Below are 113223 nucleotides of genomic sequence, written 5' to 3' on the forward strand. Positions count from 1 at the left end.
CTTCATCAACCTCTCGGGCCTGGATATCTACCGCCAGAGCCTGGACGAGCATTTTCGCCAGGCCGGGGTCGATCGCCGGGTGGTGGTCGAGACCACCAATGCCGCCTCGGTGTGCGCCATGGTGCGCCAGCAGCTGGGGGTGGCGATCATCAACCCGTTGAGTGCCATGGAGGAGGCAGGGCGGGGGCTGGTGATCCGGCCGTTGCAGCTGTCGGTGCCTTACAAGGTGATGCTGGTGCGTCCGGATTACCGGCCCTCGTCGAGTTTCGTCGAAGGGTTTTGCCAGTCGTTGCGTCAGCAAGCGACGCGCCTGGCCGGGCAACTCAAGGACCTGGTGGAAGGGCACTAGGGGAGAGGGGATCCCGGTGCGTGAGCACCGGGAGGGCAGGCAGGCCGGTGGATGTCGTGGGTCCGCCGGCTTGCCGATGCTCGTGGTGGTGCGGGCCACCAGGGTGGCCCGCAGGAGAGGTCTTAGCGCTCGATGGCCAGGGCCACGCCCTGGCCGCCGCCGATGCACAAGGTGGCCAGGCCTTTCTTGGCATCGCGCTTGAGCATTTCATGCAGCAGGGTCACCAGCACCCGGCAGCCCGAGGCGCCGATCGGGTGGCCGATGGCGATCGCACCGCCATTGACGTTGACCTTGGCCGGGTCCCATTCCAGCTCCTTGCCCACCGCCAGCGATTGCGCGGCGAAGGCTTCGTTGGCTTCGATCAGGTCCAGTTGGCCCAGGGTCCAGCCGGCTTTCTCCAGGCAGCGGCGGGTGGCCGCGACCGGGCCGATGCCCATGATCGCCGGGTCGACCCCGGCGTTGGCGTAGGCGGCCACTTTCGCCAGTACCGGCAGGCCCAGGGCACGGGCCTTGCTGGCGCTCATGAGGATCACCGCGGCGGCGCCGTCGTTGAGCGAAGAGGCATTGCCGGCGGTGACGCTGCCGTCTTTCTTGAACGCCGGCTTGAGCTTGCCCAGGGCTTCGGCGGTGGTGCCGGCCCGGGGTTGCTCATCGGTGGCGAAGGCCACGGGGTCGCCCTTGCGCTGGGGGATCAGGATCGGCGTGATCTCGTCGACGAAGCGCCCGGCCTCGATGGCGGCCGCGGCTTTTTGCTGGGAGGCGGCGGCGAAGGCGTCCTGGGCTTCACGGCTGATGCCGTACTTGTCCACCAGGTTCTCGGCGGTGATGCCCATGTGGTAGTCGTTGAAGGCATCCCACAGGCCGTCGCTGATCATGCTGTCGATCATCTGGCTGTGGCCCATGCGCAGGCCGGTGCGGGCGCCGGGCAGGACGTAGTTGGCCAGGCTCATGTTTTCCTGGCCGCCGGCGATGATCACTTCGGCATCGCCGCAGCGGATGGCCTGGGCGCCCAGGTGCAGGGCCTTGAGGCCGGAGCCGCAGACCTTGTTCAGGGTCATGGCGGGCACGGCGTGGGGCAGGCCGGCCTTGATCGCGGCCTGGCGGGCGGGGTTCTGCCCGGCGCCGGCGGTGAGCACCTGGCCCATGATGACTTCGTCGACCTGGGCCGGGTCGATGCCGGTCTGGGCCAGCAGTTGGCGGATCACCGCGGCGCCCAGGTCGACGGCGGGAATGGCCGCGAGCGAACCCTGGAAGCTGCCTACGGCGGTACGGGTAGCGGCAACGATTACGACGTCTTGCATGATGGGCTCCTCAGGAGAACTGCATTTCGGGAACATGGTCCGGCACGATCAGCTTGCCGGCGGTCTTGCTGACGATTTCCTCGACGCTGACCCCGGGGGCGCGTTCCTTGAGGATGAAGGCGCCGTCCTCGATTTCAAGGTAGGCCAGGTCGGTGAGTACGCGCTTGATGCACTGCGCACCGGTCAGCGGCAGGCTGCAGCGGCTGAGCAGCTTGGACTCGCCGTCCTTGGAGGCGTGGGTCATGGTGACGATGATGTTGTCGGCACCGGCCACCAGGTCCATGGCGCCGCCCATGCCCTTGACCAGCTTGCCGGGGATCATCCACGAGGCGATGTTGCCTTGTACATCCACTTCGAAGGCACCGAGCACGGTGAGGTCGATGTGGCCGCCGCGGATCATCGCGAAGGACTCGGCGGAGGAGAAGATCGAAGCGCCGATGCGTGCGGTCACGGTCTGCTTGCCGGCGTTGATCATGTCGGCGTCGATCTGGTCCTCGGTGGGGAAGGCGCCCATGCCCAGGAGGCCGTTTTCCGATTGCAGCATGACTTCCATGCCGTCGGGGATGTAGTTGGCCACCAGGGTCGGGATACCGATGCCCAGGTTCACGTAGTAGCCGTCCTGCAGTTCGCGGGCGACGCGCTGAGCCATTTGTTCGCGGGTAAGAGCCATGTTTATTGTCCTTTTAGTCGGGCTGGGGAAGGGCGATCACTTGCGCACGGTGCGCTGTTCGATGCGCTTCTCGAAGGTGCCGCAGATGACTCGGTCGACATAGATGCCCGGGGTATGGATATGCGCTGGGTCCAGTTCGCCCGGCTCGACGATTTCTTCCACCTCGACCACGGTGATCTTGCCGGCGGTGGCCGCCAGGGGATTGAAGTTCTGCGCGGTATGGCGATAGATCACGTTGCCGAAATGGTCGGCCTTCCAGCCCTTGACGATGGCGAAGTCGCCGGTGATGGACTCTTCCATCAGGTAGGTGCGGCCGTTGAACTCGCGGGTTTCCTTGCCTTCGGCCACGGGAGTACCGACGCCGGTGGCGGTGAAGAAGGCCGGGATGCCGGCCCCGCCTGCGCGCATCTTCTCCGCCAGGGTGCCCTGGGGCGTCAGCGCCACTTCGATCTCGCCGCTGAGCAGCTGCTGTTCGAACAGGGCGTTCTCGCCGACGTAGGAGGCCACCACCTTGCTGATCTGGCGGTCTTCGAGCAGCACGCCCAGGCCAAAGCCGTCGACGCCGCAGTTGTTGGATACCACGGTCAGGTCGCGGGTACCGCGACGCTTGATCTCGGCGATCAGGTTCTCGGGAATGCCGCACAGGCCGAAGCCACCGGCGATCACGGTCATGCCATCTTGCAGACCTTCCAGGGCTTCCTCGTAGGACGCCACGCGCTTATCGAAACCTGCCATATGCACCATCCTCTTTCTTGTTCGTTGGCGGCTGGCCAGCCGTTGGTGGAATCAGTGTTGCGCCATGGGATTGATTTGTTAAGTTGATTTTTAAGGTTGATTGATTTGAAAAACAGCATAATGAGCTGCAAGCTGCAAGCTGCAAGCTGCAAGCTGCAAGCTGCAAGCTTATAGCTTGTGGCCTGTCGCTGCGCCTCCTGAGGATGATGGATGACGGTCAAACAGATTCGGGCCTTCCTGGCGGTGGCCCACAGCATGAGTTTCGCCCTGGCCTGCGAGCGCCTGCACCTGTCGCAGTCGGCGCTGAGCCTGACGATCAAGGCCCTGGAAGAGGGGCTGGGCGGACGCTTGTTCACCCGCAATACGCGCAACGTCGCCCTGACGCCCGAGGGCGAGGCGCTGTTGCCCCTGGCCCGGCGCCTGATCGCTGACTGGGACAACGCCGAGGATGAAATGCGCCAGCGCTTTACCCTGCAGCGCGGGCGGGTGACCCTGGCGGCCATGCCTTCCTTTGCCGGCAACCTGTTGCCACCGATTCTCAAGCAATTTCGCGCTCGCTACCCGCAGGTCAACGTCACGGTCGACGATGTGATCAACGAGCAGGTGCTGGAGATGGTCCGCGATCGCGAGGTCGAGTTGGGGGTAGCCTTCGAGCCGCAGGACAACACTTCGCTGGTGTTCACCCCGCTGTACATCGATCGTTTCGTCGCCGTGGTGCCCAGGGATTCGCCGCTGGCCGGGCGTCATGAAATCGACTGGCAGACGCTGTTGCAGGAACCCTTCATCACTCTGCAGCGCCCGTCCACGGTGCGGGTCATGCTTGAGGAACACCTGCGGGCCCGGGGCGTGCAATTGCCGGTGGAGTTCGAGAGCCACCAGTTGGCGACGGTGGGGCGCATGGTTGCCAGTGGCCTGGGGGTGAGTGCGGTGCCGGCCTTGTGTGCCGGGCAGATGCGAGAGTTGGGCGGGCACTGCATCACCCTGGGCGAACCGGTGGTGGAGCGGGCCATCGGTGTGCTGACCAAGCCGGGGGATGAGCTGTCCACGGCGGCCCAGGCCCTGTTCGACATCCTGCGCGAGGCCAGGCTCGGCGAGCGCTTGCCCGCTTGACTCAGCCTTTCAGGCGCTCGGCCAGCCAGGGCAGGACCTGGTCGCAGGGCTGCTCCAGCTTGAGGTCCAGCAAGGCATCGGCGCGGGTCTTGCCGAAATTGATGGCCAGCAGCGGCTTGCCTTGCTCGACCACGGCGCGACACAGGCGAAAGGCCGAATAGGCCATCAGCGACGATCCCACCACCAGCAGGCCGCCAGCTTCGTGTACCGCGCTCCAGGCTTGGGCTGCCATAGCCTGGGCCACGTTCTCGCCGAAAAACACCACGTCGGGCTTGAGCCGCGTGCCCTGGCAGTGGGGGCAATGGGGCACCTGGAAGCGTGCCTCGAAGGCCGGGTCCAGCAGGGTATCGCCATCGGGCGCCTGCACCGCGTCGACGCCGGCCAGGTACGGGTTTTGCGTCTCCAACTGCTGCTGGATGGCATCGCGCTCGCTGCGCTGGCCACAGTCCAGGCAGCGCACCCAGTGCAGGCTGCCATGGAGCTCGATGACCCCGGGGCTGCCGGCCTGGTCGTGCAGAGTGTCGACGTTCTGGGTGATCACTCCAGCGATCCGCCCTGCGACCTGCAATTGCGCCAGCGCCAGGTGCGCAGCGTTCGGCCGCGCCTGGCGGATGCGCGGCCAGCCGAGCATGGCCCGGGCCCAATAGCGCCGGCGGGCTTCGCCCTGGTTGAGAAACTCCTGGTACATCATCGGTTGTCGCCCACGGCGCACGCCTTCGCTGTCGCGATAGTCGGGGATGCCCGAGGGGGTACTGATGCCCGCCCCGGTGAGGACCATGAACGGCTGGGCGTCCATGACGGTGGCCAGTGGTTCCAGGGAGGATGTGGCGGCAGGTGGGTTCATGCTCGGGGCTCGTTCAGGCAGGCCTGGTAGAAATAGCCGCAAAGCCGCTGTTGCGCCAGCGTGTGCTGACAGGGCGGTAAACCTGGGGCGGGGCCCCGGGGTGCCAGGGGACCTGCCGCAGGGCGTGGCAGGTCCGGCCGGGGGTCAACTGGAGTGTTCGCTGTCGTCGTCCAGGGGCATGTCCGCGCTGCTGTCTTCCTGGCCGGGCACTTCGGTGATCACGCTGAAGTCGCTGACTTCGACGGCGCCCAGGCCGTAGCCCAGCAAGTGGAAGGAGAAGGCCTTGCGGGTCTGTGGGTTGTCGAAGCTGAAATCCATCTGCAGGGGCTGGTCCGGGGTCACCAGCATTTCTTCCGGCAGGCCCAGGGGAACGTCCTGCTCCAGTTCCTTGCCCTTGAGCAGGATGTAGGCGTTCTGCTGCGGGTCGGCCGAGCGTACGGTGAAGCGCACCCGGGTCTGCGAGCCCTTGGGCATCTCCAGGTACTGGGCGCCGATCAGGTTGTCGGCCCAGTCGTCCTTGATCTGCGCTTGCAGCGGGATGATCGCCGGGCTACCGAACTGGTAGTGCTGGTTCAGCGGCGATTGCAACAGGCTGCGGTCCAGGTTCGTGGCCCGGGCGCTGACCAGCCGGGCCCGCTGGCCGCCGTATTGGGTCAGGAAGCTGGCGCTGTCGGCGATGAAGCCGGGGCTGGCGTAGTTGCGGCAGCGCTGCTGGAAATCGCACTCGGTGAAGGTGCCCTGGCCATCGTGGTAGCGCAGCTTGCCGTTGGTATAGGACATGATTTCCCGGCCCTGGGCATAGTCGCGAAACAGCGAGCGACCGCTGAGGCTGGCCGGTACGGGCAGGCCGAAGTAGTCCAGTACCGAGGCGCTGAAGTCCACATGACCGTAGGTGCCGGACTTGATGTGCGGCAACAGTTGCTGTTCCGGGGCCAGCATCAGGTTGAAGCCCCAGGACGAGGCCAGGCGCACGCCGTCGATGCCGTGGGATTCGTCGGAGGTGATGATCACCAGGGTGTCCTTGAGCACGCCCTTGCGCTCCAGGCCTTCGAGAAACTGGCCGATGGCATCGTCCAGGTAGCCGACTGCCGCCTGCTTGGGTGTGTCGTAGCGCTCCAGGTAATCATCGGGGGCCGAGTAGGGCTGGTGGGTACCGACGGTCAGCAGGGTGAGCATCCAGGGTTTCTGGTTTTTCTTCAGTTGCTCGACATAGCCCAGGGCGCCCTCGAAGAAGGCCTTGTCATCCTTGCCCCAGGGGAATTCCAGGTAGTTGGCGTTGCTGAACCATTCCAGGCCATGGGTCGCATCGAAGCCGATGTGCGGCATGATCTTGTCTTTGGCCATGAAGCGCAGGCCGGCGCCTTGCAGGTAATGGGTGTCGAAGCCGAACTTGTGCATCTGCGCGGGCAGGCAGGCCTTGTTGCGCTGGCTCTGGGTCAGCATCTCCACGCCCTTTGGGGTGCCGTTGTCGAGCTTGTCGTAGTCGCCGCAGAGCATGGCGTACAGCCCGCGGATGGTCTGGTGGCTGTGCAGCACGTAGTCGGGAGTGTTCATCCCGCGCTCGGCCCAGGCACTGAGCTTGGGCATCAGGTCTTCCTGGTAGCGGCTGTGCAGGGCCTCGCGGTTGGTCTTGATGTAGGCGCCGGGAATGCCCTCCAGGGCAATCACCAGGACATTGCGGGCGCGTCCGGCACTGGGCAGCAGTGGCTGGCCCTCCAGGTCCAGGCGAGTCAGGCCGGCCATTTGCGGTGGTACGTCGGCGATATCGCCGTCGAGCCAGTCTTCCACGCGAATTTGCGCCTGGCCCACGGCGGTGGCGAGCGCCTGGTGCGGCAGGTTGAACAGCTGCCACTGGTCGGCCTCGCTGGGCTTGAGGTACTGGGTACTGCCATGGGCCAGCAACAGCACCACCGGCAGGCTCCAGCTATAGCGTGGCAGGGCTGGCAACGCCACGGCGCGGCTGCTGCGTTGCACCAGCAGCCACAGCGCCAGCCCCAGCAGCAGGGCCAGGCCCAGCTCGGGATGGGTCAGGCCGCCGCCCGTGGAGTTCTCGACGAATTGCGGGTCCACCAGGTAATGCAGGTCGGCGAGGTTGGGCATGCGGCCCACGGCGCTGACCAGTTCGGCGCTGACCTGGGTCAGCAGGGCCCAGATCAGCAGCACGGGCAACGCCAGCCACCAGGGGCGGCGATACAGCAGGACGGTCAACAGGCTGGCACTGGCCAGGTCGGAGACATAACCCAGCGGGTTGGACCAGCCCAGGGCCAGGCGGGCCCCCATGGGGACCAGCAGCAACAGGCCGAAGAGGGTGCACAGGGGTGCAAGGGGGTGTTGTAGGCAACGACGGATCAACTTCACAAATAACCTGCCTGTCATTAAAGCTTCACGCAAATGTGCGCAATGGTAACAAGACCCGGCGGCTAGTCGTTTCTTAAATTGGCGACGCAGTGGCGCTTCATGGGTCGCTTCGAGGCGCCCCATTACGTCATTGCGCGGTTGCAGGGCCCTGGTCCAGGCGCTTGGGGCGCCTGCGGGGAGGAGGGGGCTGGCGCGGATTTACTATTTCAGAGTGTTAAAAAGGAGCCGTGGACCGGCTCCCCTGGGGCTTCACTCGCCGCGGATGTATTGCTCCAGCTGGCGGATCAGGTCGGCCTGTTCGGCGATCGCCTCCTTGACCAGGTCGCCGATGGACAGCAGGCCCAGCAACTGGCCGTTCTCCACCACGGGCAGGTGGCGCAGGTGGTTGTCGGTCATGATGCTCATGCAGGTCTCGACATTCTGGTGCGAGTCCACGGTGATCACCGGCGAGCTCATGATGGCGCTCACCGGTGTGCCCACCGAGGAACGGCCGTGCAGCACCAGCTTGCGCGCATAGTCGCGTTCGCTGATGACGCCGACCACTGCGCCGTTTTCCAGGACCGGCAAGGCGCCGACGTTTTTCTCGGCCATCAGCATCAGGGCTTCCAGCACCATCTGCTGCGGGGCGATGGTGTGTACTTGCTGGTGGTGCTTGGCCTTGAGTTTCAGCAGTTCTGCGACGCTCTTCATTGGGGCGCTCCGGTGGTTCTGCAGGGGGCGGCGCCGGCCGCCCCAAGGTGGGTTTCTACAGAATCGTAGAGACTGGGCCGGCCGGCAAGGCTGAAAGCGGCAGATAGACGGCGAAAAACGTCAATCGGCAGGAATTTTTGCCGGCTTGCTGGGGAAAACCCCTGCCTGACGGCGGCCCTGGCCCCCAAAGGACCTGGGTGTCGCGGTTCAATGACGGTTGATATTGGCCAGGGTCATGGGCGCGATGATCCGGTGGAAGGGCGCCACCGGCAACATGTACAGGCGTCCCAGGAGGTTGTGCGGGTGCACCACGGTGGACAGCACCACCGGGCGTTGCCCATCGTCGTTCAGGGGCAGGCGATTCAGGGACAGGTACACGTCCAGGTGCTTGTCGCGGTCCACCACCAGTACTTCGTCGGGCGCCTGGGACACCAGGGTGAAGATGCCGACCCGCTGGTCCGGCTGGTAGTCCTCATCGGCCCGCGCCAGGTCGATGCGGGTCAGGCGGCCCAGGTCCTTGAGGCCGAACAGCTGCACCACGCGATTACGCAGGGCCATCATCCGGTCGATCCAGGCCGGGGTCTGGCTCATCAGCAACAGCAGGTGGCGCATGGCGCTGCGCTCGGGATCGTTGGCCAGCACCTGGCGGCAATCGACGAAGCTCGCCCCGACGGCCAGGTTGGCGATGCTGGATGGGCTGGGCACTGGGCAAGGTTGGACGGTGGCGTGCATCGATACGGTTCCCTGTAAGAAATGGCGGCGCCTGCTGGCGCGCGGCAAAAATACCATTGTGCTGTGGCCGCTGCCGAGCTTGTGAGGTTGCAACAAGGTCCGAAGGGCCTTCAGCGCCGTCAAGTCCTGGCGGCCGCTACACGCTCGTACGCAGCCTGCGGCAGCGGCTACACGAGGCGACCATTGCGTCCACCAGGTGGGCAGTGGCTATGCGCAGAAGGTGGCAGGCACCTTGAAAAAAGGCGCCCGCAGGCGCCAAGGATTCACCCCAACCGAGGGAGCCGGGTGAAGCCGTTCGCAGGAGTGTCGCGGTGGTAAGGCGCGACGTGAACGGAAGAGGGAGGGCGCCGGCGGGAGCACGGGCGCCGGAACATCACTTGCCCAGCTTGATCCGGGTCCAGCCGCGGTTCATCACGCGCTGGATCGGGATCGGCTGGTCGGGCACCGCATACAGGGTGGCCAGCACGTCCTGGGGCGGGTAGGAGGCCGGATCGTTGCGGATCGCCTCGTCCACCAGCGGCGTGGCGGCGGCATTGGCGTTGCTGTAGCCCAGGCTGTTGGTGACCTCGGCGATGATGTCCGCGCGCATCAGGAAGTTCATGAACAGGTAGGCGTTGTCGACGTTGGTGGCGTCCTTGGGGATGGCCATCATGTCGTAGAAACTGCCGGCGCCTTCCTTGGGAATGCTGAACGCGACTTTCTCCTGGTTGCCCGCTTCTTCGGCGCGCGAGCGAGCCTGCAGCACGTCGCCGGAGTAACCCACGGCCACGCAGATGTTGCCGTTGGCCAGGTCCGAGATGTACTTGGAGGAATGGAAGTAGCTCACCCACGGGCGGATCTTCATGAACAGCGCCTCGGCCTCGAGGATCTGCGCCTTGTCCTTGCTGGCTGCCGGGTAGCCCAGGTAGTGCAGGGCGGCCGGAAGCATCTCGGTGGGCGAGTCGAGGAAGCTGATGCCGCAGGCCTTGAGCTTCTCGGCGTTCTCGGGCTTGAACAGCAGGTCCCAGGAGTTGACGGGTGCGTCGCTGCCCAGGGCCGCCTTGACCTTGTCCGGGTTGTAGCCGATGCCGATCGAACCCCACATGTAGGGGAAGGCATGGGCATTGCCCGGGTCGCTGGCGGAAGCGTTCTTGAGCAGCACCGGGTTGAGGTTCTGCCAGTTGGGCAGCTTGGACTTGTCCAGTTCCTGGTAGACCCCGGCCTTGATCTGCTTGGCCAGGAAACTGTTGGACGGTACTACGATGTCGTAGCCCGACTTGCCGGTCAGCAGTCGCGCTTCCAGGGTCTCGTTGCTGTCGAAGACATCATAGGTCACGTGGATGCCGGTCTCGGCCTCGAACTTCTTCAGGGTGTCCGGGGCGATGTAGTCCGACCAGTTATAGACGCGCAGCACTTTGTCGCCAGCTTGGGCGCCGGCGACCAGGGCACCGGTCAGGGACAGTGTCAGCAGCAGTTTGGCGGACAATATCCTGCCAGGCATTTTCATCACGACAACTCCATTCTTATTGTCAAAACGGCCGCCTGGGCGGCCTTGTCACACAAGGGTTCAAGCCGTTGCCGGCTCCCGCTTGGCCTGGGGCCTGGCGGGTGTGGGGTTCCACGCTTCGTTGGCTGTGAACTCCATGGCCTCCTGGATCGCCCGCTTGCGGGCTTCCTCGGCGCGCCGGCCGAAGTACCAGACCAGGAAGGTCACCAGCGATACTGCCAGCAAAATCAGGCTGGCCACCGCGTTGATCTCCGGCTTGACCCCCAGGCGCACCGCCGAGAAGACCTCCATCGGCAAGGTGGTGGAGCCCGGGCCGGACACGAAGCTGGCCAGCACCAGGTCGTCCAGCGACAGGGCGAAGGACATCATGCCGCCCGCCGCCAGGGACGGGGCGATCATCGGGATGGTAATCAGGAAGAACACCTTGAAGGGCCGCGCTCCCAAGTCCATGGCCGCTTCTTCGATGGACAGGTCCAGTTCACGCAGGCGCGCGGAGACTACCACGGCTACGTACGCTGCGCAGAATGTCGTGTGGGCGATCCAGATGGTGGCGATCCCACGCTCCATGGGCCAGCCGATCAATTGCGCCATGGCCACGAACAGCAGCAACAGCGACAGGCCGGTGATCACCTCGGGCATCACCAGCGGCGCGGTGACCAGGCCGCCGAACAGGGTGCGCCCCTTGAAGCGGGTGACCCGGGTCAGCACGAAGGCCGCCAGGGTACCCAGGGCCACCGCAGCAATGGCGGTATAGCAGGCAATTTCCAGGGAGCGCAGCACCGAGCCCATCAGTTGCTGGTTGTCCAGCAGGCCCACGTACCACTTCACCGACCAGCCGCCCCAGACCGTCACCAGCTTGGAGGCGTTGAACGAGTAGATCACCAGGATCAGCATCGGCAGGTAGATGAACGACAAGCCGAGCACCAGCATCAGTTTGGAAAATTCGAAGCGTTTCATGCCCGTCCCTCCATCTCTTTGGCCTGGCTACGGTTGAACAGCAGGATCGGCACGATCAGGATCGCCAGCATCACCACCGCCAGGGCCGAGGCCACCGGCCAGTCACGGTTGTTGAAGAACTCCTGCCACAGCACGCGGCCGATCATCAGGGTCTCCGGGCCGCCCAGCAGTTCGGGGATCACGAACTCGCCCACCACCGGGATGAACACCAGCATGCAACCGGCGATGATGCCGTTCTTGGCCAGGGGCACGGTGATCTTCCAGAAGCTGTTGAAGTTGCTCGAACCCAGGTCGGCGGCGGCTTCCAGCAGGCTCTGGTCATGCTTGACCAGGTTGGCGTACAGCGGCAGCACCATGAACGGCAGGTAGGCGTAGACCACGCCGATGTACACCGCGAGGTTGGTGTTGAGGATCTCCAGCGGCTGGCTGATCAGCCCGGTCCACAGCAGGAAGCTGTTGAGCAGGCCGTTGTTGCTGAGGATGCCCATCCAGGCATAGACGCGGATCAGGATCGCGGTCCAGGTCGGCATCATGATCAGCAGCACCAGCACGTTCTGGGTTTCCTTGCTGGCCCGGGAGATGGCGTAGGCCATGGGGAACCCCACCGCCAGGCACAGCAGGGTGCTGATCAGCGCCACCTTCAGCGAGCCCAGGTAGGCCGAGAGGTACAGCTCGTCGCCGGCGAGCATGGCGTAGTTGCCCAGGTTCAACAGCAGCTGGAACTTCTGTTCGGCGTAGGCATAGATCTCGGTGTAGGGCGGGATCGCCAGGGCCGCTTCGGAGAAGCTGATCTTCATCACCAGGAAGAACGGCAGCATGAAGAACAGGAACAGCCAGAGGAAGGGAATGCCGATCACCAGCTTGCGGCCAGAGGGCAACATGCGCAGCAGTTTGCGGTCCAGGGTCATGGTCGAGGTCCTCATGCGCGCAGTACCACGCCGCTGTCGTCTTCCCACCAGACGTAGACCTCGTCATCCCAGGTCGGCCGGGCGCCACGGCGCTCGGCGTTGGCCATGAACGACTGGACGATCTTGCCGCCGGGCAGCTCGACGTAGAACACCGAGTGGCCGCCCAGGTAGGCGATGTCGTGGACCTTGCCCCGGGACCAGTTGTAGCGCGACTCCGGCTTGAGGGTGGTGACCAGCATCTTCTCCGGGCGGATGGCGTAGGTCACCGACTTGTCCTGGACCGAGGTGCTGACCCCATGGCCGACGTAGATCTGCTGCGCCAGGTCCGGGCAGTCGATGATGGCGTAGCCTTCCAGGTCTTCGGTGACGGTGCCTTCGAAGGCGTTGACGTTGCCGATGAACTCGCACACCAGGCGGCTCACCGGGGCCTCGTAGATGTCCACCGGGCTGCCGGTCTGGGCGATCCAGCCCAGGTGCATGATGGCGATGCGCTGGGCCATGGTCATGGCCTCTTCCTGGTCGTGGGTCACCATCACGCAGGTCACGCCTACGCGCTCGATGATCTCCACCAGCTCCAGCTGCATCTGCGAGCGCAGCTTCTTGTCCAGGGCGCCCATGGGCTCGTCGAGCAACAGCAGCTTCGGCCGCTTGGCCAGGGAGCGGGCCAGGGCCACGCGCTGGCGCTGGCCGCCGGAGAGCTGGTGCGGCTTGCGCTTGGCGTACTGGGTCATGTGCACCAGCTTGAGCATCTCGCCGACCCTGGCGTCGATCTCGTCTGCCGGCAAACGGTCCTGCTTGAGGCCGAAGGCGATGTTCTGGGCCACGGTCATGTGGGGGAACAAGGCATAGGACTGGAACATCATGTTGATCGGTCGTTCGTAGGGCGGCATGTCGGTGATGTCCACGCCATCCAGCAAGATGCGTCCCTCGGTGGGCCGCTCGAACCCGGCGAGCATGCGCAGCAGGGTGGACTTGCCGGAGCCGGAACCGCCCAGCAGGGCGAAGATCTCACCCTGGTGGATCTCCAGGGACACATCGTCCACGGCTACGGTTTCGTCGAACTTCTTGGTCACGCGGTCGATCTTCACCAGAACCTTCTGCGGGCTCGGGTTGCCTTCGAGGGCCTTCCGGTAAGTGCTGGAGGCGTTTGCCATGTGAAACTCCCAACAGATGTCAGCAGCCCGGCCAATTCGGCCCGGCCTAAAGGTTGATTGCCAGCCCGGGGGCGGGCTGATTCGGCGCCGCCTCCCTGGCGGCCTGACGCTATTTGTTGTTGTGGTCTTGCCGTTTGTCGCTCACGCCGAATGTCGGGCGCGCGCAGGCGCGCTCGCCGTGGGGCAGGGCGTGTTGATACGTATGGAAATCTTCAGGGCCGCCTCGACGGCCCGGAACCAAGGGTCAGCGGCGCTGCGCGGCTCGTTGCCGGCAGGCGTCGCCAAAGGCCTGGAAGATCCGCAGGTAGGCCGGGTTCGACAGCACCTGCCATTCCGGGTGCCACTGCACGCCGAAGGCGAAGGCCTTGCTGTGTTCCACCGATACCGCCTCGATCAGGCCATCTGGCGCCACGGCCTCGACCCGCAGGCCCGGGGCCAGGCGATCGATGCCTTGGCTGTGGATCGAGTTGACCTGGATCTCGCCATCCAGGCCCATGGCCGCGAAGACCCCGCCGGGCTGGATCGCCACCGGGTGCGCCGGGGCGTACTGCACTTCGATGCGCGGATCGTCGGCTTCGCGGTGATCGAGAAAGCCCGGCAACTCGTGGACCTTCTGGTGCAGGCTGCCACCGAAGGCCACGTTCATTTCCTGGAAGCCGCGGCAGATACCGAGCACCGGAACGCCGGCGGCGACGGCCGCGCGCAGCAGGGGCAGGGTGGTGGCATCGCGTTGCGGATCATGGGCGGTACCCGGTTCGCTGGGCGGGCCCTGATAGTGGAAGGGTTCGACATTGGATGGCGAGCCGGTGAACAACAGCCCGTCCAGGTTGTGCAGCAGATCCTGGATATCGACCAGGTCCGCCAGGGAAGGAATGACCAGGGGCAGGCCCTCGGCCGCGACGCTGACCGCACGCAAGTACTTGTCGCCGCTGACGTGGTAGGGATGCAGACCGATCTCTTTGACGCACGCAGTAACGCCGATCAATGGCTTGAATGCCATTTTTATCACCTCGAAATTCACGCTGGAACGAGTTTTTCCAGAGCTTATCCTCGTTGATTTTAATTAACAACTTCCATGTAAAAAATTCTAAACGCATTTCATCTGAAAGCCTTGGGTGGCGCAGATGTTGAGGCTTATTTGGTTTTCATGGGGCAAAATAATTAACGAATCGGCACCCTGTAGGGCTATTGACTTCGGTTTTTCTTTCGGATTGACTGCTGGTGCGTCACCGCAGTGAACATAATAATTAACACGATAGGTGCATCATGTCGGTCCCCCCGCGTGCCATTCAGCTCAATGAAGCCAATGCCTTCCTGAAAAAACATCCCGAGGTTCTCTACGTCGATCTGCTGATTGCGGACATGAACGGTGTGGTGCGCGGCAAGCGCATCGAGCGTACCGCCCTGCACAAGGTCTATGAGAAGGGCATCAACCTGCCGGCCTCGCTGTTTGCCCTGGATATCAACGGCTCCACGGTGGAAAGCACCGGCCTGGGCCTGGACATCGGCGACGCCGACCGCATCTGCTACCCGATCCCCGGCACCCTGAGCGTCGAGCCCTGGCAGAAGCGCCCCACCGCGCAGTTGCTGATGACCATGCACGAGATCGAGGGCCAGCCGTTCTTCGCCGACCCGCGCGAAGTGTTGCGCCAGGTGGTGAGCAAGTTCGACGAACTGGGCCTGACCATCTGCGCCGCCTTCGAGCTGGAGTTCTACCTGATCGACCAGGACAACGTGAACGGCCGGCCGCAATCGCCGCGTTCGCCGATCTCCGGCAAGCGCCCGCAATCGACCCAGGTCTACCTGATCGACGATCTGGACGAATACGTCGACTGCCTGCAGGACATCCTCGAAGGCGCGAAAGAGCAGGGCATCCCCGCCGATGCCATCGTCAAGGAAAGCGCCCCGGCGCAGTTCGAGGTCAACCTGCACCATGTGTCCGACCCGATCAAGGCCTGCGACTACGCGGTGCTGCTCAAGCGCCTGGTGAAGAACATCGCCTACGACCATGAGATGGACACCACCTTCATGGCCAAGCCTTACCCGGGCCAGGCGGGCAACGGCCTGCACGTGCACATCTCGATCCTCGACAAGCAGGGCAACAACATCTTCGCCAGCGAAGATCCCGAGACCAATACGGCCCTGCGCCATGCCATCGGCGGCGTACTGGATACCCTGCCGGAGCAGATGGCCTTCCTGTGTCCCAACGTCAACTCCTACCGCCGTTTCGGCGCCCAGTTCTACGTGCCGAACTCACCGACCTGGGGCATCGACAACCGCACCGTGGCCGTGCGCGTGCCCACCGGTTCGCCGGACGCGGTGCGCATCGAACACCGGGTGGCCGGTGCCGACGCCAACCCCTACCTGCTGATGGCCTCGGTGCTGTCGGGCATCCACCACGGCCTGACCCACCAGATCGAACCCGGCCCGGCCATGGAGGGCAACGCCTACGAGCAGAGCGAGCCTAGCTTGCCGAGCAACCTGCGCGACGCCCTGCGCGTACTGGACGACAGCGAGGTGATGGCCAAGTACATCGACCCGATGTACATCGACGTGTTCGTGGCTTGCAAGGAAAGCGAGCTGGCGGAGTTCGAGAACTCCATCTCCGACCTGGAATACAACTGGTACCTGCACACGGTCTGACGGCCGTGTGTCTTCGCGCGTTGAGTATTCGCCATGACTAGATCCCGCAGCGATTGGGAGCAGCGCTTCCAATCCCTCACCCTGGAAGGTCGCGCCTTCATCGACGGCCAGTACTGCGCTGCCCAGGGCGGCGCCACTTTCGAATGCCTGAGCCCGGTGGACGGGCGCTTCCTGGCCAATGTCGCCAGTACCGACCAGGCCGATGCCGATCATGCCGTGGCCGTGGCGCGCCAGGCCTTCGCCAGCGGCGTGTGGTCGGGCAAGGCCCCGGCCGAGCGCAAGCGCATCCTGATCCGCTTTGCCGAGCTGATCCTCGAGCACCAGGAAGAACTGGCGCTCCTGGAGACCCTGGACATGGGCAAGCCCATCAGCGACTCCCTGGCCATCGATATCCCGGCCACGGCCAATGCCATCCGCTGGAATGCCGAAGCCATCGACAAGCTCTACGACGAAGTGGCGGCCACGCCCCACGACCAGTTGGGCCTGGTGACCCGCGAGCCTTCGGGGGTGGTGGCGGCCATCGTGCCGTGGAATTTCCCGCTGATCATGGCCAGCTGGAAGTTCGCCCCGGCCCTGGCGGTGGGCAACTCGTTCATCCTCAAGCCTTCGGAAAAGTCGCCGCTGACCGCGATCCGCATCGCCCAGCTGGCCCTGGACGCGGGCATTCCCAAGGGCGTGTTCAACGTCCTGCCGGGCTACGGCCACACCGTGGGCAAGGCCCTGGCCCTGCACATGGACGTGGACGTGCTGGCCTTCACCGGCTCCACCGCGGTGGGCAAGCAACTGCTGCAGTACTCCGGCCAGAGCAACATGAAGCGGGTATGGCTGGAGGCTGGTGGCAAGAGCGCCAACGTGGTGTTCGCCGATGCACCGGACCTGGGCGAAGCGGCCCGAGCGGCGGCTGCGGCGATCGCCTTCAACCAGGGCGAAGTCTGTACTGCCGGCTCGCGGCTGCTGGTGCAGGCGTCGATCCGCGAGCAGTTCCTGCCGTTGCTGGTGGAGGCGCTCAAGGCCTGGCAACCCGGGCATGCGCTGGACCCGGCCAGCCGCGTCGGCGCCGTGGTGGATGAGCGCCAACTGGCTAATGTGCTGCGCTACATCGGCATCGGCCGGGAGCAGGGCGGGCGGCTGTTGGCCGGTGGTGTGCGCACCCTGGAAAGCACCGGCGGCCTGTATGTCGAACCGACCCTCTTCGACGGTGTGACCAACGCCATGACCATCGCCCGCGAGGAGATCTTCGGCCCGGTGCTGGCGGTGATCGGGTTCGACAGCGAGGAACAGGCGCTGCAGATCGCCAACGACAGCATCTTCGGCCTGGCCGCTGCCGTATGGACCCGCGACCTCAGCCGCGCCCATCGCTTCGCCCGGGGCCTGCGCGCCGGTAGCGTATGGGTCAACCAGTACGACGGCGGCGACATGACCGCGCCGTTCGGTGGCTTCAAGCAGTCGGGCAATGGCCGCGACAAGTCGCTGCATGCCTTCGACAAGTACACCGAGCTCAAGGCGACCTGGATCAAGCTCTAAGACCTATAACAACGGCAGGGCGGTCGAGCCGCACCTGCTGGGGAACTACGACATGCAAACCTACGTGAACAGCTATTACGCGGCGACCCGCAACCGGACCGTCGATTACCCCGAGCTCGACCAGTTGGTGGAGTGCGATGTCTGTGTGATCGGCGCCGGCTATACCGGCCTGTCCTCGGCGCTCTTCCTGGCCGAGGCCGGCTACAGCGTCACCGTGCTTGAGTCGGCCAAGGTCGGCTTTGGCGCCAGTGGGCGCAACGGCGGGCAACTGGTCAACTCCTACAGCCGCGACGTGGATGTGATCGAAGAGCGCTACGGGGAAAAGAGCGCCGAGGTGCTCGGCAGCATGATCTTCGAAGGCGCGGACATCATCCGCCAGCGCATCCAGCACTACGATATCCAGTGCGACTACCGTCCTGGTGGCATCTTCGCCGCCCTGAACCCCAAGCAGCTCAAGGGCCTGGCCGAGCAGAAGCGCAACTGGGAACGGTTGGGCAACCACAACCTCAAGCTGCTGGACAAGGCGCAGATCGACCGCGAAGTCGGTACCCGCAACTACGTCGGCGGCTTGCTGGACATGCAGGGCGGGCATATCCACCCGCTGAACCTGGCCCTGGGCGAGGCCAATGCCATCGTCGGCCTGGGCGGCAAGATCTTCGAGCAGTCGGCGGCCCTGGAAATCACCTACGGCGAGCCCAACGTGGTGCGCACCGCCAAGGGCGTGGTCCGCGCCAAGTACCTGCTGATCGCCGGCAACGCCTACCTGCAGCAGGACCTGGACCCACGGGTGACCCGCAAGAGCATGCCCTGCGGCTCGCAGATCGTGGTCACCGAGCAGCTGCCGGAACCACTGGCCCGCAGCCTGATCACCAACAACTATTGCGTGGAAGACTGCAACTACCTGCTGGACTACTTCCGTCTCACCGGTGACAACCGCCTGCTCTACGGCGGCGGGGTGGTCTACGGTGCCCGCGAGCCCAACGACATCGAGCAACTGATCCGGCCGAAGATCCTCAAGACCTTCCCCCAGCTCAAGGACGTGAAGATCGACTACCGCTGGACCGGCAACTTCCTGCTGACCATGTCGCGCATGCCGCAATTCGGCCGGATCGAGAAGAACGCCTACTACATGCAAGGCTACAGCGGCCATGGCGTGACCTGCTCGCACCTGGCCGGCAAGCTGATCGCCGAGATGATTCGTGGCGATGCCGAGCGCTTCAATGCCTTCGCCTCGCTGCCACACATGCCGATGATCGGCGGCCGCACCTTCCAGGCGCCGCTGACCGCCATGGGCGCTGCCTATTACGCCCTGCGTGACCGTTTTGGTATCTAATCCGAAAGGACGCCCGCGCTCCTGTTCTATGTCGGAGCGCAGCTTGCTCGCGATGAACGATGACAGGGTTTGCCAGGCACCACGGGCCCACAGGCTTGGCGCCCGCTTCGCGGTCGGGCGCAGAACCTCCCAGGGCCCGCAATACCACCGTAAAATCCCCGCAAACCCCTTGTCGCCAGCCTTTACAGCACCGCCGTCAAACATGTTTAAATAGCCGCCTTTTCCGGCTCCCGAGGCAGCCAGATCGCGATTTTCGCGACCCAACCGCCACACGATACCCTCCAGTTCCTCTCACATAAGGCTGTTATGGACACGGGCACCCGACTCAAACTCGTTCGCGAAAGCTACAACCTCTCCCAGCGCGAGCTGGCCCGGCGTAGCGGCGTTACCAATGCCACCATCTCCCTGATCGAACAGAATCGCGTCAGCCCCTCCGTCAGTTCCCTGAAAAAGCTGCTGGAGGGCATTCCCATGTCCCTGGCCGACTTCTTCACCTTCGACCAGCCGCCCCGTGAGCACCAATACGTATTCCGTGCCAACGAACAGCCGGATCTGGGTCGCGACGGCCTGCGCCTGTTGATGGTCGGCGCGCCCCTGGCCAACCGGCAGATGCGTTTTCTGCGCGAGCAGTACGCCCCGGGCGCCAGCTCCGGCGAGGAGCCAATCGTGCATAGCGAAGGCGAGGAGTGCGGCCTGGTGATCCGTGGCACCGTGGAGCTGACGGTGGATGGCCAGGTGAGCGTGCTCAATCCGGGGGATGGCTATTACTTCCCCACCACCTTGCCCCACAGCTTTCGCAATATTGGCCAAGATGAGGCCGAGATCATCAGTGCCAACACCCCGGCGAACTTCTAAGCGGCCAGGGCACTGATTCAGCGATATCTGCTGTAACCCCGATCGAGCCTGCGCCTGTCGCAGGCTTTTTTATGCCCGGCCAAGCCACCAGGCGAGTGCCGTTGCAGGGTTCGAAGAGGGTAGGGCTCAGGTAGCGGTCCTGGGGCATCGCATGGACCTGGGCAAACGTGCACAGGCAGGCTGCCCCCGGCCGGCATCCTCCAGCCTTCCAGCTCGTCATCAGGGGATGCTGTCGGCTTATCCCGATCCCTGGGGTTGCCAACTCAATGGCGATGCTCGGTGTTGGGGCGACTCAATCAATGTGCGGACCAGGAACTTTTATAGTTGGCTGCAGAACACATTATGAAGATGGCTAAAGATTGATTGAAATCAATTCATTTTCTCTCGATCAATGAGTCTGCATAAAATACATGCAAGTTTTAAGCATTACAAAGATTATCAAGGAATTATTAAGCAAGGCCAGAAGGTCAATTGGAATAAGTTAAGGTTCAGTTGATGAGTTATGGTTTTCTTAAGACTCAGGGTGCCGGATTGAAATGAGCAGCGAATTTTTATTCTCAATTAAAAGTATTTGTTTTGATGAGGACTATCAGCCCTCCGAAAATACGCGAATCACTACCAATTTCGCTAACCTGGCCAGGGGCAAGAGTCGCCAGGAAAATTTGCGCAATACGCTGAGGATGATCGATAACCGTTTCAATGCCTTGGCACATTGGGATAACCCCAAAGGTGATCGTTACGCTGTAGAGCTTGATATCATTTCAGTTGAGATGAAACTGGGTGTTGAAAGTGGCGGTGACTCCCTGCCGCTGATTGAAATATTGAAAACCAATATTCTTGATCGAAAGACCAATGTGCGTATTGAGGGTATTGTTGGAAATAACTTCTCGTCTTATGTGCGGGATTACGATTTTAGTGTGCTGTTGCTGGGGCACAATAATGGTCGGGCAGGCTTTAGTACTCCAGAGAACTTTGGTGACTTGCATGGCAATCTCTTCAAGTGTTTTGTGAATTCTAGCGAGTACAAGGAGCACTTTAGTAAGCCTCCGGTTATATGCCTAAGTGTTTCGAGTAGCAGGACCTATCATCGGACTGAAAATAACCATCCTGTATTGGGTGTTGAATATCAGCAGGATGAGTATTCCTTGACTGATGAATACTTCAGCAAGATGGGCTTGAAGGTTCGCTATTTCATGCCGCCCAATAGTGCTGCGCCTTTGGCGTTTTATTTTTCAGGCGATTTGCTCGATGACTACACCAATCTCGAACTTATCAGCACCATCAGCACAATGGATACCTTTCAAAAGATCTATCGGCCTGAAATCTACAATGCAAATTCCGCGGCAGGAAAGTCCTATCAGCCAAGCCTGAAGAATCAGGACTATTCGTTGACCCGCATTGTTTATGATCGAGAAGAGCGCAGTCGGCTAGCTATTGAGCAGGGGCAATTTGTTGAAGAACACTTTATCAAGCCGTACCAAACCATTCTTGAGCAGTGGTCTGCAAGTTACGCCCTTTGACTGATAAAAATACAAGGTTATCTACTGTGAAGAAATTGCTACCTACCTCAACCGCTGGCAGCCTGCCAAAACCGTCTTGGCTTGCCCAGCCGGAAACACTTTGGTCGCCTTGGAAGTTACAAGATGAAGAATTGACCGAAGGTAAGCACGATGCTTTGCGCCTGTCATTGCAAGAGCAGCAGCAGGCAGGCATTGATATCGTCAGTGATGGTGAACAAACCCGTCAGCACTTCGTCACCACCTTTATTGAGCATCTGGACGGTGTCGATTTCGAGAAGCGCGAAACCGTCAGGATTCGTGATCGCTATGACGCCAGCGTTCCGACGGTCGTGGGTGCGGTCACTCGCCAAAAACCCGTATTTGTCGAAGATGCCAAGTTCTTGCGCCAGCAAACCAAGCAACCCATAAAGTGGGCCCTGCCAGGCCCGATGACGATGATCGATACGCTTTATGACAGCCACTATAAAAGCCGCGAGAAACTGGCTTGGGAGTTCGCCAAGATCCTCAATCAAGAGGCCAGGGAGCTGGAGGCTGCTGGCGTCGATATCATCCAGTTCGACGAGCCTGCGTTCAATGTCTTCTTCGACGAGGTGAACGAGTGGGGCGTTGCCACATTAGAGCGGGCTATTGAAGGCCTCAAATGTGAAACAGCGGTACATATTTGCTATGGCTATGGCATAAAAGCCAATACAGATTGGAAAAAGACGCTGGGGTCAGAGTGGCGGCAATATGAAGAAGCCTTCCCCAAGCTGCAGAAATCCAGCATCGATATAGTTTCACTGGAGTGCCATAACTCCCATGTGCCAATGGACCTCATTGAGCTCATTCGCGGTAAAAAAGTGATGGTAGGCGCCATCGATGTCGCATCCAACACTATTGAAACTCCAGAAGAAGTAGCCAATACCCTGAGAAAAGCACTGCAATTCGTCGATGCCGAAAAACTCTATCCTTGCACCAACTGCGGCATGGCGCCTTTATCTCGTGGCGTAGCAAGAGGCAAGCTGAGTGCTCTGAGTGCAGGCGCGGAAATCGTCCGAAGAGAACTTTCGAACTAGTGCTTAGCTGGAGCCGCAAGGAATGCCAAAGGGGCGGTGGTAGCTCAAGCTACTTCAACCGTCCTTGGCACTTTCGTACGGCACCCAATATTCAGGTCCTGATATGCCATTCCCCAGTACTGCTATCGAACCTATGAGCTTTCGCGAAGCGCTCGGGCACTACGCATCCGGTATCACGGTGATTACCTCCCACATCGACGGCGAGCCGATTGGTTTCACATGCCAGTCGTTCTACAGCGTATCGATGAGTCCGCCGCTGGTGTCATTCAGCGTCATGTCCAACTCGGCCAGCTACCCAAAAATTCGCCAGGCCGGCCGATTCGTCGTCAATATCCTCTCAGGTGAACAGGTCAATATTTCCAACCAGTTCGCTCGCCGTGGCACGGACAAATGGCGTGGAGTCCAATGGCAGGAGTCACCGCTGGGCAACCCCATCATTGCCGGCAGCCTGCACTGGCTCGATTGTGAAATTCATGCCGAACACGCTGCAGGCGATCACTTGATCGTGATTGGTGAAGTAAAGGCTTTGAACCTGCAAGAAGCTGCCGCCACGCAGCCATTGCTGTACTTCAAGGGGCAATATTGCAACATCGCCGCGCATGACACGCTTTGAGCATTGACCCGCGCGGCCCTCTCAAGACCTCTAGCGATGTTTGCCCACAGGTTGCCGGAGCACATCATCGTGTTCTGGTTTTTTCATCTGGGCCAATGTATCCAGGACACCTCTAATGCCAGACTTCAAAAGGCCTCAGTTGAGCCTTCCCAATGGTGCGCAGAAGTTGCTGTTGCACTCTTGCTGCGCTCCCTGTTCGGGAGAGGTGATGGAGGCGATCACCGCCTCGGGCATCGACTACACCATCTTCTTCTATAACCCGAACATTCATCCTGAACGGGAATACCTATTGCGCAAGGACGAAAACATTCGCTTTGCCGAAGACCACAACGTGCCGTTCATCGATGCCGACTACGACAAAGACAACTGGTTCGAACGCGCCAAAGGCATGGAACATGAACCCGAGCGTGGCGTGCGCTGCACCATGTGCTTCGACATGCGCTTCGAACGCACTGCGCTCTACGCCTATGAAAACAACTTCAGGGTGATTTCCAGTTCCTTGGGTATCTCGCGCTGGAAAGACATGAAGCAAATCACCGATAGCGGCATCCGCAGCGCGCAAAAGTACCCGGGGATCACCTATTGGGATTACAACTGGCGCAAGGGCGGCGGCTCGGCGCGGATGGTCGAAATCAGTAAGCGCGAACGTTTCTACCAGCAAGAGTACTGTGGTTGCATCTACTCACTGCGCGACACCAACCACCACCGCAAGGACCAGGGACGAGACATCATCCGCATTGGCGTCAAGTACTACGGGGACGATGAGTGATCGAGCCTTCGTTTACGTCGCGAAGCTTGTTCCCCAGCCTTCGAAAGTCGGAACAGCAAGGCATCTGGTTGGGGTATCAGGCGGCCCGTCCGATTGACCCCGACAGTTGCGGGGTAGCCCAGCGGCAAAGCTGGTGATGGGCTTGCGTCAGTGATGCCTGAGTCACTGGGCTACTTTGCAGAGGGGGAGGTGATCTTAGAGTTTTAGAGTGAAGCGATCTGGCCTTAATCTACTCAAGGGGAAAATTTTTAATTGCGTGTTTATGCCCATCTCGATGTTTTCCTTTGCCTGGGCAGTGCTGCAATAGCATTTCAGGTTATTCATCGTAGATGGATAGCCGATATGGATATTGAGTATAAGCATGAAATTTTTCGATCCTTGAAGATTTTCCTCGATCCATGCAATAGTTCGCTGCGTTTCACCAAGTCAACTGCAAGATCCTGAATATATTCATGGTGTTTCTGCTGGATATGTCGGGTAGACGCTTTCTAAGCGTCTAATTGATTCGTTGGCGCTTTAGGTCTCTCAAGAGATAAGTTATTCCGGGCGCATGTTTCTTGGTCATCGCCAGATCCTGGGGGTGTAAAAATATTGAAGTATTGGCGATGCCTGGAGAGTGGCGCGAAATTTCAAAGGTGCGAAGTTGGCATTGATGGCAGACGCAAGATGTATAAAAAAACACGGATAATTATTTTAATACTCTGCGGTTGGTTTTTGTAGATTCAATGTCAAGCCATTTCATAGCGGGATAATCGTGGCGCATGAGGTCTGCAGCGGAAAATGGCTGTTGTAGACCTCATGTGGGGAAAGGATATATGGCTTGAACATTTTCCGAACATACCTTTGTCTTGAAGCATTGATATGGATATACCTAGGCTGTTGGAACGCGACGGTACCTCTTATCATCGTGCAGCGGGGAGGCCTGCTTGAACTGGCGACCTATGAAACAGTTCTTGCCGTCGCTGCAGTCATTTCCATACTGTTTTTAGCCCCCCGTGTCGAGGGCATGCGGCGTGGTACCGCGCTCAAAGCCGGTTGCACGATAATTCTGTTGACGGGCATCCTTCGTTACTTTTCTGTTTCTGTTTCATATTCGATCGAGGCTTTAACGATAATTGATATTTTTGCCGTATCAGCCTTTGGTGTTGTCCAGTCGCTCTTTGGTATATATCCGGCTGAAACAGTAGAGAAGCATCGTATAGAGTATGCATTTCGCATCCGCCGTATTGTCGTTACTATCAGTCGGGTAGTCGGGCCGTTGTTGGCAGGGGCTGCTATTGGCATTATTTCGTCGCAAGCTGCCCTGCTTTTTTCCTCAGTGCTGGGTATGGCGGCCCTGGCTTTTGCACTTATGTTGCCCAATGGTGTGGAGCCAAATATGACGCGGGTAAAATCATCTATCGAGCGCGTCCAGGACATGTTTTTAGGTATCAAACTAAAACTCATTCTTCCGCCGGAACGGTTCTTGACTCTATCTGGTCTCTTACTCTGCCTGGCCATTAGCGCCACTTTGCCCATGCTGGTTCCGAACCAGATCCATGCACATGATCTTGCTGAAAGCAGTGTAGGTCTATTCAACGCTATATTTGCAGGGGGATCTGTCGCGGGGCTGTTTTGGCTTAGTCCTTTTATTGCCGGAAAAAAGCATCAGCGTAATAGGTACCTTGCGCTTTGGGCACTGCTGACTGCTTCTCTCAGTGCTTCAGCTCTTTCGGTAGAGGTTTGGCAGTTGGCTCTGTGCCTCTTTGTTGCAGGGGCTAGTAGTGCATCTATTGTTCTTGTCGGAATGGATAAAAGAACCGTTTCAGTGCCTCCAGGAGTTCGCATCCGATTGACGGCAGCCACTCTTGTTATCAATCAGCTTGCGAACTCGGCTTCCTATTTGCTCATGGGTTCTGCAGTAACGCAGTTTGGTATCGGTGGTTTGCTATGGGCATATGGGATGATCTTCACGGTTGTCTTGTTGTCCTCCCTACTTGCAAGGTCGGTTTGGGGGTTTCTGGAAGATGCCGCGGATGCGGAGCTTTACTATAAAGACAATCACCCCAAGCTGGATTCTGTCATGCGCGTTTGAAGCCAGACTCGCAAGGGGGCCAGCATTGCCTGCCTTTGGAAGAGCTTGCGGCGCATAGGGTGCCCCCACAGCCAATTTCGGTTGCAAGGTGGCTAATCACCAGCGACTGCTTCTCGTCGAACGAGGGCTTTTTTCGGTATCCGTGCCCCTGAGCATGAGCTGCTCCTCCAGGGCATTTCACTCAGCTCTCGGCAGCAGTCTGGGCCTCGCGGGCGGCCTCTTCGGCCAGCTTCAAGCGATCAGCCTTGCAGATGTACTTGGGCTTGTTTTTCGGTGCCAGCTTGGCCTTGGCTTTCTTGGCGTGGGCGTCCAACAGTTGCTTGATTTTCTTGCGACGATTCATCTTTCTCTACCTGGGGGACAAGCGCGCGGATGATATCAGCTTGAACTGGATTCCCGTACGCGCTTGGGTTGCCGCATGTCGTTTCAGCAGCCGGGGCCCTTGAGGCCGGTGCCGATGGTGACCGCGGTGACCTGGACTTTTTCAAAGGCTTTCTGGGCTGCGGCGGTGTATTTCTGGTCGCAGTTGAAGCGCGTCTCCATCACATAGTCGTCGCCCTCGGCCTTTTGCATCTGGGTCGCCCATTGGTCGGCGGCGTTGATCGCGGCATCCGAGACCAGCGTCACTTCCAGCAGCACCTCCTTGAAGTCCACGGCATGAGGACCTTCCCAGTGTGCATAGACCGACGGGTCAGCGGCATTGCCGCACATGCTCAGGCAGTCGGCGCTGTAGCTCAGGCCGCCGCCGGACGAGGCCTCGAAGGCGCCCAGGGTCAGGGGTTGGCTGGGGGCTGGGGCATAGGTGCCGACGAACTGGGTCAGGTCGGCCTGGCATTTGGGGCCCAGCTCCATGCGCAGGGCGCTGACCTTGCCACCCTCTACCGTGGCAGTGATCTGGCAGCCCTGGACCTTGAACACGTGGGCATTGCCGTTGGATTCCCGGGGGATTCCGGCGATCGATTCGAAGTAGCGCTGGTTGGTGCCCAGCATGTCGCCGGTGAAGACTTCGGCCACGGAGGCGGCGTGGGCCACGTCGAGAGACAGCGCCAGGGTGGCGGCACAAAGGCTGTAGAGCGCCTTGTTCATGGAAGCATCCTTTCAATTGAGAGACCAAGGCCTGTGGTCATCGGCAGGTGGGTTCGGGTGCGGGAGTTTAGCAGCGTTACTGTTGGCCATGACACGCCAGGGCGTTGCGATCACTCGGTCCGAGGAGATCCTCACAAGATCCTTCACACAGGTGGGCCCCGGTATGAGCCCGATAGGTCTTGTAGATCGGCTGGACCTGCGGGTTATCCAGGCTTTGGTAGGTGCTGTCTTCAGCCTGCCGGCGAAGCGATCGGGCGACCTATCGATCGTGCAGGTGCTTTTTCAAGAACAGGCGAGTCCGTTCATGGGTCGGGTTCTGCAGGATCTCCCGGGGTGTTCCTTCCTCGACCACCACGCCACCGTCCATGAAGATGATCCGGTCGGCGACCTCGCCGGCAAAGCGCATTTCATGGGTGACGATCAGCATGGTCATGTGTTCGGCGGCGAGCTGCTTCATCACCTGGTTGACTTCTTCGACCAGCTCCGGGTCCAGGGCCGAGGTCGCTTCGTCAAACAGCATCACCTTGGGGCGCATGGCCAGCGCCCTGGCGATGGCCACCCGTTGTTTCTGCCCGCCGGACAGGCGCGAGGGGTATTCGTCGAGCTTGTTGGCCAGGCCCACTTTCTCCAGGTACTCCATGGCCAGCTCGCGAGCCAACGGCTTGGTGAGCCCCTTGAGCTTGATCGGGCCGATGGCGATGTTTTCATGCACGGTCAGGTGCGGGAACAGGTTGAAGTGCTGGAACACCATGCCCATCTGCTGGCGCACGCTATTGATGTGCTGCTCGAAGGCTCGGCCTTTCAATGGTCGGTTGACCTGCTCGCCTTCCAGCCAGATCTCGCCGTCGTTAAGTACTTCCAGGTGATTGATCGAACGTAGCAGGGTGCTTTTACCGGAGCCGCTGGGACCGATGATGGCGATGATCTGCCCGCGCGAGACCGACAGGTCGATGCCCTTGAGGACTTCCAGTGCGCCATAGGCCTTGCGCGCTCCCTTGACTTGGATCATGAGCTTTTCTGTGGTCATCGTGACATCTCTACCCGGGTTTCAAGAAGGTGCAGGCCGGCTTCCAGAACAAGATTGACGGCGTAATAGATCACCGCGACGGCCAGATAGAATTCGAATGGACTGTAGGTCTCGCTCACCGCGCGCTGGGCGCTGTAGACCAGTTCGGCAATGCCGATGATGGACACCAGGGACGTGTCCTTGAGCAGCACGATCAGGTTGTTCCCCAAAGGAGCGATGGTGCTGCGCAGGGCTTGCGGGACGATGATGTAGCGCTGGGTCTGGCTGCGGCTCAGGCCAATGGAGCGCGCGCCTTCGATCTGGCCCGGGTCCACCGACAGTACGCCGGCACGAATGACGTCGGCGTTGTAGACGGCGAAATGCAGGCTCAGGCCGATGATCCCGGCCATCAATGCCGGGATATCGATCCCCACTTGCACCAGGCCGTAGTAGATGAGGTACAGCTGCAGCAGCAGCGGGGTACCCATGAGCAGCCAGGTCATGAAGCGTATGGGCAGCGATACCAGCCTTGGGGTGTAGAGCACGATCAGGGCGAAGGTGATTCCCGCCAGCAGGCTCAAGGCGCTGGAGCTCAGGAACAGGACGACCGTCCACCACAGTCCGGTCGCCAGCAGTTCGGAATAAGGTGTCACGATACTCAGGTCGAGGCTTGGCATGGAAAAATCTCACTTGGCCGCGAAGCGCTGATCGAGGTGGTCGACCAGCAGCCTCACCGCATAGACCATTACGATGTAAAGCACCGCCGATACCATGAAGATCTCGAAGGGTTTATAGGTCGAGCTGATGAACCGCTGCGCGGTATAGGACAGCTCGACCACGGAGATCGTCGACACCAGTGCCGAGCCCTTGATCAATGCCACGGCATTCACGCCCAGGGGCCGGATCATCAGCTTTGCCGTTTGCGGCAGGGTGATCAGCCAGAGGGTCTGGCCCTTGCTGAAACCAATGGAGCGAGCGGCTTCCACCTGCCCGGGATCGACGTTGGCGATAGCGCCACGAATGGACTCGGCCATGTAGGCCGCGATGTTCAGGCCCAGGCCGAGGACCCCGGCCGAGAACGGCTCCAGCTCCAGGCCGATCTGTGGGCCGCCAAAGTAGATGAGGAACAACTGCACCAGGCAGGGTGTGCCGCGAAACACACTGATGTAGAGCCTGGCCAGGCAGCGCAGGATGAAGCTGCTGCACAGGCGCGCCGCCACCAGGACGATGGAAACCAGCAAGCCGAGCACCAGTGCCAGCAGCGATACTTGCACCGTGGTCCATGCGGCCTCGAGAAAAAACGGCAGCGTACGCTGTATGAGAGTCAGGTCCATGGGAAGGCTCGGAAAAGTCAGGTGGACGGGCTCGACGCCGGGTCGAGCCAGGTGACAAGGGCGTCAGCGAATGTCCTTGCCGATCCACTGCATCGAGATCTTTTCGTAGCTGCCGTCGGCGAGCATGTTGTCCAGCGCTTTCTGCAGCGCCGCCTTGAGTTCGGGGTTGTTCTTGCGCAGCGCGATGCCCATGCCTTCGATGCCGCCATCGCTGTCCGGGGGCGTGATGATGCGTACTTTCTGCCCGGTTTCCTTGACGGCCACCAGCACCGGGACGCTGTCCATCACGATGGCATCGATCCGCCCGGCCTCCAGGTCGACCAGCATCTCGGGAAGGCCCTTGTAGGTCTTCACCTTCAGGTTGCCGCGGGCTCGGGCCCATTTGTCGTGGGCGTCGCCCAGCGTGACGCCGACCGTCACATCCTTGAGCTGGTCCAGGCTGTGGATCGGCGAGTCATCCTTGACCACGATCGTGCGCCCGGCGTGGTAGTAGGGGCCGGCGAAATCCACGGCCTTCAAACGCTCCGGGGTAATGGTCATGGAGGCGATGATGGCGTCGTATTTCTTGGCCAGCAGCCCGGCAATGATCCCGTCGAATGGCGTGGTGATAATGGTTACCTTCACCCCCAGCCGTTCAGCCAGGGCCTTGCTGATGGAGGCATCGAAACCGACGATCTGGTTCTGCTCGTTGGCGAAGCTGAAAGGAGAGTATTGACCGCTCATGGCGATGCGAATCTCTTTGGCTTCCTGGATCGACTTCAGGTCATCGGCCTGGGCGGCAGTGGAACAGAGCAGTGCTGCGGCGGCCATGGTGGATGCAGCAAGCAGGCCTTTGAGCGTTCTGGTCAGCATTGGATGGCACCTTTGAAGAATTATTATTTATTGTTGTTGGGCTCTTCACCCAGGCCACGGAAAAAGCTTTGCATAGGGCACCCCGGAAATCACCAGGCAATGTGTCCGCCTGCCGGACACATTGCCGGAGTTGGCCGGCACTATGTCGGCCGCAGTGCCAGCCCGCTATTGCAGCGCCGCCTTGAAGCTCTCGTCCAGGACCTCGAGCAGGAAGTCGGCGTTCTTCTGGTTGAAGATCATCGATGGACGCATTTTCAGCACGTTGTCGTAGGGGCCTTCCGTGCCGATCAGGATGCCGCGCTCGCGAGCGCCATCGGCGACCTTCCTGGCCAGCTCCGTGGCGGGGGCTTTGCTCTTGCGGTCCGTGACCAGCTCTATGCCCAGGAACAGCCCCAGCCCGCGCACATCGCCAATGGCCTCGTAGCGCTGCTGCAACTTGCCAAAACCATCGAGCAGGTAGTTGCCAATCGTCAGGGCATTGAGTTTCAGGTTGTCGCGCTCGATCACCTCCAGGACGCTGAGCCCTACCGCACATGAAACCGGGCTGCCGGCGAAGGTGTTGAAGTACTCCATGCCATTGTCGAAGCTGTCGGCCAGCTCTCGCGTGGTGACCACTGCGGACAGCGGATGCCCGTTGCCGATGGGTTTGCCCATGGAGACCGCATCGGGCACCACTCCTTGGGTTTCGAAGGCCCACCAGTGGCTGCCCACCCGGCCAAAACCGACCTGGACTTCGTCGGCCAGGCACAGGCCGCCTGCGGCACGCACCATGGCATAGACTTCGCGCAGGTAGTTTTCCGGGAAGAACAGCTGCCCGGCGACACTGGGAATGGACTCCGCCAGAAAGAACGCCGGCGCTCGACCCTGCTTGCGCATGCTCTCGATTTGCTCGGCCACGCTTTGCGCGAAACGCTGGCCCAGCTCCTCGAACGGCCAGTCATCGGCGGCGCGGTAAGTATCCGGGACGGTCGCCTCGAACACGTGTGCAGCGCGGCCTTTGCCAGCCTTGCGCTTGTACTTGTAGGGGCTCAGGTCGATCAGTTCCTGGGTCGTCCCGTGGTAGGCCCAGTCCAGCACGATGGCGTCGTTGCGCCCGGTGTGATTGCGCGCCATGCGCAGCATCAGGCTGTTGGCCTCGCTGCCCGAGCAACCGAATGAGGCGACCGCCAGCCCTTCAGGCAAGGTGGCGGTGAGCCGCTGTGCATACTCCACGATAGTGTCATGCAGGTACCGGGTGTTGGTGTTCAGGCGCGACGCCTGGCGCGCGAGCGCTTGCACCACGTCTGGATGGCTGTGGCCCAGGTGGCAGACGTTGTTGAAGCAGTCCAGGTAGGCCCGGCCGAAGTTATCGATCAACCAGACGCCGTCGCCGCGCACGAACTTGATCGGGTCCGAGTAGGAAATCGACAGGTTGGGCAGCAACAGCTCCTTGCGCTTGGCCACGATCTCGGCCTTGGTCCTTCCCTCCTGGCTGTAGGTTTCCGGGGGGATGCCGGCCAGGGTCGAGGCGTCGGGGAACAGGTCGGCCCACACCTCCAGATAGGCCCGCTCGCCAACACCGATGAACTCGCTGGCTTGCAGTTGGGTGTCGGTGGACATCTGCAAATGCAGATGGGGCAGCCAGCCACCGTTTTCCGTGTCCGCTCCCATGTGTCCCACCAGTGCGCCGGCCTCCAGGCGGTCCCCGGGTTTCAGGCGGGCCAGGGCTTCGTGGGCCAGGTGGCCCCACAGGGTGAGGAAGGGCGGGCAGTCTGGTGGCGAGTGTTCGAGCATGATCAAGCCGCCATAACCCAGTGGTTCATGTTCGACCTCGACACTGCGCACCACGCCGGCCACCGGGGTGTACAGCGGCGTTCCGGCGGGCATGATCAAGTCGACCCCCAGGTGGATGATCCGGCGCTGTCCTTCGATGAATCGCGAGACGAAGGCCGGGTCGGTGTAGATGGTCCGTTCTTCGCCCCAGGGCCCGATGCCGAGCGGGACCTTGTGCTGGGCAGAGAACTCATTCCACCACTGGGTCGCCTCCGCCGGACGCTGGGCGGCCGAGGCGATCGTCATCTCGTGGGAGGCATCGGCGAACGGAACGATGACCTTGTGCAGGGTGGCCGCCGCGGGCTGGACGATATCCGCGAAGAGCCTGCGGTTTTCCTGGATCCAGCGGCGCACCGCTCCAGCGCCTTCCATGGCGTCATAGCCACAGGCTTTGCGCAGGATCGCCGTCGCCAGTCGCGGGTTCATCCGGTCCATCCTTTCCAGCAGGCGCCAGGCCGGTGCTTCGCTGATCGCCAGGTAGGGATTGTCCTGGGTCTGCTCCTGCCGCGATGCCGACAAGGTGACGCTGATGACCAGGCGCATGGCGATCAGATTGAACAGCACGTCCAGCTCTTGCGGTTGCAGAGGGTAGCGCTCATGGAAACCGGCGGTGAGGGCGGCGGCTGCGCCGATCGGGTCTTCCATGTCGAGAATGGAGTAGGCGCAGGTGATGGCGACTTCGGCAATCAGCACGGTATGCAGGGCATCGCCAAAGTCGATGATGCCCGAGACCTCCTGCTGATTCTGCGGGGCGACGAGGATGTTCCAGTCATTGCCATCATTGTGAATGACCTGCGCGCGCAACCGCGAAAGTGCCGGTTGCACCGTGCTTTCGAAGGCATCGATGAAACGCTCCAGGATGGCCCTTTTCCCAGGGTCCTTGACGAAGTGCAGGCGTGACCTGGAGCGAGCGGCGTGACGCAGGTCCCAGTCCAGGTCCCGCACCGCGCCCGGGTGGATGAACCCCTGGAGCGCACGGTCCAGATCGCCGAACGACCGGCCCAGGTTGCGCATCAGCCCGGCTGTGCGCTTGGCTTCGGCCAGTGGGGTGCCGTGCAACCAACTGACCAGGCGCACCGCATGGGTTTCGCCGCAGGGCGCCACCGCAGAGGCGAGGAATTGACCTGCCAGGCTCTTCTTGAGCACCGGCACGGCCAGCCCGGGACCGTGGCTGGCAAGGTGGCTGAGGAGGGCCGTTTGCAGTTCGCTCTCGATTCTCGGTTCGGCCGCGTTGACGACCTTCAGGATCCATCCTGCATCGGTTTCGGTCTTCAATCGAAAATTGCAATCGCGCTCGCTGTCCAGGGGGGTGGCCGTGCCGATGACATTGAAAAGCTGCTCGGCCAGTTTTTCGGCAGCGCTGGTGGAGAACGGCGGGGCGGGGTGGCGAAGATCGGTCATGGCGGCGGTTTTCCAAGTTATTTTTTTCAGTTAGCTTGGCATGCGCGGCCTGGGCGGGCAGTAGGTATGCGGTCGGCCCCGGCCTGCATATTGTCGGAATCGACCGGCACAAAATCGGTGGAAAACGGGGGAAGTTCCAATGCGCGACCTGGATGTGAAAGATCGAGAAATACTCGAGATCCTGTCTAAAGAAGCGCGGATCGCCCTGAAGGCCCTGGCCGCGAGAATCGGCCTTTCGAGAAGCGCCACCAGCGAGCGGGTCATCAACCTTGAGCGCAGCGGCGTGATCAGGGGCTACCGGGCCGATATCGGTGAAATCGATGCCCATGTGATTCGCGCCATCCTGCTGGTGAGCCTCAAGCGCACGCCGGCCATGGGCTTGCTCGACGTCCTGGCGCAACACTCGCAGGTACGCCGCGTCTCTTCGGTCAGCGGGCAACTCGACCTGGTGATCGAGATCGAGGCGCGGACCATCGATGACCTGAACCGCGTCCGGGACGCCGTGGCCACTCACGAATCCGTCGAGGACATCACCACGGCGGTCGTCCTGCGTCGCGACATCGATCGACAAAGCTCCTGATTCGCCGCGCGGGCCAGATCGGCCGGCAGGTTGCTCTTGCCGCCTGGTCCCGGTTGCCCGGGCTGTGGGGCAGGCCTGTCGCCTTGCTGCAATGGTGGGCTTTGCGGCCTGTACAATCCTCGTCGGCAAATAATAAAATGAGAAGCATTATCATTAATGCGAATCTCCCATGCACGACAACAGCACTGCCTCGCCCGTCGCCCAGTTGTATGTGAACCATCATGGCTGGCTGCGTGGCTGGCTGCACCGGCGCCTGGGGCACAGTGCCGATGCCGAGGACCTGGCCCACGACACCTTCATTCGCGTGCTGCGCTCCAAGGAAGACGTGCATGAGTTGCGCCAGCCCATGGCATTTCTCGCCACCATCGCCAACGGCCTGTTGATCAACCGCTGGCGGCGCCAGGCGATCGAGCGCGCTTACCTGGAAGCCCTGGCGGCGCGACCGGTGGCCGAGGAACCATCGCCGGAGGAGCGGCACCTGATGATCGAGACCCTGCTGGAGCTGGATTCGCTGCTGGTGGGGTTGTCGATGCAGGTGCGGCAGATCTTCTTCCTGTCCCAGCTCGACGGCCTGACCTACCCGCAGATCGCTGCGCAGTTGAACCTGAGCGTGGCCCAGGTGCAGCGAGCCATGGGCAAGGCCTTCAGTGTCTGCTACGCGAGCCGTTTCGAATGAGTGGCATGGCGCTCGATCCACGGGTGCGCGACAGCGCCATCGACTGGCTGGTGCGCTCGCAGTCCGGGCTGATGAGCGTTGGCGAGCAACAGGCCCTGGAGCGATGGCGGCAGGTGAGTGCCGAACATGAACAGGCCTGGCAGCGGGTCAGCAGCCTGCCATTGTTGTTGCAACCGGGCGTGGGGCTGTTGGCCGATGCGACGGCCCGGCGGACCCTGGAGGCCGCTGGAACCGATCCTCGGCGGCGCCGGCAACTGCTCAAGTGCCTGCTGGCTTTCGGGTTGCTGGGCGGGGTCTCCTGGCAGGGGGCGGATTCGACCCTGGTGCGCTCGGCCCTGGCCACCTACCGCACAGGTATTGGCGAACGGCGGCGCTGGACCCTGGCCGATGGCAGTGCGCTGTGGCTGAACACCGCCAGTGCGGTCGACCTGCAGGTCGATTCGCAGCGACGCAACGTGCAACTGATCGAGGGCGAACTGGCGCTGGATGTGCGTGCGCAGGCTCCGGCCCTGCGACTGTTGACTGCCGATGCGTTGCTCCATGGCCATGGTGCCCATCTGCTGGTACGCCATGATTCCCTGGGGACCCAGGTCACGGTGTTGCGCGGGCAGGTGCAGGTCGAGGCTCGGCAGCGCCCGGCCTTCCTCAGCCTGGAGGCTGGCTGGCGGGCGCGGGTCGACAGCCGTGGCGTCGGGGTGCCGAGCCCGGTCGATCCGTCGCTGGCCCAGGCCTGGCTGCGAGGCATCCTGCCGGCCGAACGCATGCGCCTGGACCAATTGCTGGCCGAGCTGTCGCGCTATCGCCCGGGCATCCTGCGGTGCAGCGAAGCGGTGGCGGCCTTGCGGGTGACCGGCAGTTTCCAGTTGGACGACACCGATGCGGCCCTTGCGCTGCTGGTCCGCACGCTGCCCGTGCGTATCGAGCGTCGGACCCGCTACTGGGTGACCCTGGTGCCCGCCTGAAAATATTTTTCTTCTCCTGCGCAGTTTTTGCCGAGCTGGCGGGGCCTCCAGGTATTACCCACCGGGACAGGTGGGTGCCAACCCCCTAGGAGCCTTGCATGACATTCCCCGCCCGTGCCTTGCGCACCCGCACTCTTGCCCTGCTTTTTCTCAGCTTGCAGCCACTGGGCAGCGAGCTGGCGTTCGCCGTCGGCGAGCGCCAGTACCAGATCGATGCGGGACCGCTGGATGAGGTCCTGGCGCGCTTCGGAGCCCAGGCCGGGATCAGCATGGCCGGCAACGCCTTGCTCACCGCAGGCAAGAGCAGCCAGGGCCTGCATGGAGAGTTCACGGCCGAGAACGGCTTGAACCAGCTGTTGCAAGGTACCGGCCTGGGCTTTCAGCACCAGCCCGGCGGCGGCTACGCCCTGCGCCTGCGCCAGGAGTCGGTGGCCTTGCCGGTGCAGAAGGTCAAGGGTGAAGACCCGAACCAGGAAGAGGTCTACCGGGCGCCGCGCTCGTCGGTGTACATCTCCAGCGAAGACCTGCAGCGCTTCGGCGTGGTCTCGGTGGGCGACATGCTCAAGGGCCAGCCTGGCGTGCAAGTAGGCGACAGCCGCAACGGCGGTGGCCTGGACGTGAACATCCGCGGTATCCAGGGCCAGAGCCGGGTGGCGGTGACGGTGGACGGTTCGCAGCAGGCACTGGATGTCTATCGCGGCTACGCCGGCACCCAGCAGCGCAGCTACATCGATCCCGACCTGATCAGCGACGTCAGCATCGACAAGGGCCCGAGCCTGACCTCCAGCGCCATCGGCGGCACGGTGAAAATGCGTACCATCGGCGTCGACGACATCCTGCGCGAGGGTAAGGATGTCGGCCTGCGCTTGAAGGGCGACCTGTGGAACAACGGCGTCGCCCCCGCCTCGCGGGACGGCCATTCCAGGACCCAGGACCTGTACTCCGAGCCGCACCAGAGCCGTGGTGGCTTGTTCGGTTCGGAAGCGGAAGCCGGCAGCGCCGCGTTCGCCTATCGCCATGACCTGTTCGACGTAGTGGCCGCCTATGCCAAGCGCAACCAGGGCAACTACTTCGCCGGCAAGAAGGGCCAGGACCGCTACCGCGTGTACAACCGCTATGGCGATGAAGAGAGCAGCGTGGCCAAGACCTACAACGCCGGCGAGGAGGTGCTCAACTCTTCGTCACGGACCGAGTCGTTCCTGCTCAAGACCACCCTGCGCCCGGCGGACGGCCACACCTTCGAGCTGGGCTATCGCCGCTACGACGGGCGCATTGGCGAAATCATGCCTTCGGACATCTTCCGTTTCGGCACCGGCGGCATCTACCAGTATCCGTTGGGCCAGACCAAGATCGACACCTATACCGCGCGCTACAACTACCTGCCCGATAACAACCCATTGGTGGACCTGACCGCCAACGTGTGGATGACCGATGCACAGACCAGCCAGCTGACTTCGGTGGCGGCGCCGGCCTCCCAGGCCTATCGCTCGGACCGTAGCTGGAGTCGCCAGGCCGACCAGCGCATCGGTGGCGACTTGAACAACAGCTCACGGTTCAAGACCGACTACGGCGACTTGAAGCTGGACCTGGGCGGTTCGTTCCAGATCGAGGACCTCAAGCCACAGAAAGGCGTAGCCACCACCCAGCACGACATCAACGCCAACCGCATGTTGCGCGAAGGCTCGCGGCAGGAGTTCAGCCTCAACGGCAAGCTGGAATACAAGCCCGTGGACAGCCTTACCCTGTGGGGTGGCGGACGCTACACCTACTACCGCACCAAGGACGAAATTCCCCAGGCCAGTGCCCGCCGCGAGGAGCTCGAGCACAAGTACGTGATGGTTTCCAAGCCCGGCAACTACGGCTACCTGATGTGGTTCCCCGACCAGAGCGGCCAGTACACCGATGCCACCGACCCGCGGTTGAACAACGGTACGGTGTTCACCAATACCAACTTCCCATTCGAAGGCACGCCCTACAACCAGTATGGCGCCACCAGCACCAGCGTCTATGGTGCCCAGGTGGGGGAGGTGGTCACCGGCTACGACTACTCCGGCAAGGACCGCAACAGTGGCAGCGCCTTCGCTCCGGCCTTCGGCGTCAACCTGGAAGTGGCGCCCGATACCTTCGTCTATGCCTCCTACACCCAGGGCATGCGCATGCCTTCGCTGTTCGAGACCAGCCAGGGAGTGCTGCAGACCATGCCGGGCAAGAACCTCAAGCCCGAGCGCTCGAGCAACTGGGAAATCGGCGCCAGCACCCTGCACAAGGACCTGCTGGTGGATGGCGACTCGGCCGCGATCAAGGTCGCCTACTTCAACAACACCATCAAGAACTACATCACTCGCTACTACGACCCGAGCCCGGGCCTGTGGGGCCTGATGCGCTTCAGCAACACCGACAGCTTCAAAACCAGCGGCCTGGAGCTGCAGACCCGCTACGACGCCGGTCGAGTGTTCGCCGACCTGTCGTCCACCTACTACCTGAAGACCGAAACCTGCGACTCGCAATTCGCCGCTACGATGCGGGCCACCAGCAACCGCTACCAGCCAACCGCCGATACCCCGAACTGCACCCCGGGCAGCTTCATGGGTTCCTACACCAACACCCAGAACCCACCGCGGATCGCCGGTAACCTGACCACCGGCTTGCGCTTCTTCGACCAGAGCCTGACCCTCGGTACCCGCATCACCTATACCTCGGGGCCGACGGTCACCGCCGACAAGCCCTGGCAGACCGGCGCCACCACCCCTCAGTTGAACTACCGGGAAGTGGCCCTGGTGGATCTGTTCCTCAACTATCAGTTGCAGGATCACACCAGTTTCAATGTCTCGTTGCAGAACCTCACCGATCGCTACTACCTCGACCCGCTGGCGCAAAGCTTCATGCCCGCGCCGGGGCGCACGCTGCGGGTGGGGATGCAGACGAAGTTCTAAGGACGGGCAAAGAGCGCGTCGGCGTGGGCCGATACGCTCCTTGGGAGGGTGAGCGAGCCGGAGCCGCTCACTCGACGCGGGGGCTAGAAGGCGATTTCAACGGGCGTCCGGTTCCGGAACAGGTCCATGACCGGGCAAGAGTGGTCAACGCTTTCCTTGAGGGCCATGAGCTCCTCTCTACTTGCCGTGCTATCGAACTTGACCGTCCCGCGGATGCCGGTGAAGCCGGGGCGGGTTTCATCATCGACCGCGAAGAACCCCCTCAGATCGAGTGCTCCTTCAAGGGTGACGCTCACTTCCTTGAGCGGTATCCCCAGGGCGGCGGCATGCAGGTGGTAGCTGATTTCCTGGCAGGTCGCCAGGGAGGCGAGGGCGATCTCCACGGGGTTGGGCCCCTTGTTCGTTCCCCCCAGGTTTTGCGGTTCATCGACATCCAGGACGAACTCGCGGATTTTCACCTGACGATGCAGCGCACCGTCGCCGCTGCTGGTCACCGAGAAGGTCGCCATGGCCTTGCCCGGGTTGGCCCGGAAAAAATTCTGGCTCGAGAGAAAGAGTGATTGCAGATGTTCGGACATGCACAGTTCCTTTGTGTTCTCAGGTTCGCGAGCTGGGTTTTTAGCTGTTGCACAAATGTTGTGCAACCCCGTTGCCGAAGCGAAGCCGGGACAAACAGGCGCAGTGCGCGAGCGCTTGCGGGCTGTCTTCTGGTGTATCGCCAGGGGTATCCGATCAGGGCCCTGCGAACTTATGCCTGCGGGAGCGGTTGGGCCTTCGTCCGGGCGGCCATGGTCTCGCCAGGTCGCCTGTCAGGTGGCGCGATCGCTACAGGTCTTGGACGGATCAGGCCGCGCCTGGTCGATCGCGTCGATTTCGCCGAGGGCCTCAGCCAATGTCTGCTGCCCGAGACGTTGCAATACTGTCTCATCGATATCATGTGCGAGCCGGCTGAAGTAGCTGTCGAAATTCCAGCTCACCAGGCACTGGGTGGGGTAATCGCACCGCGCCTTGAATATTGATTTTCCCGAGATTGCGGCCTGCAGGATATCGCGCAGGGAAATCTCCTCGGCCGGCCGGTTCAACCGTGAACCGCCATGTTGTCCCATCGTCGAGCTGATGAGCCCGCCTTGTGTCAACGGCACGAGCATCTGCCGCAAGAAGCTCGGATTAGTGCCAAGGCTGGTGGCAAGATCGCTGGACGTGACCCGGGTAATCCCCATCCGCTCGGCCTGGGCGAGTGACAGCATGATTTGCAGCGAGCTGGAAAAGCGAAGATCAATCATGGGGTGGGCCGTGACGAAAACGACATTCTATTGCAACGCTGCAGTAACTCTCTATAGATGGGAAACCTCCATGCACTGGCCGCAGGACGCCGCTGTGGAGCTCCCCCTCGTACGTTCGAGAAGAAGGGGAGCCGAATTTCGCCAGGACTTGAACCCGGATACAGCAGAAGGTTGCAGGCTCTAGATAGCCTGCTTTTTGATGGCATCAGCCGAACGGCTCACGACCTCCCAGGTATCGATGGTCTTGTCGAGTTGCTCGATCTTGCCACGTGCCAGTTCGAGGGTATCGCTGCCCAGGAGCAGGCGCAGTGGAGGGTTATCGGACTGGACTGCCTTGAAGATCGCCGCTGCGATGCGCGCCGGGTCGCCGGGCGCGGTATCGCCAGCTTGCTGAATGTAGTTGACGGTTTCTTCTTTCATTGCGCGGTAGTCCTCATTGGTTGCCGAGGCTGCAAAGCTTGCGAGGGGGGCGTCGCTGATACCGGTAGGGAAAGCACCGGGTGCTGCGATCAGGACTTTGATTCCCAGTGGCGCCACTTCTTGCGCCAGCGCTTCGGACAGGCCCTCGACGGCGAACTTCGAGGCCGAATAGAAACCGGTCGTGGCGAAACCTGCGATCCCGGCTTTCGAGGAGATATTGACGATGGTGCCCGAGCGACGTGCCCGCATGCCCGGAAGCACCGCGCGCGTCATCGCGGTCAGACCCCAGACATTGGTATTGAACAATGCGCGTGCGCCGGCAATGTCGCCGTCTTCGATCATCCCGAAGAGGATGGTGCCGGCATTGTTCACCAGCACGTCGATTCGCCCGAAGCGCTCGATCGCCGCGGCCACGCCGGCGTCGATGTCGGCTGGGCGTGTCACTTCGAGCGTGAGTGCCAGTACTTGGTCCTCGCCGAATTGACTGACCAGGTGCTGTAGCCGTGCGCTATCGCGCGCGGTGACTACCGCACGATGGCCCCGTGACAACACATGGCGCGCGAGCGCTTCGCCCAGTCCCGATGAAGCCCCGGTGATGAACCAAACGCGAGCATCTGTATCGGTCATTGCAAATCTCCTTAAGCCGCTGGTGATATCGGTTACGGCAGTTGCGATTGGTCTTGCCGGCTCGATGCCGGCGTTCGAGCAATAGGCGCTTGCGATCCTGGGTTCACCGCGACGCTGCCCGGGCCTGCCGGATGGGTGATGCGCCCATCCTCCGAATTTGCGGTGACTACAGAGGCACTTGCGGATACTGCAATTTTTATTCTTGCAGATGATTCGAGCCATCTGCAATAGTTTTAAGTGCATATGGTCGCGAACAGAAAACTCGCCTCTTCAGGGGAGGGGGGAGCGTTGGTTAGGGGGCGAGCAGCGCAGCCTTCTACCTGATCATTCATCGGCCTTGGGCGAAGCGCAGAACCCATCGCCTGCTAGACCAGGGGCTGGCACCAAGACAGGAGGCCACTGGACTGCCAAGTGACAGGGCGCGCCGGATCATGGGTGCCTGGAGTCGTTGTCGATCCTGGTCGCTACCAATGCGGGCCAGCCACCGGCCAAGCCCGGCTGCGGCAGCGAGCATCTCGGCCGGTGGCTAGCCCTGGATAGTCGGTGGCAATGCCTTGCGGATGATCAGGGCAGCAAGCTGCACCGTGCCTCTTCGGCCTGCAGGCGCAGGATCAGCCCCGACTGGAACTCGATCACCAAGTGGTGATCGGTGGGGAAGTCGTCGCTGAGGTAGAACTCACTGGTGGCGGCATCCTGCGGCACCACGCCGATGGCGTGCAGGCAACGATCGTCCTCCGGGCCCCAGGCGCAATCACGGCCATCGGCCGAGAAGTAGCTCACGCCGCTGAAGAGCAGGTCGATCGCCTCGGGCTCCTCGGGAGGCACCCAGGGTTCTGGCCACCGGCGAAAGTGCAGGGCCAGGGTGCGGCTCGTGATGTCGTACTGGATATGCTCGGCCTGGTAGAAGTTGTGCAGGTCGTGGGCGCGGCCCTGTACCTGCACTTCGATGTGCCCTAGCGCGAAATCGTGAAATAGCATGTTCCGGTCCTTGTTCCGGTAGGCCGCTGGGCGGCCGGGCAGTTGGCTCAGGAACCTGGAATCAGGCCTTCCTCGAGCAGGACCAGGGCGCCGACGATCAGCGCATGCATGCCCTGGATCAGTTCGGCCTCCATCTCCGCCACTTCCGCCAGGCGATCAGCCTCCAGTTCCGGCTCTTGGCCTGACACTGCATAGACCGTATCGGCCACGGCGAAGCAGTGGAACGCCACCGTGGCCAGTAACCAGCGGGCCTGCAGCGGGTCGATGTCGTAGGCCTGGGCGATATGCAACTGGTGCTCGTGGATCTTGTCCAGCATCGGCTGGGTCGCTGCCAGCCGGCGGATCATATAGGGCGTCAACCCCGGATGCGCCTTGACGAACTCCCGTGCCGAGGTGGCGAACAGGATCAGGTAGTCCTTGAGGCTGGTGCGCTGCTCGGCATTGACCCGGGGGATCTGCCAGCGCTGGAACAGCTCCTCGGCGATCAGGCTCTTGAGCGCATCGAGTCCCGCGATGTGCTTGTACAGCGCCATATGGCTGACGCCCAGGGCGGCGGCGACGCCGACGAAAGTGATGTTCGACAAGCCGATGCCGATGCCGGCATCGGCGATCCGTTCCCGGGTGATGGTGCGCGGGCGCCCGCGCGCCGGGGTTTTCTGTGGCGGTTCCATGGAGAGGTCCTGGCTCGATGAGGCATGACTTTTAGCTGTCTTGTCTGGATTTGGCAAATTAGTTTATAGTCATGCAACTAAATATGATTCTGATTCTCAGATCTATCCATGAGCTACTCCCGGCCAGGGTTTCCGGCTCCGTTTACCGGGGCGGGTAGGGCAGGCCGGTCTTCGAATGTCTGGAAAACTTCATCTATGAGCACCCACGACGCGACCTCGGCCAACTCCAAGGCCCAGGGTCCGATCAGCCAGGTCTTGACTCCCGTGCGCGGTCGGCTGATTACGGCGGCCGTCCTGGCCGCCAGCGGATCGATGCTGACCCTGGTCCCCTTGGCGGTTATCGAGCGTATCGCCAGGCTGGCCCTGGGCGACGCCACCCATGTGGCCGGCGATATTGGCTGGCTGCTGCTGGTGGGCGTAGCGAGCCTGTTCTGCGGCATGGCGCTGCTTTGCGCCGGCGAGTTGCAGGCGCACCTGGCCGACAACCGCATCACCCATCAATTGCGCCTGGCGATCGTCCAGCGCCTGGCCCTGGTGCCGCTGGGCTGGTTCACCGGCCGCGCCTCGGGGGAGGTCAAGCGGGCGATGCAGGACGACATCGGCACGCTGCACAACCTGACCGCGCATTTCTTCACCACCCTGGGCCGTGCCGGCGGTGCGTTGCTGATCGGGGTGATCTACCTGTTCGCCATGGACTGGCGCCTGGCGCTGCTCTCGCTGCTGCCGTTTCCCGGGTTCTTCCTGTTCCTGGGGCGGGCCATGAAGTCCAGTGGCGCCAACATGCAGGAGATCGTCACTGGCCTTGGGCGCATCGACAATGCGGTGGTCGAATTCGTCAACGGCATCCCGGTGATCAAGGCCTTTGGCAGCAGTGGCCAGGCCCATGTGCGCTACCGCGAGGCGATCGACGCCTTCGCCCAAACCTTCATTGCCTTCACCCGTCCGCTGGTGGCGGCCATGGCCAACGCCAACGCGATGGTCGCCCCAGTCTCGGTACTGGGGGTGGTGCTGGCCTCCGGTACCTTGTTCGTGAGCCAGGGCTGGGCCGCGCCGCTGGACGTGCTGCCCTTCGCCCTGGTGACCCCGGGGCTGTGCGCGCCGGTATTGTTGTTGCACTACATCCTCCACGACCTGGGCAGTGCCACCGGCGCGGCCCAGCGGGTGCAGGCCTTGCTGCAGACCCCAGTGCTGGAACAGCCGGCCCCCGGTGCGGGGCAACAGCCCCAGGGCAATGAGCTGCGCCTGGAGCGGGTGAGCTATGGCTACGACCCCGAGCATCCGGTGCTGGCGGACATCGACCTGGTGCTCGAACCCGGTACCACCACCGCCATCGTCGGGCCTTCCGGCGCCGGCAAGTCGACCCTGGCGCGGCTGCTGCTGCGGTTCTTCGACCCCAGCACCGGGCGCATCACCCTGGGGGGTGTCGATCTGCGCCAACTCGACAGCGCCAGCCTCTACCGCCATATCGGCTTCGTGTTGCAGGACGTGCGCCTGATCCACGCCAGCGTCGGCGAGAACATCGCCCTGGGCAAACCCTCGGCCAGCCGCCAGGAGATCGAAGCGGCCGCGCGCCTGGCCAATATCCATGAGCAGATCCTGCGCTTGCCACGGGGCTACGACTCGGTGGTGGGCGAGGACGCGCATTTTTCCGGGGGCGAGCAGCAACGCCTGAGCATCGCCCGAGCCGTACTGCTCGACCCACCGGTGCTGGTGCTCGACGAAGCCACGGCCGCGGCGGATGCCGAAAGCCAGGTGGCGATCCAGGAAGCACTGGCGCGTTTCTCCCAGGGCCGCACCCTGCTGGTGATCGCCCATCGACTGGACACCGTGATGCACGCCGAGCGCATCGTGGTACTCGACAACGGCCGTATTCGCGAACAGGGCCGGCACTCCCAATTGCTCGAGCACGCAGGGCTGTATGCACGGCTCTGGAGGCTCGGTGGCTATGGCGATACCCGCAAGGAACAGGTAGCACAACCATGCTGAAGACCTTCATCCAACTGCTGGGCGAGGATGTCCCGGTATTGCGTCGCTATGCCTGGATGGCAGTGGGCTATGGCCTGCTCAGCGGCCTGACCATCACCGCCCTGGTGCCCTTGCTCGGCCACTTGCTGGCCGGCGACACGCAAGCGGCTATCGGTTGGCTGGCGCTGTTGCTGGCCGGTGTGCTGCTGTGCTGGCTCTGGCGGCGCCGGGTGGAGCGCGCCGGGGTCGCGGTAGGCGTCGCCGTCCTGCAAGGCGTGCGCTTGCGCATGGGCGAGCATATCGCCCGGTTGCCGGTGGGCTGGTTCACGCCCGAGCACAACGCCCGGCTGGGCCACGTCATCACCCAGGGCATGATGGCCATCGCGCAGCTGCCGGCCCATGTGTTCACGCCCCTGATCAGTGCCGCGATGACTCCCTTGGCGATGGTCGTCGCCCTGGGGGTGCTGCACTGGCCGACCGGATTGCTGGCCCTCCTGGCCTTGCCGCTGCTGGCGCTTGCGGTGTCGTTCTCGACCCGCCTGGGGCGTCGCGCCGATAGCGCTTTCCATGCGCATTTCGCCGACACCAGCCAGCGCATGGTGGAGTTCGCCCAGGCCCAGTCGGTGCTGCGTGCGTTCAACGGCGAGCAGGGCGGCACGCGCCTGCTGCGCCAGGCCATCGACCAGCAGCGCCAATCCGCCGGGCGCTTGATCTACTTGTCGTCGTTATCCTCGGTGCTCAACACCTGGGTGGTCCAGGGCATCTTCGCCGCCTTGCTGGTGAGTGTCGGCCTATGGCTCGAACGCCTGTTGGGCCTGGGCCTGGAAGCCGGCCCGGCCATCGCCCTGGCGGTGACCCTGGTAGTGGTCAGCCGCTTCGTCGATCCGCTGCTGGAGCTGGCCAGCTATGGCGAGACCTTGCGCGGGGCCCTGGGCCAGCTTGAAGAAGCCAGCCGAATCCTCGCCGTGCCGCCTCTGGCCCAGGTCCAGTCGCCCCAGGCGCCGGGCGATGCCTCGGTCGAACTGCAAGGCGTGAGCTTCACCTATGGCCCCGGGCAGCCCGAGGTCCTGCGGGACGTCAGCCTGCGCCTGGCGCCGGGCAGCATGACCGCGTTGATCGGCGCGTCGGGTTCGGGCAAGACCACCCTGGCCAGGCTGATCGCCCGGTTCTTCGAGGTCGACCAGGGCAGCGTACGGGTCGGTGGCGTGGATGTGCGGCAGATGTCCGAGGCGCAACTGGCCGGGCACATCAGCCAGATCTTCCAGGATTCCTACCTGTTCCAGGGCAGCATTGCCGACAACATCCGCCTGGGCGACCCCGAGGCCAGTGCCGCCCAGGTCATGGAGGCCGCGCGCCAGGCCGGCGTGGTGGAGATCATCGAACGCCTGGCCCAGGGCATCGACACCCAGGTGGGCGAGGGTGGGGCGCGCTTGTCGGGAGGCGAGCGCCAGCGCATCGCCATTGCCCGGGCGCTGCTCAAGCAGGCGCCGATCCTCCTGGTGGACGAAGCCACCGCGGCCCTGGATGCCGAAAACCAGGCGGTCATCGCCCAGGCCCTGGCCAGGTTGCGCGGCCAGTGCACACTGGTGGTCATCGCCCACCAGCTGTCGACGGTGGCCATGGCCGACCAGATCGTAGTGCTGGAGCAGGGACGGGTGGTGGAGCAGGGAACACCGGATGAGCTGCGTGCCAGGCCGGGGTACTACGCGTGTTTGCTCGACCCGCGTGGCGCTGCCCAGGGCTGGCGGATCGGAGCGTCCCGCTGATGCGTTCCAGCTGGCTGGGGGCCTTCGTCATCCTCTGCGGCGCCTCGTTGCTGGTGGGCGCCCGGCAGTTCTCCCTGGGGCAGCTGTTGTCCGGGGCCGGCGATGCCTGGCTGACCCTCACCGCCAGCCGCCTGCCACGGTTGATGGCGCTGGTGCTCAGCGGCGTGGGGCTGGCGGTGTGCGGGGTGATCCTGCAGCACATCGTGCGCAACAAGTTCGTCGAGCCGGCCACCACCGGCGGCCTGGATGCAGCCAAGCTGGGCATCCTGCTGTCGCTGGTGCTGCTGCCGGGCGCCGGCACCCTGGGGCGCATGCTGTTCGCCCTGGGGGTGTGCTTCGCCGCGAGCCTGGCCTTCGTCCTGATCATCCGCCGCGTGCCGTTGCGCAGCGCAGCATTGGTGCCGGTGATCGGCCTGATGTACGGCGGCGTGCTGAGCGCACTCGCCGAGTCCTACGCCTATCGCCATAACGTGCTGCAAAGCATGCAGGGCTGGTTGCTCGGGGACTTCTCCCGGGTGGTCCAGGGCCACTACGAAATCATCTACCTGATCCTGCCGATCGTGGCCCTGGCCTATCTGTATGCCCAGCGTTTCACCGTGCTCGGCATGGGCGAGGGCATGGCCGCGAGCCTGGGCCTGAATTATCCGGCGACGGTGGCCCTGGGGTTGTTGCTGGTGGCCGTGACCGTATCGGCCACGGTGATCACCGTGGGTTCGATTCCCTTCGTCGGCCTGGTGATCCCGCAGTTGGTCGCCCTGCGCCACGGTGACCAACTGGGCCGGACCCTGCCGCTGGTGGCCCTGGGCGGCGCATCGCTACTGCTGGTCTGCGACCTGGTGGGGCGCCTGGTCATCTACCCCTACGAAGTGCCCATCGGCCTGACGGCCGGATGCCTCGGCGGTGTGCTGTTCCTGATCCTGCTGGTACGGGGGCGCCGATGAAACCTTCGCACTATGGGGTGTGGCTTGGGGTGTTCGCCCTGGCGCTGCTGTTCCTGTTGCTGGGCTCGGGGCTGGATTTTGCCCAGGTGATCCCCAGGCGCCTGGTCCGGCTGGGGGCGATGGTGATGGGCGGGGTGTGCGTCGCCTGGTCGTCGATCGCCTTCCAGACCTTGACCTGCAACCGCATCCTGACCCCGGCGATCATGGGCTACGAGGCGGTGTACCTGCTGTTGCAGGCGGTACTGGTGGCGGTGCTGGGCATGTCCGGCCTGCTGGTGCTGGGTGCCCATGGCAACTTCGGGCTGTCGGTGCTGCTGATGCTGGCCTACTCCTGGGCGCTGCACCGCTGGCTGTTCGGCGATGGCCGGCGCGACCTGTTCTTCCTGCTGCTGGTGGGGCTGGTGCTGACCATGGTCATCGGCACCTTCACCCAGTTCGTCCAGTACCAGGCCAGCCCTGGGGAGTTCTCCATGCTGCTGGGGTTCAGCCAGGCCTCGTTCAACCGGGTGCAGCCCCAGCAGTTGCTGTACGCCGGGTTGCTGGTGGCGGGGCTGTGCCTGGTAGGGCGCAAGACCCTGGCGACCCTCGATGTGCTGGCGCTGGGGCGCGACCAGGCGATCTCCCTGGGGGTCGACTACCAACGCTGCGTGCGCCTGCAACTGGCGCTGATCGCCGGCCTGGTGGCGGTGTCCACCAGCTTGCTGGGGCCCGTGGCCTTCATGGGGGTATTCGTGGCGAACATCGCCTATGCCCTGGCCGGGACCTTCCGCCACCGGGTCACGCTGCCCCTGGGCTGCGCCATCGCCGTGGGCCTGTTCCTGCTCGCCCAGCTGCTGGTCGAGCACCTGTTCAACTACAAGACCACCGTGGGCCTGCTGGTCAACCTGTTGTGTGGCGCTTACTTCCTGGCCCTGATGCTGCGTACCCGAGGAGCTGCATGATCACCGTCCACGACCTTCACAAGAGCTACGGCGCCAAGACGGTACTGCACGAGGTCAACGTGCAGTTCCCGGCCCGCCGCCTGACCTCGCTGATCGGTCCCAACGGCGCGGGCAAGTCGACCCTGCTGATGATGATCGCGCGGCTGCTGGAACCGACTCGCGGCAGCATCCTGGTGGCGGGCCGCGATACCCGTGGCATGGCCATCGGCGACTACGCCCGCACGGTGGCCACCCTGCGCCAGGCGCCGGACTTCAACCTGCGCCTGACGGTCGAGGAGCTGGTGGCCTTCGGGCGCTTTCCCTACAGCCGTGGCGCCCTGACCCGGGCCGACCAGCAGGCGATCGACGAGGCCATTGCCTTCCTCTCGCTGCAGGAGCTGCGCGCGGCCTTCCTCGATGAGCTCAGCGGTGGCCAGCGGCAGATGGCGTTCCTGGCCATGACCATCGCCCAGCAGACCGACTACCTGCTGCTGGACGAGCCGCTGAACAACCTCGACATCAAGCATGCGGTGCAGATCATGCGCGCCCTGCGCCGACTGTGCGACGAACAGGGGCGCACGGTGGTGCTGGTGGTGCACGACATCAACTTCGCCGCCAACTACTCGGACCACATCGTGGCGATGAAAAAGGGCGCCGTGCACGCCGCCGGCAGCGTCGCCCAGGTGCTGACCGAAGAGCGGCTGCGAGAGCTCTACGGGCTGGATTTCAGCATCAGCCATGACGCCCGCGGCTACCTGTGCAACTACTTCAACCCCGCAAGAGAACTGAAATGACCCGACATCACGCAAGCAGGTATGGGACGTTGGCCCTGTTGGTGGCCGCGATCCTGGCCGGGCAGGGCTGCCAGGATAAAACCGCCACCTCGCCCGCGACGGGCCAGGCTCCGGCTGCTGCCAACCAGGCTCCGGCGTATACCCCGGTCACGGTCCGGCACCAGCTGGGCACCACGCTGGTGGAGCGACTGCCCCAGCGCACGGTGGCCCTGGACATGAACGAAGTGGATTTCCTCGACCAGCTGGGCATTCCCGTGGCCGGCATGCCCAAGGATTTCATCCCGCACTTCCTGGCCCGGTACAAGCAGGCGGCCCAGGTCGAGGACCTGGGGGCGATCGTCCAGCCCAACCTGGAGCGGATCTACGCCGTCAAGCCGGACCTGATCCTGATCACCTCGCTGCAGGCCAGCCACTACCAGGAGCTGAGCGCAATCGCGCCCACAGTGCATTTCGATGTGGATTACCGCGACAGCCAGGGCCGGCATATCGAGGTCATCAAGGAGCACCTGGCGAGTCTCGGCGAGATCTTCGGCAAGCAGCAACAGGCCCGGGAGCAGGCCGCGCAACTGGAGGCCAGGGTGCAGCAGGCCCGGCAGGTCACGGCAGGTCGCCCTGAGCGCGCCCTGATCGTGCTGCATAACAACGGCGCCTTCAGCTCCTTCGGCGCGCATTCGCGCTATGGCTTCATCTTCGATGCCTTGGGCGTGAAACCGGCCAGCCCCGAGGGCGAGACCGGCCTGCATGGCCAGCCGATCTCCAGCGAATTCATCCAGCAGGCCAACCCCGACATCCTCTACGTGGTGGACCGCACCGCCGTGATGGAAGGGCGCCCGGCCCTGGATGCCCAGAGCCTGGACAACCCGCTGCTGCGCCAGACCAACGCGTGGAAGAACGGCCGTGTGGTCTTTGCCGATGCCCAGGCCTGGTACGTCACCGCCGCCAGCCCGACCTCGGTGAAGCTGATGATCGACGACGTCATCAAGGGTTATCAGCCCTGACTTCGAGCTAAGGGCTGTTCGCGGCATTTGCGTGGTAGCAAGTGATTATCAACAGCCTTAGCTCTTGCATTCGAATCAAGCCAACTAATCAAAAAAACACTGCCTTCTCACTTCAACGGAGCTGTAGCGTGACTCACCGTCATTCTTTCCATCGCAATGCACACCTTTCCCAGGCTTTGGTCGCCAAACCCCTGGCCGTCGGCGTCCACCGCGGGCTGGCAGGGCTGGCCCTGGGGGTCCTGGCCACGCTGGCGGCGCCGGCGGGCGCAGAGGTTCGCGAGCCGGCCGAAGCGACCCAGGACCGGGCACTGGCGTTGCCCGCCACCACGATCCAGGGCGAAGCCGTCTCCAGCCTGCCACCGGCCTACGCGGGGGAGCAGGTGGCCTCGGGGGGCAAGCTCGGCTTGCTGGGCAACAAGGACTTCATGGAGACCCCGTTCAGCACCATCAGCTACACCGAGAAATACATCGAGGACCGCCAGGCCAAGAGCATCACCGATGTGATCGCCGCCACCGATCCGGCAGTGTTCAGCAACGGCTTGACCGGCACCTTTAGCGAGAACTACTCGATTCGCGGCTTCTCCTCGGACATCAGCGACGTGACCGTCGACGGGCTGTTCGGCATGGCACCGTTCTATCGCGTGTCCCCTGAAATGTACGAACGCATCGAAGTACTCAAGGGCCCCTCGGCGTTGCTCAACGGCATGCCGCCAGGCGGCTCGGTGGGCGGCACGGTCAACCTGGTGCCCAAGCGTGCCGGCAACGAACCGCTGACACGCCTGACCGGCAGCTACATGTCCGACTCGCAGCTCGGGGGGCACCTGGACATGGGCCGGCGCTTTGGCCAGGACCAGCAGTTCGGCGTGCGTTTCAACGGCGTCCACCGCGAAGGCGATGCGGCCACCGACCACCAGAAGCAGAAAGCCGACCTGGCGTCATTGGCCCTGGACTGGCGGGGCGAACGCGCACGGTTGTCCCTCGACCTGTACGACGCCGACCAGCGCATCACTGGCCAGAACCGTGGGATGGGCCTGGCTGCCGGGGTTGCGGTGCCCAGGCCGCCCAAGGCCGGTTCGCTGCTCAACCCCGACTGGGCGACGGTGGAAAGCAAGGACAAGGGCGCGATCCTGCGTGGCGAGTTCGACCTCAGTGAACAACTGACCGCCTATGCCGCGGTAGGCAGCAGCAAGAGCGACTACGCCTACAACGGCGCCATGATCGCCACGGTGATCAACGATGCCGGCGACCTGCGCAGCAGCATGGGCCAGTTGAAGTTCCAGGTGCGCAAGGTCTCGGCGCAAACCGGCCTCAAGGGCCAGTTCCAGACGGGCGAGATCAAGCACCAGTGGTCGTTGAACGCTACCCAGTACTCGGACAAGAAGAAGGATTGGGGGCGTCGCTCGGTGCCCGGTGCCGACTGGACCACCAATATCTACCACCCGACCTGGGGTCCCAAGGCGCCCACCAGCTGGCCGCTGATCATGCACAGCGAGAGCCGCCTGCGCAGCTACGGCGTGGCCGATACCTTGTCGGTGCTGGACGATCGCCTGCAACTGACCCTGGGCGTGCGCCGCCAGGAGGTGCTCAGCGATACCTTCAGCGTCAGCACCGGCAAGCGCACCTCGCGCTATGACGAAAGCGCCACCACCCCGGCGGCCGCGGTGCTGTTCAAGGCCACCGACGACCTGTCGCTGTATGCCAACTACATCGAGGGCCTGAGCAAAGGCGGCATGGCGCCGCTGACCGCCGCCAACGCCGGCGCGATCTTCGCGCCCTACAAGACCAAGCAGAAGGAAGTCGGCCTGAAGCTCGACCTGGGCTCCTTCACCCATACCCTGGCGTTGTACGAGATCACCCGTCCCGGCAGCTACACCGATCCGGCCACCAACATCTACTCCATGGGGGGCGAACAGCGTAACCGCGGGGTGGAGTGGGGCTTCTTCGGGGCGCCGCTGGACGACGTGCGGCTGATGGGCGGCGTCGCCCATGTCGACCCCAAGCTGACCAAGACCGAGGGTGGCCGCAACGACGGCAAGAACGCCACTGGCTATCCCGAACTGCAAGGCAAGCTCGGCGTGGAATGGGATACCCCGGTGCTGCAGGGCCTGACGCTGACCGCCAACGCCACGGCGCTGTCCAAGCAGTACATCAGCGCCGACAACCAGCAGTCGATTCCCGGCTACACCCTGTTCGACGTGGGCGCCCGCTACGCCACCCAGGTCGCCAACCGCCCGGTGACCCTGCGGGGCAACGTCAGCAACCTCACCAACAAGGCCTACTGGGGAATGCCGCTGACCACCAGCCTGGGCCTGGGTGCGCCACGCACCTTCGAGCTGTCCGCCTCGGTGGATTTCTAAAACCCTAGCCCATGAGCGTCCACGGGCAGGCACTGGCCTGCCCGTGGAGCGGATCGTTTGCGCTCTGGATGGTTGGCGCAGGATCAGCCCTGGCAGAAGCGGATGCGATTGCCGAAGGGGTCGTAGACTTCCAGGGTCTTGCCCCAGTCTTCTTCGACGATATCGGGGCGGCCGTAGCCGTAGCGCTTGGCTTGCAGTTCATCGCGCAGTTGTTCGATGTTGTGCATCGGCACGAAAATCGTCGCCCCGGGGCTGGCATCGCCATGGTGCTCGGACAGATGCAGTTGCAGGCCATTGCGGCTGATGCCCAGGTACAGCGGCAGGTCGGCTTCGAAGCGGTGTTCGAACTCCACGGCGAACCCGAGGAAATCGAGGTAGAACTCGCGAGCCTTGGTTTCGTCGAACATCCGCAGGATCGGGATGGCCTTGTCGAAGCTGATTCCCTGGGGTTGCTCCTGGGGTAGGGCTGCGGCGGCGGTGTTCCAGTCCTTGTAGCCCAGTTGCCGGGCCACGCTTTCCAGCGCGGTGGCGTGGCTGATCGACTGGTCGTGGGCGGCGAGCGCGGTGCGCAGGCGCTTGGCCATTTGCTTGGCGTATTCGAGAGTGATCATCGTTGCTCCTGTTCGCCGAGGTGCAGGGGTGCTCGCATTGCCGGACCTCGACTGTCAAGAGTGACGACAGGGTAGGGGGACAGCGATGCTTTCACCATTCCTTGCGGATGCGAGCGGCAGGTAGCATCGACCTGGGCCGATGATACACAGCGGGTTTTACCAGTGAAAGCAGCGCTGCAGACTCAGGCCAGCAGCTCGCTGATCCAGCGGGCCTTGCGCTGGGTGTCCTGGAGTTTCTCCTCGGGCACCGCCTGCTGAGCCCGGGCGAAGTGGGCCAGGATCTTGTGCTTCTGGCGCAACTTGCGCTGCCACTTGGCCAGGAATGCCGGGCTGCGCTCCTGCATCTGCAGCGGGCCGAAGTACAGCTGCTCGGCGCTGTAGCTTGGGCTGGCGCCGCGCTCGGCGACGATGATCTCGTAGTCGAAGCGGTTCTCGCGCAGCACCTCTTCGAAAAGGATGGCGTAGCCGTTGTCCATCAGCCATTGACGCAGCGGCTGCTCGCCGCCGTTGGGCTGCATGACCAGGCGCTCGCGGCCATTGAGGCGTGCCTTGCCGGTCTCAAGGATGTCGCGGATGGTCTCGCCACCCATGCCGCAGAAGCTGATGGCGGTGATCCCGTCCCCCGGCTCGATTGCCGCCAGGCCGTTGGCCAGGCGCACGCTGATGCGTTGGCCGAAACCACTGGCACGAGCGCTGCGTTGGGCCGAGTGGAAGGGCGTCAGCGCCACCTCGCCAGCCACTGCCCTCTCGATGGCGCCACGGCTCAGCAACGCCAGCGGCAGGTAGCCGTGGTCCGAGCCGATATCGGCCAGGCGCGCCCCAGCCGGTACCTGGGCCGCGACGTGCTCCAGGCGCATGGACAATGTCTGTTGGTTCAACTGCAACCTCTTTCTTGCGTGGGCCCGCCACATCTCGGGCCGGATCGGGGGCGATTCTGTCGGGCGCCGCCGCGTATTTCAAATGCAGGCGATCAGGCCCACTGGCTGCGGATGGGTGCGGTACCACGCCAGGCGATCATTTGGTCATTGTTGATGACCAGTTGCTTCTCCGGGGTTCACCTTGCAGCCAGGGACATACGTCGCTTTTACGGCCTTTGACTAACCGGATCTTAACGGGGTTTGGGAAGTTTCTGATCTTTTTTCCTGGGGCTTTGCTTGAGAATGCAGCAGTCTGGATCGGAAATTGACCAGTTAATGGTTTTTATTGAACCAATTTTGCCGTCCAGGCATGACCTAGACCCACCCGGGAATCTGCCGGTCCAGCGCCAGGTATTCGCTGGAACCACCAATCGGGTTGCCAGGGCAAGCAGGAGAGCAGCGATGAACAAGAACAACAAAAAACGATACCTCAAGGCCCTGGCGGTGTTCCGGCGGCGCTACCTGCCGCCACGGGACGATCCGCGAGGGCACGGACTGGGTTGGGCGGGGCTGCCATGCTCGCATGCCTGGCCGGATGCCGGGCCTACCAAAGCAGGCTCGGGTGGCGTACGCAACGGGAGCCTGGCATGGACTTCCTGAACGAATATGGGCAGGTCCTGGCCAGGGGACTGCTGGTGACCCTGATGCTGGCGCTGGGCAGCTGGCTGCTGGCCTTCGCCGTCGGCCTGCTGGTGACGTTGCTGCGCCTGGCCAGGGGGCGCTTCGTCGGCCTCTGGGTTATGGCGTTCATCGAGTACCAGCGCAACGTCCCGCCCCTGGTGCATCTGTTCCTGTGGTACTTCGGCGTGAGCAGCCTGCTGCCCGAGACTCTCCAGGAGTGGTTGAACGAGCATCACGGCGAGCTGGTATTCGCGCTGATCGCCATCGGGCTGTACTACGGCGCCTACTTCGCGGAGGACATCCGCAGCGGCCTGCGCAGCATCGCTGCGGGGCAGCAGGAAGCGGCGCAGGCCCTGGGCCTGGGCCGGGCCGGCGCCCTGCGTCGGGTGATCCTGCCCCAGGCGCTGCGAGTGGCGATCGCCCCTTTGCTGAGCAACACCGTGATGCTGATGAAGACCACCAGCCTGGCCATGGTCATCGGGGTGATGGAGCTGACATACGTCACCAAGGAGGTGGCCAGCGGCACCTTCCGCATCTTCGCCACCTATGGGCTCAGCACTGTCCTGTATGTGGCGGTGGCGCTGAGCCTGTTGCTGGCCGGTGGCTGGCTGGGCCGGCATCTGCGGATCAGGGGGCGCTGAGCATGCTGGAGATCATCCAGGAGTACTGGTTGCTGTTCCTGCTGGGGTCCTACCCCAATGGCCCGCTGGGCGGCATCGTCGCCACGCTGCTGCTGTCGATCATCGGCATCGGCCTGGCGTTCCCGTTGAGCGTACTGCTGGCCCTGGCCCAGCTCAGCCCCGCGAAGGTACTGCGCTATCCGGCCATGGGCGTCGGCTACCTGCTGCGCAGCATTCCGTTGGTGATGCTGATCTTCGGGGCCTATTTCGTGGTGCCGATCATCCTCGGGCGACCGGTTGCCGGCTTCACCACCATGGCGGTGACGCTGGTGGCGTTCCAGGCGGTGTACCTGGCGGAAATCGTCAGGGCGGGCATCGAATCGCTACCCAAGGGGCAGGGCGAGGCCGCCGCGGCACTGGGCATGGGCTACTGGACCCGGACCCGCAGGGTGATCCTGCCCCAGGCCCTGGGGAACATGCTGCCGAGCATGGTTGGCCAGTTCGTCACCACCATCAAGGACACCTCGCTGGGCTACGTGATCGGCGTCAACGAGCTGACCTACGCCGCCAACCAGGTCAACAGCACGGTGCTCACCGAGCCCTTCAGCGTGTTCCTGGTGCTGTCGCTGGCCTATTTCGCCATCTGTTTCGCCCTGACCCAGGCCGCCCGCCTGCTGGAAGCGCGCCTTGCCCGCAACAACGGGCGGATGCCCGCCACTTCCCACCCTCCACGCCCGGCTCCGGCCCAGGGGTATTGATCATGCACAACCACAACGCTGCCCTGGCAGCTTCCAGCGTCATCATCGCCCTGGACAAGGTGAACAAGTGGTACGGCGAGCACCAGGTGCTCACGGACATCAGCGCCCAGGTGAAGAAGGGCCAGGTGGTGGTGCTGTGCGGGCCGTCCGGTTCGGGCAAGTCCACCTTGATCCGCACCATGAACCGCCTGGAGGCCATCGGCTCGGGGACCATCCATGTCAATGGCCAGGACGTCCAGGGCCGGCAGGTGGATGTGAATGCCATGCGCAGCCACATCGGCTTCGTGTTCCAGCAGTTCAACCTGTTTCCCCACCTGTCCGTCCTGGAGAACGTCACCTGCGGGCCACTGTGGGTACGCAAGGCGGCAGCGGCGCCGACCCGCGAACTGGCCCTGGGCCTGCTGGACAAGGTCGGCCTGGGGCACAAGGCCGAGGCCTATCCGAACCAGCTGTCGGGTGGCCAGCAACAGCGCGTGGCCATCGCCCGGGCATTGGCCATGCAGCCACCGGTGATGCTGTTCGATGAGCCCACCAGCGCCCTGGACCCGGAAATGGTCGGCGAGGTGCTGGCGGTGATGAAGGCCCTGGCGGCCGAGGGCATGACCATGGTCTGCGTGACCCACGAGATGCACTTCGCCCGGGAGGTGAGCGACGTGGTGTGGTTCATGGACCAGGGCCGCCTGCTGGAGGTGGCGCCTCCCGGCGAGTTCTTCAACACCCCCAGGCATCCCCGGGCGCAGCAGTTCCTTTGCGACATAGGTCGCCGCTGAGTCATCCACAGAGGAGCAACAGAATGAACGATCCATCCATTGCCGCCATGCTGGCGAACCCTCCGGGAATCATCGTCTGCGACCCGGCCAGGACCGCCGCCTTGCTGGGCTTCGAGCAGTTGGTCGAGGCCCTTGGGCGGGCGGTGCGGGAACTGGCGGCCGGTTCGATCTTGAGCCCCGAGCGCATGGTGGTGCCCCTGGGCGAGGGCGGGGTGCTGCTCAGCATGCCGGCCAGCGCGCCGGACATCGCGATCCACAAGCTGGTGAACGTGCAGCAGGCCAATGCCCGGCGCCACCTGCCCACCTTGCATGGCAATGTCACGGTATGCGATGCCGCCACCGGCAGGCTGCTGTGCCTGCTGGACGGCCCGGAAGTGACCGGGCGCCGCACCGCCGCCGTCACCCTGCTGGCCCTGCGCACCTTCCTGCCCCAGCCTGTGCAGCGGATCCTGATCTTCGGCACCGGTGCCCAGTCGCGGTTTCATGTCCAGGCCATCAACGCGCTGTATCCCCAGGCCAGGATCTGGGTACGGGGCCTGGACCTCGCGTCCGCCACGCAGTTCTGCGAAGCCAATCGCCAGTGGCATGGCCAGTTGCAGCCGTTGGATGGCGACATGCCGGAGGTCGATGCAGTCATCACCCTGACCACCAGCCTCGAGCCGGTTTACAACCAACCGGCCCGGGTCGGGTGCCTGGTCGTCGGGGTTGGCGCCTTCAAGCCGGAAATGGCCGAGCTGGGCAAGACCCTGCTCGACGGCAGCCTGATCTATGCCGACGACCCGGCCGGTGCTCGCCACGAGGCCGGGGACCTGCTGCGTGCGGCGGTGGACTGGTCCCAGGTCAGGTCCCTGGCCAGTGCGCTGGATGGCGCCGTCGAGCCTGGGCGTCCGGTGGTGGTCAAGAGTGTCGGTACCGCCGCCTGGGACCTGGCGGCTGCCCGTGTAGCCCTCGCCAACCTCATGGCCGAGCGCGCCTGAATCCATTGTCCAAGGGGAATCGACCATGCGTATCACCCGCAGCATCAACACCGTGGAAGTCCATACCGGCGGCGAGCCGTTTCGAATCGTGACCTGCGGCCTGCCCCGGTTGCCCGGCAAGACCATCATCGAGCGTCGTGCCTGGCTACGGGACCATGCGGACGATATCCGCCAGGCCCTGATGTTCGAGCCGCGCGGCCATGCCGACATGTATGGCGGCTACCTCACCGAGCCGGTCTCGCCCACGGCGGACTTCGGCATCATCTTCCTGCACAACGAAGGCTACAGCGACCACTGCGGCCACGGCACCATCGCCCTGGCTACCGCCGCCGTGGAGCTGGGCTGGGTCGAGCGGACGTCGCCACGGACCCGGGTCGGCATCGATGCTCCCTGCGGTTTCATCGAAGCCTTCGTCGAGTGGGATGGCCAGCATGCCGGTAGCGTGCGCTTCATCAACGTGCCGTCGTTCATCTACCGTCGCGACGTGACGGTCCAGACCCCGAGCTACGGTCCGGTGACCGGCGATATCGCCTACGGTGGGGCCTTCTATTTCTATACCAGCGGTGCGCCCCATGGCCTGCCGATCCGCGAGTCGGCGGTGGAGGAGTTGAAGACGTTCGGGGCCGAGGTGAAGCGCGCGGCCAATGCCGCGTTCCCGGTGGTGCATCCCGAGATTCCCGAGATCAACCACATCTACGGCACCATCATCGACGGTGAGCCGCGCCTGCCCGGATCGACCCAGGCCAACTGCTGCATCTTCGCCGACCGCGAGGTGGACCGCTCACCCACAGGTTCGGGTACCAGCGGCCGGATCGCCCAGCTTTACCTGCGGGGGCAGATCGACCGGGACCAGGTGCTGGTCAACGAGTCGGTAATAGGGTCGGTGTTCAGTGCCAGGGTCATCGAAGAAACCCGGGTGGGGGAGTTCCAGGCGGTTATCCCAGAAGTCTCGGGCACGGCCTACATCTGTGGGTTCTGCAACTGGATCATCGATGAGCGTGACCCGCAGCGGCACGGCTTCCTGGTCCGCTAGCGTGGCGTTAGCTGCTGCGCGCACATCATTGCCATGCCTATTTTTCCTGGGGACACAGATATGAAACGCAGTTTTTCATCGTGGGGTTCTGCCATTGCCACTTGCCTGTTGCTGGGGGCGGTTGGCGTCCAGGCCGCGCAACTGGACGAGATCAAGGCTCGCGCAGTGCTGGTCTGCGGCGTACTGGATATCTTCGAGCCATTCGGCTACACGGACGTGAAGACGCGCTCGGTGGTCGGTTATGACGTGGACGTTTGCCAGGCGGTGGCCGGCAAGCTGGGAGCGAAGGTCGAGATCAAGCCGGTATCCATCGAGGCCCGTATCGCCGAGTTGCAACAGGGCCACATGGATGTGCTCGGCGCGGGGCTGGCCCATACGCCGCTACGCGCCGAGCAGGTGGCATTTTCCGATGCCTACTATGTGAGCGAGAACGTGCTGGCGGTCAGGGCCGGTCGGGGCATCACCGCCCTCGGCGAGCTGGATGGCAAGCGCATCAGCTACGTCAAGGGCAGCATCAGCGAGGCCTATATCAGGCAGGCCTTGCCGGGCGCGACGGCGGTCGGCTTCGAGGATGTGTCCAGCGCCTTCACCGCATTGCTCCAGGGCAAGGTCACGGGTTTCAGCACTTCGCAGGAGGTCCTGCACAAGTTGCTCAACCGCCTGGGTGACAAGGCCGGGCAGTACAGCATCCTGCAACCGGCTATCGGCCGGGAAGTCTGGGGCCTGGGCATACGTCGAGACGAGCCGGACATGCTCGTCGCGGTGAACTCGGCGTTGCGCGAGCTGGAGGCCGAAGGGGCGATGCAGGCCATCTTCGACAAGTGGCTGGGAGCCCAGACCCTCTACCGGATGCAGCGCTCCTTCAAGGTCCAGCCGATTCGTTGAACGCAGCGTGCGAGGGGCCGGCATGGCACGTCCATGCCGGCCCCTCGTTCATTCCCGCGAGCTGATATCGCGGCGCACCCGCTTGAGGTGGCCTTCGACGTAGAAAGCGGCGGCGTCTTCGTCGCCGCTGATGATCGCCTCGTAGATCAGGCGGTGTTCCGCCGCATACAGCTGGATGCGTTCGGGGTCGTAGATCCCGTCGTCCCGCAGGCGGTTCCACAGCGGTTGCTCCATGGTCTTGTTGATTTCCTCGGCGATCCGGGCAATCAGGATATCGCCGGTCATCATCGCGAGCTGGCGGTGGTACAGCCGGTCGGCTTCGCTCCAGCGCGCTTGTTGCAGCGGATCGCCGATGTCCTTCACATCGATCATCTGTTCCAGGTAGCGCTCGGCCAATGGGTCGCGCTGGGCACGGCGGGCGGCCAGGCGGGCTATCGCCGGTTCGATCAGCAAGCGTACTTCGAGGGTGCTGATGGGGCTGAAGTCGGCATCCACCGGCGGCAGCCCGGCATAGTCCGGTGCCGCTTCGTTCACCTGCAGTGGGCAATCGGCGACGTAGGTGCCTGAGCCATGGCGGGTGGTCACCATGCCTTCGTTCTGCAAGGCACCGATCGCTTCGCGTACGGCGGGCCGGCTCACCTTCAGCCGCTGTGCCAGGTCACGCTCGGAGGGCAGGCGCGAGCCGTGGGCATACTGGCCGCTCAGGATGCCGGCGCGGATCTGGTCGGCAACCTGCTCGTAGATCTGCTTGGGGCGAAAGTCTGCTTGCATGGTGGCGGTCTCTCGGGGCGCTAGCCGTCGGCTTGGGTTTGGCAGGTCGTGAATGTCAGGAGCCCATGGTACAGCTCGTGAAGACTGGAAACAGGGTGTCGGTATTTTCCGTTGTTGTAATCGGATGGCATTGGCTGCCTGGTCAGACTGTTGGTGAGTCGTGGCGGGTATGGGGCAGGGTCAAAGCCTGGAGGCTGAAACAAAAAAAGCACCCGAAGGTGCTTTTCCTGCCGAAGCCATCAGCCGGTCAAACCAGCCATCCTGGCCCGTGCCGCGTGCAGCTTCTTGTAGCTGTCGATCAACCGCAGGTGCCGGTCCAGGCCCTCCAGTTGCATGCTGGTAGGCGTCAGGCCATGGAAGCGCACGCGGCCTTGCACCGAGCCGATCACCGCGTCCATCCGCTCGTTGCCGAACATGCGGCGCAAGTTGGCTTCGTAGTCAGCCAGCTCCAGCTCGTCGTCCAGTTGCACTTCCAGCACCGCGTTCATGGCCTGGTAGAACAGGCCGCGCTCGACGGTGTTGTCGTTGTACTGCAGGAACATCTCCACCAGTTCCTTGGCCGGGTCGAACTGGCCCAGGGCTACGTGGATCAGCAGCTTCAGCTCGAGGATGGTCAACTGGCCCCAGGCGGTGTTGTCGTCGAACTCGATGCCGATCAGGGTGGTGATGTCGGTGTAGTCGTCCAGCTCGCTTTGCTCCAGGCGCTCCACCAGGTCGCGCAGGCCGTCTTCGTCCAGGCTGTGCAGGTTGAGGATGTCTTCGCGGAAGAACAGCGCCTTGTTGGTGTTGTCCCAGATCAGGTCGTCCACCGGGTAGATTTCCGAGTAGTCCGGCACCAGGATCCGGCAGGCGGTGGCGCCCAGGTGCTCGTACACCGCCATGTAGCTTTCCTTGCCCAGGCCTTCGAGGATGCCGAACAGGGTCGCGGCTTCCTCGGCGTTGGAGTCGGTGCCCTGGCTGGAGAAGTCCCACTCGACGAACTCGAAGTCGGCCTTGGCGCTGAAGAAGCGCCACGAGACCACGCCGCTGGAATCGATGAAGTGCTCGACGAAGTTGTTCGGCTCCATCAGCGCCTGGCTCTCGAAGGTCGGCTGCGGCAGGTCGTTCAGGCCCTCGAAGCTGCGGCCCTGGAGCAGTTCGGTGAGGCTGCGTTCCAGTGCCACTTCGAGGCTCGGGTGGGCGCCGAAGGAGGCGAACACGCCACCGGTGCGTGGGTTCATCAGGGTCACGCACATCACCGGGAATTCACCGCCCAGGGAAGCGTCCTTGACCAATACCGGGAAGCCTTGCTCCTCCAGGCCCTGGATACCCGCCAGGATGCCCGGGTACTTGGCCAGCACTTCCTGGGGCACGTCCGGCAGGGCGAGCTCGCCTTCGAGAATCTCGCGCTTGACCGCCCGTTCGAAGATTTCCGACAGGCACTGCACCTGGGCCTCGGCCAGGGTGTTGCCGGCGCTCATGCCATTGGAGAGGTAGAGGTTCTCGATCAGGTTGGAGGGGAAGTACACCACTTCGCCATCGGACTGGCGCACGAAGGGCAGCGAGCAGATGCCGCGCTCGATGTTGCCGGAGTTGGTGTCGTACAGGTGCGAGCCGCGCAGCTCGCCGTCGGGGTTGTAGATCCCGAGGCAGTACTCGTCGAGGATTTCCTTGGGCAGGGCATCCTTGCGCCCTGGCTGGAACCAGCGCTCGTCGGGGTAGTGGACGAACTCGGCGTTGGCGATCTCCTGGCCCCAGAACTGGTCGTTGTAGAAGAAGTTGCAGTTCAGGCGCTCGATGAATTCGCCCAGGGCCGAGGCCAGGGCGCTTTCCTTGGTCGAGCCCTTGCCGTTGGTGAAGCACATTGGCGACTGCGCGTCGCGGATATGCAGCGACCAGACGTTGGGCACGATGTTGCGCCAGGAGGCGATCTCGATCTTCATCCCCAGGTCCGCGAGGATCGCCGACATGTTGGCGATGGTCTGCTCCAGCGGCAGGTCCTTGCCGGGGATGCGGGTGCTGGTGCCGGCATCCAGGCTCGGCATCAGCAGGGCCTGGGCATCGGCGTCCAGGTTCTCCACTTCCTCGATCACGAACTCGGGGCCGGTCTGCACCACCTTCTTCACCGTGCAGCGATCGATGGAGCGCAGGATGCCCTGGCGATCCTTCTCGGAGATGTCCGCCGGCAGCTCGACCTGGATCTTGAAGATCTGGTTGTAGCGGTTTTCCGGATCGACGATGTTGTTCTGCGACAGGCGGATGTTGTCGGTGGGGATGTCGCGGGTCTGGCAGTACAGCTTCACGAAGTAGGCGGCGCACAGCGCCGAGGAAGCCAGGAAATAGTCGAACGGACCCGGTGCCGAACCGTCGCCTTTGTAGCGGATCGGCTGGTCGGCCACCACCGTGAAGTCATCGAACTTGGCTTCAAGTCGGAGGTTGTCGAGAAAGTTGACCTTGATTTCCATGGGGGGCTACCAGAATAACGAGCAAGACGAAAAGGCCGCCATTATCCGGTTTTTCACCTGGAAGTCTTGCGCTTTTGCGCCATGGCCGCCGACCGGTCCAGGCTGTCGCGTTCAGCCCGGCAGGCGGGGTGGCAGTGTCTCGAGCCAGTTGTCGATGTCCTGCACGCCTCGCAGATGAACCACCGGCACCTGGGGCGCCACGGCCTGGCGGACCTGTTCGATGCCCGGGCGATTGTGCTGGTCGAAGTGCCACACGAAACCCAGAAACTTGAGGAACTCCAGGTTCAGTTGCTCATGGCAACCTGCCGGCAGGTCGGCGCGTGGACGGTTGCGCAGGCTGCGCATGAACACCCGGCGCAGGCAGGTGGTGCGTGGGGTGTCGAGCCAGATCACCAGCTCGGCGCGGGGCAGGCGCAGGTCGAAGGTACGCCGCGAGTAATTGCCTTCGCAGATCCAGGCATCCGTGGCGACGGCCTCGCGGACCCGGCTGCGGAATACCTCGGTATCGGCCTCGACCCAGCCGGGCTCCCAGAACAGCCGGTCCAGGTGCACCACCGGCACTGCGAGGCGGCGTCCCAGTTCACGGGCCAGGGTGGATTTGCCACTCCCGGCGTTGCCCAGTATCACGATGCGCTGCATTGGCCGGCCCTGCTGGAAAAAAAGCCGCGCAGTCTAGCATCGGCTCCCGGGCAGGGCAGCGAGGCGTTCAAGGGTGAGCGTCGGCGAACAGGCCCAGGACAAAATCGCGCACATGGACCAGCCGTGGATTGCGCATCGAGGTCTTGTTCCAGACCAGGTACAGCTCGTTGCTGGGCGCCTCCTCGAGCGGAGTCAGGGACACCAGGCGGCCGGCTTCCAGCGCTTCGCGGCACTGGTAGTCGGGCAGTACGCTCCAGCCCTGTCCCTGCACGACCAGGTCCTGGATGATCCGCAGGTCGGCAATGGTCAGCGCGGCCTGCAGGGTTGGCGCGAACTGGAACAGCGCCGTCCACACCGGGCGGATCAGCGGCAGGTCTTCATCGTAGGCCAGCAGTGGCAGTTGCCCCAGTTCCTCGGCCGAGGGGCGCGGCCCCAGTTTCCTGGCCAGCTCCGGGGCCAGAACCAGGAGGAATCGTTCGGTCAGCAGCCGGGCGAAACCGTGGGCGTGCTCGTCCGGCAGGGACGCGGTGATCGCCAGGTCGGCGGTCGAGTTGTCCAGCAGGCTGTAGATGCGTTCGCGATTGCCGGTGTGCAGGCGGATCTGCAGGCCCTGGTCCAGCAGGGGCGCGAGCCCCGAGGCCAGCTTGCCGTGGATGAAGTCCGAAGGTCCGGCGATGTGCACGGAGCCGCTCATCTCATCGCCGAGGCGATAGGACGCCATGCGCATTTCCAGGCCGTCCAGCATCGGCCCGATGGCCCGCGCCAGTTCGTCCGCCGCTTCGGTCGCGGTCACGCCGCGTGAGCGTCGCACGAACAGCGGCTTGCCGACGAAGGCCTCCAGCGCCTGGATGTGCAGCGATGCGCCAGGCTGGGTCATGCCCAGGGCCTGGGCCGCACGCGAGAACGATTGCAGGCGATAGGCCTCGATGAAGGTACGCAGGTGGTCCAGATGGCTCATGAAACGGTATCGCGCCGCAGTGGGCGCCCTCGCGAAGTGTTCCTGGTTGATTGACGGACAAGCGCCCGGCGACCTGCAAGGTCGCCGGCCAGGGGCTTGCAGCATAGTGCCCAGCCTGGCCTGAGGTATAAAAATAGTTTGGTGCAGATAGCAAAGTAATAATTTTTCGTATTGATCGTATCTTCCTACGCTTGCGCGCATTCCTGGCCACGGGCCGGTTTTTCCACTGTTTAGAGAGTGCGCTCATGCCGTTCATCGTCTACATCTTCAGCCTCAGTGCGTTTGCCCTGGGGCTTGCCGAGTTCGTCCCCATCGGTCTCACCGAGGTCATGGCCCGGGACTTGGCTCTGCAGGTCGAGCAAGCCGGCGGCGCGATCACCCTGTATGCCCTGGGCGCAACCTGCGCGGCGCCGGTCCTCACGGCCCTGACGACAAGCTGGCCGCGCCGGCGAGTGATGCTGGGCACCGTACTGGTGTTCTGTGCCGGGAGCCTGGGCGCTGCTTTCGCCGCCAGTCTATGGTCGCTGCTGGCGGCGCGATTCGTCGCGGGCATGGGCCACGGCCTGTTCCTGGCCGTGGCTTCCAGCACCGCCGCCCGCCTGGCCGGGCCGAAGCAGGCTGGCCGCGCAGTGGCCGTGGTGTTCGCAGGCTTCACTCTGGCCATGGCCATTGGCGTGCCCATCAGCACCTACCTCGGTGGCCTGGGTGCTTGGCGACCGGTGCTGGGGACGATTGCCGGGTTCGGTGCATTGGGCTTCCTCGGGCTGCTGTTTGGCATGGATGAACCGGCCAGGGGTTCGGGGCCGGCGGGTCGGGATTCGGCTGTCTCGGCACTCAAGGCACTGTTGCATCCCGCCTTGCTGGTGGCTGCCCTGGTGACCGTGCTGGGTTATGCCGGTTCGTTCAGCGCCTATACCTACATTGCACCGCTGTTGACCGGTGTGACCCAGGTCAGCATCGCCACGGTTGGCCTCTTCATGCTGGGTTATGGCGTGCTTGCCGCGGTCGGAAACCTGTTGGGCGGTCGCCTGACCGATCGCCTGGGCGCCGACCAGGGCAGTGCCATCGTGCTTGCCGGTATTGCCGGCTGTGGGCTGGGCTTGTGGGGGCTGGTGCATTCGGCCCTGGCCATGGCCGTGGCGGTGGCTTTGCTGGGGCTGTTCACCTATGCCGCGGTGCCTGCGTTGCAGGCCCGGCTGATCGGCGTTGCCGAGCAGCATGCGCCCCATGCCCACGGCGTGGCGGCGGGGCTCAACATCGCCGGGTTCAATCTGGGGATTGCCCTGGGCGCGTGGTCGGGTGGGGTGACCCTGGGTTCGCTGGGCATTGCCCGCATGGGCCTGACCGGGGCGGGGCTGGCGCTGCTGGGACTGATCCTGCTGGCCTGGCTGGGGGCTGCCGGATCAGGCCGGGCCGTCGAGCCTGCCAAAGGCCCAGGACACTGAGAACACGGTCCGTCCTGGCGTGCCGGGTTCAAGGTAGCGCGAGGCTGGCGCCATCGCGCCACTGGGCTGGGGTCTGGCCCACCTGGGTCTTGAACAGGCGGATGAAGAAACTCACGTTTTCGTAGCCGACTTCATAGGCGATGGCCTTGACCGGCAGGCCGCTGGACAGCAGCAGTTTCTTGGCCTTGTCGACCCGCACCTTCTGCACGTAGAGGTTGGGCGGCAAGTGGGTCGCCAACTGGAAGCGGCGCTTGAGGGTCCGCTCGCTCAGGCCGGCTTCACGGGCCAGGCTCGCGATGCTGATGGCTTGCCGGTGATGGTTCTCGATCCAGTCCTGGACCTTGAGTACCACCGGGTCGCGATGATTGCGATGCCCCGGTAGGATCGGGCTCAGACGCTCGGGCATCGAGACCAGCAGGTGGGTGGCGCACAGTTGAGCGAAGCGGTCGCCCTGGTCCTGGGCGAGCATTTCCAGCAAGGCGTCGAAGCCGCCCCCCAGCGAGCCGCTGCTCCAGATGCCCTGCGCCTGGGTGAAGGATGAATGGGCCACGAAGGTGCAGTCCGGATAGCGTTTGTTCAGGAGCCGGGTATAGGCCCAGTGGGTGGCCAGGAGCATGTCCCGGCCCAGCCCGGCCGCCGCCACATGACAGGCGCCGGTGGTCATCGCCAGGACCCGTGCGCCACGAGCCTTGCACTGGGCCAGCCAGGCCAGGGCCCGGGCATCCGGAGCAAAGCCGGCGGCCAGGCGCGGGCCTTCGATGGGCGGAATCACGATCAGCTGGCAGTCGTCGGCCGCCTCCAGCGCGGCATCCGGGTGAATGGCATGGCCACTGGCAGCCTGGACCGGGCCGCCATCGATCGACAGCACCCTGACCCGATAACCCTGGGGGACCCCGAGGTGCTGTTCCAGCAGTGCGACGATGCGAAAGAAGTCCGTGGCCGAGAACACGCCCATGGCCCAGCAGCCGTCATAAGCCAGAATCGCTACCTCGTTCATGCATCCCCCCATGGCCTGATCGGACTATCGATCGGCCCTTTAGAACACCGATCGGGAACAATCGCAAGACTAGGATGGGCGGCATCGTTGAACAGGCCCACGGCCAGGAGCAAGGGATGCAAGCAACCAGTACGGGACAGGTGGATCGCTTTGCCGATCTGCTCGGGGTCGAATACCAGCAGGCCAGTTTCGAGCAGGCGGTCTGCCGGCTACGGCTGGGCGAAGCGCATCGCAACGCCTTGGGCGGCATTCACGGCGGCCTGGTGTTCTCCTTGGCCGACATTGCTTTCGCCGCTGCGTGCAATGCCGCGAATGCGCTGTACATCGGCTTGCAAGCCGAGATCCGCTACATGGCCAGGGCCCAGGGCGAGGAGTTGATGGCCTGCGCCACCCTGGTGGGCAGCACGAAGAACATCGCCCATTACCAGGTCATGGTCACGGACAGCCAGGAGCGGCGCATTGCCCTGTTCAGTGCCACCGCCTATCGCCTCGGCCAGTGACCCTGGGGCAAGATGCGCCCGGAATGCCCGGCCTTTCATTCACTGTCGCGGAGCGTGTGCATGCCTTCTGTTTCTACCCGGCAACACTGGATCGACACCCCGAGGGGGCTGCTGTTTGCCCAATGCTGGAACCCGGGACGGGAGCAAGGCGTACCCCTGGTGCTGTTGCATGACTCCCTGGGGTGCGTGACGTTGTGGCGGGGCTTCCCCGAGCGCCTGGCCCTGGCCAGTGGGCGCCGAGTGGTGGCCTATGACCGCCTGGGCTTCGGCCGTTCGGCGGCTCGCAGCGATTTGCCGCCTACCTGTTTCGTCGAGGACGAGGCGCAGGGTGACTTCCAGGCCGTGTGCCACACCCTGGGGATCGAGCGCTTCGTGGTCTTTGGCCATAGCGTCGGTGGTGGCATGGCCATTGGTTGCGCGGCGGCCCACCCACAGGGCTGCGAGGCGGTGATCAGTGAGTCGGCCCAGGCTTTCGTCGAGCAGCGGACCCGCGACGGTATCCGCCAGGCGCAGCGTCAGTTCGCCGAGCCCGGGCAGTTGCAGCGATTGCACAAATACCATGGCGACAAGGCGACGTGGGTCCTGCGGGCCTGGACCGACACCTGGCTGGACGCTGCCTTCGGCCACTGGACCCTGGACCCGCAGTTGGCCCGGGTGCAGTGCCCGCTGTTGGTGTTGCATGGCGATTGCGACGAATACGGTTCGTTGTTGCACCCTGAGCGTATCGCCGCTGGGACCGGCGGCCCGGCGTGGGTGCATGTCTTTGCCGGGTGTGGCCATGTTCCCCACCGGGAAAATCCACATGGCGTTCTAGAGCAGGTGCTAGGGTTCCTGTCGCGCTGAGGCCGCGCCTGGGTCAAGGCGCTGTTGCTGATCGACCGCCCGCTGGCCCATGGGCCGTTAATCGCCATGTGCCAGTATCTTGTGGCGGGTGAAAACCTGCTTATATGATTCGCGCGCCCAATCACCCGGAGTCGACAGGTTCTGCGCCACCGGCCTCGGGCTCTTTCACTGGTTCTACAGGGATGTTCTAGCGATGAAGATCGACAACAAGGCAGGTTTGCCCAAGCCCGGCCGCCTGGGGCGGGCGTTGGCCGCTCTGACGTTGGCCACGGCGGCGTTCGCGGCGCCATTGGCCGTCTATGCCAAGGACCCTTTGATCCCGCCTGGCGCGGTGCTGGCGGTGATCAACAACGTCCAGATCGATGACCAGGCCGAAACCTTCGAACTGGAAGATGGCGTGGTGTCCAATTTCTGGTATGGCCGCGAGATCGACCTGGGCGGCAAGCACTATTACGCGACGTTCTCCTGGTTCACTCGCGACCGCGCGGCCCGTGAAGGTGAGGACTTCATCGCCCCGGACGTCAAGGTCCGGCTGGCGGACGCGACCTTCGAACTGGCTCGCCCGGGTCAGAAGCAGCCTTACGATATTCGCAGCATCGAGCGCAAGATCGGCTTCTTCGGCGCCCGCGAGCAGCCCGAGGAAGTGGACACCAGCCGCCAGGCCCTGGAGTACCGCACCAACGATGGCCGCCTGGTGCTGGCGGTGCCCACGGCTACCTTCGACAGCGGCTACGGCATCAGTGGTTATGCCGTGTTCGTGTTCAACCCGAACAAGACCCCGGAGGAGGACGGCTGGGTCTGGAGCTACCTGGGCCAGGTCTTCAGCGGCGAGGACAACTCGGCGGCCTGTGACGACGGCACGGTGATCCCCTGCATCGCCAACCAGGGCGAGCTGAATTTCGTGGCGGCCCAAGGGCCGATGCCGCGCTTGCTGGTCAAGTTCAGCGGCACCACCTCTGCGGGCGACACCCAGACCCGCAAGATGGGGGATGCCGATGACGTCAGCTACGTCTTCGATGGCAAGCAGGTGCAGTATGTCCGCCAGTGATCGGTGCGGGTGCCTGAATCCAGGAGCCGCTTGGAGGTGACCGGTTTGCAGCGCTTGGACATCGATTTGAGCGCGGTGGGCAGTTCGGCCGAACTGCACATCCTGCTGCGCGACGCCCTGGGGTTTCCCGCTTGGTACGGCTGCAACTGGGATGCGTTCTGGGACGCGATCACCGGGCTGGTGGAGATGCCACGGCAATTGTCGTTCCACGGCGGGTCGGCATTGAGCCAGCGCTTGCCCGACGATGCGCGGTTGCTGGCCCAGTGCCTGGAGCACCTGCGCGCGGAGTACCCGCAGTGGGCGCCGCAGGTGAAATGGCTTTGAAAGGGCGATTTACTAATCCGTGTCCTTGCTCTATAAATCGGCCTTGCGGCGCGCACCACTGCGCGCCATCTGCCGATGACAGGAGGAAGCTATGTCACCGTTAAACGTGAAAGCCTGACGATTTGCCCCACCCCCTCGCTTGAACATCTCGAGGCACGCTGGTCCCAGCGCTGGCTCGAAGAAGGCACCTACGCCTTCGACCGCAATGCCCCACGGGACGCGGTCTATTCCATCGACACACCGCCACCCACGGCCTCCGGCTCGCTGCACGTCGGCCATGTGTTCAGCTACACCCACACCGATATCATCGCCCGCTTCCAGCGCATGTGCGGCAAGACTGTGTTCTATCCCATGGGTTGGGATGACAACGGCCTGCCCACCGAACGGCGCGTGGAGAACTACTACGGCGTGCGCTGCGATCCGGATGCCACGTACCAACCGCAGTTCCAGCCGCCGACTACGGTAGCCCGGCGCCGCAGTGAGTATGTCGCGATCAGCCGGCGCAATTTCGTCGAGCTGTGCCATCGCCTGACCGCCATCGATGAGCAGGCCTTTCGCAACCTGTTCGTGCAGCTGGGGTTGTCGGTGGACTGGGGGCTGACCTACGCCACCATCGATGAGCGGGCGCAGTGGGTCAGCCAGCGCGCGCTCTTGCGCAACTACCAGCGTGGCGAGCTCTACAGCCAGCAGGCGCCATGCCTGTGGGACGTAACCTTCCAGACCGCCGTGGCCCAGGCCGAGCTTGAGGATCGCGAGCAGCCGGGAGCCTGGCACGACCTGGTGTTCCGGGGCGACGGGGGCCAGGCGCTGCGCATCGCCACCACGCGTCCGGAGTTGCTGGCGGCCTGCGTGGCGCTGGTGGCGCACCCCGACGATCCACGCTACCAGGGGCAGTTCGGGCAGGCGTTGCGCTCGCCGCTGTTCGAGGTGCCGGTGCCGTTGCTCGCCCACCCGCTGGCCGATCCGCAGAAGGGCACGGGGCTGGCGATGGTCTGCACCTTCGGCGACCTGACGGACGTGCTCTGGTGGCGTGAATTGCAGCTGCCGACCCGTTGCATCATCGGCCGCGACGGTCGCTTGCTGGCGCAGGCGCCTGAGTGGCTGGCCGATCCCGCCGGACGCCAGGCCTATGCTGCACTGGCCGGTTGCAGCCTGGCCCAGGCGCGCCAGCGGTTGTTGCCACTGTTGCACGGGTGCGGCGGCCTGCTCGGTGAGCCACGGCCGATCCGCCATGCCGTGAAGTTCTTCGAGAAAGGTGACCAGCCGTTGGAGATCGTCGCCACCCGCCAGTGGTACTTGCGCAATGGCGGCCGCGATGCCGAGCTGCGCCAGCAACTGCTGGGGCGGGGCCGCGCCCTGGCCTGGCACCCGCCATTCATGCGCAGCCGCTACGAGCATTGGGTTGGCGGCCTCAATGGCGACTGGCTGATCAGCCGGCAACGGATCTTCGGCGTGCCGCTGCCGTTCTGGTACCCCCTGGATGCCCGGGGCGAACCGGACCATGACCGGCCGATCGCGGCCAGCGAAGACTCGCTGCCGGTGGATCCGACCCTGGACACCCCGCCGGGTTACGAGCCGGACCAGCGCGGCCAGCCCCATGGTTTCATCGGCGAGCGGGACATCATGGATACCTGGGCCACCAGCTCCCTGAGCCCGCAGATTGCCGCGGGCTGGGAGGAGGGCGATGGCCTGTTCGAGCAGGTCTTTCCCATGGACCTGCGGCCCCAGGGCCACGACATCATCCGCACCTGGCTGTTCTCGACCCTGGTTCGCAGTCACTTCGAGCAGGCCGCCGTGCCCTGGCGCCATGTGGCGCTGTCGGGCTGGATCCTCGATCCGGACCGCAAGAAGATGTCCAAGTCCCGGGGCAATGTGGTCACCCCCCTGGCGCTGCTGGAGCAATACGGCAGCGACGCGGTGCGCTACTGGGCGGCCCTGGGGCGGCCGGGCAGCGATACTGCCTTCGAAGAGCAGCAGATGAAGATCGGCCGGCGCCTGGCGCTCAAGCTGTTCAATGTCTCGAAGCTGGTGTTCGGCTTGCCCGGCGACCCCGCCGGGCCGGTGTCCCAGGCGCTGGACCAGGCCATGCTGCAACGCCTGGGAAGTGTCGCCGGCCAGGCCCGGCAGGCATTGGAAAGCTACGACTACAGCGCTGCCCTGGTACGCATCGAGGGATTCTTCTGGTGGTTCTGCGATGACTACGTCGAGCTGGTCAAGCGCCGCGCCTATCGGCCCGAAGGGCACTCGGCGCGCAACGCCCTGGCCCGAGCCTTGAGCAGCCTGCAGCGGCTGTTCGCGCCGTTCCTGCCTTTCGTTTGCGAAGAGGTCTGGCGTTGCTGGCAGCCGGATTCGGTGCACCGTGCGTCCTGGCCCGAGGCCTGTGTGGCAGAGGCTGAGGTGGAGTCGTTGCTGGAGGCGGTCAGTGCGACGCTGGCGGCGATCCGCAAGGCCAAGTCCGATGCCCGGCAATCGATGAAGGCGCCGGTCGCGCGGGTCGAGCTGGTGGACCAGGCGCCGTCCCTGGAACGTTTGCAGGAGGCCCGCCAGGACCTGCTGGAAGCGGGCCAGGTGGCGCACTTGCTGTTCATCGAAGGCCCCGAGCGGCAGGTGCGGGTCTGGTTGCAGGCTTGACCATGCAGCGCATCCCGCCCGCCGACGCGAATCTGCGTCGGCGGGCGGTTTATTTTCCCCGGTCGATGCTGCCACTATGTTCGCCCGTATCAGTGCCTGCCAAGGGAAGCTTCAGTGAATATCCAAGACAACCCGCAAGACTACAGGGACCTCAAGCGCGCCGTGGGCCTCTTGGAGTCGCCATCGTTGACGGCACGCCTGTCGGGCTTGCTGGGCTCGCCCATCGAGAGTGCGGTCAAGGCATTGCCGGCGGTGGTGTCGCAGAAGATCAACGGCGCGGTGGTGGCCGCACTGCACAGTTCCGCCGATGCAGCCTTGTGGAGCCTGGACAACCAGCCGAAGAAACAGGCCTCGCCGCGCTTGCACAAGTTGTATGCGGCCGCGTCGGGGGCCTTGGGGGGCGCCTTCGGTTTTGCTTCGCTGTTCGTCGAGCTGCCGGTGTCCACCACCATCATGATGCGCTCGGTGGCCGATGTGGCGCGCAGCGAGGGGTTCGACCTGACGGACTTCGCCACCAAGCAGGCGTGCATCGAAGTGTTCGCCATGGGCGGCAACAGCGAGGCCGACGATGCCAGCGAAACCGGTTACTACCTGACCCGCAGCTTCACCACCCAGGCCATGCAGCAACTCTCCAAGGAACTGGCCGCCATCGCCGCCAAGCAGGGCTCCAGTGCCATCAGCCGGATGTCGCCGGGGCAGGCGGGCAAGTGGCTGGCGGTGCTGATCGAAAAGGTCGCGGCGCGCTATGGCGTGACCATCTCCAGCAAGTTCGCGGCCCAGGCCGTGCCGGTGATCGGGGCCGTCACCGGCGCCACCATCAATACCCTGTTCACCGACTTCTATCAGGACATGGCCCGTGGGCATTTCATCGTCAAGCGCCTGGAGCAGCAATACGGTTTCGAGCCGATCAAGGCGGCCTATGCCGAGCTCAAGGGCAAGCGGTTGGTGGGCTGATGCCCAGGTGCTGCTGGTGGTGGAACCCTGGCATGGAAGATTCGACCGACGGACATGTGCAAGCGACAGCCCGCTGTGGTGGCGCTTATTGAGGCCTGGCGCCGCCCTGAGAGGGGCTGGGGCGCCGCTATCCAGTGGGAAGAGATCCGTGGGGCTGTCGCTAGCGCTACTCAAGACCCTACGGTTACTGCCCGGCTGCCAGCCGCTGTATCGAGCGGACTCCGGCCTGCATCTTCTCCACGGCCGAGGCATTGGCTGAGTGCACCTGGATCCGTGGCGGGCGAAAACCCTGCAAGGCCACGGCTTCCTCGATCCACAGGATCACGTCGTAGCCAGTGCCGCGTTCGTCGTCGCCCAGATCGTGGTCGAGGCTGATTTCACTGACGCCACCGGCCTTGAGCAAGGCAATGACTTCGTCCGGCCAGTAGGCCCGCACCCAGCCTTCGGGCGTCTGGCGTTCATCGTCGAGGTAGATTTTCATCGGACAGGGTGTCTCGGCTGGTTTCAGGTAGGGGGCGTTACGTTGACGTGCAGTACCAGGTTCAAGCAGTCATCGCCGAAAGCAGGTACATGACCCTGGCACCGGTCGATGAAGAACATCGCTCCCGGGGGTGTTTCCTGGGGCATCGAAAAGTGTGTCCAAAGGCGGTTCTTGGTGGCCTGGGTAAAATGGATGTACAGGCTGTCCCCTTCGATGCGAATACTGTCCTGGTGTCCACCGCAGTGCAGGATCAGGCTGACGAGTTGTGCAGGTTCGGGCTCCAGGGCAAAAGCCTGACGGCAGTCTTTGCGAATGGCGCGGGCTATGGCATTGAACTCGCCAGGACTGCCGTAGAGATGCAGCTCCTGGTCGATTAGTCTGGTGAACACGGCAAGCATCCTGGGTGCGGTCGTGTTTTATAGCGGTTCCAGGTCACGCAAGCCAAGGGTATTTGCAGCCTATGCAGGGTGGCACCGTGCGGTGGATCGGTGTAGAAGCATCCCGGGGCAACGCCCCAGTCTTTGATCGAAACCACTGCCAGGAAGGTCTGCCTTGTCCAACGCCAATCCCATCACCCACGTCGCTTTCGAAGCGGACCAGCTCTGTCTCGGCTGGGCCGATGGCTTGCTGCTGCGCCAATCCCTCGGGCGTTATGGCCGCTTGCAAAAAGCCTCGGCGCAGCAGCGCCAGGCCTGGCGGATCGCGCCCCAGGGCAGCTCGGTGCTGTGGCCCGGGTTGGGTGAGCAGGGGCTGGTGATCGAGGGTGCCGACTGGATCTGGGAGCATGTGTGCGAGCAGTCCATGGCGCGCCTGCAGGCGCTGGATTGGGACCTGGAGCGTCTGCCTGAACGGGACCAGGCCATCGTCGCCCTGTGGCGCCTGGAGGCAGATGGCTACAACGGTGGTTTCCTGCAGTTCTTCTGCAACTGGGGCGAGCGCAGCTACCAGTTGGCCCTGGGCGCACTCCAGGCGTTGGGTGCGACCCGGGCCAGGGCGGTGGTGGAACGCCAGCGGCAGACGATCGGCGATCTGCAGGCCCATCCGCCGTTGGAGCGCCTGTGGGATATTCCCGAGCGGCTCAGCGATGAGCAGCATGAGCTGATCAGTGGCGAACTGGACGAGCAATTGTGGACGGTGCTGGAAGAAGTGCCGGCGCTGGCGGCCAGCCATTTCTACCCGCCGGCCTGCGAATGAGCGCGGTGGTGGCCCAGGACGATGGGCTGCAATTGTCCATCGCCGCCGAGGAGGGCGGCGTCTGCCCGTTGCTTGACGTTGGCCTGCGGGGCAGCGGCTTCCAGGCCCATATTCATATCGTCCACGAACCCCTGGAGGGCTGTGTCGGGTTGGCCGAATTTTTTCTGCAAGCGGCGCAAGCGTTGCCTGAGGAGCCGTTGCAATGGCGCTCGGCGTGCCTTGACCTGGCCTTGCAAGTGACGGCCGGCGCCGACTGGCAGCCGTTGCGGATGCTCAAGGTCAGCCTGTGGTCGACCGCGGATGACGCCAGCGACTGGCACGTCAACGCCTCGCTGCTGCTCAGCCCGGAGCAACTGCGAAGGTTCGCCGGGGAGGTCCTGGCCGAGGTGTCGGTGCCCATGCTCTAATGCCGCGCCTTTTCCCTCGGCAAACGGATTTTCCCATGGCTGAACCCCGTATCCGCGCCCTGGCGCTTTGTGTCTTCCATCACCAGGGCAAGATCCTGGTCCATCAGTTCGACGACCCCCATCAGCAGCAGACGGTGTTCCGCCCGGTGGGTGGCGGCATCGAGTTCGGCGAGCGCAGCGACCAGGCCATCCGCCGCGAGGTGGAGGAAGAACTCGGCCTGTCCATCAGCCAGTTGCGCCTGCTGGGTACCCTGGAGAACCTGTTTACCTACCTGGGCCAGCCCGGGCACGAAATCGTCCAGGTGTATGACGCACGCTTCGACGATGCCAGTGTCTACTCCCGCGACCAGTTGCACGGCGAAGAAACCGACGGCATGGGCTTTACCGTCAGCTGGCACGACAGTTCGAGCTTCGGCCCGCAAGCGCCCCTGGTGCCCCAGGGGCTGGAGCAGTTGCTCAAGCAGGCCGGCTTGCTCGACTGAGTGCAGCGAGGCCGCGACAGGCCCTGCCGGATGTCATTGTCCGACAGGGCCAAGGGCCTAGAAGTCCCAGCGGGTGCTGAGCATGAAGTTGCGTGGTTCACCGTAGGCGGCCGAGTTATAGAAACCGACGTTGGTGTAGTAGGACTTGTCAAAGATATTGTTGACGTTCAGGGTCGCCGACAGGCTGTCGGTGATCTGGTAGCGGGTCATCAGGTCCACCAGCCAGTAGGATGACTGGGTGATGTCCTGGTTGCGGTCCAGCGGCTTGTTGTAGATCGAGTACCAGCCTTTGCTCTGCCAGCGCAGGCCGCCGCCGACGGTCAACTTGTCCAGGTCGCCCTTGAGCTTGTAGGTGGTGTACAGGTTGACCTGGTCCTCGGGTTCGAAGGTGGAGAGCTTGTCGCCCTTGTCATCGCGCACCACCTTGTGGGTGTAGCCGGCCTGGACCTGCCAGCCCGGGCTCAACTCACCGGAAATCTCCGCCTCGTAGCCCTTGGTAACCGCCTTGGACCCCTTGTAGGCATAGTTGCTCGGGGTGGGAGTCAGGTTGTTGTAGGCGTCGTCGGAGATCGGCCGGTTGTTCTCGCGTATCTCGAAGTAGGCCAGGCTGCTGTTCAACCGGCCTTCGAAGAATTCTCCCTTCAGGCCCAGCTCGTAGTTCTGGCCTTCATCCGGCTCCAAAAGCTTCTGGTCCCTGTCCTTGTTGAAGCTCTCCTGGGGCATGAAGATATCGGTGTAGCTGGCGTATGCCGAGAAGTTCTCGTTGAGGTCATAGATGATCCCGGCATAGGGGACGAAGCGTCCGCTTTCCCGGTACGACGGGGTCAGGCCGGTCTGGTGATAGTTGACCACGCGCCCGCCGAGGATGACGTTCAGGTCGTCCAGCAGGTTCAGGCGGGTGGTCAGGTAGGCGCCAGTCTGGCGCGTGGTGTCGTCGGTAATCTGCGCCGGAGCCTGCCAGATGGGGCGGGAAAGGTGGCCCTTCCAGTTGTAGAAATCCACCTTGTTGCCCTGGGGCCAGACCGGCGCCCAATAACCTTTGCCTTGCCAGCGTGACGTGCTGATCGAACCGCCCAGCACCAGCTCATGGTCGCGCCCGAACAGGCTGAACGGCCCGCTGGCATAGAGATCGGCGGAGGTGCTCTTGGTTTCGCCGGTGTACTTCTGGCCGTTGATCTCCGCGCTGCCATCGGCCTGGGGCTGGTCGAACTGGATCGAGCCCAGCTCGGCATGGTAGCTGTTGATCTTGTGGTCCAGCTGCAGCTTGGTGACCCAGCCATCGCCCAGGTCGTGCTCGAGCATGGCGAAGGCGGTGCGGGTGTACTGCTCCCAAGCGCTCCAGGTCGTACCGTTGTTGTAGGAGCGCGACATCTTGTTGATGCTGCCGTTGGAATTGACCAGCGGGAAGGTGCCGGACCAACTGGAGCCCTTGGGAATGTTGTCCTGCATGTCGGCGCCCACGGTCAGCATCGTATCCGGGGACAGGTCGAATTCGAGGATGCCGTAGTAGGTTCCGGTCTTGCGCGAGTAGTGGTCCAAGAACGACTGCTTGTCCTGGTAGGCGGCCACGGCACGACCACGGACATTACCGCTGTCGGTCAACGGGCCGCTGACATCCACCTCGCTGCGATAGTTGTCCCAGGAGCCCGCGCCCAGGGTGGCGTGCCCCTTGAACTCGGCGGTGGGTTTCTTGCGTACCAGGTTGATGGTGGCGCCGAGGGAACCGGCGCCGGTCAGCAGGCCGGTGGCGCCCTTGAGCACTTCGACCCGGTCGTAGATCGCCATGTCGCTCAGGGTGTTGCCCGCCGAGTAGGCGACATTGCGCGAGGTGGAGGGAATGCCGTCGTACTGGAAGTTGTTGATCGAGAAACCGCGGGCGTAGTAGTTGGTCCGGTCGGTGTCGTAGGCCGATACGGTGATGCCCGGGGTGTGGCGCATCACGTCGTCAACGTTGTTGAGATTGAAATCTTCCATGTGCTGGCGGGTGATGACGCTCACCGATTGCGGGGTCTGGCGGGGGCTCAACACCAGCCGGGTGGCGGTGGCCAGGGTGCCTGGGGTATAGGAGCCGGAGCCCTCGGTCACGGTGCCCAGTTGGTTGCTGATGATCTGGGTCGCACCCAGTTCCACGCTCTTCTCCACCGCGGGCAGGCGGGTCAGCAGGACGGCATTGAGGCCATTGCGCTCGAAGCCCAGGCCGGTGCCCTCCAGCACCTTGGCCAGTGCCTGTTCGGCGCTCATCCTGCCGGCGACTCCAGGGGACTGGATGCCTTGGGCCATCGGCGAGGAATAGGCAATCTGCAACCCGCTCTGGGTGCTCAGTTGGTCCAGGGCCTCGGCCAGGGGTTGCCTGGCGATGGAGAAACTATGCAGGTTCGACTCTTGCTTGCTGGGGGCGCTGGCGGGCTCGACAGCTGCTGCGTGCCCGCAGGCCAGGCAGATGGCTAGCGCCAGGATGCTGCGGGCGGGGATGTGGGATGAGAAGTGCATGGAAGTCCCGTACGAAATAGGAATGATTTGCAAAAGCAAACACCCTGACGGGTTGTCCCGGACAAAGCCGTAAAACTTTTTTCTCGCCTGCCTTGGGTATGTCAGCGGAGCACCAGGATGCCACCTGGCAGGCGGGTGAGCTCGGTCCCCGTGACCTTGCTCAAGGCCTGGACGACCGCTTGCGGATCGTCGAGCCGGTAGTTGCCACTGACCTGCTGCTGGGCGGCGGCATCGTTGAACAACAGGATCGGTGCCCGGTAGTAGCGCCGCAGCTCGTCCAGCACCTGGGCCAGCGGCATGTCCTGGAACGATAAGCGACCGTTGAGCCAGGCCATCTGCCGTTCACTGCCTTGCAGGTGCAAGGCCTGCAGGTGCCGGTCTTCCAGCCGTTGCCAGTTGCCGGCCTGCAACAGGCTCTGTTCGCCGTTGTCGCTGGCCAGGCGCACCCGGCCTTCACGCACCGCCACCGTGACGGCCTCGTCATGACGATTGACGCTGAAGCGCGTGCCGACCACGGTGACCGTGGCTTCGCCGGCGTCGATGATCATGGGCCGGGAAGGATCGTGAAAGGCTTCGACATAGAGCTCGCCGCGCAGCAGGCGGATGCGCCGGTGGTCGCCGTCGAACGCGGTGCTGATAGCGCTATGGCTGCCCAGGACGACATGGGAGCCGTCGGCCAGGTCGAATGCCTGCACCTGGCCCACTCCGGCCAGGTGATCGGCTTGCAAACGCATTGGCAAGTCGCTGATCCAGCCCGCGCCGAGCATCAGCAACAAGGCTGCAGCCACCGCCAGCCAGCGGCCAGTGGCGGGCTGGCGGCGTACCGGGAGCGGCGCGGGAGGCAGCTCCAGATCCAGCGCCAGATGCTCCAGGGCCTGCTCGAAGGCGGTGGATTCCCACAGTGCTTGCAATGCCTCATAGGCCGCAGCGTGTCGTGGATCGGCGTTGCGCCATTGTTCGAAGCGCTGGCGCAGCAGTGGGTTGCCGGCCACCGCCTCGCGCTGGGCGAACCAGTCGCTGGCCTGTTCTCGCACCGCATCGCAGGGCAGGGCGTTGCTTGGGTGTTCAGTCATCGGGGTCGTGCCGGTCGGTGGCCTTGAGGCAGGCGTTGAGTGCATGGCGCAGGTCCTTTTCCACCGTGCTCAGGGAGACCTGCAGGCGCTGGGCGATCTCGCCTTGGGAAAGGCCGTGCAGTTTATGCAAAACCAGGATTTGTTGCTGGCGCTTAGGCAGGGTGGCCAGTACCTGCTGCAGCAATTGCAGCTGCTGCTGGCCCTGTACGTGGCTATCGGGACCCGGCGCGGCGGTTGGAACCTGGTTGATCTGGTGATCGTCGCCCAACTGGTATTCGAAACGGCGCTTGCTGCGTTGGCTACGCAGATGATCGAAGGCCAGGTACTGGGCCGTCTGGTAGAGAAACGGTTGCAGATGCTCGATGGAGCGAGTGTTCAAGGCCTTGGCCACCCGCAAGTAGGCTTCCTGGGCCAGGTCTTCGGCCAGGCTGGAACAGCCGACCACGCGCGACAGCATGCGGATCAATGCACCGCGCTGGGCGACGAACAGCGTGCTGAGTCGTTGTTGGTTGTCTCCGGTCACCATCGCCCATGGTCCTCGCTACGCCGATGCGGTACCAGCGTGAATGGGCGGCTATTTTAATGAGAATCCATATCATTACCAGTGGCTAATCCAGTCATGCTCAAGGTTTTTGTCGTGCTGGCATCCAGTGGTTGGCGCTGGGCTGGCCGCGGAATGTTTTACTCGCTCGATGGTCGATTCAGCATGGCTCCCGCCGACTTGCCAGCAGCGCGATGGGGCGGGGTGGTTAAGGTTCACCAGGACGAATCGATCATGCATCTGATTGCCAGGATCATCTGTTTTTGCTTGCTGCCCTTGACTGTTTCAGCCTGGGCGGCCGAGTCGCCGGCGGTCCGGGCCGCTGCCGAGGACAAGGCCCAGGCCCTGGAGCAGAAGGCCGCGGACAAGCAAAGCCCGAAGACCGCGCCCGAGGCCGCTCCCCTGAGCAAGAGCGAAGCCCAGGCCGTCGATCCGGCGGGCCAGGCACCACTGGACGATGCCCTGACTTGCCTGTCGCGGACCCTCTATTGGGAAGCCAAGGGCGGCGAGACCGAGGACATGGAGGCGGTGGCCGATGTGGTGCTCAATCGCCTGGGCCACGAGGGGTTTCCCGGGACGGTGTGCGAGGTGGTCAAGCAGGGTTCGCAGAAGAGCCCTTGCCAATTCTCCTGGTGGTGCGATGGCCGTCCGGACCAGGTGGAAGAAGAGCAGCGCTACAGCGTTGCCAAGGAGATTGCCCGCAAGGCCTTGAACCAGCAGCTCAAGGACCGCACCGGCGGTGCGCTGTACTTTCACGATCGCAGTGCTTCGCCGGATTGGGCCCGGACTTACATCAAGACCGTCGAGATCGGCAGCTTCCTGTTCTACCGGCCCAAGGATGTGGCGGCCCGCTAGCGCACGGCGCTAGGGCGTTGGCAGGTGCTGGCGCTGCCAGCGCTTGGCCAGTGCCCCCAGGCGCTGGCCGACGGACTGCTCGAAGGCTTTCCCATGCACCCGCTCCAGCAGCCTTGTGCAGAGCCCGTGGTCGAGGGGAAACCCTTGTTCCAGCCACTGGGCCGCACACCGTGGCCAGTAGGGCGAGCCGGAGTCCAGGGCGGTGAGCAGCAGCTCGCGCAGCGATAGCGGCTCGGGCAGCGGTGCATCGATCCTCAGTTCGGCCACTGCGCCGGGCAGGTCGGCCATGACCCTGGCCCAGGGACGTTCCAGCAGCGGCAGCAGCCAGACATAGCTGAATTCCCGAGTCATGGCTGCTGGGGGAATTGATCGGTGATGGTGTGCCAGTCGGCTTTCGTGGCCACGCAGTGGTGCTTTTGCCGTGGCGCGGTAAAGACGGTGTCCAGGGTGGCGATGGCGATCGACAGCCAATCGGCGAACTGGCCCCCGGCGTTGTGCCAGAACAGTGAAGAGCCGCATCGCCCACAGAACTGGCGCAGTACCCCGGGTGAGGACTCGTAGGCCTTGAGCGCAGCGCCTGGGTCGTCGATGGCGAGATGGGCGCGCAGGGTGCTGGCGTAGGTGGCGAAGGCGGCCCCATGGCCCTTGCGACACTTGCGGCAATGGCAGTGGGTGACGGCCTTGAGTTCGCCGTGGACCTGGTAGGTCACGGCGCCACACAGGCAACTGCCTTGATGGGGGTTCTGCATGTTCATCTCTTGCTTGAAGGGGAAGGGCCTTGGGGCGGTATTGTCATCGCAGGCAAGGTCTTGCTGGAGCTCGTTGCCTGGCAGTCCCCGCGTCGTGGGGAGCGACATAGTGATCCAGGCACTCCATCGCCTCAATCCCCTCGCTCCATTCTGGTATCGGTGTGCCGTGGGGGTGTTGCTCCAGCTTCAAGGCAGGTCCAGGCATTCTAACCGGGCTCACTGACGGATAACCTGTAGGCATCGGTCGCAGGCTCAGGGTGAAGGGAGGGACAAACATGCAGGGACTGGAACATCGCATTCCGCCACCGGCGATCGCGCTGCTGTGCGCGCTGCTCATGGCGCTTGTGGCCTGGGGGACGCCGGGGTTGGAACTGGGCCGCGGACTACGCCTGGCCTTGGCCTTGCCGTTGGTATGTGTTGGCGTAGGAGTGGCGCTCGCTGGCGTGGTGTCGTTTCGCCGGGCCAGGACCACGGTCAATCCGCTCAAGCCGGGGAACGCCTCGGCGCTGGTCACTTCGGGCATCTATCGCTATACCCGCAACCCGATGTACGCAGGTTTCGCCCTGTGCCTGCTGGCCTGGGGCCTGTACCTGGCCAACCCCCTGGCGCTGTTGGGCGTGCCAGGGTTTGTGCTGTACATGAACCGCTGGCAGATCGGCCCCGAGGAGCGTGCCCTGGGGCAGTTGTTCGGCAGCGATTTCACGGCCTACCAGCAGCAGGTGCGCCGCTGGCTGTGAACGCGCGTGCAGGGTGGGTTCAGGCGGCCTGGACCTGCAGGTGCAACTGGCCATCGGTTTCCCGAGCCAGCCCGCTGGCCAGGAACAACGGCACCAGGCGCTGGTGCAGTTGTGGTTCGACGAACTCCTTGACCGTGGCCAGTTCCAGTTCGCCAGGTACCAGCAGCTCGGCCTTGGTGTAGGACAGCCAGGCCTTCTTCAAGGCTTGCAGCACATCGCTACCGGCGGTGGAGGCAAAGCGGCGGCTGGCCACCTGGCCGGAAAACTCGAAGCTGTGGCGGTATTCGTAGCCACCCTCGTCGCCCTGGCTGGCCACGCAGCGGCCGCAGGCACAGGGACCGTCGGCGAAGGCGGCGCGCAGGTAGGCATTGAACTCGACGATGGGCTTGAGGGCCAGGCGCTTGTCGACTTCGAACAGGTCCCCGGTCATTGTTGCTTCACTGCTCAAGGTCATTTTCCTCATTGGCTGGCGGTGTATTTCTCAAGGGGCGCACCATAACAGCACGATCGGCGCACGGGTACCTTTGTCACCGGTCGGTAGCGTCGAACCCGGCCTGGCCACCTGCTAGGCTGCAAGCCTTGTGATCAACGTGCGCCCAGGCGCACCCCGAGCCTGAGAGGAAGCCTATGTCGATCCATGCTGTGACCGTCACCTGTTTCGCCCAGATGCTGCATACCCTGGAGAGCCTGCTGGCCAAGGGCGAGGAGCATGCCCGGGAGCTGGGTTTCGACCCGCAGAACCTGCTGGATGCGCGCCTGGCCCCGGATATGTACGATCTGGCGGCGCAGGTGCGTTTTACCTGTACCCAGGCCCGGGAAGCGGTGGAGCGCCTGAGCGGCCAATCGGTCAGCACACTGCCGACGCCGGCCAACATGGCCGAGGCCAAGGCACTGATCCGCCAGACCGTGGCGTTTCTCGCCGATGCCGATGGTCGATTGATCGATGACAGCGGTGCGCGGGCCGTGGCTATCGAACTGCCCAACGCCATCGCCTTCGACATGACTGGCGAGGAGTACGCGCGTAACTGGGCCACGCCACAGTTCTATTTCCACCTGGTCACCGCCTACAACATCCTGCGCCACAACGGCGTGCCGCTGGGCAAGGCCGAGTACGCGCAACACATGTTCGCCTACCTGCGCCAGGCCCCGGTCGCCGGCTGAGCCGTGACCTTGGCCAGTGCCTACAGTGCCGGGCGCTGCAGCTTCACCCATTCCTGCACCGCCGGGCGCTGCCATTGGCGCTGGGCGTAGTCCACCAGGTTCGCCGGTACCGGGTCGCCGTTGAGCACCAGGCGGTTGAGCATCAGCGCCAGGTCGACATCGGCGATGGACCAGGTGTCGAACAGGTACTGGCGCCCGTCCTCCAGCAGCGCTTGCGCCGCATCGATCAGCTTGGCCGCGGCCACCTGGGCCTGGGCCGACAACGGCTCGCCGCGCTGGCCGTAGAACACCACCAGGGTCGAGCGCTCCTGGCGGATCGGCAGCAGGTCGCTGCGCAGCCAGGCCTGTACCTGGCGGGCCTTGGCCCGTTGGCGTGGCGTGTTGGGATAGACCGGGACCTGGGGGAACAGCTCTTCCAGGTATTCGGTGATGGCCGAGGATTCGGACAGCGCGAACCCTTCATGGATCAGCGTCGGTACCCGTTGGGTCTGGGACAGCCGGGCATAGTCCTGGCTGCGGTTCTGTTCGGCGTCGAGGTCCAGCGGGAGCATTTCGAAATCGATGCCTTTCTCCCGTAGCGCCACGAATACGGACATGGCATAGGGGCTGGTGAACTGGGCATCGACGTACAGGCGCGGGCGGGAAGCGGTCACGGCATGATCTCCAATGGGGGTGTGGACACGCTAAGAGATCCCGGGCGAGAAATACAATGCACGATTTTCATGGGCCTATTCTTCGCTGGAATACTGCGCCGAGCGCCAGCTCGCCGATACGCGACCTGGCGGTACGCCCCCATTGCCGGATGACCCGTGCGCAGCCGGCCGCGTGCAGGGGATGGGCGCTCCACGTGTCGGTGCGCAGCGCTTGCCTGGCTAGATGTCCCGGCCCAGAAAGCTCTCGCGATCCACGGGTTTGTCCTTCGCTCGGGCCAGGCGCTTGAATACGCGGCCGTCGATGGCCACCAGGCCCAGGGTGATCAGGGTCATGCCCAGCAGGTGCTTGGCGTGCAGGTGTTCGCCCAGTACCAGGGCGCCCAGCACGATGGCGCTGACCGGGATCAGGAACGTCACCAGCATCAGGTTGGTGGCGCCGGCGCTGGCCAGAATGCGGAAGAACAGCACGTAGGCCAGGGCCGTGGACAACAGGGCAATGCCCAGCAAGGCGGCCCACACCGGCAGGCTCGGCAGGGCCAGGGTCCAGGGGCGGTCCACCAGCAATGCCAGGGGCATCAGCAACAGGCTGGAGGCGCAGACCTGGCCGGTGGCGCTGGGCAGCGGAGCAATGCCCATGGCCTTGAAGCGCCGACCGAAGATTCCGGCCAGGGCATAGGACAACGCTGCCCCCAGCACGGCCAACTGGGCGCCCGACTGCTCACCGAGGCCGGCCAGGGCATCGGTGCCGATCATGATCGCCACGCCGATGAACCCCACCGTGACACCGGCCAGCTTGTTGCCGGTGAGTTTTTCATCGGCGGTCAGCAGGTGGGCCACCAGAACCGCGAACAGGGGGGTGGTGGCATTGAGGATCGCCGCCAGGCTGCTGGCGATGTGGGTCTGGCCCCAGACGATCAGGCTGAAGGGCACCAGGTTGTTCAGCAATCCCATGCCGAGGAACGCTTGCCACGCCTGGCGGTCGGTGGGCAGTTTCAGGCCCGTGATCCGCAGCACTGCCAGCAGGGCAAGGGCCGCCAGGCACAGGCGCAGCAGGACGATGGTCAAGGGCGGCAGCTCCTTGACGGCGATACCGATGAAAAAGAACGAACCGCCCCACAGGACGGACAGCACCAGCAACTGGCCCCATTGCGAGGCGCCCATGACATTCTGCCTGGTCATGCCTGTAGCTCCCGTTTGCCGATCGATGATTGAGTCTTGCTCGGATTTTTCGTCGAGTGCTTGCACTTGATATCGTGCTGAGGCCAATTATTCTGGGAGCTTCCAGTTGCTGACAAACCAGCATTTTTCGCTGGATGATTAAGGAGGGCTAAATCATGAGCATGGAGTTGCCGTCCCTCGTCGCGTTACGTGCATTCGAAGCCACGGCGCGCCACCTGAGTGTGACCCTGGCGGCTGGCGAGCTGCACGTCACTCCCGGTGCGGTGAGCCTGCAGATCAAGGAACTGGAAGCGGCCCTGGGCGTGACGCTGTTCGTGCGTCGGCCCCGGCGGTTGCTCCTGACCGCTTCCGGCGAAGAGTACTTCGCCACCTTGCGGACGGCGTTTCGCATGATCCGCGAAGCCACTGTCGAGCTGGTGGGGCGCACGCGCCTGGAGGTGCTGGTGCTCAGTTGCACGCCGAGTTTCGCCGTGCAATGGCTGGTGCCGCGCCTGGGGCAATTCGAGGCAAAAAACCCTGGGGTGGATGTACGCATCAGCGCCTGCAACCGGGTGCTCGACCTGGCTCGCGATGGCATCGATCTTGCGGTTCGCCATGGCTTTGGCCGCTACGACGGCCTGGTCAGCGAGCGCCTGCTCGACGATCAACTGGTGCCGGTGTGCAGCCCGCAGTTGCTGGGCCCGGAGGCCCTCCTGACACTGGCCGAGCTGGCGCGCCTGTGCCTGCTGCATGACGAGCATCGCCATGATTGGCGCCTGTGGCTCGAGGCGGCAGGCGGCGCGTCGCTCGATGAGCATCAGGGGCGGGTGTTCGTCGATAGCAACGGGGCCATCGAGGCGGCGAAAGCTGGCCTCGGCGTGGCCCTGGTCCGCCGCTCGCTGGTGGCGCGGGAGCTGGCCGAAGGGACGCTGCTGGCGCCCATGGCACAGGGCATCGCCAGCGATCTGGCCTACTACCTGGTGTATCCGGCCACTGCCCTCGAACGCCCGGCGGTGGCGGCATTGCGCGAGTGGATGCTGATGGAGGCGGGGGGCGTTGTTACCGGTGCTGCTTCGCCGTCCTGAGCGATTCGATTGGCAATGAACGTCGTTCAACTGTTGTACAAGGAGTCAGCTGTGCCGCTATTCGAAACCCCACGCCTTATCGGGCGCCCGCTGTCTCGCGAGGACTTGCCGGCACTGACGGCAATCCTCAGCGACCCTTGGGTGATGAAGCATTCCCTGCGTGGCGTGTGCGATGAACAGGCCACCAGCCGGTTCATCGACGAGTGCCTGGTTTGCTACGCCGAACAGGGCATGGGGCCCTGGGCCCTGGTGGAGAAGGGCACCAGCGAATTGGTGGGGTTCTGCGGAGTCAGTCCCGAACAGGTGGGCGGGGTCCAGGAAGCCAACCTGGGCTATCGCCTGGCCCGGCGTTTCTGGAACCGCGGCCTGGCCACCGAAGCGGTGCGTGGCGTCCTGGCATGAGTCTTCGCCCCACCGGGCCTGGACTGCGTGGTGGTCATTATCGAACCGGACCATGGTGCGTCCTTGCGAGTCGCCGAAAAGGCCGGTTTCAGTGAGTACCAGCAGATACAGTTCCATCAGCGTCCGGTGCGGTTGTATCGCATGGGTGGCCAGCATTGGCAGGCACTTTGCCTTGACGGTTGAGGCGGCATGCTGGCCCCGCGGTTCCCGAAGATTCGCCAAAATCACTTTAATTTCAGGTGGTTAGGTGACCGCAAAATGCGCCATGTGTTGATTACGCTGACTTCGCTTGCCTTGATCGGCGGGGCGTGCAGCGCCCAGGCCCGGGAGCTGGCGGCCAATGACCGGTATGTCTGCAGCTGGGGCGCAGGCACGGCTGCCAGGGCCCAGGAGCTGAAGTTGTCCGGCGTATCGCTGTATGCGGCGCGGCAGAAGATCCAGGTCTACAAGTTCAGCAAGGGCTGGATGCGCATGATGGCCCTGGGCATCACCGAGCAGACCTACGACAGCCCGTCGCGGATCAAGCCCGAGGCGTTGCGTAAAAGCTTTTACGATGACTGCTTGAGGTATAAGTTGGCCCGTCGCTGATTGACCGAGGCCGCTATGACTTCCCCCGCCTATTTCATGCAACAGGCCCTGCTTGCCGGGCGCCAAGCGTTGCCCGGCTGCTTGCCCAATCCACCGGTGGGCTGTGTGCTAGTGCAGGGCCAGCAGATCGTCAGCCAGGGTTTCACTCAGCCGCCAGGCGAGCATCATGCCGAAGCCATGGCGTTGGAGCGCTGGCCGGACGACTGTAGCGGGCTTACTGCCTATGTCACCCTCGAGCCTTGTTCCTTTCAGGGGCGCACGCCGGCTTGCGCGCAAGCCTTGGTGCAACGGGGCGTGGCTCGAGTGGTGGTCGCGATGCTCGATCCTGATCCGCGCAATGCCGGGGCCGGTATCCGCATTCTTCGGGAGGCGGGGATCGAGGTCCAGGTAGGGCTTTTGGGCGCGCAGGCCAAGGAGGATCTGCGGGCCTATCTGCTGGCAGACGCACCTTGAGCCTGATTCAGGGCGCGAAGCCCCGAGCGCCATGGTGACCCAGGCCGCCCGGGTCGCGGCGATCATCGCCGCCGATCCGCTGCGCCGCCGTTTGCTGCAGCAGGTTCGGGCCCTGGGGCTTGGCGATTGCTGGATCGGCGCCGGATTCGTTCGCAATGCGGTGTGGGACCACCTGCACGGCCGGGCTTGCTCGCCCCTGGACAGCGATGTGGATGTCATCTGGTTTGATCACCGGCGCTGTTCTGCCGAGCTCGATCGACAACTGGAGCAAGTGCTGCTGGCGGTGCATCCGGGCGTGAAGTGGTCGGTGAAGAACCAGGCCCGCATGCATATGAAAAATGGTGATAGTCCTTATGAGTCCAGTGCCGATGCCATGACTCACTGGCCGGAAACCGCCACTGCGGTAGCGGTCAGGCTCACTGCCGACGACACCTGCGAAGTGTGCGCACCTCTGGGCCTCGACGATTTGTTGCAACTGGTGATCCGGCCGACGGCAGGGTTCACGCGGGACAAGCGACCGATCTTTCTGGAGCGGCTGGGTTCCAAGCATTGGCAGGGCAAGTGGCCGTTGCTCAGGTTGGAAGCCGGCTGAACACCTGAGCAGTGCCTGGATGGGGTTTGGGCGACGGATATCGATTCTTTGTCATGAATATAATTTGTGATGATCAGGATTAAAATGAGTTTGTCTCACTCGCGCCGTGCTATCGACAATGGCTGCCATTCACACAATGGAGTTGTCTGTCATGGCTTTGGCTCATTCCCTCGGATTCCCGCGCATTGGCCGCGACCGCGAACTGAAAAAGGCCCAGGAAGCGTTCTGGAAGGGCGAACTCGATGAGGCTGGCTTGCGCGCCGTGGGTCGCGAGCTGCGCCAGGCGCACTGGGCACTGCAGAAAAACGCCGGCATCGAGCTGCTGCCAGTGGGCGACTTCGCCTGGTACGACCAGGTCCTGACCCATTCCCTGATGTTCGGCGTGGTCCCCGAGCGGTTCCGCCCGCAGAACGGCCCGGCTACCCTGCAGACCCTGTTCGGCATGGCCCGTGGTGTCAGCGACACCTACTGCGGCGGTGCCCATGCCCAGGAGATGACCAAGTGGTTCGACACCAACTACCACTACCTGGTCCCGGAGTTCAGCGCCGACCAGCAGTTCCAGCTGGGCTGGGAGCAATTGTTCGAGGAGGTCGAGGAAGCCCGGGCCCTGGGTCACCAGGTCAAGCCGGTGGTGCTTGGTCCGCTGACCTACCTATGGCTGGGCAAGGCCAAGGGCAGCGAGTTCGACAAGCTGGAGCTGTTGGAGCGCTTGCTGCCGTTGTACGGGCAGATCTTCCAGCGCCTGGCGGCGCAAGGCGTGGAGTGGGTGCAGATCGATGAGCCGATCCTGGTGCTGGACCTGCCGCAAGAATGGAAGAACGCCTTCGAGCGGGCCTACAACCTGATCCAGCGCGATCCGTTGAAAAAGCTGCTAGCCACCTATTTCGGCGGGCTTGAGGAGAACCTCGGCCTGGCCGCCAACCTGCCGGTGGACGGCCTGCACATCGACCTGGTGCGCGGCCCTGACCAATACCCGAGCATTCTTGACCGCCTGCCAGCCTACAAGGTGCTGTCGCTGGGGGTGGTCAACGGCCGCAACGTCTGGCGCTGTGACCTGGAAAAGGCCTTGGCGACCCTGCGCCATGCCCAGGAGCGGGTCGGCGAACGGCTGTGGGTGGCGCCTTCCTGCTCCCTATTGCACAGCCCGGTGGACCTGGCCCGGGAAGACCAGCTCGATCCTGAGCTCAAGGGCTGGCTGGCCTTCGCCGTGCAGAAGTGCGAGGAAGTGGCGCTGCTGGCCCAGGCCGTCAACCAGCCGCAGGCGCCGACCGTCCTCAAGGCCTTGGAGCACAGCCGTGGCGTGCAGGCCAGCCGGGCCACCTCGCCGCGGATCCACAAGCCGGTGGTGCAGGCGCGGGTGGCGGCGATCACCGCCGGGGACAGCCAGCGCCAGTCGCTGTTCGCCCAACGGATCGCCAAGCAGCGCGCCGGCCTGGCCCTGCCGCTGTTTCCCACCACGACCATTGGTTCGTTCCCGCAGACAGCCTCCATCCGCCTGGCGCGCCAGTCGTTCAAGCAGGGCAAGTTGAGCGTCGCCGAATACACCGAGGCCATGCAGAGCGAGATCCGCCATGCGGTGCAGATCCAGGAACGCCTGGGCCTGGACGTCCTGGTGCATGGCGAGGCCGAGCGCAACGACATGGTGGAGTATTTTGCCGAGCAGTTGGACGGCTACGTGTTCACCCGGTTCGGTTGGGTCCAGAGCTACGGTTCGCGCTGCGTCAAGCCAGCGGTGATCTTCGGCGACCTGAGCCGCCCCCGGGCCATGACCGTGGAGTGGATCCGCTATGCCCAGGGCCTGACCGACAAGGTGATGAAGGGCATGCTCACCGGCCCCGTGACCATGCTGATGTGGTCGTTCCCCCGGGAGGACGTATCCCACGAGGTCCAGGCGCGACAGTTGGCCCTGGCGATCCGCGACGAGGTGGTGGACCTGGAAGCCGCCGGCATCCGCATCGTGCAGATCGACGAAGCGGCGTTCCGCGAAGGCCTGCCGCTGCGTCGGGCGCAATGGCAGCACTACCTGGACTGGGCCACCGAGGTGTTCCGCCTGTGCGCCTGCGGGGTGCGTGACGAAACCCAGATCCACACCCACATGTGCTACAGCGAGTTCAACGATGTGATCGAGTCCATCGCGGCCATGGACGCCGATGTGATCACCATCGAGACCTCGCGCTCGGACATGGAGCTGCTGGAGGCCTTCGAGGCCTTCGCCTACCCCAACGAGATTGGCCCCGGGGTCTACGACATCCATTCACCGCGGGTGCCGGATGCCTCGGAAATGGCCAACCTGCTGCGCAAGGCCGCCAAGCGCATTCCTGCCGAGCGCTTGTGGGTCAACCCCGATTGCGGCCTGAAGACCCGTGGCTGGCCGGAGACCGAGGCCGCCCTGGTGCACATGGTCACCGCCGCTCGCCAGTTGCGCAAAGAACTGGCCTGAGCGCTGCTGCGCGACCTGCTACCGGAGTTCCATGGGGGCTCCGGTTTTTCGGCTGCTCTTGAGAGTCGGGCGACTCAAGCGTGCGAGGGCCTGGGGCGGCATCTGATCCGTATTTTTCTTGTTCATCTGCATCTGTTATCAGCACAGCCGAGCTTCGAAAATGGCACACCCGCCCGGCTTCTGGCTGTAGAGCGGGCCCGCTGCACCCTAATGTTCAGGAGGTCCGATGACCAAGATGGCGTTGTTCTTGTTTGGGTTTCTGGTCTTGACCATCACTCTCGGTGCGCTTGCCACTATCTCCCCGACCTGAATCAAGGTCGCCCAGGCGGCGGTAGCTCGCTCTTAAGGCGTGCTGCCGTTCCAGCCTCGAGTTTCTCCATTTTTTTGCTGAATGCCGCTCATCTTCCTTGGTCATGGACGTTGCAGCCGAGCAACGAGTTGCGCCACCCTGGCGGCCCTTCGTTGCAATGGACTGCCGACATGAATCCTAGCTTTTCCTTCCCCAGCCACCGGCCATCGATGGGCGAGGGCGGTCGATGATCTCGGCCGCGGCGTCACTCGGGCATTACTTCTTCTACCTGCTTCCGGGCCTGGGGCTCTATGCCCTGTGGTTCGGCCTGACTCCCAGGCACCTGGTGGGGCTGCGTATTGCGATCCTGCTGCTGGGGTTCATCCTGCTGCGGGATGTGATGACACCGTTGCAGTTCTGGTCGTTGGGCCCAGGTGCGCAGATCGGCTTTATCGCCAACCCCCTGGTGTTGGCGGGCCTGGGGTTGTTGTCGCTGGGTACGCTGGCCTGCCTGGCGCGAATCGCTCCCGAGCTCTGGGCCCTGGTGGTCTGGGAACGTCGTGGGTGGTTGGTGGGGCTGGCCCTGGGGTTGTTCGCCGGGTTGGCCCTGGGGCTGCCCTTGCGCCTGCATGCCGGTATCGGCCTGGAGCAGGCAAGTGGCTCCTGGCTGCTGGGCATGGCATTGCTGGCCCTGGGTGGCAATGCCCTGGAGGAAGTGCTGTTTCGAGGCCTGCTCCAGGGGCATCTGGAGCAGGCCTGCGAGCCGTGGCGGGCGGCATTGCTCAGTGCCCTGGCGTTCGCTGCCTGCCATGGTTTCCTGGCTTTGAGCGTCACCGGCGTGGGCTGGCCGGTGCTGCTGTTCACGCTGTTGGAAGGGCTGGTGTGCGCAGGCTTGCGCCTGCGCCACGGAGTACTGGCAGCGACCGCGGCCCATGCCACGGTGATCTGGTTGATCGCCGTGCCGATGTGAGCGGTGGCTGGTGGCCTATTTGGAGAACTTGCGCGCGCCGACGACGCAGAGGATGACCGCGATCGTGACCCCGAGCATGCCCAGGCTGACCTGTTCATGCAGCAGGCCGGCGGCCAGGCCCAGGCCGAAGAACGGCTGCAGCAACTGCAATTGGCCGACGGCGGCAATGCCGCCCTGGGCCAGCCCGCGATACCAGAACACAAAGCCGATCAGCATGCTGAACAGCGAGACATAGGCCAGGCTGGTCCAGGCCGGCAGGCTGATGCCGCTGAATGTAGCGGGCAGGGTGAACAGGCTCAGGGCGATCATCAGCGGCAAGGACAGCACCAGGGCCCAGGAGATCACCTGCCAGCCGCCCAGGGTCCGCGACAGCTTGGCGCCCTCGGCATAACCCAGGCCGCAGACCAGCACCGACAGCAGCATCAACAAGTCACCCTGGGGCGAGGCCGTCAGGCCCTGGGCGAAGGCGTACCCCATTACCAGCAAGCTGCCCAGGATCGAGAACAGCCAGAACACCGGGCGTGGCCGCTCACCGCCGCGGATCACCCCGAATACCGCAGTGGCCAATGGCAGCAGGCCGAGGAACACGATGGAGTGGGCCGAGGTCACGTATTGCAGGGCCAGGGCAGTGAGCAGCGGAAAGCCCAGGACTACGCCCAGGGCGACGACCGCCAGGGGCAGCAGTTGCTGCTTGCTCGGGCGTCGCTCCTTGAACAGCAGCAGGATCGCCAGGGCCAGCACCCCGGCGATGGTGGCGCGGGCGACGGTGAGGAACAACGGATCGAATTCCGCCACCGCGACCCGGGTCGCCGGCAGCGAGCCGCTGAAGATCAGCACGCCGAGAAAGCCGTTGAGCCAGCCGCTGGAGGTTTTTTCCAGCACGGGGGATTGCAGGTTCGATGTCCGTTCCATTGAAGGGGTCTCGTTTGGGAGGGCAAATTCAGGCCGGCACTGAGGTGGGCCTTGCGTCTGGCTCATCCTAGGATCGAGAATCAGCACAATCAAAAAATTGTCATGGATACAGCGCCTATGGCCCGTGCTCGCTACAAGCAACTGGTGGACAGCTTTGCCAGTGATATCCGCAACGGTGTGCTGGCTCCCGGCACCCGCTTGCCCACCCATCGCGAACTGGCAACCAGGGAAGGGCTGGCCCTGGTGACCGCCTCGCGGGTGTATGCCGAGCTCGAGGCCATGGGGCTGGTCAGTGGCGAGGCCGGTCGCGGCACGTTTGTCCGCGAGACCGCCTTGCCGCCAGGGCAGGGGGTGGACCAGCAGGCCACCGCAGCCGGCACCCTGGACCTCAACTTCAACTACCCGGCCTTGCCCGGGCAGGCCGAACTGTTACGCGGTGCATTGCGCCAGCTGGCCTCCAGTGGCGACCTGGAGACCCTGCTGCGCTATCAGCCCCATGCGGGTCGACTGCATGAGCGGGCCCAGGTGGCGCGGTACTTGGCCTGTCGTGGCTTGCCGGTGGAGGCCGAGCGGGTGCTGATGGTCAGTGGCGCCCAGCATGGTTTGTCGATTGCCGCCATGGCATTGCTCAAGCCCGGCGATGTGGTGGCTACCGATGCCTTGACCTACCCGGGCTTCAAGGTGGTGGCGGACGCCCATGGCCTGGAATTGCTGGCCATTCCACTGACGCCGCGGGGACCTGACCTTGCGGCCTTCGAGCGCCTGTGCCGGCAGCGGCGGGTGAGGGCGGTGTATGCCATGCCGACCTTGCACAATCCCATGGGCTGGGTCCTGGACCTGCCCTGGCGCCAGCGCCTGGTGGCGATTGCCCGGGAGCAGCGGCTGCTGATCATCGAGGATGGCGCCTACGCGTTTCTCGCCGAGAACCCGCCTGCCCCCCTGGCCGCCCTGGCCCCGGACATCACGCTTTATGTGTCCGGTTTTTCCAAGAACGTTGCAGCGGGCCTGCGGGTGGGTTACCTGGTGGCCCCGCCGGCCTGGACGCAGCGGCTCGAGCGGGCGATCCGCGCCACGACCTGGAGCAATCCCGGGGTGATGAGTGCAATGACCTGCACCTGGCTGGAGGACGGTACCGTGGCCCGCCTGGAACGGGAGAAACGCGAGGATGCGCGCCAGCGCCAGGCGTTGGCGCGGGAGCTGCTGGCGGGCCTGGAGCAGATCGCTCATCCCAACTCCTACTTCCTTTGGTTGCCGCTGCCCGAGGAAGTACGAGCCGATCAGGTCGCCATGGCGTTGCTACGCGAGAATATCTCGGTGTCCACGGCCGAACCCTTTGTCAGTGCCGCACCGGTGCCCCATGCGATCCGCCTGGCCCTGGGCTCGGTGAGCCTGGCGGAATTGCGTGAGGCACTGGTCAAGGTCCGGCAGGTCATCGCGCACTATGCCTATTGAGCACGGACCCGTTGCCGGAGGCGCTGCTACAGGCGCTGCTACAGCTTGAACTGGGTCACCAGGGTGTTGAGGTCCACCGCCAGGCGCGACAGTTCCTGGCTGGCGGCATTGCTCTGGTTGGCCCCGGCCGAGGTCTGGGTCGACAGGTCGCGGATATTGATCAGGTTGCGATCCACCTCGCGTGCTACCTGGGCCTGTTCCTCGCTGGCGCTGGCGATCACCAGGTTGCGCTCGTTGATCGAGGTGATGGCCTGGGTGATCTGGTCCAGGGCCAGGCCGGAGGCGCGGGCGGCTTCCAGGGTCAGGTGCGCCCGTTCATTGCTGGTGCGCATGGCGCTGACCGCCCCCTCGGTGCCTTCTTCGATGGTATTGATCATGCTTTCGATTTCCTGGGTCGACTGCTGGGTGCGATGGGCCAGGGCCCGCACTTCGTCGGCGACCACGGCGAAACCACGCCCGGCGTCCCCGGCCCGCGCCGCTTCGATGGCGGCGTTGAGGGCTAGCAGGTTGGTCTGCTCGGCGATCGAGCGGATCACCTCCAGCACTTGGCCGATGTTGCGCACATCCACCGCCAGGTGTTCGACCCGCTCGCAAGTCTGGGTCACGTCCTGGGCCAACTGGCCGATGGAGTCGACGGTGTGCTGTACCTGCTCGCGGCCATGGTGGGCGGTGTGGTCGGTTTCCTTGGACGCCTCGGAGGTGCTCACCGCGTTGCGCGCCACTTCTTCCACGGCGGCGGTCATTTCGTTGACCGCGGTGGCCGCCTGTTCCACTTCATTGCTTTGCTGATGCAGGGTCTGGCTGGAGTGCTCGGTGACCGCGTGCAGTTCCTCGGCGGCCGAGGCCAGCTGGTTCGAGGAGTCGGCGATGCGCTGCAGGGTGTTGCGCAGGCTGGCTTGCATGGTCTGCAAGGCTTGCAGCAGGCGCGCCGGTTCGTCCTTGCCGCTGATGCTGAAGCTTTGGCCCAGATCACCCCTGGCGATGGTCTCGGCTACGCCCAGGGCCTGGCCCAAGGGACGCACGATACTGCGGGTCAGCAGCAGGGCCAGGGCGATGGTCAGGGCCACGACCACCAGCAGGATCACCAGCACCATGGCGATGGCACTGTGGAACACCTGGTTGCTTTTCTCGGCGGCGGCGACCCCGCCCCGGGTGTTGATGTCGATGATGCTCAACAGCTCCTTGAGCATGGCGTCAGCGTTAACCAGGAACGATCCGCCGTCGACGATGCTCACCGCGGCCTCCTTGTGGCCCTGGCGGACCTGCTCCAGCACCTGGTGCTGGTCCTTCACATAAGCCGCCCTGGCGTTGAGGTAACGCTCGTAGGCGGCCCGTTCCTCAGGTTCGCTGATCAACCGTTCGTAGGTGGCCTGCTGGCGGTCCAGTTGTTGTTCGAGTTGTTCGACCCGGGCCAGCAGGGCCTGGACGGCGCTGGCGTCACGGACCACCAGCATACGCAGGGTGATGGTGCGGATCTGGGTGCTGGTCAGGGCCACGGCATTGGCGGCGACGATGGAGGGTTGCCAGTTCTGGTCGACCTCAAGGGATTGCTGGTTCATGCGCTGCATTTCCAGCAACGAGAAGCCCCCCAGGCCCAGGGCCAGCAAGGCGATCAGGGCGAAGCTCAGCCCTGCGCGGCGGGATATGTTCATCGTTCTCAAGAGCATGACGGTGTTCCTTGTGGCAGCAAAAAGCACAACCGGCGAGGTGAATCGCGGTTGCGTCGGTGCGGCGCGTCATGGAGCGGGCTTCATGGCGCCGTCGGCGTTTTTGCACACAAGGCGGGCGGGAGGCGCATCTGGCGGCGCCTTTGGCCAGCGTCATCCAGTGTAGGCGGGGGCACGTTCCCTGACCGGAAAACCGCTGGATGATATCATAATGACATGCTTGCGGCGCCAGCTGAAGGGATTCAGCCTGAGTGTTTGCGCAGGAAAGCGGCGACAGCACCCGCGCTTTCCGCGGGGTTCACCTGCATGAAGCAATGTTGGCCATCCACTACCAAGGTGCTCAGGCGTGGGTTGATGGCTGCCCAGCGCTTGATCGATCGCGCAACGTAAGGATAGCTGTCGCGGCCGTGAATCACCAGGCTCGGTGTGCGGATCTGGCCCAGGGAATGCCACAACCGCCTGGGGACGGAGCCGAATATCTCTACTTCGCGCTCGGGGGCGCACTTGAGTGCCACGCCTTGGCCATCGTCTTTCAAGCCGTATTCGATGTAGGCGGCCAGGGCATCGTCGCACCAGCCCTTGAAGATTCCCCGGTTGGCCAGCGCGGCCTTGGCCGCCGCGCGGTCCGGCCAGTGTCGACGGCGAGTGGCCGCCTTGCGTGCCAGGCTATGGCGGCGGCTCAGGCCCAGCACCGAGAGCACGTTGAGCGAGCCGATCATCGACGGCGTGAAAAGCACCGGGTCGAGCAGCACCGCTCCAGCGAACAGCTGCGGTCGCTCGGCCAGGATCAGGCAGGTCAATACGGCGCCAAAGCTGTGGCCCAGGGCATAGCGTGGTACTGCGCCGTAGGCCCCCAGCCCGGCCTCGAAGGCTTCGGCGGCCAGTTGCGCGGTCCGGTTCCAGCCGAGGAAAGGGCCGCCATGGTCACTGTCGCCGTGGCCCTGGACGTCGCTGAGCCACAGGTCGAAAGACTCTGCCAGCAGCGCCAGCATCGGGCGGTAGGCCATGGCGCAGAAGCCGTTGCCATGGAGAAAGTGCAGCAGCGGCTTGCCCGAAGGCTCGGAGCGCAGGCCGCGTAGGGTGAAGCCTTCGCGGCACGGGTGGGACCAGGGAATCAACTGCATGGAGCCTCGGGGCAGGGTAAGCACAGGCAGGCATTGTCGACGGGCAGGACCTTGAGTCAAGCGTCGATCCGGCCCGGCTCCAGCACTATTGCTCCTTGAGCTGGCGGAACGACAGGCTGATCCGCTCACCCGCACCAGGGGCCTTGGGAATCGCATGCAGCCACTGGGTCTGTAGTTCATCGGACATGTGCAACAGCGAGCCACTGGGCAAGCTGTACTCATGAATCACGCCACTTTGCTTGTGCTTGAACAGCATGCTGCGCGCATGACCCAGGGAGATCACCACCACACCGGTGCCGGCGATCAGTTGTTCGTTGGCGTCGGAGTGAAAGCCCATGGACGATTGGCCGTCCGGGTAGAAGTTGAGCAGGCAGTTGTTGGGGCCAAACCCCAGCAAGCGTTCGATGGCCGGGCACAGCTGGCCAAGCGCTTCGGGCATCGGCACCGCCGGGTAGCTGATCTGCGAGTAGTCATAGGGGACGCCGAAGCTGGCGGTCTTGCGAGCTCGCATGCGTTCGTCCCAGAGCACCGAATGCTTGAGCTGTTCGAACAGGGCATCTGGCTCGGGGATGAAATGGGTGACGAAATCGATATCGGGTGCGCTCATGCTGGGCCTGCCTTGGCTGGGAAAACAATAATCAGTGGGGGATGAGTCGATGAAGGTTCAGCGTCCTGCCTGGAGTTCCAGGGTGCCGCCGCAATGGGCCTGGAGAAATTCTGCGGCCTTGCGGCCCAGCCCGGCCTGGGAGGAGTGGATCGCCAGGACCAGCGGCACTTCGGTCAATGGGTCGATATCCAGGCGCTGCAGGCGGTCGGCGCGCAGGATCAGGGTCAGTTCCGTCCACTGCTCGTCGGCCACGCTGCGGCTGTTGCCATCGGAGTCGATGTTGCACTTAGGGCCCCACAGGTGTTCGGCGACCAGGGGAAAGGCCGGGCGAGGGCCGGGGGCGTGGAGCAGGAATGTCGGCATGGGATCGGGCTGGAAGGTAGCGGACACCGACGGTATCTCGCCCTCGATGCCCGACGCAAGCGGTGGCGCGGTTCAGCCGCCGTTGGCGCTGAGAATACTCGCTACCTGGCGTGGCTGGCAGTTGAGGTAGGCCGAGGATTTGAGCCAGCGTTTATCGGGATACCAGGAGAACATGAACTGGCCGTCCTTGAGCTTGTCTATCACCTGGCGCGCGACCTGTGGGCGTACCGCCGGGCAGCCCTGGCTGCGGCCGATGCGGCCCTGGCGTTGGCTCCACAGTGGGTTCACGTAGTCGGCGGCATGGATCACGATGTCACGATCGCGAGCGCGATCGTTGATGCCAGGTTCGAGGCCGTCCATGCGCAGCGAGTAGCCGTGGCTGCCTTCATAGCTTTCCTGGGTGCGGAACAGGCCCAGGCTGGACTGGTAGCTGCCCAGGCGATTGGAGAATTGGGTGGCGAAGTTTTCCCCGGATTTTTGCCCATGGGCCACCAGGTCGCGCAGCACCAGCTTCTTGCTGCGCAGGTCGAAGATCCACAGGCGCCGGGCGGTGGACGGCTGGGAATAGTCGATCACCGCCAGGTGCCGGGCTTGCCGGGCGCCGCTGTTGACTGCGCATTGCATGGCGTTCAGGGCGCTTTTCAAGGCCTGGGGATTGAGTTCCGGAGCGGCGTGGGCGAGGCTGCTGTACAGCGCCGGGCTGGTAGTGGGGTGGGGCTTGCTGGCGGCGTAGGAAGGACTGCAAATGGCGCCCAGGGCGATGGCCGCCAGGTAGAATCGGCACAAGAAGGTCAACATGTATAGAGCATCCCCATGGTCACTTTGGCTCCTGACGTCCTGTCGTCTCCCCGGCAGTCTGGTCTATATGTTTAATACCCAGGCCTGATTGTTTTCCACATCTGCCGTAACGCTAGGCCCTCACCTTGAGGGCTACGGATTGGAGTAAAGCAGTTGTTCAAAAAACACGCATGTTACTTGAGCCTGTGGCTGCTCGCTGCGCCATTGGTCGCGCTGGCCGACGATCTGCCCCAGGTCGCGGCGAGCCCTGTGCAGGACACACCGGCGCAACTGACGGTGGCCTGTCCGGGCCTGGCTACGCGTTTCGATCTGCCGACCCAGCAACTGCTGCAGGCGTTCTACCGCCAGCATGGCGAGCAACCGGCATGGGCGGTCGAGGGCCGGCTGGGCAAGTTGCAGGCGCAACTGGCGCAGATGGTCGACGACGGCCTGGACCCGGGGCGCTATCACCTGCCGCCCAGCAGTGCCGCGAGCGAGGGCTTGTGCACCGATATCGATATCACCCATCAGTATCTGCAGGCCCTGCAGGACCTGCACTATGGGCGCCTGTCGCAAACGCGGTTCGAGCCCCTGTGGCGTGCCCAACCGCTACCCGACAATCGCCAGAGCGTGCTGCTGGCGATCGCCGTGCCAGGGCTTGAGGATCTTGCGGCCGCCTTCGACCAGGCACGCCCGAGCCTTGAACAGTATCGCAACCTGCGCCAGGCCTATGCCCATGAGCGCCAGCAGCCCTTGCCCCACTGGCAGGCCGTGGCCGGTGGCCCGTTGCTCAGGCCGCACATGCAAGACAAGCGCGTTCCTGAATTGGCCCAGCGCCTGTATCACGGCGGCTTCCTGCAAAGCCCCAGTGTCGATGCCGACAACACCTATGGCGGCGAGCTGGTGGATGCCGTGAAGAGCTTCCAGCTCAGCCACTCGCTGCAGGCTGATGGGGTGATCGGCGCCGGTACCTTGAAGGAGCTGAATGTCAGCCCGGCGTTGCGTCGCGAGCAGATGCGCATCAATCTGGAGCGCTTGCGCTGGATGGCCCAGGACTTCGAGCCCAACATCGTGCTGGTGAATGTCGCCGCGGCGCACCTGAGCTTCTACCAGCATGACGCCGTCGTCTGGCAGACCCGTACCCAAGTGGGGCGCGCCGAGCGCCAGACGCCATTGCTCAAGTCCCAGGTCACGCGCTTGACCCTGAATCCGACCTGGACCGTGCCGCCGACCATCCTCAAGGAAGACAAACTGCCGGAAATCCGCCGTGACCAGGGTTTCCTCAATCGCCAGAACCTGCAGGTGCTGGACGCCAATGGCCAACCCCTGGCCGCCGCGGATATCGATTGGGACCGTCCGGGCAATATCCTGCTGCGCCAGGGCGCCGGGCCGCGCAACCCCCTGGGGCGCATCGCCATTCGTTTCCCCAATCCGTTTTCCGTGTACCTGCACGACACCCCGAGCCAGGCGCTGTTCAGCAAGGGACCACGGGCTTTCAGCTCCGGCTGCGTGCGGGTCGAGCAAGCGTTGCAACTGCGCGACTGGCTGCTCAGCCCGGCAGAGCGCCTGCGGACCAACGAGTTGCTGGCGACCGGCGTGACCCACGAGTTCCGCCTGGCCAAGCCGGTACCGATCCTGCTGAGCTACTGGACGGTGCAGGCCGACAGCCATGGGCAGTTGCTGTACGCGCCGGATATCTATGGGCATGACGAGGTGCTCTCGAGCGCCCTGGGCACAAAGATCTGAAGCGCGCCAAGGTACTCGCAGGCCGGACTTGAGGTATCGTGTGCGGCCTTTTTTTGCGATCGACCAGAGCCTCGCCATGCCCTTGAACAAACGCCAGCAAGCCGCGACGGAGCGCTTGCTGGCCAGGACCCTCACCCAAGCCTGTGAAACGGCCAAATCGTTGCTCGAGGGGTTTTCCTGGCTGACCCACGAAGTGGATTACGCGGCGTTCCCCTCCAGCCTGGTGGTGGTCTGGGTCTTCGACACCCTGGCCCACAAGGAGCAGGCCCTGGCCGCCGGGCAGGCGGCACGGATGATCGAACTCACGTCCTGGGCACTGGAGGAGGCGGGCGTCTGCCTTGCATCAGTAGCGGCCCACGTATTCTTCGACAGTGAAGAGCAATGCCAGCGGATCAGTGGTGGTGATTGGGCCCGACGCCTGGCGCGCCTGCGACCGGGGCGGGGCTGAGATGGCTAAGGAAATCGATAACCCCTGTATTGCCCTGTGCCAGCTCAGCGGCGACTTGTGCGTGAGCTGTGGCCGCACCAAGGACGATATCCGCAAGTGGAAACGCATGAAGCGCCAGGAGAAGATGGCCGCTGTGCAACGGGCCAGTACCCGGCTCAAGGCCCTGCGCAAAAAGCAGGGCTGAGACCTGGCTAGTCAAATGTCATTTTGAAACTGTCCCGAGCCCAAACGCCTGACGCTTAACCAGAAATCTTTCTGGGGTTGCAGTTCAGTGAGCTCGAGCCTGTAATCCTGACCGAATTCGTCCTCTACCGTTAGCGTCTTGTTCCAATCAAAATCCGGATCTTCAGAGATGCAGTAGGAGGGGTGAGGATTATCGATCTCGAAATGGATCGAGTAGACAGCAAGGGGCGGTGACAGTAGTTGCTTCTGCTGATACCTCTGCCATAGCTGGCGAATATTTGGATCACACAGCTGTTCGGCGAAGGCCAGGGCCTGGGGAATGTCATCCCAGGCAGCTTGGACCTGTTGCTGCACCGCCGCCAATCTATGCTGTGGCAGCTCATCGCTCGGGTGCTCAACATAGATCAGGCGGATACCGAACTGCTGTTCGCATTGCATGACACCTGGACGAACTTCCCAGTGGCCAAGCAGAGGTGTGTTGAGGAGATCTATCTGCATGGCCCGGAAATCTACACCCCTTGGCGGCGCATGGCCAGGATGGTGCTGCCGAAGAAGATGAAGGTGGAGCCCACGACCCGGTTGACCCATTTGGACAATGCCGGACGGGTCAGCACGCCTTTGGCCCGGGAGGCCAGCAGGGCGTAGATGCTCAGCGAGGTCAGCGACAGGGCCATGAAGATCAGGGTCAGGATGAAGAACTGCGGCAGCAGGGCGGCATGCTGGTCGATGAACTGCGGGAAGAGCGCGGTGAAGAAGATGGTCGCCTTGGGGTTGGTGGCGGCGGTCAGGAACGCCGACTTGAACAGCTTGAATCGCGGCGGGGCGCTGACGCCCTGGTTATCCAGGCTGTTGGCGCTGAGCAATGGGCTCTTGCTGAGCAACTGCTTGGCACCGAGGTAGAACAGGTAGCCGGCGCCGAGGATCTTCACGGCGTTGAATACCCATTCGGAACTGGCGATCAGCGTCCCCAGGCCCAGCATGGCTGCCGCAGACATGCAGAACAGGCCGCTGATATTACCCAGGGATGACCACAGGGTGGACTTGGCGCCGTAGGTCACGCTGTTGTGCAGCGCCACCAGGGTGGCCGGGCCAGGACTGGCGATGGAGATGGCGGCGACCAGGGTGTAGGTGAGGATCGAGTGGGCATCCATGGCTTGGACTCGTTCGGGGGAGGAGGCTGGATTCTACAGGACAAAACGCCGGGAAAGCTTCTGCGACACGCTTCGCAAGTACCGGCTAGAGCGCTAGGTGGTAGACCACCAGGTCACGGGGCGAGGCGATCACCAGGCTTTGGCCGCGGCAGGAAAAGCCAAAGGCCCGGCAGCTGTTAAAGGGGCGGGGTGGATGTGCCGGGCGCCGTAGAGCAGGAGCCCGGTTCGACCAGCACAAGGCGTAGTTCGAGCAGGTGATGGTGTGGGCCAAACACCTGCAAGCCGATGCGAGTCTCGAATTTCCAGCACCGCTGGCCCCTGCGGTTACTGGTAGTTCATCGTAAAGGTCAGCACCGTGTTTGCGCTGCCTGGCGTCACTCGCTGGCCGGTCTGGTAGTAAGCCGCCCTGAGTGGAATTGTGTACGAGCCGCCTGTGGCACGGTTGTAGTTGGTCAACACATATTGAGTCCTGTACTTCAGCGCGTTGCCGTTGCCGTCTTTGAGTTGCAAGCCGATTCCCGTGGCCGTCGAATCGCCTGATAGCGCCAACACGCCATTGGCGGCATCCAGCACGGCGTTGATCGGAATGAACTGGTACTGGATCGCATTCAGGCCCGCCGGGCAGGCATTGACGCCGAGATTGAAAGCGACCGAGGGGGTCGTTGTGCCGACTCCCTTGAAAACCGATTGCTTGTGCGATCCCATGCTGACCGTCACGTCCGGGGTGGTGCAGGCTGCCACTTTGATGATCGTACTGGTCAACGAGAACGTCTTTCTTCCATTCGTCGGCATCGTGTAGTCGCCGCCGTCCGAGACTGCGGCCGAGGCCTCGAACATCGCGCCACCTGCGACAGTACCAGGAGTAATCGGGCCGGTCTTCACGAGCGCCATTTCCGCCTGGCCGCCGTTGATGACTGAGCCCCAGCCGTTGCAAGCGTTACCTACCCAGGGAGGGCTAAATGTCCCCCCTCCACCCAGGTTACTCCACGAGTCCCAACCGCAGCCGTTTATATATACGCGAATACCGATCGCGATCCCGACGCCGGGGAGGTTGGTATTCCAGACCCTATACGGCCCCCCGCGGGGCCCCATCACGGTCAGCGCCGTTTTCGTCAGCGACAAGGGCCTGAAGGCAGCGCCTGAGGCGCCGGCGCCACCTACCTCACAACGAAAATAATTGTTCGTTGCCGCGGTAGATACCCACGGCGTCAGCACCGTCCCAACAGCCGCGTCGCGGGGCACCGTCACCGATGTTGGCATCGATGCCACAATCGTCTGCGCAACCCCCGTGCAACTATTCGCGAATGCCAAGCGCGTGCCCAGTCCAAGCCATAGGGTCGCCAGTATGATCAGCCAGGGCATGGCACGCCGTCTTGGGTACCCGTGTTTCGCCAGCGCCTCTTCTGACGCCAGGATGCCTTGATGCTCCCTGGAATGTCTCTCGATCAATATAGGCATACGGCCTCCGCGTCGATCCAGCGTTGCGTGTTTCCGGTTTTTTTCGCCGCTGGCAACGCGTACTGGAGCGAACACCGTTGGGAGGCGCTATCGCCCCACTTCACATGCAAGGTTCCCGTATCGGCCTTCACGCCTCGCAGCACGATGCGGCCCGCCTGCGCCACGGTGCCGACACTCCTTCGGCCCTCGTCAGTGACTTCGGCGCCGAAGGGGATGGGGCCGCCGTCTTTCATGCGCACACGCATGATGACGGCGCGTCCTCCCCCGTCTGTTTCAAACTTCAGCCGCACAACGGCGCCTGCGGTGGGTGCCACATGCTGCGCGCTCGACTTCAACTCGACGCTCATCGGCAGACCCTTCGGATCGATTTCGACTTCGTTGGTCGAAAACGGCGTCAGGCTGGACACGAGCGCATGGCCGAACGGGTCGATGCGCAGGCCGCTGCCTGCTGTCACACGGGCGCCGCTGGCATTCTTGGCCTCGACCACCGCCATGGTTTCACCCATGGTCGGGGTAAATGCGAGCCCGCCGGCATAGGCCACCATGCCGCCCGAGAGGCCGGCGCCATACTGTTTGTAGCCGGTGCCCTTCGAGGCATTGGCCGCCAACGTGGTGTACGGCGACAGGTAGGAAACGTTTCCGCCGACGTTGGAGGTCGAACCTGCGCCGTTGCCGCTTGTGTGACCTGCGGTCACGCCATAGCTGAGCGCATTGTCGATACCCAGCGACCCCGTCATCGACTGTTGGGCCATTGTCGAGCCATTGCTGTCACGCTGCAGGCTGGTGGACGCATACAGGGGTTTCCCGCCGAAGCTCAGCGGAGTCGACAGGTTCAGCATGAGGCGGTTGTCCCATCGGCTTTGCAGGACATCGAACTGGCGGGAGGCCGATATGCTGTAGTTCAAGCGCCCGAAGGTATTGTTATAGCCAGCCTGGTACTGCGTGTCGTTGCCCTTGCGATCCCAGTAGTTGACCGTCGAACCCGAGAGGTAGAGCGACCCCCAGCCTGCCATCAGGCTCTGGTTCAACGTGACCTGAAATTGCCCACGACGGATTCCGTCGAAAAACAGCCGATTGCCACGGTCTCGATCTCTCTGCCCACCACGCCATTGCATCGCATCGCGCAGACCCAAGTAGCCGCTACTGGAATAGCGATAGGCAGCCACCGTGATATTGGTATCGGTCGGGCTGATCAATTTGCTGTATGAGAGCTTCGCACTCTGGCCACGACGCGTGGGGGCGTTGGGAAGTTCGGTATTGGCCTGCGAGATATCGAGCGCGAAAGCCCCCAATCCGGTATTGAGCGCGCTGCCGACCACGGCCGTTGTATAGCCGCGCGCTGCCGTCAGCCCGCCGTAGCCGGTCAGCAGGTTGGTGAACCCATGCTGGACTGTCGCCTGAAACAGCGACGGCTCGTCCGACAGCAGGGGGTTGCGGTATTGGCCAGCGGTCAGGCTGAACTGCGTGATGCCGGGTCGCAGCGAATTGACGACCGAGGCATAGGGCACCTTGAAGGTACGAATGCCGCCATCGGCCTCGGTCACCATGACATCCAGGTCCCCTCCGTAACCGGTCGGGTAGAGATCGTTGATTTCGAACGGGCCGGTCGCGACATTGGCGCTGTAGATGATGTTGCCGTTCTGGCGTATCTGCACCAGCGCATTGCTGTTGGCAACTCCACGGATGGTCGGCGCATAGCCGCGTTGCGACTCCGGATACATGCGTTCATCACTTGCCAGCTGGACGCCCCGAAAGCCCACGCTGTCGAACATCATGCCGTTGGTAAACGCTTCACCGATCACGAACTGCGACTTCATTCCCGGTAACGAGCGCCAGAGATTCGTTTGCACGCTCTGGTAGTGCGATCCGTTATACGAGTCGCGCGTGTAGTTGCCGTTATGGCGCAAACGCCAAGGCCCGAGGTTCAGGCCACCCGTCAAGCCCAGATAACCCTGTGTCGATGAAATGCCTTGGTTCTCTGAACGGTACATATTGCCGTTGTATGACAGCAGCGCCGCCGGCACGCCTTCGTCCCAATAGCGGGGGTCCACGTAGCCGCGCGCCGTACGGCTCAGCGAGGCCTGGGGGATGCTGATGTCCAGGCGCTGTTCACCGTTATCAAAGAGGGCGCTCGCCTGTGGCACCAACCTTTCAAGGACGGCACATAGCCGGGCCGTTTCAGTCAGCATGCTGGCTGCGTCCTGGCTCAGCTTCGAAATATCGACACCTACCCTTAGCAGAAGCTCTCGGTCAAAGCAGGGCCGGACATTGTTCGGATCATCGCCGACCTGCCGTAGCGTGATCTCCGAGCGGCCGATCCAGCTTGTATTGACGAATAGATCCGCGCGATACGCCCCGGGCAACGCCGCATTACTTTTGTTAAAGCGGCTCAGGTCTACGGACGCGCCGTCAGGTTGCTGCAGGAACAGGGCATTGAATCGAACGTCCGCGACTTGGGCGGCATCCGTCTCCCACGCCATTGTCTGTGCCGACGCGGATACCGAGAGCGCGAACAGGCAGACCCTGCTTGAGCTTCGGCGCAACGCCAGCTGTAAGGTAGAAGTGTGTTGCATCACGATAGCCCGAGGAAATTTGGGCAAACCAACCCCCTACCCATTCGTCAGGCATGATTGGTTTGGCAATGAACGGGAAGCAGGCTAGAGGCCCTAGCCGCTCTTCGTGCAATGGAAGCGGTGATCTCGTGTTACGGCAGCGGCGCGGCACCGCCTGCCCGCAGCGGCGTCTCGCCGCTGACCGCGCCGCCGTAGTCGTTCAGGAACGTGTAGCGCACGCGGGCACCTGCCGCAGGCAGTGTGTCGCCTTTCAAGGGAAAGGCTCGCGTCTCGCCAGGCTTGACCATGCCACCATCGTCGAAAGTCGCGCTACGGGTCCCCGACAGCACACTGATTTCAGTCAAAGAGACATAGAACGGCGTGGGGTTATGCGTCTCGATGGCTGGTCGGCCATCTATCTGCATGAGCCGCCAAGTGAGCTGCGCCAGCGCGTCGGCAGACGAGCCGGAAAGGTTCTCCGGACGATAGAACAGCTTGATGCGCGAACGGAATGCAAACTGGAGCCGGTTTGCGTCCGCGTCCTTCGCGCTCGGCTCAGGTGGCACTTCCAAAACGTTGAGCCAGAACACCGTCTCGCGATCCTTCGGCAGTGATTCACCGGTGTACACAATACGCAACGTCTGGGACTTGGCCGGGTCAATACGTGTGATCGGCGGCAGCACGGTAAACGGCACCTGAATAGCCGATGGCGTGTTGTACACCTGCCCATCATCAATCCATGACTTCACCAGTGCCGGGGCTCGGCCTTCGTTGGACATCTTGAGTGTGATCTCGGACTCGCGTTCGTCGTAGATCACACGCGTGCCTCCGATTACGACCGAGGCTTCAGCAGGCATCGTCAGATAGCCGAAGGATGCAAAGTACGTCATGGCTGCGGCTCTGAATGCTTTTGAGGGCGTCATGGCAGGTTTCCATACCGGTAGTTAGAGAGAGGGCGAATACACGCCCACTCGACCCTAGTTCAGTAAGATCAACTCTCTATTCACTGGTAAACGAGCGTATACATGACACTCGAACTCGCCGCACCGGCTGTTGCAGTTCCGGTCGCCACGTATTGTGCGTAGAAAGGAAGCGTGGCACTGCCGCTTCCGTCAATGCCCACGGATTTCGAATTTTGGCTGGCGTCGGCAGCGCCGATCTTGATCGCGGTGAGGTCGTTGTTCAGCACGCCGATTTCGACGTTGGAGGCACCGCCCGAATTCAGAACCAGATTGCCGGTGGCCGTGTTGACCGTTGAGCCCGGTTCGAAGTAGCTATGAACGTTGCCGGACTTTGGCGTGCAATCGGACAAGGCGATACTGAACGGTGTACGGCCGGCTGTTTGGCCCGTGCTAGCCAGAGCGCTGCTCGACACAGTTGGCAGCGTGACCGTGAAGTCATTCGAGCCACTGCCGTTGCCGTTGATCTTGCAGGTTTGCGCGGTCACGTTGCCGGTGAATGTGATCCTACCGTCTGCACAGAACGCGGCAGGTGATACACCGATGCAAGAAGCCAGAACCACAAGAGAGAGTTTGCTAGTGAGTTGTTTCATGGTCGTAGAGATCCCAAAAGACAGGCCGAATATCGATCGTCGGATGCAGTCACACCGAGTGTTGAACGATTTACATTGTGTTGCGGTTCGTAGACTAACAATCGCCCCTCGTACTTGGAGTTAGACGATTCTGAAAGACGGCGGCCTGGGATATCTCCACGTATGTTCTTTTCACTTCCCCCCTATTTACGCACTGATCACTGCTCTATTAGCGGTGTTGCCAACACAGCCGATTCTGAAGCACTCACTTGAAGCGCCCGTGTGCATCCAGCACCGTTGATCTGAACTGAGCCGCAACGCCGTTTTGAACCGGGGCAATTTGAAAATGCGCTGCTGGTCCCGCAGCCGGCATGGTTGAAATCTCTTTTTGCACTCAAACGCCACGTTGTTCCAAGCGCTGTCCGACCCGTCGCCCTACATCATTGCTTCAATCGATAGTTATCATCAAAAAGTGGTGGTTCCGTTTTTCCTACAAAGGAGGAAGATAGCCCCCATACAGTGTTTGTTGCAGAAGGAAATACCCGATGAGAATCTCGACTTTGCTAGCCCTTGTCGTTGTCTTGCTCACGGGAACCGGCACTTCTGCAGTGGCTTCGGCCACCGATGACATGAGCTGCCACTTCCTGCCCATGGCCGACAGCGGCGCCAACCTGCAGCACGCACAATCGGTTGGTGTGCTGTACAGCGAGAACACCCTCAATACCCTGGAGTACCTGGAGCATTACCATTCGGTAGCGCTCAACGGCGCGAAGAACGCCGGTCTCGATCCTCGTATCAGCCAGGCCTTCGTCAATAGCTCCGATCCGAAACTGGCCATCAACTGGCTGATGGCTTCGTTACAGAAACACTTCGCTTCGGTGACCGTCTACGACAATCTCGATGCCGTGGTCCAGGCCCATCCCGATGTGGTGGTGATGCTCGATACCTATAACCAACTGGTGAGCAAGCGCAACAATCGGGTCGAGGCGCGGTTCATCGCCAAGTTCTACGATGCCAACCTGCAGTACATTGGCCAGGCCGAGGGCCTGCGTGCCAAGGACATGCCTTCGGTGTGGGTGCGGGGCAAGGCGGCACCGGAGATCGCCGCCCAGATCAACCAGCAGACCGAGTTGCAGGTCGATGCCTTGAAGCAGTTCGATGTTTCGCTCAAGGCCCTGGTGACCCAGGAAGATGCGGGGCAGATGGCGGTCAATCAGTGATATCGCTCAGGTTGTAAGCAAACGCCCCGATTTGTCGGGGCGTTTTCGTTCGGGGTGCTTCATGCCGACTCAAGGTGCGCCGAACATTGCGGTCCAGTAGATGCCGGCATCGCTTTTCGGGTCCACCGCATAGGCCGCGCCCAGCTCACGGTAGGCTGGGTTCATCAGGTTGGCGCAATGCCCGGGGCTGGCCAGCCAGCCGTCCACCACCTTGCGCACGCTATCCTGGCCGGCCGCGATGTTTTCGCCCACTTGCTGGCCGGCGTAACCTGCCAGTTCCGCACGGTCGCCGGGGGTGCGCCCGTCGCGATCCTTGTGGTCGAAATAGTTCTGGTTGGCCATGGCCCGGCTGTGGTCCTGGGCTGTTTCGCCCAGGGTGGCGTTCCAGGCCAGGGGCGTGGCGGCGGCAAAACCCTGCTCGCCACATTGCCGGGGCTGGTTGCGGGCGCTGTTGATCTGCGCCAGCAGTTGCTGGCCCTCGGCCTGCCAATCGCCCAGGCGCGCCGACAATAGCGGGCGGGCCAGGACGATGCGCCACTGGGTGGCCTGGCGATTGACTGCGATATCGACGAACTGCGGATCCAGCACCACCTGGCAGAAGCTCTCGCGGATCGCCTGCATCGCCGCCTGGGCATCACGCGGGCCGGAGAGGCTGATGGCCTGGACGTTGACCATGGGGTAGGCCGCCCGCGCGAGGGCCTGTTGCAGATCGCCGGCGTTGTCCACCGGAAGGATCAGGCGCGGGTCGCTGGCCAGCGGTGGTAGTTCGGACGAGGCCTGGTTGGCGCAGCGTTGCGGCTGGCTGCGGTAGGCGTTGATCGACTCGATCAGCTGCGCCTGGTCATCGGCCATGGCCCCGGCCGGGCCCAGCAGGGCCAGGGACAGGGTGGCGACGGGCAACAGCAATGAGCGCATGGACATGAAGGTCTCCCAGGAGTCGGACGCGCCCATGATGCACTCGCCGCCAGGGCTTTTCACCCATTGGCGGATGAAATCGGCGTCAGCCGGAACGCCTCAGTAGAAGTCGTAGTACAGCGCCCATTCGCCGCTGTCCCGGTGCTTCCAGAACATCAGGCTGCCACTGTCCACCACGTTGAGATTGATCTTGGCGTCAGAGGAAATCTGCATCACGAATTCGAAGCCTTCGCCCGGGTCGATCCCCGACTGGCAGAACGATGGGTAGCCCCCCAGCTTGTGTTCGTAGCAGTGGGTGGTCAGGTCGTAGTAGCACTCGATGCGGCCGGAGCGTTCCAGTTCGAGGATTTCCAGCTCCAGGTCCCGGGGCACGCCGCCGCCGTCCCACAGCGGGTAGTCGGCGGGCACTGCCTCGGCTTTGAGCGGGAAGGGCTTGAGAAAGGCCTTCTCGGCCGTCAGCTCCTTGCGCACCAATACGTCCTCGTCACGGTATTCGCGCACCAGCCAACGCTCGCCCATGGGTTCGAGCTCATCGGGAAAGGGGTTGGCGATGAATACCGTGAGTACCTTGATTCCTTGCAAATGCGGGCTGCGAAAGGGCAGGGAGGGCAGGTGGAACTGGGCGAAGGGCAGCAGGGTTTCCCCCGCGCTGTTGATTGGCAGCTCTTCGTCCTCGCGAAACAGGAAGACTCGGCCCAGCCAGCTCTCTTCATCGCCATGGCTGGGGCGAAAACCGCCGGCGGTGAACTTCAGCGCCGGTTTGGCCAGTCGGTCCTGGATGCTCTGGATGTCCATGGTCAAGTACAGCGTCCTTTATGGGGGGAACGGGAGCGCGATCATACAAAAGCCGAGCCTGGCGCGCAGCGCCCGAATGCGCTTCGGGCACTGCGTTGGCGGCTTTAGAACTGCGGCGTGTATTTCACGCTGAGCATGAAGTTGCGCGGGTCGCCAAAGCTGTTGTTGCCGCCCAGTTGGTTGTAGCCGGAGATGTAGTAGTGCTTGTCGAACAGGTTGTAGGCATTGAGCGCCAGGCTGACCTGGTCGTTGAGCTGGTAGGCGATACGCGCGTTCCAGACGGTGTAGCCCGGTACCTTGTAGCTTCGCTCGTAACCCAGGGTATGGCTCTGGCTGGTAAAGCCCAGGCCGGTGCTGACCTTGCTCCACTCGCCGTCCAGGCGATAGTCGCCCCACACCCGCAGCATGTGTTTCGGGGTCCAGGTGCTGAAGATCCGCCCCTGCTCCTGTGGGTCCTTGAGGATCTTGGTGGTGTTGTAGGTGTAGCCCGCGGCCAGTTGCAGGCGATCCAGCACTTCGCCACTGACTTCGGCTTCCAGGCCCTGGCTGCGCACCTGGCCCGAGGCGGTGGAGCAGTACCAGCCGTCACAGGCAAAACCCGAGGCCTTGTCCTGGACGGCGCGGTTCTTCTGGTCGTAGCGGAACAGCGCCAGGGACGTGTTGACCCGGCCATCGAGCAATTCGCCCTTGAGCCCCACTTCATAGTTGGTGCCGATCACCGGCTGCAGCACCGAGCCGCTGGCGGTGCGTGAGCTCTGGGGTTCGAACACATCGGTGTAGCTGGCGTAGAGCGACCACTGGCGGCTCAAGTCATAGATGAAACCGGCGTAGGGCGTGACTTCGCCGTTGTTGGTCATGGTGCTCGGTGACTGCACCGTGGCCTTGTGCGTGATGGCTTGGTAATCGGTGGCATCGTAGCGATAGTCGTACCAGCTCACACGCGAGCCCAGCACCAGGGTCAAGTCCTGCACCGGCTTGATCCGCCAACTGCCGTACAGGCCTTTCTGGCGGATGTCGTAGCGGCTGTGGGTGGCACGGCCACCGGGAGTATTGAGCAGGCTGTCGTAGCTGATGGGCGGCCGGTCATGCTCGATGGCGAAGATGTTGCCGCCATTGTTGAAGGTGCGGGCAAACACGTCGTCGCTGGTCATCTTCGAGTAGTTGCCGCCCAGGGTCACTTCCTGCTCCATGGACAGGCCCTCGAAGCGTCCCGTGAGGTTCATGTCCAGGCCGATCTTGGTGTTGTCGAAATTGGTGATCCAGTCGGCGTACTGCACGCCGCTGCCGTCGGCATCGAGGCCGTCGGCGATGGTCTGGGTGCGCTGTTGGGTCGAGTCGTTGTCTTCGCTCATGCGCACGGCGCCGACCTTGAACGTCCAGTCCGGGTTGAAGCGATGCTCCAGGTCGGCGTACAGGGTGGTGACGTTGATCTGTGAATGGTTCCAGCGGGCACCGCTGTAAGTCGAGCGGGGCACGTCGACCGGGCTGCCATCGGCGTGTCGTGGCAGGCCACGGATCATCGGCCGTGATTCGGCTTCCGAGCGGCTCACGGCCAGGCCCAGGGTAGTGTCGTCGCTGAAGTCGAAGTCCAGGGCACCGTACAGGGAATGGGTCTTGCTCCACTGCTTGTCGATGAACGAATCGCTCTGGTCTTCGTCTAGCACCATCCGCCCGCGTACCGTGCCGGCATCGTTCAGCGGGCCGCCGGCATCCAGTTGCAGGCCATAGTGGTCCCAGGACCCGGCCTTGCCGGTCAGGGTCACGGTCGGGGCGTCCTGGCCGCGCTTGCGTACCAGGTTGATCGCGCCCCCCGGGCTGCCGGTGCCCTGCAGCAGGCCGGAGGCGCCGCGCAACACTTCCAGGCGGTCGAAGAAAATCAGGTCCTGGGTCGCCCAGTTGCCCAATGAGTAGGTGTTGCGTGGGATCGGCACGCCATCGTATTGCCAATCGTCGATCTGGAAGCCCCGCGACGACAGGATCATGCCTTTGCCGACCCCTTGCACACCCACCAGGCCGGTGGTCTGGTTGGCGGCGGCCTTGAGGTCGGTGAGGCCCTGGTCATCCAGTTGCTTGCGGGTCATGACCGTGACCGATTGCGGGATTTCTCGCAGGCTGTGCTGGCCCTTGCCGATGGTCGCGGCGCGTGCGGCATAGGAGTTGGAGCCTTCGGTGGTGACGCTGTCGAACTCGCTCTCGACGATGTCGGTCATGCCCAGTTGCAACCCGGCAACACCGGCGGGGAGCGGTTCGACGCTGAAGTGGCCGCTGGCGGTGAGTCGCGGTTGCAGGCCGCTATCGACCAGGGCGGCGTGTATGGCCTGGGTCGGCGTCATCGTGCCGTTCACTGCTGGCGCCTGCTTGCCCGAGACCAGGCCTGGGTCCAGGGACAGCACGACACCGCTCTGGCCGGCAATGGCATTGAGCGTCACCGCCAGCGGGCCGGCTGGCAGGTTGAAGGACCGGGACTGCTCCTGGGCCAGGGTCGGGCCGCTCAGGGCAGTCACGGCGATGGCGACGGGAAAGGCATGGAACCAAGGGTTGCGCACGAAATTCTCCTGATTGCGTTGAAGTGTCAGGAGATAGGTGGGACGAAAAATGAAAACCAGACACGAATGAGAGTTATTTTTAAAAAATATCCGCTCTCAACTGTGTGGCTGGATCACCGTGAACCAGGGGCCGTAGCGTTCAATGCGGATGGGCAGGGTCTGGGCCAGTGCATCCAGGGCCCGCTCTG

111 protein-coding genes (2 of these 111 only partly in view) are annotated in these 113223 nt (G+C 63.4%); 54 read left to right on the forward strand and 57 right to left on the reverse strand.

The features are described from left to right. Window positions 1-349 carry the final stretch of a LysR family transcriptional regulator gene (locus tag I9018_RS10940; RefSeq protein ID WP_241109422.1) on the forward strand. It extends 575 nt beyond the left edge of the window, so the window shows 349 of its 924 coding nt (coding positions 576-924); its start codon lies beyond the left edge, outside the window; it ends in the stop codon at window positions 347-349. A gap of 122 nt (window positions 350-471) precedes the next feature. Here the strand turns inward: I9018_RS10940 and I9018_RS10945 are convergent, their stop codons facing one another. Genes I9018_RS10945 through I9018_RS10955 form a run of 3 tightly spaced genes read right to left on the reverse strand, consistent with a single transcriptional unit; the run spans window position 472 to window position 3055 of the window. Beyond that, window positions 472-1650, reverse strand: coding sequence for an acetyl-CoA C-acetyltransferase (locus I9018_RS10945; RefSeq protein ID WP_124346340.1), 1179 nt, complete (start codon window positions 1648-1650; stop codon window positions 472-474). 10 nt (window positions 1651-1660) lie between these two features. Further along, window positions 1661-2320: a CoA transferase subunit B gene (locus I9018_RS10950; protein WP_068587730.1), complete on the reverse strand. Its 660-nt coding sequence runs from the start codon at window positions 2318-2320 to the stop codon at window positions 1661-1663. Between the two features lie 36 nt (window positions 2321-2356). Beyond that, the gene (locus I9018_RS10955; protein ID WP_124346341.1) at window positions 2357-3055 is read right to left on the reverse strand and encodes a CoA transferase subunit A; all 699 of its coding nucleotides are present in this window, start codon (window positions 3053-3055) and stop codon (window positions 2357-2359) included. Between the two features lie 210 nt (window positions 3056-3265). Between I9018_RS10955 and I9018_RS10960 the strand changes: the two genes are divergently transcribed. Then, window positions 3266-4165 (forward strand): LysR family transcriptional regulator, encoded by a 900-nt coding sequence (locus tag I9018_RS10960; RefSeq protein WP_068587732.1) that lies wholly within the window; start codon window positions 3266-3268, stop codon window positions 4163-4165. 1 nt (window position 4166) lies between these two features. Here the strand turns inward: I9018_RS10960 and I9018_RS10965 are convergent, their stop codons facing one another. The 9 genes from I9018_RS10965 to I9018_RS11005 all read right to left on the reverse strand — a co-directional run bounded on the left by I9018_RS10965 (window position 4167) and on the right by I9018_RS11005 (window position 14294). Continuing rightward, window positions 4167-5009, reverse strand: coding sequence for an NAD-dependent protein deacetylase (locus I9018_RS10965; RefSeq protein ID WP_241109423.1), 843 nt, complete (start codon window positions 5007-5009; stop codon window positions 4167-4169). 144 nt (window positions 5010-5153) lie between these two features. Beyond that, complete coding sequence (locus I9018_RS10970) at window positions 5154-7385, reverse strand: LTA synthase family protein (protein WP_241109424.1); 2232 nt, start codon at window positions 7383-7385, stop codon at window positions 5154-5156. Between the two features lie 231 nt (window positions 7386-7616). Further along, window positions 7617-8057 (reverse strand): CBS domain-containing protein, encoded by a 441-nt coding sequence (locus I9018_RS10975; RefSeq protein WP_022641043.1) that lies wholly within the window; start codon window positions 8055-8057, stop codon window positions 7617-7619. Between the two features lie 207 nt (window positions 8058-8264). Then, window positions 8265-8789: a DUF2867 domain-containing protein gene (locus I9018_RS10980; protein WP_068587159.1), complete on the reverse strand. Its 525-nt coding sequence runs from the start codon at window positions 8787-8789 to the stop codon at window positions 8265-8267. Window positions 8790-9162: 373 nt separating this feature from the next. Further along, window positions 9163-10275: a polyamine ABC transporter substrate-binding protein gene (locus I9018_RS10985; protein ID WP_241109425.1), complete on the reverse strand. Its 1113-nt coding sequence runs from the start codon at window positions 10273-10275 to the stop codon at window positions 9163-9165. 60 nt (window positions 10276-10335) lie between these two features. After that, window positions 10336-11232 carry an ABC transporter permease subunit gene (locus I9018_RS10990; protein ID WP_068587157.1) on the reverse strand — a complete coding sequence of 299 codons (897 nt, stop codon included), beginning with the start codon at window positions 11230-11232 and terminating at the stop codon, window positions 10336-10338. After that, window positions 11229-12110: an ABC transporter permease subunit gene (locus I9018_RS10995; protein WP_164487352.1), complete on the reverse strand. Its 882-nt coding sequence runs from the start codon at window positions 12108-12110 to the stop codon at window positions 11229-11231. The genes I9018_RS10990 and I9018_RS10995 overlap by 4 nt, the downstream gene beginning before the upstream one ends. Window positions 12111-12151: 41 nt before the next feature. After that, complete coding sequence (potA, locus tag I9018_RS11000; protein ID WP_068595531.1) at window positions 12152-13294, reverse strand: polyamine ABC transporter ATP-binding protein; 1143 nt, start codon at window positions 13292-13294, stop codon at window positions 12152-12154. Window positions 13295-13538: 244 nt separating this feature from the next. Next, window positions 13539-14294, reverse strand: a complete 756-nt coding sequence (locus tag I9018_RS11005; RefSeq protein WP_053136438.1) for a gamma-glutamyl-gamma-aminobutyrate hydrolase family protein — start codon at window positions 14292-14294, stop codon at window positions 13539-13541. A gap of 266 nt (window positions 14295-14560) precedes the next feature. Between I9018_RS11005 and I9018_RS11010 the strand changes: the two genes are divergently transcribed. From I9018_RS11010 to I9018_RS11050, 9 genes are all read left to right on the forward strand, one after another. Continuing rightward, entirely contained in the window at window positions 14561-15937 is a 1377-nt protein-coding gene (locus I9018_RS11010; protein WP_241109426.1) for a glutamine synthetase family protein, read from the forward strand. A 33-nt stretch (window positions 15938-15970) separates the two neighbouring features. Then, window positions 15971-17461, forward strand: coding sequence for an aldehyde dehydrogenase (locus tag I9018_RS11015; protein ID WP_241109427.1), 1491 nt, complete (start codon window positions 15971-15973; stop codon window positions 17459-17461). Between the two features lie 52 nt (window positions 17462-17513). After that, on the forward strand, window positions 17514-18794 hold the full coding sequence (locus tag I9018_RS11020) for an FAD-binding oxidoreductase (RefSeq protein ID WP_068587150.1): 1281 nt from the start codon (window positions 17514-17516) through the stop codon (window positions 18792-18794). A 306-nt stretch (window positions 18795-19100) separates the two neighbouring features. Continuing rightward, window positions 19101-19649 (forward strand): cupin domain-containing protein, encoded by a 549-nt coding sequence (locus tag I9018_RS11025; protein WP_068587148.1) that lies wholly within the window; start codon window positions 19101-19103, stop codon window positions 19647-19649. A gap of 536 nt (window positions 19650-20185) precedes the next feature. Next, window positions 20186-21169: a DUF1852 domain-containing protein gene (locus I9018_RS11030; RefSeq protein ID WP_124346348.1), complete on the forward strand. Its 984-nt coding sequence runs from the start codon at window positions 20186-20188 to the stop codon at window positions 21167-21169. 26 nt (window positions 21170-21195) lie between these two features. Further along, window positions 21196-22224, forward strand: coding sequence for a methionine synthase (locus I9018_RS11035; protein WP_241109428.1), 1029 nt, complete (start codon window positions 21196-21198; stop codon window positions 22222-22224). Window positions 22225-22327: 103 nt separating this feature from the next. After that, window positions 22328-22837: a flavin reductase family protein gene (locus tag I9018_RS11040; RefSeq protein ID WP_241109429.1), complete on the forward strand. Its 510-nt coding sequence runs from the start codon at window positions 22328-22330 to the stop codon at window positions 22835-22837. Between the two features lie 115 nt (window positions 22838-22952). Further along, window positions 22953-23606, forward strand: a complete 654-nt coding sequence (locus I9018_RS11045) for an epoxyqueuosine reductase QueH (protein ID WP_277398099.1) — start codon at window positions 22953-22955, stop codon at window positions 23604-23606. Window positions 23607-24426: 820 nt separating this feature from the next. Continuing rightward, on the forward strand, window positions 24427-25680 hold the full coding sequence (locus tag I9018_RS11050; protein WP_241109431.1) for an MFS transporter: 1254 nt from the start codon (window positions 24427-24429) through the stop codon (window positions 25678-25680). A gap of 181 nt (window positions 25681-25861) precedes the next feature. Here I9018_RS11050 and I9018_RS11055 read toward each other — a convergent pair whose 3' ends face one another. From I9018_RS11055 to I9018_RS11085, 7 genes are all read right to left on the reverse strand, one after another. Then, entirely contained in the window at window positions 25862-26023 is a 162-nt protein-coding gene (locus tag I9018_RS11055) for a DUF2986 domain-containing protein (RefSeq protein WP_241109432.1), read from the reverse strand. Window positions 26024-26106: 83 nt separating this feature from the next. Next, the gene (locus I9018_RS11060) at window positions 26107-26766 is read right to left on the reverse strand and encodes a hypothetical protein (RefSeq protein WP_241109433.1); all 660 of its coding nucleotides are present in this window, start codon (window positions 26764-26766) and stop codon (window positions 26107-26109) included. Between the two features lie 259 nt (window positions 26767-27025). Then, window positions 27026-27793, reverse strand: a complete 768-nt coding sequence (locus I9018_RS11065) for an amino acid ABC transporter ATP-binding protein (RefSeq protein ID WP_068587994.1) — start codon at window positions 27791-27793, stop codon at window positions 27026-27028. Continuing rightward, complete coding sequence (locus I9018_RS11070; protein ID WP_241109434.1) at window positions 27790-28449, reverse strand: amino acid ABC transporter permease; 660 nt, start codon at window positions 28447-28449, stop codon at window positions 27790-27792. Before I9018_RS11070 ends, I9018_RS11065 begins: the two co-directional genes overlap by 4 nt. A gap of 9 nt (window positions 28450-28458) precedes the next feature. Beyond that, window positions 28459-29106: an amino acid ABC transporter permease gene (locus I9018_RS11075; protein ID WP_124346355.1), complete on the reverse strand. Its 648-nt coding sequence runs from the start codon at window positions 29104-29106 to the stop codon at window positions 28459-28461. A 63-nt stretch (window positions 29107-29169) separates the two neighbouring features. After that, window positions 29170-29958, reverse strand: a complete 789-nt coding sequence (locus I9018_RS11080) for an ABC transporter substrate-binding protein (RefSeq protein WP_241109435.1) — start codon at window positions 29956-29958, stop codon at window positions 29170-29172. A gap of 165 nt (window positions 29959-30123) precedes the next feature. Continuing rightward, window positions 30124-33171 (reverse strand): aminotransferase class III-fold pyridoxal phosphate-dependent enzyme, encoded by a 3048-nt coding sequence (locus tag I9018_RS11085; protein WP_241109436.1) that lies wholly within the window; start codon window positions 33169-33171, stop codon window positions 30124-30126. A 139-nt stretch (window positions 33172-33310) separates the two neighbouring features. Between I9018_RS11085 and I9018_RS11090 the strand changes: the two genes are divergently transcribed. The 4 genes from I9018_RS11090 (at window position 33311) to I9018_RS11105 (ending at window position 38322) form a co-directional block, all read left to right on the forward strand. Then, window positions 33311-33751 (forward strand): Lrp/AsnC family transcriptional regulator, encoded by a 441-nt coding sequence (locus tag I9018_RS11090; RefSeq protein WP_068588003.1) that lies wholly within the window; start codon window positions 33311-33313, stop codon window positions 33749-33751. A 169-nt stretch (window positions 33752-33920) separates the two neighbouring features. Then, window positions 33921-34427 carry a sigma-70 family RNA polymerase sigma factor gene (locus I9018_RS11095; RefSeq protein WP_241109437.1) on the forward strand — a complete coding sequence of 169 codons (507 nt, stop codon included), beginning with the start codon at window positions 33921-33923 and terminating at the stop codon, window positions 34425-34427. Further along, entirely contained in the window at window positions 34424-35389 is a 966-nt protein-coding gene (locus I9018_RS11100) for a FecR domain-containing protein (RefSeq protein WP_241109438.1), read from the forward strand. The genes I9018_RS11095 and I9018_RS11100 overlap by 4 nt, the downstream gene beginning before the upstream one ends. A 98-nt stretch (window positions 35390-35487) precedes the next feature. Continuing rightward, a complete protein-coding gene (locus I9018_RS11105) occupies window positions 35488-38322 on the forward strand; it encodes a TonB-dependent receptor (RefSeq protein WP_241109439.1) in 2835 nt (944 codons plus the stop codon). Between the two features lie 83 nt (window positions 38323-38405). Here I9018_RS11105 and I9018_RS11110 read toward each other — a convergent pair whose 3' ends face one another. The 5 genes from I9018_RS11110 to I9018_RS11130 form a co-directional block, all read right to left on the reverse strand. Then, complete coding sequence (locus tag I9018_RS11110) at window positions 38406-38900, reverse strand: OsmC family protein (protein WP_241109440.1); 495 nt, start codon at window positions 38898-38900, stop codon at window positions 38406-38408. Between the two features lie 231 nt (window positions 38901-39131). Continuing rightward, on the reverse strand, window positions 39132-39605 hold the full coding sequence (locus I9018_RS11115; protein WP_241109441.1) for an Rrf2 family transcriptional regulator: 474 nt from the start codon (window positions 39603-39605) through the stop codon (window positions 39132-39134). A 180-nt stretch (window positions 39606-39785) separates the two neighbouring features. Continuing rightward, on the reverse strand, window positions 39786-40652 hold the full coding sequence (locus tag I9018_RS11120) for an oxidoreductase (RefSeq protein WP_152898217.1): 867 nt from the start codon (window positions 40650-40652) through the stop codon (window positions 39786-39788). A 564-nt stretch (window positions 40653-41216) separates the two neighbouring features. Further along, window positions 41217-41630 carry a hypothetical protein gene (locus I9018_RS11125; protein WP_241109442.1) on the reverse strand — a complete coding sequence of 138 codons (414 nt, stop codon included), beginning with the start codon at window positions 41628-41630 and terminating at the stop codon, window positions 41217-41219. A 47-nt stretch (window positions 41631-41677) separates the two neighbouring features. After that, the gene (locus I9018_RS11130) at window positions 41678-42301 is read right to left on the reverse strand and encodes a TetR/AcrR family transcriptional regulator (protein WP_124346361.1); all 624 of its coding nucleotides are present in this window, start codon (window positions 42299-42301) and stop codon (window positions 41678-41680) included. A 195-nt stretch (window positions 42302-42496) separates the two neighbouring features. Here I9018_RS11130 and I9018_RS11135 point away from each other — a divergent pair, with 195 nt between their 5' ends. From I9018_RS11135 to I9018_RS11165, 7 genes are all read left to right on the forward strand, one after another. Beyond that, window positions 42497-44287 (forward strand): ABC transporter ATP-binding protein, encoded by a 1791-nt coding sequence (locus I9018_RS11135; protein ID WP_241109443.1) that lies wholly within the window; start codon window positions 42497-42499, stop codon window positions 44285-44287. After that, window positions 44281-46032, forward strand: coding sequence for an ABC transporter ATP-binding protein (locus I9018_RS11140; RefSeq protein WP_241109444.1), 1752 nt, complete (start codon window positions 44281-44283; stop codon window positions 46030-46032). The genes I9018_RS11135 and I9018_RS11140 overlap by 7 nt, the downstream gene beginning before the upstream one ends. Continuing rightward, the gene (locus I9018_RS11145; protein ID WP_241109445.1) at window positions 46032-46973 is read left to right on the forward strand and encodes an iron chelate uptake ABC transporter family permease subunit; all 942 of its coding nucleotides are present in this window, start codon (window positions 46032-46034) and stop codon (window positions 46971-46973) included. The genes I9018_RS11140 and I9018_RS11145 overlap by 1 nt, the downstream gene beginning before the upstream one ends. Continuing rightward, window positions 46970-47914, forward strand: a complete 945-nt coding sequence (locus I9018_RS11150; RefSeq protein WP_241109446.1) for an iron chelate uptake ABC transporter family permease subunit — start codon at window positions 46970-46972, stop codon at window positions 47912-47914. The genes I9018_RS11145 and I9018_RS11150 overlap by 4 nt, the downstream gene beginning before the upstream one ends. Further along, entirely contained in the window at window positions 47911-48687 is a 777-nt protein-coding gene (locus I9018_RS11155) for an ATP-binding cassette domain-containing protein (RefSeq protein WP_124346365.1), read from the forward strand. The genes I9018_RS11150 and I9018_RS11155 overlap by 4 nt, the downstream gene beginning before the upstream one ends. Next, window positions 48684-49685: a siderophore ABC transporter substrate-binding protein gene (locus I9018_RS11160; RefSeq protein ID WP_068588027.1), complete on the forward strand. Its 1002-nt coding sequence runs from the start codon at window positions 48684-48686 to the stop codon at window positions 49683-49685. Before I9018_RS11155 ends, I9018_RS11160 begins: the two co-directional genes overlap by 4 nt. Window positions 49686-49909: 224 nt before the next feature. Then, window positions 49910-52042 carry a TonB-dependent siderophore receptor gene (locus I9018_RS11165; protein ID WP_124348330.1) on the forward strand — a complete coding sequence of 711 codons (2133 nt, stop codon included), beginning with the start codon at window positions 49910-49912 and terminating at the stop codon, window positions 52040-52042. A gap of 83 nt (window positions 52043-52125) precedes the next feature. Here the strand turns inward: I9018_RS11165 and I9018_RS11170 are convergent, their stop codons facing one another. Together I9018_RS11170 and I9018_RS11175 are read right to left on the reverse strand one after the other, a co-directional pair. Then, window positions 52126-52653: a glyoxalase superfamily protein gene (locus I9018_RS11170; RefSeq protein WP_068588034.1), complete on the reverse strand. Its 528-nt coding sequence runs from the start codon at window positions 52651-52653 to the stop codon at window positions 52126-52128. A 182-nt stretch (window positions 52654-52835) separates the two neighbouring features. After that, window positions 52836-53531 carry a tRNA (adenine(22)-N(1))-methyltransferase TrmK gene (locus I9018_RS11175; RefSeq protein ID WP_241109447.1) on the reverse strand — a complete coding sequence of 232 codons (696 nt, stop codon included), beginning with the start codon at window positions 53529-53531 and terminating at the stop codon, window positions 52836-52838. Between the two features lie 441 nt (window positions 53532-53972). Here I9018_RS11175 and I9018_RS11180 point away from each other — a divergent pair, with 441 nt between their 5' ends. The 7 genes from I9018_RS11180 to I9018_RS11210 are packed head-to-tail and all read left to right on the forward strand — an operon-like array spanning window position 53973 to window position 59234. Next, window positions 53973-54170: a hypothetical protein gene (locus tag I9018_RS11180; protein ID WP_241109448.1), complete on the forward strand. Its 198-nt coding sequence runs from the start codon at window positions 53973-53975 to the stop codon at window positions 54168-54170. Continuing rightward, on the forward strand, window positions 54158-54832 hold the full coding sequence (locus tag I9018_RS11185) for an amino acid ABC transporter permease (RefSeq protein WP_022644135.1): 675 nt from the start codon (window positions 54158-54160) through the stop codon (window positions 54830-54832). The genes I9018_RS11180 and I9018_RS11185 overlap by 13 nt, the downstream gene beginning before the upstream one ends. 2 nt (window positions 54833-54834) lie before the next feature. Then, window positions 54835-55569 (forward strand): amino acid ABC transporter permease, encoded by a 735-nt coding sequence (locus I9018_RS11190; protein WP_241109449.1) that lies wholly within the window; start codon window positions 54835-54837, stop codon window positions 55567-55569. A 41-nt stretch (window positions 55570-55610) separates the two neighbouring features. Next, a complete protein-coding gene (locus I9018_RS11195) occupies window positions 55611-56339 on the forward strand; it encodes an amino acid ABC transporter ATP-binding protein (RefSeq protein WP_031321487.1) in 729 nt (242 codons plus the stop codon). 23 nt (window positions 56340-56362) lie between these two features. Next, window positions 56363-57316 carry a bifunctional Delta(1)-pyrroline-2-carboxylate/Delta(1)-piperideine-2-carboxylate reductase gene (gene lhpI / locus I9018_RS11200; RefSeq protein WP_241109450.1) on the forward strand — a complete coding sequence of 318 codons (954 nt, stop codon included), beginning with the start codon at window positions 56363-56365 and terminating at the stop codon, window positions 57314-57316. A 25-nt stretch (window positions 57317-57341) separates the two neighbouring features. Continuing rightward, window positions 57342-58349: a trans-3-hydroxy-L-proline dehydratase gene (gene lhpH / locus I9018_RS11205; protein WP_241109451.1), complete on the forward strand. Its 1008-nt coding sequence runs from the start codon at window positions 57342-57344 to the stop codon at window positions 58347-58349. A 60-nt stretch (window positions 58350-58409) separates the two neighbouring features. Continuing rightward, window positions 58410-59234, forward strand: coding sequence for a transporter substrate-binding domain-containing protein (locus I9018_RS11210; RefSeq protein WP_241109452.1), 825 nt, complete (start codon window positions 58410-58412; stop codon window positions 59232-59234). 48 nt (window positions 59235-59282) lie between these two features. Here the strand turns inward: I9018_RS11210 and I9018_RS11215 are convergent, their stop codons facing one another. From I9018_RS11215 to I9018_RS11230, 4 genes are all read right to left on the reverse strand, one after another. Then, window positions 59283-60005 (reverse strand): GntR family transcriptional regulator, encoded by a 723-nt coding sequence (locus I9018_RS11215; RefSeq protein ID WP_241109453.1) that lies wholly within the window; start codon window positions 60003-60005, stop codon window positions 59283-59285. A gap of 239 nt (window positions 60006-60244) precedes the next feature. Then, window positions 60245-62449: an OsmC domain/YcaO domain-containing protein gene (locus I9018_RS11220; RefSeq protein ID WP_241109454.1), complete on the reverse strand. Its 2205-nt coding sequence runs from the start codon at window positions 62447-62449 to the stop codon at window positions 60245-60247. A 111-nt stretch (window positions 62450-62560) separates the two neighbouring features. Continuing rightward, complete coding sequence (locus tag I9018_RS11225; RefSeq protein WP_241109455.1) at window positions 62561-63088, reverse strand: AAA family ATPase; 528 nt, start codon at window positions 63086-63088, stop codon at window positions 62561-62563. Between the two features lie 67 nt (window positions 63089-63155). Continuing rightward, window positions 63156-64046: a LysR family transcriptional regulator gene (locus tag I9018_RS11230; protein WP_241109456.1), complete on the reverse strand. Its 891-nt coding sequence runs from the start codon at window positions 64044-64046 to the stop codon at window positions 63156-63158. Window positions 64047-64291: 245 nt separating this feature from the next. Between I9018_RS11230 and I9018_RS11235 the strand changes: the two genes are divergently transcribed. Next, the gene (locus tag I9018_RS11235) at window positions 64292-65491 is read left to right on the forward strand and encodes an MFS transporter (protein ID WP_241109457.1); all 1200 of its coding nucleotides are present in this window, start codon (window positions 64292-64294) and stop codon (window positions 65489-65491) included. Between the two features lie 28 nt (window positions 65492-65519). Here the strand turns inward: I9018_RS11235 and I9018_RS11240 are convergent, their stop codons facing one another. Further along, window positions 65520-66488 (reverse strand): helix-turn-helix domain-containing protein, encoded by a 969-nt coding sequence (locus I9018_RS11240; protein WP_241109458.1) that lies wholly within the window; start codon window positions 66486-66488, stop codon window positions 65520-65522. 116 nt (window positions 66489-66604) lie between these two features. Between I9018_RS11240 and I9018_RS11245 the strand changes: the two genes are divergently transcribed. The 6 genes from I9018_RS11245 to I9018_RS11270 all read left to right on the forward strand — a co-directional run bounded on the left by I9018_RS11245 (window position 66605) and on the right by I9018_RS11270 (window position 72788). Next, the gene (locus I9018_RS11245) at window positions 66605-66988 is read left to right on the forward strand and encodes a PaaI family thioesterase (protein ID WP_241109459.1); all 384 of its coding nucleotides are present in this window, start codon (window positions 66605-66607) and stop codon (window positions 66986-66988) included. Window positions 66989-67048: 60 nt separating this feature from the next. After that, window positions 67049-67831 carry an alpha/beta hydrolase gene (locus I9018_RS11250; RefSeq protein ID WP_241109460.1) on the forward strand — a complete coding sequence of 261 codons (783 nt, stop codon included), beginning with the start codon at window positions 67049-67051 and terminating at the stop codon, window positions 67829-67831. Between the two features lie 193 nt (window positions 67832-68024). Continuing rightward, on the forward strand, window positions 68025-68879 hold the full coding sequence (locus tag I9018_RS11255; RefSeq protein WP_068588076.1) for a hypothetical protein: 855 nt from the start codon (window positions 68025-68027) through the stop codon (window positions 68877-68879). A gap of 36 nt (window positions 68880-68915) precedes the next feature. Next, on the forward strand, window positions 68916-69203 hold the full coding sequence (locus I9018_RS11260) for a barstar family protein (protein ID WP_068588083.1): 288 nt from the start codon (window positions 68916-68918) through the stop codon (window positions 69201-69203). 75 nt (window positions 69204-69278) lie between these two features. Then, complete coding sequence (gene valS, locus I9018_RS11265) at window positions 69279-71834, forward strand: valine--tRNA ligase (RefSeq protein WP_241109461.1); 2556 nt, start codon at window positions 69279-69281, stop codon at window positions 71832-71834. A 114-nt stretch (window positions 71835-71948) separates the two neighbouring features. Then, on the forward strand, window positions 71949-72788 hold the full coding sequence (locus tag I9018_RS11270; protein ID WP_022643733.1) for an EcsC family protein: 840 nt from the start codon (window positions 71949-71951) through the stop codon (window positions 72786-72788). 184 nt (window positions 72789-72972) lie between these two features. Here I9018_RS11270 and I9018_RS11275 read toward each other — a convergent pair whose 3' ends face one another. Continuing rightward, the gene (locus tag I9018_RS11275; RefSeq protein ID WP_124346379.1) at window positions 72973-73269 is read right to left on the reverse strand and encodes a cyclic-phosphate processing receiver domain-containing protein; all 297 of its coding nucleotides are present in this window, start codon (window positions 73267-73269) and stop codon (window positions 72973-72975) included. A 23-nt stretch (window positions 73270-73292) separates the two neighbouring features. Then, window positions 73293-73658 carry a hypothetical protein gene (locus I9018_RS11280; protein ID WP_241109462.1) on the reverse strand — a complete coding sequence of 122 codons (366 nt, stop codon included), beginning with the start codon at window positions 73656-73658 and terminating at the stop codon, window positions 73293-73295. 163 nt (window positions 73659-73821) lie between these two features. On the opposite strand from I9018_RS11280, the gene I9018_RS11285 reads away from it, so the two are divergent. The 3 genes from I9018_RS11285 to I9018_RS11295 are packed head-to-tail and all read left to right on the forward strand — an operon-like array spanning window position 73822 to window position 75352. After that, a complete protein-coding gene (locus I9018_RS11285) occupies window positions 73822-74463 on the forward strand; it encodes a DUF4375 domain-containing protein (RefSeq protein WP_241109463.1) in 642 nt (213 codons plus the stop codon). Between the two features lie 8 nt (window positions 74464-74471). Beyond that, window positions 74472-74870, forward strand: coding sequence for a hypothetical protein (locus tag I9018_RS11290; protein ID WP_241109464.1), 399 nt, complete (start codon window positions 74472-74474; stop codon window positions 74868-74870). Between the two features lie 35 nt (window positions 74871-74905). Beyond that, window positions 74906-75352 carry an NUDIX hydrolase gene (locus tag I9018_RS11295; protein WP_124346383.1) on the forward strand — a complete coding sequence of 149 codons (447 nt, stop codon included), beginning with the start codon at window positions 74906-74908 and terminating at the stop codon, window positions 75350-75352. A gap of 57 nt (window positions 75353-75409) precedes the next feature. Here I9018_RS11295 and I9018_RS11300 read toward each other — a convergent pair whose 3' ends face one another. From I9018_RS11300 to I9018_RS11310, 3 genes are all read right to left on the reverse strand, one after another. Then, window positions 75410-77842: a TonB-dependent siderophore receptor gene (locus I9018_RS11300; RefSeq protein ID WP_241109465.1), complete on the reverse strand. Its 2433-nt coding sequence runs from the start codon at window positions 77840-77842 to the stop codon at window positions 75410-75412. A gap of 101 nt (window positions 77843-77943) precedes the next feature. After that, complete coding sequence (locus tag I9018_RS11305) at window positions 77944-78915, reverse strand: FecR domain-containing protein (protein ID WP_241109466.1); 972 nt, start codon at window positions 78913-78915, stop codon at window positions 77944-77946. Further along, window positions 78908-79441 carry an RNA polymerase sigma factor gene (locus I9018_RS11310; protein ID WP_068586971.1) on the reverse strand — a complete coding sequence of 178 codons (534 nt, stop codon included), beginning with the start codon at window positions 79439-79441 and terminating at the stop codon, window positions 78908-78910. Before I9018_RS11310 ends, I9018_RS11305 begins: the two co-directional genes overlap by 8 nt. Window positions 79442-79690: 249 nt before the next feature. On the opposite strand from I9018_RS11310, the gene I9018_RS11315 reads away from it, so the two are divergent. Next, a complete protein-coding gene (locus I9018_RS11315; RefSeq protein ID WP_241109467.1) occupies window positions 79691-80311 on the forward strand; it encodes a cell wall hydrolase in 621 nt (206 codons plus the stop codon). A 9-nt stretch (window positions 80312-80320) separates the two neighbouring features. On the opposite strand, the gene I9018_RS11320 is transcribed toward I9018_RS11315, so the two are convergent. Further along, window positions 80321-80662, reverse strand: a complete 342-nt coding sequence (locus I9018_RS11320; protein ID WP_068586970.1) for a hypothetical protein — start codon at window positions 80660-80662, stop codon at window positions 80321-80323. Further along, entirely contained in the window at window positions 80659-81060 is a 402-nt protein-coding gene (locus tag I9018_RS11325; protein ID WP_241109468.1) for a GFA family protein, read from the reverse strand. Before I9018_RS11325 ends, I9018_RS11320 begins: the two co-directional genes overlap by 4 nt. Window positions 81061-81335: 275 nt before the next feature. Between I9018_RS11325 and I9018_RS11330 the strand changes: the two genes are divergently transcribed. Next, on the forward strand, window positions 81336-81797 hold the full coding sequence (locus tag I9018_RS11330; protein ID WP_241109469.1) for an isoprenylcysteine carboxylmethyltransferase family protein: 462 nt from the start codon (window positions 81336-81338) through the stop codon (window positions 81795-81797). Window positions 81798-81816: 19 nt separating this feature from the next. On the opposite strand, the gene I9018_RS11335 is transcribed toward I9018_RS11330, so the two are convergent. Continuing rightward, complete coding sequence (locus I9018_RS11335; RefSeq protein ID WP_241109470.1) at window positions 81817-82251, reverse strand: hypothetical protein; 435 nt, start codon at window positions 82249-82251, stop codon at window positions 81817-81819. Between the two features lie 173 nt (window positions 82252-82424). Here I9018_RS11335 and I9018_RS11340 point away from each other — a divergent pair, with 173 nt between their 5' ends. Next, on the forward strand, window positions 82425-82958 hold the full coding sequence (locus tag I9018_RS11340) for a DUF1993 domain-containing protein (protein WP_241109471.1): 534 nt from the start codon (window positions 82425-82427) through the stop codon (window positions 82956-82958). Between the two features lie 20 nt (window positions 82959-82978). Here the strand turns inward: I9018_RS11340 and yfcF are convergent, their stop codons facing one another. Together yfcF and I9018_RS11350 are read right to left on the reverse strand one after the other, a co-directional pair. Then, a complete protein-coding gene (gene yfcF / locus I9018_RS11345; protein WP_241109472.1) occupies window positions 82979-83611 on the reverse strand; it encodes a glutathione transferase in 633 nt (210 codons plus the stop codon). Window positions 83612-83830: 219 nt separating this feature from the next. Next, complete coding sequence (locus I9018_RS11350; RefSeq protein ID WP_241109473.1) at window positions 83831-84790, reverse strand: DMT family transporter; 960 nt, start codon at window positions 84788-84790, stop codon at window positions 83831-83833. Window positions 84791-84945: 155 nt separating this feature from the next. Here I9018_RS11350 and gcvA point away from each other — a divergent pair, with 155 nt between their 5' ends. From gcvA to I9018_RS11385, 7 genes are all read left to right on the forward strand, one after another. Next, window positions 84946-85854 (forward strand): transcriptional regulator GcvA, encoded by a 909-nt coding sequence (gene gcvA, locus I9018_RS11355; RefSeq protein WP_068586956.1) that lies wholly within the window; start codon window positions 84946-84948, stop codon window positions 85852-85854. Between the two features lie 51 nt (window positions 85855-85905). After that, window positions 85906-86256, forward strand: a complete 351-nt coding sequence (locus I9018_RS11360) for a GNAT family N-acetyltransferase (protein ID WP_241109474.1) — start codon at window positions 85906-85908, stop codon at window positions 86254-86256. A 258-nt stretch (window positions 86257-86514) separates the two neighbouring features. Further along, a complete protein-coding gene (locus tag I9018_RS11365) occupies window positions 86515-86844 on the forward strand; it encodes a hypothetical protein (RefSeq protein ID WP_124346388.1) in 330 nt (109 codons plus the stop codon). 15 nt (window positions 86845-86859) lie between these two features. Further along, a complete protein-coding gene (locus I9018_RS11370) occupies window positions 86860-87297 on the forward strand; it encodes a bifunctional diaminohydroxyphosphoribosylaminopyrimidine deaminase/5-amino-6-(5-phosphoribosylamino)uracil reductase RibD (RefSeq protein ID WP_241109475.1) in 438 nt (145 codons plus the stop codon). A 34-nt stretch (window positions 87298-87331) separates the two neighbouring features. Then, window positions 87332-87889 (forward strand): nucleotidyltransferase family protein, encoded by a 558-nt coding sequence (locus I9018_RS11375; RefSeq protein ID WP_241110129.1) that lies wholly within the window; start codon window positions 87332-87334, stop codon window positions 87887-87889. Between the two features lie 151 nt (window positions 87890-88040). Further along, complete coding sequence (gene metE / locus I9018_RS11380) at window positions 88041-90329, forward strand: 5-methyltetrahydropteroyltriglutamate--homocysteine S-methyltransferase (RefSeq protein ID WP_241109476.1); 2289 nt, start codon at window positions 88041-88043, stop codon at window positions 90327-90329. Between the two features lie 536 nt (window positions 90330-90865). After that, complete coding sequence (locus I9018_RS11385) at window positions 90866-91588, forward strand: CPBP family glutamic-type intramembrane protease (RefSeq protein ID WP_124346391.1); 723 nt, start codon at window positions 90866-90868, stop codon at window positions 91586-91588. Window positions 91589-91603: 15 nt separating this feature from the next. Here I9018_RS11385 and I9018_RS11390 read toward each other — a convergent pair whose 3' ends face one another. Next, a complete protein-coding gene (locus tag I9018_RS11390) occupies window positions 91604-92500 on the reverse strand; it encodes a DMT family transporter (RefSeq protein ID WP_068586948.1) in 897 nt (298 codons plus the stop codon). A 117-nt stretch (window positions 92501-92617) separates the two neighbouring features. Between I9018_RS11390 and I9018_RS11395 the strand changes: the two genes are divergently transcribed. Further along, window positions 92618-93952: a PLP-dependent aminotransferase family protein gene (locus tag I9018_RS11395; protein WP_241109477.1), complete on the forward strand. Its 1335-nt coding sequence runs from the start codon at window positions 92618-92620 to the stop codon at window positions 93950-93952. A gap of 38 nt (window positions 93953-93990) precedes the next feature. On the opposite strand, the gene I9018_RS11400 is transcribed toward I9018_RS11395, so the two are convergent. The 5 genes from I9018_RS11400 to I9018_RS11420 all read right to left on the reverse strand — a co-directional run bounded on the left by I9018_RS11400 (window position 93991) and on the right by I9018_RS11420 (window position 98511). Next, complete coding sequence (locus I9018_RS11400) at window positions 93991-95619, reverse strand: methyl-accepting chemotaxis protein (RefSeq protein ID WP_241109478.1); 1629 nt, start codon at window positions 95617-95619, stop codon at window positions 93991-93993. Between the two features lie 242 nt (window positions 95620-95861). Beyond that, a complete protein-coding gene (locus I9018_RS11405; protein ID WP_241109479.1) occupies window positions 95862-96743 on the reverse strand; it encodes an alpha/beta hydrolase in 882 nt (293 codons plus the stop codon). 85 nt (window positions 96744-96828) lie between these two features. Beyond that, window positions 96829-97350: an alpha-ketoglutarate-dependent dioxygenase AlkB gene (locus I9018_RS11410; protein WP_241109480.1), complete on the reverse strand. Its 522-nt coding sequence runs from the start codon at window positions 97348-97350 to the stop codon at window positions 96829-96831. A gap of 57 nt (window positions 97351-97407) precedes the next feature. Beyond that, a complete protein-coding gene (locus tag I9018_RS11415) occupies window positions 97408-97740 on the reverse strand; it encodes a hypothetical protein (RefSeq protein WP_225926571.1) in 333 nt (110 codons plus the stop codon). A gap of 45 nt (window positions 97741-97785) precedes the next feature. Beyond that, complete coding sequence (locus I9018_RS11420) at window positions 97786-98511, reverse strand: murein L,D-transpeptidase catalytic domain family protein (RefSeq protein WP_068586935.1); 726 nt, start codon at window positions 98509-98511, stop codon at window positions 97786-97788. Window positions 98512-98664: 153 nt separating this feature from the next. Between I9018_RS11420 and I9018_RS11425 the strand changes: the two genes are divergently transcribed. From I9018_RS11425 to I9018_RS11435, 3 genes are all read left to right on the forward strand, one after another. Next, window positions 98665-100236, forward strand: coding sequence for a L,D-transpeptidase family protein (locus tag I9018_RS11425; RefSeq protein ID WP_241109481.1), 1572 nt, complete (start codon window positions 98665-98667; stop codon window positions 100234-100236). Between the two features lie 76 nt (window positions 100237-100312). Then, entirely contained in the window at window positions 100313-100684 is a 372-nt protein-coding gene (locus tag I9018_RS11430; RefSeq protein ID WP_241109482.1) for a hypothetical protein, read from the forward strand. 1 nt (window position 100685) lies between these two features. Next, entirely contained in the window at window positions 100686-100868 is a 183-nt protein-coding gene (locus I9018_RS11435; protein ID WP_241109483.1) for a DUF1289 domain-containing protein, read from the forward strand. A gap of 11 nt (window positions 100869-100879) precedes the next feature. Here the strand turns inward: I9018_RS11435 and I9018_RS11440 are convergent, their stop codons facing one another. The 6 genes from I9018_RS11440 to I9018_RS11465 all read right to left on the reverse strand — a co-directional run bounded on the left by I9018_RS11440 (window position 100880) and on the right by I9018_RS11465 (window position 107580). Then, the gene (locus I9018_RS11440; RefSeq protein ID WP_241109484.1) at window positions 100880-101365 is read right to left on the reverse strand and encodes a hypothetical protein; all 486 of its coding nucleotides are present in this window, start codon (window positions 101363-101365) and stop codon (window positions 100880-100882) included. Between the two features lie 11 nt (window positions 101366-101376). After that, window positions 101377-102018, reverse strand: a complete 642-nt coding sequence (locus tag I9018_RS11445) for a LysE family translocator (protein WP_241109485.1) — start codon at window positions 102016-102018, stop codon at window positions 101377-101379. 324 nt (window positions 102019-102342) lie between these two features. Continuing rightward, on the reverse strand, window positions 102343-103476 hold the full coding sequence (locus I9018_RS11450) for a fimbrial protein (RefSeq protein ID WP_241109486.1): 1134 nt from the start codon (window positions 103474-103476) through the stop codon (window positions 102343-102345). Further along, window positions 103464-106049, reverse strand: coding sequence for a fimbria/pilus outer membrane usher protein (locus I9018_RS11455; RefSeq protein ID WP_241109487.1), 2586 nt, complete (start codon window positions 106047-106049; stop codon window positions 103464-103466). Before I9018_RS11455 ends, I9018_RS11450 begins: the two co-directional genes overlap by 13 nt. Before the next feature lie 131 nt (window positions 106050-106180). Beyond that, complete coding sequence (locus I9018_RS11460; RefSeq protein ID WP_241109488.1) at window positions 106181-106951, reverse strand: fimbria/pilus periplasmic chaperone; 771 nt, start codon at window positions 106949-106951, stop codon at window positions 106181-106183. An 80-nt stretch (window positions 106952-107031) separates the two neighbouring features. Next, a complete protein-coding gene (locus I9018_RS11465) occupies window positions 107032-107580 on the reverse strand; it encodes a fimbrial protein (protein ID WP_124346401.1) in 549 nt (182 codons plus the stop codon). A gap of 524 nt (window positions 107581-108104) precedes the next feature. Between I9018_RS11465 and I9018_RS11470 the strand changes: the two genes are divergently transcribed. Next, window positions 108105-108779 (forward strand): ATPase, encoded by a 675-nt coding sequence (locus tag I9018_RS11470; RefSeq protein ID WP_241109489.1) that lies wholly within the window; start codon window positions 108105-108107, stop codon window positions 108777-108779. A gap of 69 nt (window positions 108780-108848) precedes the next feature. Here the strand turns inward: I9018_RS11470 and I9018_RS11475 are convergent, their stop codons facing one another. From I9018_RS11475 to I9018_RS11490, 4 genes are all read right to left on the reverse strand, one after another. Then, complete coding sequence (locus I9018_RS11475) at window positions 108849-109700, reverse strand: CAP domain-containing protein (RefSeq protein WP_068586925.1); 852 nt, start codon at window positions 109698-109700, stop codon at window positions 108849-108851. 93 nt (window positions 109701-109793) lie between these two features. Continuing rightward, entirely contained in the window at window positions 109794-110489 is a 696-nt protein-coding gene (locus I9018_RS11480; protein WP_241110130.1) for a DUF1963 domain-containing protein, read from the reverse strand. Window positions 110490-110593: 104 nt separating this feature from the next. Further along, complete coding sequence (locus I9018_RS11485) at window positions 110594-113035, reverse strand: TonB-dependent receptor (RefSeq protein ID WP_241109490.1); 2442 nt, start codon at window positions 113033-113035, stop codon at window positions 110594-110596. 96 nt (window positions 113036-113131) lie between these two features. Then, window positions 113132-113223: the 3' portion of a FecR family protein gene (locus I9018_RS11490; protein WP_241109491.1), read on the reverse strand. Its footprint extends 880 nt past the window's final position; 92 of the gene's 972 nt are visible here — the last part of the coding sequence; its start codon lies off the right edge, out of view; its stop codon occupies window positions 113132-113134.

This window comes from Pseudomonas sp. MPFS (assembly GCF_022537035.1).
Lineage (GTDB): Bacteria > Pseudomonadota > Gammaproteobacteria > Pseudomonadales > Pseudomonadaceae > Aquipseudomonas > Aquipseudomonas sessilinigenes.

Coding starts and splice junctions, on each gene's coding strand:
- I9018_RS10945 (WP_124346340.1), bottom strand. CDS start 1,650: ATGCAAGACGTCGTAATCGTTGCCGCTACCCGTACCGCCGTAGGCAGC.
- I9018_RS10950 (WP_068587730.1), bottom strand. CDS start 2,320: ATGGCTCTTACCCGCGAACAAATGGCTCAGCGCGTCGCCCGCGAACTG.
- I9018_RS10955 (WP_124346341.1), bottom strand. CDS start 3,055: ATGGCAGGTTTCGATAAGCGCGTGGCGTCCTACGAGGAAGCCCTGGAA.
- I9018_RS10960 (WP_068587732.1), top strand. CDS start 3,266: ATGACGGTCAAACAGATTCGGGCCTTCCTGGCGGTGGCCCACAGCATG.
- I9018_RS10965 (WP_241109423.1), bottom strand. CDS start 5,009: ATGAACCCACCTGCCGCCACATCCTCCCTGGAACCACTGGCCACCGTC.
- I9018_RS10970 (WP_241109424.1), bottom strand. CDS start 7,385: ATGACAGGCAGGTTATTTGTGAAGTTGATCCGTCGTTGCCTACAACAC.
- I9018_RS10975 (WP_022641043.1), bottom strand. CDS start 8,057: ATGAAGAGCGTCGCAGAACTGCTGAAACTCAAGGCCAAGCACCACCAG.
- I9018_RS10980 (WP_068587159.1), bottom strand. CDS start 8,789: ATGCACGCCACCGTCCAACCTTGCCCAGTGCCCAGCCCATCCAGCATC.
- I9018_RS10985 (WP_241109425.1), bottom strand. CDS start 10,275: ATGAAAATGCCTGGCAGGATATTGTCCGCCAAACTGCTGCTGACACTG.
- I9018_RS10990 (WP_068587157.1), bottom strand. CDS start 11,232: ATGAAACGCTTCGAATTTTCCAAACTGATGCTGGTGCTCGGCTTGTCG.
- potA (WP_068595531.1), bottom strand. CDS start 13,294: ATGGCAAACGCCTCCAGCACTTACCGGAAGGCCCTCGAAGGCAACCCG.
- I9018_RS11005 (WP_053136438.1), bottom strand. CDS start 14,294: ATGGCATTCAAGCCATTGATCGGCGTTACTGCGTGCGTCAAAGAGATC.
- I9018_RS11010 (WP_241109426.1), top strand. CDS start 14,561: ATGTCGGTCCCCCCGCGTGCCATTCAGCTCAATGAAGCCAATGCCTTC.
- I9018_RS11015 (WP_241109427.1), top strand. CDS start 15,971: ATGACTAGATCCCGCAGCGATTGGGAGCAGCGCTTCCAATCCCTCACC.
- I9018_RS11020 (WP_068587150.1), top strand. CDS start 17,514: ATGCAAACCTACGTGAACAGCTATTACGCGGCGACCCGCAACCGGACC.
- I9018_RS11025 (WP_068587148.1), top strand. CDS start 19,101: ATGGACACGGGCACCCGACTCAAACTCGTTCGCGAAAGCTACAACCTC.
- I9018_RS11030 (WP_124346348.1), top strand. CDS start 20,186: ATGAGCAGCGAATTTTTATTCTCAATTAAAAGTATTTGTTTTGATGAG.
- I9018_RS11040 (WP_241109429.1), top strand. CDS start 22,328: ATGCCATTCCCCAGTACTGCTATCGAACCTATGAGCTTTCGCGAAGCG.
- I9018_RS11045 (WP_277398099.1), top strand. CDS start 22,953: ATGCCAGACTTCAAAAGGCCTCAGTTGAGCCTTCCCAATGGTGCGCAG.
- I9018_RS11055 (WP_241109432.1), bottom strand. CDS start 26,023: ATGAATCGTCGCAAGAAAATCAAGCAACTGTTGGACGCCCACGCCAAG.
- I9018_RS11060 (WP_241109433.1), bottom strand. CDS start 26,766: ATGAACAAGGCGCTCTACAGCCTTTGTGCCGCCACCCTGGCGCTGTCT.
- I9018_RS11065 (WP_068587994.1), bottom strand. CDS start 27,793: ATGACCACAGAAAAGCTCATGATCCAAGTCAAGGGAGCGCGCAAGGCC.
- I9018_RS11070 (WP_241109434.1), bottom strand. CDS start 28,449: ATGCCAAGCCTCGACCTGAGTATCGTGACACCTTATTCCGAACTGCTG.
- I9018_RS11075 (WP_124346355.1), bottom strand. CDS start 29,106: ATGGACCTGACTCTCATACAGCGTACGCTGCCGTTTTTTCTCGAGGCC.
- I9018_RS11080 (WP_241109435.1), bottom strand. CDS start 29,958: ATGCTGACCAGAACGCTCAAAGGCCTGCTTGCTGCATCCACCATGGCC.
- I9018_RS11085 (WP_241109436.1), bottom strand. CDS start 33,171: ATGACCGATCTTCGCCACCCCGCCCCGCCGTTCTCCACCAGCGCTGCC.
- I9018_RS11090 (WP_068588003.1), top strand. CDS start 33,311: ATGCGCGACCTGGATGTGAAAGATCGAGAAATACTCGAGATCCTGTCT.
- I9018_RS11095 (WP_241109437.1), top strand. CDS start 33,921: ATGCACGACAACAGCACTGCCTCGCCCGTCGCCCAGTTGTATGTGAAC.
- I9018_RS11100 (WP_241109438.1), top strand. CDS start 34,424: ATGAGTGGCATGGCGCTCGATCCACGGGTGCGCGACAGCGCCATCGAC.
- I9018_RS11105 (WP_241109439.1), top strand. CDS start 35,488: ATGACATTCCCCGCCCGTGCCTTGCGCACCCGCACTCTTGCCCTGCTT.
- I9018_RS11110 (WP_241109440.1), bottom strand. CDS start 38,900: ATGTCCGAACATCTGCAATCACTCTTTCTCTCGAGCCAGAATTTTTTC.
- I9018_RS11115 (WP_241109441.1), bottom strand. CDS start 39,605: ATGATTGATCTTCGCTTTTCCAGCTCGCTGCAAATCATGCTGTCACTC.
- I9018_RS11120 (WP_152898217.1), bottom strand. CDS start 40,652: ATGACCGATACAGATGCTCGCGTTTGGTTCATCACCGGGGCTTCATCG.
- I9018_RS11125 (WP_241109442.1), bottom strand. CDS start 41,630: ATGCTATTTCACGATTTCGCGCTAGGGCACATCGAAGTGCAGGTACAG.
- I9018_RS11130 (WP_124346361.1), bottom strand. CDS start 42,301: ATGGAACCGCCACAGAAAACCCCGGCGCGCGGGCGCCCGCGCACCATC.
- I9018_RS11135 (WP_241109443.1), top strand. CDS start 42,497: ATGAGCACCCACGACGCGACCTCGGCCAACTCCAAGGCCCAGGGTCCG.
- I9018_RS11140 (WP_241109444.1), top strand. CDS start 44,281: ATGCTGAAGACCTTCATCCAACTGCTGGGCGAGGATGTCCCGGTATTG.
- I9018_RS11145 (WP_241109445.1), top strand. CDS start 46,032: ATGCGTTCCAGCTGGCTGGGGGCCTTCGTCATCCTCTGCGGCGCCTCG.
- I9018_RS11150 (WP_241109446.1), top strand. CDS start 46,970: ATGAAACCTTCGCACTATGGGGTGTGGCTTGGGGTGTTCGCCCTGGCG.
- I9018_RS11155 (WP_124346365.1), top strand. CDS start 47,911: ATGATCACCGTCCACGACCTTCACAAGAGCTACGGCGCCAAGACGGTA.
- I9018_RS11160 (WP_068588027.1), top strand. CDS start 48,684: ATGACCCGACATCACGCAAGCAGGTATGGGACGTTGGCCCTGTTGGTG.
- I9018_RS11170 (WP_068588034.1), bottom strand. CDS start 52,653: ATGATCACTCTCGAATACGCCAAGCAAATGGCCAAGCGCCTGCGCACC.
- I9018_RS11180 (WP_241109448.1), top strand. CDS start 53,973: ATGAACAAGAACAACAAAAAACGATACCTCAAGGCCCTGGCGGTGTTC.
- I9018_RS11185 (WP_022644135.1), top strand. CDS start 54,158: ATGGACTTCCTGAACGAATATGGGCAGGTCCTGGCCAGGGGACTGCTG.
- I9018_RS11190 (WP_241109449.1), top strand. CDS start 54,835: ATGCTGGAGATCATCCAGGAGTACTGGTTGCTGTTCCTGCTGGGGTCC.
- lhpI (WP_241109450.1), top strand. CDS start 56,363: ATGAACGATCCATCCATTGCCGCCATGCTGGCGAACCCTCCGGGAATC.
- lhpH (WP_241109451.1), top strand. CDS start 57,342: ATGCGTATCACCCGCAGCATCAACACCGTGGAAGTCCATACCGGCGGC.
- I9018_RS11210 (WP_241109452.1), top strand. CDS start 58,410: ATGAAACGCAGTTTTTCATCGTGGGGTTCTGCCATTGCCACTTGCCTG.
- I9018_RS11215 (WP_241109453.1), bottom strand. CDS start 60,005: ATGCAAGCAGACTTTCGCCCCAAGCAGATCTACGAGCAGGTTGCCGAC.
- I9018_RS11220 (WP_241109454.1), bottom strand. CDS start 62,449: ATGGAAATCAAGGTCAACTTTCTCGACAACCTCCGACTTGAAGCCAAG.
- I9018_RS11225 (WP_241109455.1), bottom strand. CDS start 63,088: ATGCAGCGCATCGTGATACTGGGCAACGCCGGGAGTGGCAAATCCACC.
- I9018_RS11230 (WP_241109456.1), bottom strand. CDS start 64,046: ATGAGCCATCTGGACCACCTGCGTACCTTCATCGAGGCCTATCGCCTG.
- I9018_RS11235 (WP_241109457.1), top strand. CDS start 64,292: ATGCCGTTCATCGTCTACATCTTCAGCCTCAGTGCGTTTGCCCTGGGG.
- I9018_RS11240 (WP_241109458.1), bottom strand. CDS start 66,488: ATGAACGAGGTAGCGATTCTGGCTTATGACGGCTGCTGGGCCATGGGC.
- I9018_RS11245 (WP_241109459.1), top strand. CDS start 66,605: ATGCAAGCAACCAGTACGGGACAGGTGGATCGCTTTGCCGATCTGCTC.
- I9018_RS11250 (WP_241109460.1), top strand. CDS start 67,049: ATGCCTTCTGTTTCTACCCGGCAACACTGGATCGACACCCCGAGGGGG.
- I9018_RS11255 (WP_068588076.1), top strand. CDS start 68,025: ATGAAGATCGACAACAAGGCAGGTTTGCCCAAGCCCGGCCGCCTGGGG.
- valS (WP_241109461.1), top strand. CDS start 69,279: ATGACAGGAGGAAGCTATGTCACCGTTAAACGTGAAAGCCTGACGATT.
- I9018_RS11275 (WP_124346379.1), bottom strand. CDS start 73,269: ATGAAAATCTACCTCGACGATGAACGCCAGACGCCCGAAGGCTGGGTG.
- I9018_RS11295 (WP_124346383.1), top strand. CDS start 74,906: ATGGCTGAACCCCGTATCCGCGCCCTGGCGCTTTGTGTCTTCCATCAC.
- I9018_RS11300 (WP_241109465.1), bottom strand. CDS start 77,842: ATGCACTTCTCATCCCACATCCCCGCCCGCAGCATCCTGGCGCTAGCC.
- I9018_RS11305 (WP_241109466.1), bottom strand. CDS start 78,915: ATGACTGAACACCCAAGCAACGCCCTGCCCTGCGATGCGGTGCGAGAA.
- I9018_RS11310 (WP_068586971.1), bottom strand. CDS start 79,441: ATGGTGACCGGAGACAACCAACAACGACTCAGCACGCTGTTCGTCGCC.
- I9018_RS11315 (WP_241109467.1), top strand. CDS start 79,691: ATGCATCTGATTGCCAGGATCATCTGTTTTTGCTTGCTGCCCTTGACT.
- I9018_RS11320 (WP_068586970.1), bottom strand. CDS start 80,662: ATGACTCGGGAATTCAGCTATGTCTGGCTGCTGCCGCTGCTGGAACGT.
- I9018_RS11325 (WP_241109468.1), bottom strand. CDS start 81,060: ATGCAGAACCCCCATCAAGGCAGTTGCCTGTGTGGCGCCGTGACCTAC.
- I9018_RS11330 (WP_241109469.1), top strand. CDS start 81,336: ATGCAGGGACTGGAACATCGCATTCCGCCACCGGCGATCGCGCTGCTG.
- I9018_RS11335 (WP_241109470.1), bottom strand. CDS start 82,251: ATGACCTTGAGCAGTGAAGCAACAATGACCGGGGACCTGTTCGAAGTC.
- I9018_RS11340 (WP_241109471.1), top strand. CDS start 82,425: ATGTCGATCCATGCTGTGACCGTCACCTGTTTCGCCCAGATGCTGCAT.
- I9018_RS11350 (WP_241109473.1), bottom strand. CDS start 84,790: ATGACCAGGCAGAATGTCATGGGCGCCTCGCAATGGGGCCAGTTGCTG.
- gcvA (WP_068586956.1), top strand. CDS start 84,946: ATGAGCATGGAGTTGCCGTCCCTCGTCGCGTTACGTGCATTCGAAGCC.
- I9018_RS11365 (WP_124346388.1), top strand. CDS start 86,515: ATGCGCCATGTGTTGATTACGCTGACTTCGCTTGCCTTGATCGGCGGG.
- I9018_RS11370 (WP_241109475.1), top strand. CDS start 86,860: ATGACTTCCCCCGCCTATTTCATGCAACAGGCCCTGCTTGCCGGGCGC.
- metE (WP_241109476.1), top strand. CDS start 88,041: ATGGCTTTGGCTCATTCCCTCGGATTCCCGCGCATTGGCCGCGACCGC.
- I9018_RS11385 (WP_124346391.1), top strand. CDS start 90,866: ATGATCTCGGCCGCGGCGTCACTCGGGCATTACTTCTTCTACCTGCTT.
- I9018_RS11390 (WP_068586948.1), bottom strand. CDS start 92,500: ATGGAACGGACATCGAACCTGCAATCCCCCGTGCTGGAAAAAACCTCC.
- I9018_RS11395 (WP_241109477.1), top strand. CDS start 92,618: ATGGCCCGTGCTCGCTACAAGCAACTGGTGGACAGCTTTGCCAGTGAT.
- I9018_RS11400 (WP_241109478.1), bottom strand. CDS start 95,619: ATGCTCTTGAGAACGATGAACATATCCCGCCGCGCAGGGCTGAGCTTC.
- I9018_RS11405 (WP_241109479.1), bottom strand. CDS start 96,743: ATGCAGTTGATTCCCTGGTCCCACCCGTGCCGCGAAGGCTTCACCCTA.
- I9018_RS11410 (WP_241109480.1), bottom strand. CDS start 97,350: ATGAGCGCACCCGATATCGATTTCGTCACCCATTTCATCCCCGAGCCA.
- I9018_RS11420 (WP_068586935.1), bottom strand. CDS start 98,511: ATGTTGACCTTCTTGTGCCGATTCTACCTGGCGGCCATCGCCCTGGGC.
- I9018_RS11430 (WP_241109482.1), top strand. CDS start 100,313: ATGCCCTTGAACAAACGCCAGCAAGCCGCGACGGAGCGCTTGCTGGCC.
- I9018_RS11435 (WP_241109483.1), top strand. CDS start 100,686: ATGGCTAAGGAAATCGATAACCCCTGTATTGCCCTGTGCCAGCTCAGC.
- I9018_RS11440 (WP_241109484.1), bottom strand. CDS start 101,365: ATGCAGATAGATCTCCTCAACACACCTCTGCTTGGCCACTGGGAAGTT.
- I9018_RS11445 (WP_241109485.1), bottom strand. CDS start 102,018: ATGGATGCCCACTCGATCCTCACCTACACCCTGGTCGCCGCCATCTCC.
- I9018_RS11450 (WP_241109486.1), bottom strand. CDS start 103,476: ATGCCTATATTGATCGAGAGACATTCCAGGGAGCATCAAGGCATCCTG.
- I9018_RS11455 (WP_241109487.1), bottom strand. CDS start 106,049: ATGCAACACACTTCTACCTTACAGCTGGCGTTGCGCCGAAGCTCAAGC.
- I9018_RS11460 (WP_241109488.1), bottom strand. CDS start 106,951: ATGACGCCCTCAAAAGCATTCAGAGCCGCAGCCATGACGTACTTTGCA.
- I9018_RS11465 (WP_124346401.1), bottom strand. CDS start 107,580: ATGAAACAACTCACTAGCAAACTCTCTCTTGTGGTTCTGGCTTCTTGC.
- I9018_RS11470 (WP_241109489.1), top strand. CDS start 108,105: ATGAGAATCTCGACTTTGCTAGCCCTTGTCGTTGTCTTGCTCACGGGA.
- I9018_RS11475 (WP_068586925.1), bottom strand. CDS start 109,700: ATGTCCATGCGCTCATTGCTGTTGCCCGTCGCCACCCTGTCCCTGGCC.
- I9018_RS11480 (WP_241110130.1), bottom strand. CDS start 110,489: ATGGACATCCAGAGCATCCAGGACCGACTGGCCAAACCGGCGCTGAAG.